Genomic DNA, 112,306 nt, shown 5'->3' with positions numbered 1-112,306 from the left:
ATCTCCGCGGTGAACCCGCTGGTCTCCCTGCAGAACAGCCTGAACCAGCCGGAGGACCGGCAGGTCCTCAACTACCGCACCACCGCTTCGGACACCCGAGACCTGTATCTGCGGATCGTCGCGCTCGACCAGTTCGACGGTACGGCGTGGAAGCCGTCCGAGCGTGCCGTAAAGGACGTGCCCGACCGGCTGCCCGGCCCCGCGGGGCTGAGTCCGAAGGTGGATGTCACCACCGTCAACACCTCCGTCTCCGCCGCTCCTTGGTACGCGCAGAACTGGCTCCCGCTGCCCTACCCCGCCTCCCACGTGGACATCTCCGGGCGCTGGCGCTTCGAACCGGAGGGCCGCACGCTGGTCGGCGATCGCGGGCAGAACACCCGGGGTGTGCAGTACCAGGTCGAGAGCCTGCTGGTGCGGCCCACCGCACGGCAGCTGGACACCGCGCCCGCGCCGCCCGCCGAACTGACGCGGGAGTACACGAAGGTGCCGGACTCACTGCCCCCGGTGGTGCGCGAGACCGCGCGGCAGGTGACGCGGGACGCCGGGTCGGCGTACGACAAGGCGGTCCGCCTCCAGGACTGGTTCTCGCTCAACGGCGGCTTCACCTACAACACGGAGGTGCGGGCCGGCAGCGGCACGGAGGCCATCGCCCGGTTCCTGGAGCAGAAGGAGGGCTTCTGCGTGCACTTCGCCTTCTCTATGGCGGCGATGGCACGCACGCTGGGCATACCGGCCCGGGTCGCGGTCGGCTTCACCCCCGGCACCCGGCAGAGCGACGGCTCGACCTCGGTGGGCCTCAAGGACGCGCACGCCTGGCCCGAGCTGTACTTCGAGGGGACGGGATGGACGCGCTTCGAGCCGACGCCGAGCCGTGGCACGCCGCCCGACTACACCCTCGCCGACACCCCGTCCACCGGCGGTACGAACGCCCCGGCGCCGCAGCCGTCGCATTCGGCGGCGGAACCCGTGGGGCCGTCGCCCTCGCAGAGCTGCGCTCCCGCCGAGCGGCGCGTGGGCCCCTGCTGGACGCCGCCCGCGCAGTCGGCGAGCGGCCCGGCGGACGACGGGCCCTCGCCGTGGGCGATCGCAGCCCTCTGCATCGGCGCGGTGGCCCTGCTCCTGCTGCCGGTACTGCCGCTGCTGTGGCGGCTGCGGGCCCGTTCCCGGCGCCTTCGCGGTGCCCGCCCGGGCGGGGACGGCCCGGCCGGGACGCTCACGGCCCATCTGGAGGCGGCCGACGCCGCCTTCTGGGGTCACAGCGGGTCGCCGGAGCCGCAGGGCAGCGCACGTCCCGGGCAGTACGGCACCGCCCGTACGCTCGCGGCCTGGCGGGAACTGGTCGACTCCGGCTGGGACTACGGCATCCTGCCGGACGAGTCCCTGACCCCGCGCAAGGCGGCGGAGCGCATCGTACGCATAGGTGAGCTGGACGGCACGGCGGCGGCAGCGGCCCACCGCGTCGCGGCCTCGGTGGAACAGGTCCTCTACGCACCGGCCCCGCGTCCGGCGGCCGGCCTCGCCGACGAGGTGCAGCGCGTCCGCACCGGCCTGCGGGACGGCGCCTCCCGCCGCCTGCGCCTGCGCGCTCTCCTGGCACCCCGCTCGGCCGCCCGGGCCGTGTGGACGCTCTCCTCCCGGTGGTCCGACTTCCTCGCCCGCTGCGCGGCGAGCCCACCGGCCACGGCGGTGCGCCGCGCGGCAGGTGCGGTGAGGCTCTCACGGGGCAAGCCGTAGCCACGGCCCCCGGGTGATGGACATCAGGTCGCCTTCGCTCTCACAGTCGCAAAGAGCGAAGGCGGCTGGGGCGGCCCCGCCATCGTGCGCCGAAGCTTCGTCGGACTGCGGGCCGGCTCGACGGTGGCGCGGGCCCGGACCCTCCAGACTTCGTCCTCCGGTCCCACACTCTCCCGAACGTGTTCGGCTATCGCGACGCGGGTGGGGGGACGCCTGCCCCCACCGGCCGTCGGACGCCCTACGGCGGGAGGGGCCGGACCGTAGGACGAAGTCCGTAGGGCCGGCCCCGTGCCCGGACCGAAAAGAGCGCCACCCAGTACAAACAGCCAGTCGGCCACCGAGTGCGCCCCGCCGCCGGGCACCGAAACTCCGCCGCACTGCGGGCAGCCCGACGGGGGTACGGGCCCGGGCCCTCCAGACTTCGTCCTCCGGTCCCGCACCCTCCCGAACGTGTTCGGCTATCGCGGCGCGGGTGGGAGGACGCCTGCCCCCACCGGCCGTCGGACGCCCTACAGCGGGAGGGGCCGGGCCGGAGGGCGGAGTCTGGAGGTCCGGGCCCGTGCCTGGCTGCGGAATCGCCGGGCTACCGGTGAGCGGAGGCCGCTCGACCCGGCGCGGGTGCTCGCGCGCACGAAAAGCGGCCGCCCGGTATCGGGCGGCCGCATCGTGAGGCGGGGACACGGACGAGGAGGAAGTCCGCGGGGTGTTTCAGTGGCCCTGTTCGTCGCGGCGGCGTTGCCAGCGGCTTTCGATCCGGTCCATCATCGATCGGCGCTGCCTGGCCTGGCGGCGGGCGGAGGTGCCGCCGGGTCCCGCGCGGCCGCCTGCCGCGGTCTGCTGCTCGCCCGGCTTGGGGGCCTTGCGCCATCCGGTGACCGCGAGCACCGCGCAGCCCAGCATGACGAGGAAGCCCACCACGCTGACCCAGATCTGCTGTGCGACCATTCCGGCCATGAGGAGCGCGATACCTACCAGGAAGCCCGCGACCGCTTGGTAGACCCGTCGCCGGGTGTACGTACGCAGCCCGCTTCCCTCAAGCGCTGTCGCGAACTTGGGATCTTCGGCGTACAGCGCTCGCTCCATTTGCTCGAGCATTCGCTGCTCGTGCTCCGAGAGCGGCACGGAGTCCTCCTACTCGTCGGTCGCGGGGGGCGACCGGGTGCGACCCTTTCAGGATAGGCAGGGAATCGCCCCCGTGAAACCCGCCCCTCTACGCCAATTCACTGTCCGGGCCGCCACGGCGGTCGGTGGTGCTTGCAGGCTGCATTCCCCACCCTCCGATCCGTCATGCCGGACGCTGTACCCCGATCATACGGGGCGAAGCGGCTGATCGGGTGGCCTGTGGCCGACTGCACGTGCGGGAAGGCGGGCCGGCGGTGTCAGCCGCGCTCGGCGAGGACGTGCAGCTGGGTGGCGACCGAGTGGAAGGCGGGCTGCTCGGCGGCGGCTGCCTCCAGTTTGAGCAGGGCGTCCATGGCGCCGGGCTCGGTGTCCACGAGCACGCCGGGCACCAGGTCGGCGAAGACCCGTACACCGTGCACCGCGCCGACCCGCAGGCCGGTGTCCGAGACCAGCCCGGTGAGCTGTTCGGCGGTGAAGCGCCGGGGGACCGGATCGCCGTCGCCCCAGCGGCCCGCCGGGTCCGACAGGGCGTTCTTGGCCTCGGTGAAGTGGCCCGCCAGGGCACGGGCGAGGACGGCGCCGCCGAGTCCGGCCGCGAGCAGGCTCAGGGTGCCGGCCGGGCGCAGCGCGCCCACCGCGTTGCGCACGCCCTCGGCCGGGTCGTCGACGTACTCCAGCACGCCGTGGCAGAGCACGGCGTCGTAGCCGCCGGGCTCGACCACGTCGAACAGCCCGTGGGCGTCACCCTGCACCGCGCGCACCCGGTCGGCGACGCCCGCCTCGGCAGCCCGCCGCTCCAGGGCGAACAGGGCGTTGGGGCTGGGGTCCACCACCGTGACGCGGTGTCCCAGGCGCGCGACCGGCACGGCGAAGTTGCCCGTGCCGCCGCCGGTGTCCAGGACGTCGAGGGCGTCCCGCCCGGCGGCTTCGGCCCGGTGTTCCAGGGCGTCTTTGAGAACCTCCCAGACCACGGCGGTACGAAGGGATGCGCGCGGGCGCAGCGGGTCAAACACGGCGGGTGGCTCCTCGGCGGGGGCATGAACTGATGGGTACCACCCTAATGGGACCTGCGGGGACGGCCCGGCAGCCCCGCTGCCGCCCGCCCCTCCCCCTCACCCCGCCCGCTGCGAGGGCAGCACCGGCTGGAGGAGCAGCATCCGTTCCACCAGGCGCAGGAACATCGCCACGTCGCGGATCAGGTCGTCGGCGTCGCGCGGGCCGGCCGCGCCGGCTATGCCCGCCTCGGCGCGGGCGCGGCGCTGGGCTCCGGAGGCGAACAGCGCGCTCCATTCGGCGAGTTCGGGAGCGACCTCGGGCAGGACCTCCCAGGCACTGCGGATGCGCTGCCGGCGGCGGAGGCTGGTCTCGGGGCGGCCGCGCACGGCGAGGACGGCGGCAGCCGTGCGCAGCGCGGCGAGGTGGGCGGTGGCGTAGCGCTCGTTGGGGGTTTCCAGGCCGCGGGCCTCGTCGATGCCGCGCTGCGCCTGGGCGAGCAGGTCGAGGGCGGCGGGCGGCGCGGCCGCCCGGCGCAGGACGGGGTGGACATCGCCCGGAGGGCCGTACGCCGCGGAGCTGTCCGCGGCCGAACTGGCTGCCATGACGAACCTCCTGTCGTCGCATGACGGTTCAGGACCGTTATGGGGCCATCGTGCGGCACACCACTGACAATCGGCTCTGACCTGCTCTTTCCCCGAAAAGCCGGGGTAATGCGAAGAGATCCTTCCGTTCGGCGGAAAGCGGGCGGACCCCGTCGACCCCCTTGCGGTGACATGACAAGGCTGCGCATACTTTTTGCACTGACTGGTCAGTTCAAGGGAGGGGATCGTGCACAGCACCCCGCACGGGGCGGCCGTCACCGCCACGGGCTACGGCCTCCAGGGCCCGCGCGGCTGGGCCTTCCGGGACGTCGGCCTCGCGGCGCAGCCGGGTTCGCTGATCGCCGTGGAGGGCCCGTCCGGCTCCGGACGCACCTGCCTCCTGCTCGCGCTCACCGGCCGGATGGCGACCACCGCCGGTACGGCCGAGGTCGCGGGCCTGCCGCTGCCGAAGAAGAAGGCAGCGGTACGAGCGGTCACCGCTCTTGCGCACGTACCCGGTGTCACCGATCTCGAACCCGCGTTGACCGTGGCCGAGCAGCTGCGCGAACGCGTCCTGTTGCAGCGCCGGTTCGGTGACTCCGCCCCGGCTGACGCTGGGGGTGCCCTCAGCGCGCTGCTGCGTCCGCGCCGGGAGCGTACAGCAGCAGCCCGCGTCCGGATCGACGCGGCCCTGGAAGCGGCCGGCCTGGACCTGGCCGCCCTGCCCAAGGGCGACCGGACGTCCGTACGTGACCTGGAACGGCCGGAGGCGCTGCGCCTGTCGATGGCCTTGGCGCTGATCGGGCGGCCCCGCCTGCTGGCCGTCGACGACACCGACATGAAGCTCTCCGACGCCGAACGCGCGGGCCTCTGGGCGACACTGCGCTCCCTCGCGGAGTCCGGCACGACCGTGCTCGCGGTGTGCAGCCAGGCGCCGGACGGCGCGGTCGTGGTGCGCACCGCCCCGCGGCGACGGAAGGGGCGCCGAATCCGCCCCCGGCACCGACGGCACGGGCACCCACGACGACGAGAAGGGGGCGGCGGATGCGCTCGCCGAGGCTGGCCGCGCTTGAGCTGAAACGGTTCGGGAGGGGCAAGCTGCCGATGGCGGCGCTGATCGCCCTGCTCCTGCTGCCGCTCCTGTACGGCGCGCTGTACCTGTTCTCCTTCTGGGACCCGTACGGGCGCCTGGACAAGATCCCGGTCGCCCTCGTCAACGAGGACGCGGGCGCCGAGGCCAAGGGCAAGAAGATCACGGCCGGTGACAGCATCGTGGACGGCCTGCGCGACAGTCACACCTTCGACTGGCACAAGGTGAGTGCCAAGGAGGCCGAACAGGGCGTCGAGGACGGCTCGTACTACCTGTCGCTGACCGTTCCCGAGGACTTCAGCAAGCGGATCGCGTCCAGTTCGGGCGACCACCCGGAGACCGGCGCCCTCCGCGTCCGTACGAACGACGCGAACAACTACATCGTCGGACAGATCTCCCGCACGGTCTTCTCCGAGGTGCGCTCGACGGCCTCGGCGAAGTCCTCGCGCAGCTTCTACGACAACATCTTCGTCTCCTTCTCGACGCTGCACGACAAGACGCAGGAGGCCGCGGACGGCGCCGGGAAGCTCAAGGACGGCATCGGGCAGGCCCAGGACGGCACCGGCAAGCTCAAGGACGGGCTGGGTACCGCCAAGGACGGCAGCGGCACGCTGGCCGCCGGTCTGAAGGACCTCGACGCGGGCGCCGGCCGGCTCGCCACCGGCACCGCGGACCTCGCCAAGGGCGCGTCCGCCGCGTCCCAGGGGGCGGACCGGCTGGCTTCCGGTTCCGGCCAGGTCGCGCGGGGCACCCAGCAGCTGGCCGACAAGGTCAACGGCGTGGTGGACGAGGTCGGGCCCTTCATCCGGGCGCACGGCAAGGAGATCGGGCGGATCGCCAAGGTGGTCGCCGACGGTTCGCAGGCCGTACGCGACAACTTGGACAAGCTGCCGCGCGCGGCCGACGCGGGCGCCCGGCTCTCCCGGGGGATGTCCGACCACCTCGCGGCCTTCTACCGGCAGCGGTGCGGCGAGGGGGCGCGGCCCGACGCCTCCTGCGCCGAGCTGAAGCAGCTCAAGGACCAGGCGGCGGCCGCCGCGGCCAAGGCCGAGGAGATCAGCGGCTACGTCCACGACCAGAAGAACCTCGACCAGCTGGGCCGCGACCTCGACTCGCTGCACCGGCTGGCGGGCGAACTGGCCCGGCGCGGCCCGACCCTCGGCGCCGACATGGACGCCGCGGTCGCGAAGATCAACCAGCTCAACGCGGGCGCCCACCAGGTCTCCGCGGGCGCCGGCCAGCTGGCCGCCGGCACCGGGAAGCTGGCGGACGGCGCGGGGCAAGCGGCCGACGGGGCCCGGAAGCTGCACGACGGCGCGGGCCGCGCCGCGTCCGGGGCGGGCGACCTCGACCAGGGGGTCGGCAAGCTGAAGGACGGCGCGCAGACCCTGTACGGCGGCATGTTCAAGCTCTCCGACGGTTCGGAGAAGCTGGCGGGCGGGCTGCACGACGGCGTGCGGCAGATCCCCGACTACGGCAAGCAGGACCGGGACGCCCGTACGCGCGTGATGTCCGACCCGGTGCAGCTCGCCTCCCAGGCGGCGCACCGCGCGCCCAACTACGGCACCGGCTTCGCCCCGTACTTCATCCCGCTCTCCCTCTGGGTCGGCGCGATGGTCGCGTACATGCTGATCCCGCCGCTGAACCGGCGCGCGCTCGTCATGGGCGCGGGCGCCTGGCGGATCGCGGTTTCCGGCTGGCTGCCGGTGTTCGCCCTCGGGGTGCTCCAGACGGCCGCGCTGATGTCCGTCCTGCACTACGGGCTCGGTCTCCAGATGGAGCGGCCGGCCGGCACGATCGGGTTCCTGCTGCTGGCCACGGCCTGCTTCGCGGCGATCGTGCAGTGGCTGAACGCCCGCTTCGGGCCGGCCGGGCGCATCCTGGTGCTGGCGCTGCTGATGCTCCAGCTGACGTCGGCGGGCGGTACGTACCCGGTGCAGACCAGTCCCGGTTTCTTCAACGCCATCCACCCGTACCTGCCGATGAGTTACATCGTCGAGGGGCTGCGGCGGCTCATCACGGGCGGCGATCTCGCGCCCGTGTGGCAGGGCAGCGCCGTCCTGCTCGCCTTCACCGCGGCCGCGCTCGCGCTGACCGCCTGGGCGGCGCGCGGGAAGCAGGTCCTCCGGATGAAGGACCTCCATCCGGAGCTGAGCCTGTGAGCGCGCGGGCCGCCGGGAGCGGCACAATCTCCCCCATGGACAGCTCCAGCACGCGCCGCCAGACCACCCGGCGCAAGCTCTTCGAGGCCGCCGTCACGCTCATCGCCGAACAGGGCTTCTCCTCGACGACGGTGGACGAGATCGCCGAGCGCGCGGGTGTCGCGAAGGGCACCGTGTACTACAACTTCGCGAGCAAGAACGAACTCTTCGAGGAGCTGCTGCGGCACGGCATCGAGCTGCTGGCCACCTCCCTCCAGGAGGCGGCCGACGCGTCGGCGGACCGGGGCGGCACCCGGGTGGACGCGCTGGACGCGATGATCCGGGCCGGGCTGGACTTCATCGCCCGCTACCCGGCGCTGACCCAGCTCTACGTCGCCGAGCTGTGGCGCACGAACCGGGCCTGGCAGTCGACGTTGATGGTGGTGCGGGAGCGGGCCATCACGGTCGTGGAGGGCGTGCTCCGGGAGGCGGTGGCGGGCGGCGAGCTGAGCGAGGACATCGACATCCCGCTGACGGCGTCCGCGCTGTTCGGGATGGTCCTGGTGGCGGCGCTGGACTGGCAGTCCTACCAGCCGCACCGGTCGATCGACGACGTGCACGCCTCGCTGTCCCGGCTTCTGCAGGGGCGGGTGAGCGGGCACCCGTAGACACGCGCCCGCCCGCGCCCCGGGGCGCACGCAGCGGCGGCGGCCGGCCTCGTGAGCCGGCCGCCGCCGCTGTCCTGTACCAGGCGCGCTGCCCCGGACCGGATCGTTCCCCCGGCGATCCGTCCAGGACAGCGCTTCCCCCGTGGGGCCCCGTACCCCCGTACTTTCCCCCGTGGAGCCCCCTATCTTCCCCCGTACTCCCCCGTCACGTCCGGGCTGCCGTGCCGATTCCGCCGCCCCGTGCCGGCGGTGCCGGCCCGGCGTCCCTTCCGTGCTGCACACTCTTCCGTCCGCGCAGGTCGCGGCCCATCCGCGTACCTACTCATCTCGGTGACTGAGTACGGATACTCAAACCTGAGCACCGGCGCGCAGCGGCTCGTTACGATCTCCTGCGTGTCGGTACTCCCCCTTGTCTTCACCAGCGGCTGGGCCAGCGGAATCAACGCCTACGCCGTCGTCCTGCTCCTCGGCGTGCTCGGTGCCACCGGAGCCGCCGACGAGGTGCCCGCCGCGTTGCAGCGCACCGATGTGCTGATCGTCGCGGGGGTGCTCTTCCTGATCGAGGCGGTCGCCGACAAGATCCCGTACGTGGACTCGGTCTGGGACGCCGTGCACACGGTCGTCCGGCCGGTGTCCGGCGGGGTCGTGGCGGCGCTGCTGGCGGGCCACGACGGGTCGCTGCCCGAACTGGCGGCGGGCGCGGTGGGCGGCACCAGCGCGCTGGTCAGCCATCTGGTCAAGGCGGGCACGCGGATGGCGGTCAACACCTCGCCGGAACCGGCCAGCAACTTCGTGCTGAGCACCCTGGAGGACCTCGGCGTCGCGGGCATCGTGGTCTTCGCGGTGTTCCACCCGGTGGCCGCGGCGATCGTCGCCGGGGTGCTGCTGGTCGGCGGGATCGTGCTGGTGGCGTTCCTGTGGTCGCGGGTACGGCGCTTCCTGCGGCGCCGGCGGCAGCGGCGGGAGGAGCGGCACCTGGCGGCGGCGCGGGAGGGATCGGCGCCGGTGGGCTGAGGCGGGAGGGCCGCCGGGCCGGGGTGTCCGCCGTCGCGGTACGGGCCCGGGCGGGCCGTCCGGCCGTCGCGGTACGGGCCGGGCGCGGCCGCCGGTGCCGGGTGGGAGCGGCGTTGTCAGTGGTGCCGGATAAAGTCGCAGGCATGGCACGGATTGCGGTGATCGGCGCCGGGATGGGCGCGATGGCGGCCGCCGCCCGGCTGGCCGTCGCGGGCCACCGGGTGGCGGTGTACGAGCGTACGGCGACGTACGGCGGCGCGGTGCGCCGGTTCGAGCGCGCGGGCTTCGGTTTCGACACCGGGCCCGGCCTTCTGCATCTGCCCGCCGTCTACCGCGACCTGTTCGTCAAGACCGGCCGCGAGCCGCTGGAGAGCGTCGTCGAGCTGTCCCAGGTCGACCCGGCCGCCCGGCACGTCTTCGCCGACGGCACGGCCGTCTCCCTGCCGAACGCCTCACGGGCCGGTGTCCTCGCGGCGCTGGACGGCGCGCTCGGCGCGGGCGCCGGTGAGCGCTGGAGCGCGTTCCTGGGCCGCGCCCGCGACGCCTGGGACCGTACCCGCCGCCCGCTGCTGGAGGAGCCGCTGTGGTCCGACTGGCAGGTGCTCGGCCGTGAGCCGTATCCGGCGCTGCCCCGGCGCGGACTGTTCGGGCGCCGGAAGGAGGTGACGGACGCGTCCCTCGCCGAGGTCGCCGCCCACGAGCTGAAGGACCCGCGGCTGGCCGCCCTCCTGGAGAGCTACGCCCTGGCGTACGGCTTCGACCCGCGCAGTGTCCCGGCGAGCGCCGCGGTCCTGCCGTACATGGAGCAGACTTTCGGAAGTTGGTATCCGCGTGGCGGCATCCGGGCGCTGGCCGACGCGCTGTACGAACGCTGCCTGGCGCGAAAGGTGGAGTTCACCTTCGGCGCCGAGGTGACGCGCGTCATCGAGGCGGACGGCCGGGCGGCGGGCGTGGAGTTGCGCGACGGCGGGAGCGCCGAGGCGGACACGGTCGTCGCGGGTGTGGCTCCGCAGCGGCTGACGGCCCTGCTGAAGGGCGCGGAGCCGTGGGGCGTGGACGACGTACGGCCCGACGACGACGCACACCGCCGGACGCCGGGACGGTTCACGGTCGCCCTCGCGCTGCGCGGCCCCCGCCCGGCGGACGCGGCCCACCGCACGGTGGTCCACGCGGCCGACCGGGCGGCGGAGTTGAGCACGCTTTTCGGGGCGGGCGGCCAGAGGGCGTTGTGCGAGCGCCCGACGGTGACGGTGCTGCGCCCGGACGATCCGGCGTCCCGCCCGGACGACGGACACGAGGCCGTGACGCTGAGCGCCGCGGTCGCACCGTACGGAGAGCCGGCGGAGCCGCCCGGCGGGGGCTCCGGGCCCGCCGAGGAGACGGCCGCGCAGGCGGCGGCCGCCGACCGGCTGGTGGCGGCCGCCGAAGCGGCGATACCGGGACTGCGGGAGCGGGTGCTGTGGCGGGCCGTGCTGCCGCCCGTCGAAGGCGCGGCGATACCGGGTCCGGCGCTGGCCGGGGCCGGGGGCCGCTTTCTGCGTCCCGGCAACCGTACGCGGATACCGGGGCTGTACGCCGTCGGCGGCTGGACGCATCCGGGCGGCGGACTGGCGCACGCCGGAATGTCGGGCGCCCTCGTCGCGGGCCTGATCGTGAACGGGGACGACTGGCGCGGCTCCGAGTGAGCCGACGGCGCCCGCGGGTGGGCCGACGGCGCCCGCGGGCCGCTCAGTAGCGGTACTGCTGCCCGTCGTAGCCCTGGTTCTGCGGGGGCTGGTAGGGCGGGTACGGCTGGTCGGCGGTGGGCTCGTTGCCACGCTGCTGGGGGACCCACACCCCGCCGGGCGGGGTGTCCCCGTACGAGGGCTGGGCCTGCGACGGGTCCTGCACGCCGGTGTACTGCTGCGCCGGGTAGGCCTGGGTGCCGCCGAAGGCGTCGGGCTGGTCGTACGGGTCGTACTGCGCGGCGTACTGCTGCGCGCCGGCGTACGGGTCGGTGTAGGGCGCCTGCCCGCCCTGTCCCTGGCCGTGGCCCTGGTCCGCGCCGTAAGCGCTGTAGTGGTCGGGGTAGGCGTCCTGCCCGCTCTGGGCGGCAGCGCCGTAACCGCCGTCGTAGGCGTAGGTGTCCTGCCCGTACTGCCCGTGCCCCCCGTAGCCGTCGTACGCGGCATAGCCGGGCTGCTCCGAGCGCGCGTCCGGGCTGTATATGCCGTACTGGCCGGTCTCCTCGGGGATCGGCTGCGGCGCGTACACCTCGGTGGAGTCGCCGCCTCCGTAGCCGTTCGGGGCGCTCTCGACGCCGGCGAAAGGGTCTGTTCCGTCGAACGCCGCCGCACCGTCGAACGCAGTCGTGCCGGCCGGCGGTGTGCCGCCGTCCGCCGTACCGGTGCCCGTTTCCTCCGGTGCGGGCACCGCCTCCAGGCCGCTGACCTGGAGGGTCGGGCCTGCGGCGGCCCGGCCGCCGCCCTTGGCCCGGCGCCGCCGGTTGTCGCCGCGCTTGCCGCTGTCCCGGCGCTTGCCGCGCAGCGCCCAGCCGGACTGGAAACCGCTCCGGAAGGACAGCGTGACGTAGGTCTGTCCGACGGCGAAGGCGATGGCGCCGGCCGCTATCACGATCACCGACGGGATGACGACCCCGACGACCACACCGAGAAAACCGGCGAAGGCCAGCAGCCGCCACCGCAGTCTGGCCTTGTACTGGAGCAGCACTTCACTGAGGAGCCAGAGGGCGACACAGCCGAATGCGATGTAGAGGACCACCCAGCCCATGTACGCCCCTCTTCCGCCGCCCCACAGGCCGCCCTGGTGCGGCAAACCGCCGTCAGGACTGCTGGTGCAGACCCAGATTCTCGTAGATTTCCAGCGTCGCCGTGGAGTGGTTCAGGGTAATGAAGTGCAACCCGGGACTTCCCTCGGCCATCAAGCGCGCACACAGCTCCGTCGCATACTCGATGCCAATGGAGCGTACAGCCGCCGGATCGTCCTTGACCGCGAGGATGCGCTCGGCCAGCTCGGGCGGGAAGGCGGCATTGCTGAGCTGCGCGAACCGCTCGATCTGGCGGACGTTGGTGACCGGCATGATCTCCGGGATGATGGGCGTCCCGCAACCCGCCGCGGCGACCCGGTCGCGCAGCCGGAGGTAGTCCTCGGCGTAGAAGAACATCTGGGTGATCGCGAAGTCCGCGCCGGCCCGGCACTTGTCGACGAAGTGCCGTACGTCGGTGTCCCAGTCCGACGAGCGCGGGTGCATCTCCGGGAAGGCCGCCACGCCGACGCAGAAGTCGCCCGACTCCTTGATGAGACGGACCAGTTCGGCGGCGTACAGGACGCCGTCGGGGTGCTGGATCCAGTCGCCCATCGGGTCGCCGGGCGGGTCGCCGCGCAGCGCGAGCATGTTGCGGATACCGGCGTCGGCGTACTGCCCGATGATGTTGCGCAGGTCGGCGAGGGAGTGGTTGACGGCGGTCAGGTGGGCGACCGGGGTGAGAGTGGTGTCGGTGGCGATCCGTTCGGTCGCCCGCACCGTGCCCTCGCGGGAGGTACCGCCCGCCCCGTACGTCACGGAGACGAAGGTCGGCGCGACCGCCTCGATCCGGCGAATGGCGTTCCACAACGTCCGCTCGCCCTTCTCCGTCTTCGGGGCGGCGAACTCGAACGAATACGACTGCTTGCCGGAAGCGAGCAGGTCACGCACGGTCCGTGCGCGATCAGTCCTGGTGGAAGCTGTGCCTAGGGCCATACGTGCAGATTATCCACCGGCTTCCCGCGCACCAACCGGCTCCGGCGAAATGCCCGGATAGCCGCGTTCCCGTCCACACCGTGGACACCGTCCGGCCGTCCCCCGGCCACCTGCCGTCCAGAAGCCCCGCGGCGGAGCCGCCGACGGCCTGCGGCGGAGCGGACCGGAGATCAGCGGCGGAAGCGCTCCGGCGGCCTGCGGCGCGTCGGTCACTCCCCGCGGGCGCGTATCCGCTTCGCCAGGCCGGCGGCCGCGGCCCCCGGGTCCTCGGCCTCGGTGATCGCCCGGACGACGACCACCCGGCGGGCGCCCGCGTCCAGCACCTGGTCCAGGTTGGACGCGTCGATCCCTCCGATGGCGAACCAGGGGCGCTCGGGCCGCCGCGCGGCGGCGTGGCGGACCAGGCCCAGGCCGGGGGCGTGGCGACCGGGCTTGGTCGGGGTGGGCCAGCAGGGTCCGGTGCAGAAGTAGTCCACGCCGGGCTCGGCCAGCGCGGCGTCCACCTCCGCCTCGGCGTGGGTGGACCGGCCGATCAGCACGTCGTCGCCGAGGACGGCGCGGGCGGCGGGTACCGGCAGGTCGCCCTGGCCCAGGTGCAGGACGTCCGAGCCGATGGCGTGGGCGACGTCGGCGCGGTCGTTGACCGCGAGCAGCTTGCCGTGCCGGCGGCAGGCGTCCGCGAAGACCTCCAGATGGGCCAGCTCCTCGGCGGCCTCCATGCCCTTGTCGCGCAGCTGCACGACGTCCACGCCCGAGGCGAGCACCGCGTCCAGGAACGGCGCGAGGTCGCCCTGGCGCTTGCGGGCGTCCGTGCACAGGTAGAGCCGGGCGTCGGACAGGGCGTGGCGTGCGGTGCTCATCGGGCGGGTCCCCCCAGGTCTGCGGCGTACGGGCCGGGCCTTCCGGCCCGTACGCCAGTGGTGCGAAGACGGTCGCGGCCACGGGTGCGGTCGCGACGGTGGTACGGCTGCGGGCACGCTCACGCACGGTTGTGCCCGCGGCCTGGAGCGGGCCTAGACGGCGAGCGCCTGGGCCCGGCGCTTCACCTCCGTACCGCGATTCTCACGCAGGGCCTGGGCTGGGGTGCCGGGCAGCGTCTCGTCGGCGGTGAAGAGCCACTCCAGCATCTCCTCGTCGGCGAAGCCGTCGTCCCGCAGGAGCGTCAGCGTCCCGACGAGGCCCTTGACGACCTTGCCGTCCTTGATGAAGTCGGCCGGCACATGCAGGGCACGGTTCTCGCCACGGCGCACCGCGATCAGCTGGCCCTCCTTCACCAGCTGCCGCACACGCGTCACCTCGACGCCGATCATCTCGGCGATGTCGGGGAGGGTGAGCCAGGCGGGGACGAGTCCATCGATCTTTGCGTCAATCTCGGTCACGGGACAAGCCTGCCACCTCGCACTGACAGCCGGTAGCCGGGCATCCCCGTCGGCGCAGCCCACAGCACCCGAACGCACCGTCGGACGGAACGCCGGAAGCACCGTCGGACGCACCACCGGGCACGCCGTCCACCCGGGCCGCAGGCCCGGCTCCCCCGGCCCCGGTTTCCGCCCCGGTCCGCCTCGGGCCACCCCGGTCCGCCTCAGACCGCCTCAGACCGCCGCCGACTTCAACGGTACGGACGCGTCCGCCGCCATCCGCCGGTCCAGCACCGCGCCCCGCTCGATGAGCCGGCGGCCCTGGGCCAGGTCGCGGGGCCGGCCGACCGCCAACAGCGCGACGAGCACGCCCTCGCGCAGCCAGACCACCGACCAGGCGGCGCTCTGCGGGTCGCCGCGCCACACCGTCTCGTCGGCGCCCGCGTGGTGCCCGGCGTACTGCACGAAGCGGCCGAACTGCTCGGACCAGAAGTACGGGACCGGGTCGTAGACCGGCCCCTCGGCGGCGCCCCGGACGATGGTGGCGGCGACCGTGCGCGGCCCGTGCAGGGCGTTGTCCCAGTGGTGGACCAGCAGGCGGCTGCCGTAGCGGGCGGACGGGAAGGAGACGCAGTCGCCGACCGCGTACACGTCGGGCAGCGTGGTGCGCAGCCGTTCGTCGGCCAGGACGGAGCGGTCCTCGGGCGACAGCTCGACGCCGGAACCGGCCAGCCAGGAGGTCGCGGGGCGGGCGCCGATGCCGACGACGACCGCGTCGGCGGTGAGCACCGTGCCGTCGGCGAGCGTCACCGCGCCCTCGGTGACCGCGGCGACCCGGGCGCCGGTCCGCAGCCGGGCGCCGCTGTCCTCGTACCAGGCCGCCATGGGAGCGGCGACCTCGGCGGGCAGCGCGCCGGCCAGCGGCCGGTCGGCGGCCTCGACGACCGTCACCCGGCAGCCCGCCTCGCGCGCCGCCGTGGCGAACTCCGCGCCGATCCAGCCCGCGCCGACGACCACGACCTCGCGCTGCCCGGTCAGCACCGGCCGCAGCCGCTCGGCGTCGTCGAGGGTGCGCAGCACATGGACGTCCGGCAGCCCGTCGCAGCCGGGCAGGGTGACCGGCTCGGCGCCGGTGGCGATCACCAGGTGGTCGTACGGCAGCGGCCCGGCGTCCGTCTCCAGCACCCGCGAGCCGGCCGCGAGCCCTATGGCGCGGCGGCCCAGCAGCAGCTCGATGCCGAGCGCCTCGAAGTCCACGTCGAAGGCGGACCCGTCGGCCTTGCCGAGCAGCACCGCCTTGGACAGCGGCGGGCGGTCGTACGGCTGGTGCGGCTCTTCGCCGAGCACCGTGACCGCTCCGCGCCAGCCCTGTTCGCGCAGGGCGACGGCGGTCTGCACACCGGCCAGTCCGGCGCCGACGATGACGACGCGCCGGTTGCGTTCGGCCGCGCGCTCGGCGGCTTCGCGGTCCTGGCGCGCGCGGTCAGGGTCCTGGGGCTGGGTCTGCTCGCTCACCCGATCACTGTAAGACGGTGTGTCTCGCGACCTGGAGCACCGCGCAACGAGATCTATGACACAACGTCACGGCCCGTGACCCGCCGGCGCGGCACCCGCTCCCCCGCACCCGGCGCTCCCTTACGGCGCGTCGCCGGCCCGTACTAGGGTTGCCGGTGAACGCACACGCGGGAGCCCGGACGCGACCGGGCTGAGAGGGAGGCTGAGGCGGCCTCCGACCGTACGAACCTGATCCGGGTCATGCCGGCGAAGGGAGGGGCTGGACGCCCATGCATCCACCCGTACAGAAAGCGGCGCCCCCCGGGGCTGCCTCCGTCTCCGGCGCGAGCCCCGACGTGCTCGTCATCGGCGGCGGCGTCATCGGCCTGGTCACCGCCTGGCGGGCGGCCCGGCTCGGGCTGCGGACGGCTGTCGCCGACCCCGCCCCCGGCGGCGGCGCCGCCCAGGTAGCGGCGGGGATGCTGGCCGCCGTCACCGAGCTGCACTACGGCGAGCAGACGCTGCTCGGGCTCAATCTCGCCTCCGCGCGCCGCTACCCGGAGTTCGCCGCCGAGCTGACGGAGGCGAGCGGTCTGGACCTCGGCTACCGCCGGTGCGGCACCCTGGCCGTCGCGCTGGACGCCGACGACCGCGCCCACCTGCGCGACCTGCACGCCCTCCAGCTCCGCAGCGGCCTGGAGTCCGAGTGGCTGACGGGGCGCGAGTGCCGGCGCCTGGAGCCGTTGCTCGCGCCGGGCGTGCGCGGGGGTCTGCGCGTGGACGGGGACCACCAGGTCGACCCGCGCCGGCTGGCCGCCGCGCTGCTCGCCGCCTGTGAGCGGGCCGGGGTCGGCTTCCACCGCGCCGCCGCCGAGCGGCTGACCGTCGTACGGGGCCGCGCCACCGGCGCCGATCTGGGCGACGGCAGCCGGGTCACGGCCGGGCAGGTGGTGCTCGCGGCGGGCAGCCGGAGCGGGCTGCTGGCGGGCGTCCCCGAGGACGTGCTGCCGCCGGTCCGCCCGGTCAAGGGCCAGGTGCTGCGACTGCGGATGCCGGACGGCCTGCCCGGCGGCGTACCGTTTCTGTCCCGCACCGTACGGGCCGTGGTGCGCGGCGGCCCGCTCTACCTCGTACCGCGCGAGAACGGCGAGCTGGTCGTCGGTGCCACCAGCGAGGAGCTGGGCTGGGACACCACGGTCACCGCGGGCGGGGTCTACGAACTGCTGCGGGACGCCCATGAACTGGTCCCCGGCATCACCGAACTGCCCCTGGTCGAGTCCCGCGCCGGCCTGCGCCCCGGCTCGCCCGACAACGCGCCGCTGCTCGGCCCGACCGCGCTGCCCGGCCTGCTGGTGGCGACCGGCCACCACCGCAACGGGGTGCTGCTGACGCCGGTGACGGGCGACGTGATGGCGGCGGCACTGACCGGCGGCCCGCTGCCGGAGGAGGCCCGGGCGTTCACCCCGGACCGCTTCGCGCCGGGCGCGGCCGGCCTCCCGGCCTCGTCCGGGCCCACGCCCTCGTCCGGCCCCACGCCGCCGTCCGGCCCCACGCCGTCATCCGGCCCCACGCCGCCGTCCGGCCCCGTGCCGCCGTCCGATCCCCTCCAGGCTCCCGCGCACGGCGCCGCCCAGGGACCCGCGACCGCCCCCGCCCCTCAGGAGCAGCCCGTATGACCGTCACCACGCCCATCACCGTCTCCGTGAACGGCGAGCCCCGGGAGTTCCCCGGCGGGCTCACCCTGGACCGGCTCGTCGCCGGTCTGACCACGGCACCGGGCGGCGTGGCCGCCGCCGTCAACGAGGCCGTGGTGCCGCGCGGCCAGTGGCCCGCCACCGCGCTCGGCGACGGCGACCGCGTCGAGGTCCTCACCGCAGTCCAGGGAGGCTGATCCGTACGTCATGGCCGACGATCTCCTCACCATCGCCGACACCACCTTCGACTCCCGTCTGATCATGGGGACGGGCGGGGCGCCCAGCCTCGACGTCCTGGAGCGGGCGCTGCTCGCCTCCGGCACGGAGCTGACGACGGTCGCCATGCGCCGGCTGGACCCGACCGTGCAGGGTTCGGTGCTGTCCGTCCTGGAACGGCACGGCATCCGGGTGCTGCCGAACACCGCGGGCTGCTTCACCGCGGGCGAGGCGGTGCTGACTGCCCGGCTGGCCCGGGAGGCGCTGGGCACCGACTGGGTCAAGCTGGAGGTGGTCGCGGACGAGCGCACGCTGCTGCCCGACCCGGTCGAGCTGCTGGACGCCGCGGAGACCCTGGTGGACGACGGCTTCACCGTGCTGCCGTACACCAACGACGACCCGGTCCTGGCCCGCAAGCTGGAGGACGTGGGCTGCGCCGCGATCATGCCGCTGGGCTCCCCCATCGGCTCCGGGCTCGGCATCCGCAACCCGCACAACTTCCAGCTGATCACCGAGCGGGCCGGGGTCCCGGTGATCCTGGACGCGGGCGCCGGCACCGCCTCCGACGCGGCCCTGGCCATGGAGCTGGGCTGCGCCGCGGTGATGCTGGCGTCGGCGGTGACCCGTGCGCAGGAGCCCGTCCTGATGGCGGAGGCGATGCGACACGCGGTCGAGGGCGGCCGGCTGGCGTACCGGGCCGGGCGCATCCCGCGCCGCCACCACGCGGAAGCCTCCTCCCCGGTGGAGGGCGTCGCCGCGCTGGACCCGGAGCGCCCGGCCTTCTGAGCCGCCACGGCCGGCCGGGGCACGGCGGGCGGCGTGCCCGATTAGGCGTCCCCGATCAGTCGCCACCCACCCCGCGAAACGGGCATCCCACACATCCCGGCCCGGCCGCCGGCCCGCCCTGTCACTGTTCGGATGCAATGGCCCGCGGTTCCCGGGCAGGGCGTCCGGCACCGCCGCGGCGGCTCGTAGACTCGTCTGCCGTGGATACGACCCTTCAGGACCCGCTGGTCGGGCAGCTGCTCGACGGCCGGTACCAGGTGCAGGCGCGCGTCGCCGCCGGCGGCATGGCCACGGTCTACCGGGCCATGGACACCCGGCTGGACCGGGTGCTCGCCCTGAAGGTGATGCACCCGTCGCTGGCGGCCGACGCCGCGTTCGTCGACCGCTTCATCCGCGAGGCCAAGTCCGCCGCCCGGCTCGACCACCCCAACGTGGTGGGCGTCTACGACCAGGGCACCGACGGCACGTACGTGTACCTGGCCATGGAGTACGTCGCCGGGTGCACGCTGCGCGACGTCCTGCGCGAGCGCGGCGCCCTCCAGCCCCGGGCGGCGCTGGACATCGTGGAGCCGGTCCTGGCCGCGCTGGGCGCCGCCCACCGGGCCGGGCTGGTGCACCGCGACATGAAGCCGGAGAACGTCCTGATCGGCGACGACGGCCGGGTCAAGGTCGCCGACTTCGGCCTCGTACGGACCGTCGGCACGCACAGCACCGCCTCGACCGGCTCGGTCCTGGGCACCGTCTCCTACCTGGCGCCCGAGCGCATCGAAGACAGTACGGACGGTACGGCCGGTCCGGCCGCGGACGTCTACGCGTGCGGTGTCGTGCTGTTCGAAATGCTGACCGGCGGCAAGCCGCACACCGGCGGCAGCGCCGCCCAGGTGCTCTACCAGCATCTTCACGAGGACGTGCCGGCCCCTTCCAGGTACGCGCCCGAGCTGGCGCCGCAGCTCGACGACCTGGTCGCCGCGGCCACCGCGCGCCGCCCCGAGCTGCGCCCGCAGGACGCGGTGACGCTGCTCGCGCAGACCCGCGCGGTACGGGCCGAGCTGACCGACGCACAGCTGGACGCGGTGCCGCCGCAGGCCAACGAGGCCCCGGCGGGCGGCGCGGCGGCGGGCTCCGAGGACCGTACGAGCGTGCTGCCGCGGGTCCCCGAACAGCCGCCGCTGCCCCTGGAGGAGCCGCTGAACCACACCAGCAGGCTGGAGACCCCGCCACCGGACCCGGTGTCGGCGGCCGAGCCGACCACCCGGCTGCGCCCGGCGGCGCCCGCCCCGCGGTCCGGGGCCTGGTCCGGGGCATGGACCGGGCTGCTGCGGACCCGGCGCAGGACAGCCTCGGTGATCGCGGCCGTGCTGCTCGTGCTGGTGGCGGGCGCGGGCGTCTGGTACATCAACTCCGGGCAGTTCACCACCGTCCCGGCCGTACTGGACATGACGCAGGCCAAGGCGGAGCGGACGCTGCGTGCCGAGGGCCTGGAGGTGGAGGTGAAACGCGCCTTCAGCCCGAACGTGGAGCGCGGCCACGTCATGGCCACGGACCCGGAGAACGGCAAGCGCATCCGTGGTACGGGCACGGTCACCATCACCCTGTCCAAGGGCCCGGAGATCGTCCAGGTGCCCGACCTGGCGGGCACGCCGGTCGCCGACGCCAAGCGCAAGCTGCGCGACCTGGGGCTGACCGTCGGCACGGTGCACAAGAAGTTCTCCGACGAGGTCGCCAAGGGCTCGGTGATCAGTACCGACCCGGCGGCGGGCAGCAAGCGGCGCCCGGAGACCGCCGTCGCGCTCACGGTCAGCCGCGGCGCCGAGGTCGACGTGCCGGACGTGACCGGCCGCGACCGGGCGGACGCGGAGGCGACACTGCGCGGCGCGGGCTTCGAGGTGAAGATCGCGGACGGCACGGTGCACTCCCCGCACGACCGGGGCAAGGTCGCCCGGCAGGCGCCGGGGGCGGGCGGCAAGCTGGGCCGCGGCGACACCGTGACGCTCACGCTCTCCGAGGGCCCCGAGATGGTCACCGTTCCGGACGTGACCGGCAAGACCGAGGCCGACGCGCGGCAGGCGCTGTCCGACGCGGGCTTCGAGGTCGAGGTCAAGAAGCCGTTCCTGTTCCCGAGGGACAAGGTCGAGAGCCAGTCGGCCGCGGGCGGCGGGCAGGCGGCGAAGGGCAGCAAGATCACCATCCGGCTGGAGAGTGTGCTGTAGGAGCCGGTGCCACGGCGGCCACCGGCCTCGCTGTGAGCAAGGACGCCCGCCCGCACGCCGGGGCGGGCGTCCGGCACCTGGCACCCTTGACGGGTGAGCACCTCCCCTTCCCCGCAGAACTCTCCGCAGAACGTTCCGCAGGACTCCCAGCCGGACGCCCGGCAGGACTCCCAGCGGCGCGCCCGTGAGCGCAACCCGGTCGGCGGCCATGTCCCGGTGGCCGGCGGCCTGGCCAAGGTAGGCGTGCCGTACGCCCGTGACATCGGCGGCGAGGCCGTGCAGGTCTTCGTCGCCAACCCGCGCGGCTGGGCGACGCCGCCCGGGAACCCGCAGCAGGACGAGGCGTTCCGGGAGGCGTGCGAGCGGGAGTCGCTCCCGGCGTACGTGCACGCCCCCTACCTGATCAACTTCGGCTCGCACACCGCGGAGACCGTGGAGAAGTCCGTGCTCTCGCTGCGCCACTCGCTGCGGCGCGGCCGGGCGATCGGCGCGCGGGGCGTGGTGGTGCACACCGGCTCGGCGACCGGCGGGCGGCCCCGTGCCGAGGCCCTGACGCAGGTACGTGAACGGATGCGTCCGCTGCTGGAGGAGCTGACGCACGACGACGACCCGTGGCTGCTGCTGGAGCCGACGGCAGGTCAGGGCGCGTCGCTGTGCGCGCTGGCGGAGGACCTCGGCCCGTACTTCGACGCGCTGGACCGGCACCCGAAGCTGGGCATCTGCCTGGACACCTGCCACGCCTTCGCCGCCGGGCACGACATGGCGGCGCCCGGCGGCATGAAGGCGCTGCTGGACGAGCTGGTCGACGTCGCGGGCGAGGGGCGGCTGAAACTGATCCACGCCAACGACTCCAAGGACGTCGTCGGCGCGCACAAGGACCGCCACGAGAACATCGGCGCGGGGCACATCGGCGCGGACCCGTTCGGGGAGCTGTTCCGGCATCCGGCCACCCTGGGCGTACCGCTGGTGATCGAGACGCCGGGCGGCAAGGAGGGGCACGCGGCGGACGTGGCCCGCCTGAAGGATCTGCGGCACCCGGCCTGAGGCGCGGGGCCGGATTGAGCGGTACGGTTGCGGACCGGAGCGGTTACGGCCCGGAGCGGCCACGGACCGGAGCGTTTACGGGCCGGTACGGCTACAGCTCCGGCCCGTCCCCCGGCTCCTCCTGGTACGAGTAGCGCTGTTCGCGCCACGGGTCGCCCAGGTTGTGGTAGCCGCGCTCCTCCCAGAAGCCGCGGCGGTCCGCTGTCATGTACTCGATGCCGCGCACCCACTTGGGGCCCTTCCAGGCGTACAGATGCGGGACGATCAGGCGGACCGGGAAGCCGTGCTCGGCGGTGAGCAGCTCACCGGAGCGGTGGGTGGCGAACAGGGACTTGGCGTCGGCGAAGTCGGCCAGCTTGAGGTTCGAACTGAATCCGTATTCGGCCCACACCATCACATGGGTGACATCCGGGGCGGGCGGCGCAAGGTCGAGGATCGTCCGGGTGGAGACGCCGCCCCATTCGGCGCCGAGCATGCTGAACTTCGTGACGCAGTGCATGTCGGCCACGACGGTCGTATGGGGCAGCGCGGAGAATTCCTCGTGCGTCCAGCAGTGCTTGCCGCCGTCCGCGGTGGCGCCGAAAGCGCGGAACTCCCAGCGTTCGGGCCGGAACTTCGGCACCGGGCCGTAGTGCGTGACCGGCCATCCCCGTTGCAGTCGCTGCCCCGGAGGCAGCTGAGGATGCTCCGCTTCGCGGCTTTCGGGCTGACCCATGCTCTCCATGGTGTCAGACCCTCGGGCGTGCCGGTGACCAGGGCGGCAGCGATTCGGGCAACTCGTACTAAGCGTGCACTTACTGGACGCCCAGCTCACGACGGTGCAAGGATGCGCGGCACCTGCCAGTACTCGCGTGGAAGGAGCCCGCTGTCATGCAGGGCGACCCCGAGGTCATCGAATTCCTCAACGAGCAGCTGACCGCCGAGCTGACCGCCATCAACCAGTACTTCCTGCACGCGAAGATGCAGGAGAACAACGGCTGGCACAAGCTCGCCAAGTACACCCGGCACGAGTCGTTCGACGAGATGAAGCATGCGGAGGTCCTCACCGACCGCATCCTCTTCCTGGACGGCCTGCCCAACTACCAGCGGCTCTTCCACGTCCGGGTGGGCCAGACCGTCACCGAGATGTTCCAGGCGGACCGGCAGATCGAGGTGGAGGCCATCGACCGCCTCAAGCGGGGCGTCGACGTGATGCGGACCAAGGGGGACATCACCTCGGCCAACATCTTCGAGTCCATCCTGGCCGACGAGGAGCACCACATCGACTATCTGGACACCCAGCTGGACCTGATCGAGAAGCTCGGTGAGCCGCTGTACCTCGCCCAGGTGATCGAGCAGCCGGAGGGCTGAGGCGGTCCGCTGAAACGGTCCGCTCAAGCGAACCGTTCCTTCAGCCGGGCCGCACGGAGAGCACTCCGGGCAGCGCGCCACGCCGGCGCGCCGTGTCCGGGGTGGCTTCAGGCTGCTTCCGGCAGGGCGCCGGGCGCCGCGTCGGGGGCCGGCTGCGGTGTGATGCCGTACGGGCCGCGCGTCCCGGCGGCCGGCGCCGCGGCCGCCTCGCCGGACGGCTCGGCGCCGAGTGGTTCGGGGGCGCCCCGGTCGATCAGTTCGCGCCGGGGGCAGGTGCCCCGGCCGAGCAGCGCCTGGATGCGGCGGACGCAGCCGCCGCAGTCGGTGCCGGCCTTGCTGGCGGAGGCGATCTGGCGCGGGGTGCAGGCACCGGACGCCGCGTGCTCACGGACCTGCTGCTCCGTGATGCCGAAGCACGAGCAGACGTACACGCGGGTCACCTCCGTCGACCTGTTCCGCAGTGAGGTTACCCTTACCTTACCCGGGACAAAAGTCCGCTCACAACGCCGATGGGGCGCGGATCCTGTGATCCGCGCCCCATCGGTGTGTGCGTACGGCCCGGCCGGGCCGGTGGCTCACTGGTCCCGGTACATCTCCGCCACCAGGAACGCCAGGTCCAGCGACTGGCTGCGGTTGAGCCGCGGGTCGCAGGCGGTCTCGTAGCGCTGGTGCAGGTCGTCGACGAAGATCTCGTCGCCGCCGCCCACGCACTCGGTGACATCGTCGCCGGTCAGCTCGACGTGGATGCCGCCGGGGTGCGTACCCAGACTCTTGTGCACCTCGAAGAAGCCCTTGACCTCGTCCAGCACGTCGTCGAAGCGCCGGGTCTTGTGCCCGGAGGCGGCCTCGAAGGTGTTGCCGTGCATCGGGTCGCAGATCCAGGCGACCTGCGCGCCGGAGGCGGTGACCTTCTCGACCAGCTCGGGCAGCTTGTCGCGGATCTTGTCCGCGCCCATGCGGGTGATGAAGGTCAGCCGGCCCGGCTCGCGCTCCGGGTCGAGGCGCTCGATGAGCGTGAGCGCGTCCTCGGCGGTCGTCGTCGGACCCAGCTTGACGCCGATCGGGTTGCGGATACGGGAGGCGAACTCGATGTGCGCGCCGTCCAGTTGCCGGGTGCGCTCGCCGATCCAGACCATGTGGCCGGAGACGTCGTAGAGGTTGCCGGTCCGCGAGTCGGTACGGGTCAGCGCGGACTCGTAGTCCAGCACGAGCGCCTCGTGGGAGGCGTAGAACTCGACCGTCTTGAACTCCTCCGGGTCCACCCCGCAGGCGTTCATGAAGTTCATCGCCCGGTCGATCTCACGCGCCAGCGCCTCGTACCGCTGCCCGGACGGGGAGGACTTCACGAAGTCCTGGTTCCAGGCGTGCACCTGGCGCAGGTCGGCGTAGCCGCCGGTGGTGAAGGCCCGTACGAGGTTCAGCGTCGCGGCGGAGGCGTGGTACATCCGCTTCAGGCGCTGCGGGTCCGGGACGCGGGCCGCCTCGGTGAACTCGAAGCCGTTGACGGAGTCGCCGCGGTAGGTCGGCAGCGTCACCCCGTCGCGGGTCTCGGTGGGCTTGGAGCGCGGCTTGCTGTACTGGCCCGCGATCCGGCCGACCTTGACGACCGGGACCGACCCGGCGTACGTGAGGACCGCGCCCATCTGGAGCAGGGTCTTGAGCTTGTTGCGGATGTGCTCGGCGGAGACGGCGTCGAACGCTTCCGCGCAGTCGCCGCCCTGCAGCAGGAACGCCTCGCCGCGGGCGACCGCACCCAGGCGCTCGCGCAGCTGGTCGCACTCGCCGGCGAAGACGAGCGGCGGATAGGACTCCAGCTCGGCGATCACATCGCGCAGAGCCTCTTGGTCCGGCCATTCAGGCTGCTGCGCCGCGGGCAGGTCTCGCCAGGTGTTGCCACCGGCGTGGATTTCAGCGTTCACGGTCACGCGTCAACTTTACGGGGTCCGGACAGGGGTCCATCTCGCCGACCGGGATGTGAGACGAAGGTCCCACTCCTGTGGACCGCCGGGGGCGTGCGCCCGGCCCGGTGGTGCGCCCGCGCGCCTCAGTCCGGTACGGAGTCCTCCGGGGCGCCGCGGGCGATGGCGGCCAGCGTGCCCAGCGCGTACGCCAGGTCGTCGGTGGCCGGGGCGGCGAGGGCGACGCGGACGGCGTTGGGGGCGGGCGCGGCGCCGTGCGCGCCCTCCGCGCCGACGGCGAACGCGGCGGCCGGGGTGACGGCGATGCCGTGCCGGACGGCGGCCGCGAGGAAGGTCTCGGCGCGCCACCCCTCGGGCAGCTCCCACCAGGCGAAGTAGGAGGCCGGATCGGCCCGCACCCGGAAGCCGTCGAGGTGCTCGCGCAGCAGTGCCTGCCGGGCGGCCGCGTCCCGGCGCTTGGCCTCGACGACCGTCGTCACCACGCCGTCCAGCAGCCAGCGGACGGTGGCGTTCAGGGCGAAGCCGCCGGCCGTCCAGCCGCCGGAACGCAGGGCGGCGGCGACCCGGTCGGCGTACGCGGGTGGCGCGAGGACCAGGCCGGTGGTCAGGCCGGGCGCCAGGCGCTTGGAGAGGCTGTCGACCAGGAGGGTGCGCTCGGGGGCCAGGGCGGCCAGCGGCGGAAGACCGGCCTGCCGGCCGTCGTCCAGGAGGAAGGACCAGACGGCGTCCTCGACGGCCCACAGGTCCAGGGCGCGCAGCGTCCCGGCCAGCTCGGCGCGGCGCCCGGCGGCCATGGTCACGCCGAGCGGGTTGTGCAGCGTCGGCTGAAGGTAGACGGCGTGCAGCGGAGCGCTTCGGTGGGCCTCGCGTACGGCGTCCGGGTGCAGGCCGTACGCGTCGCCGGCGAGCGGTACGAGGGTGCTGCCGAGGCGGGCGGCGACGGACTTGACCAGCGGATAGGTGAGCGCTTCGACGCCGAGGCGGCCGCCGGGCGGCACCAGCGCGGCGAGCGCGCCCGCGATGGCCTGGCGGCCGTTGCCCGCGAACAGCAGGCCCGCCGGGTCGGGGCGGAAGTCGCCGCGGGCGAGCAGGGCGGCGAAGGCGTCCCGGGCGGGAGCCGAGCCGGTGGCCGGGGCGACGGCCAGGGCGGCGCTCAGCACGTCCGGGCGCAGCAGAGGCTCCAGACTGCGGGCCAGGAGGGCGGCCTGCCCGGGGACCTCGGGGTAGTTGAGTTCGAGGTTGACGCGGGTGCGGCGGGCGGGGTCGGCGGGTTCGGCGAGGGCGGGTCCCGGGGCGTGCTGGGCGGCGCGTACGTACGTACCACGGCCGACCTCGCCGACGGTCAGCCCGCGGCGGGCCAGCTCGCGGTAGACGCGGGCGGCGGTGGAGTCGGCGATGCGGTGGACGCGGGCGAAGGCGCGCTGGGGGGCGAGCCGGTCGCCGGGGCGCAGGCGCCCGGCGGCGATGTCGGCCGCGACGGTGTCGGCGATGCGCCGGTAGTCCTCCACGGGCCCTCCCGGCCGTCACTGCAAGCACCCACTATTGCACCGAGCGCAATGTTTTCATTGCACCGAGATGATGCGCGCCCTAGCATCGAGCCGTCAACAGGCCGGCCGCCACGAACACCCACGGACAGGGGCGAGTTGTGTTGCGTACTGCTGCCGTCAACGGCATCACCACGACGTACGAGGACACCGGCGAGGCGGCCGGAGAAACGATCCTTCTGGTCCATGGGCACCCCTTCGACCACACGATGTGGGCCCCGCAGGCCGCCGCCCTGGCCGCCGCCGGGCACCGCGTCCTCGTACCGGACCTGCGCGGCTACGGCGCCACCCGGGTCGTCCCGGGCACGACCCGCCTGGAGACCTTCGCCGCCGACCTCGCCGCGCTCCTGGACCACCTCGGCGTGACGCAGCGGATCGTCCTCGGCGGCCTGTCCATGGGCGGCCAGATCGCCATGGAGTGCGCCCGCCGCTTCCCGGAACGGCTGCGCGCCCTCGTCCTCGCCGACACCTTCGCCCACGCCGAGACCCCCGAGGGCCGCCGGGCCCGCAACGCCATGGCCGACCGGCTGCTGCGCGAGGGCATGGGCGGCTACACGGAAGAAGTCCTCGACAAGATGATCGCGCCGCGCACCATCACCGGCCGGCCCGCCGTCGCGGAGCACGTACGGCGCATGATGCTCGGCGCACCGCCCGAGGGAGCGGCCGCCGCCCTCAGGGGCCGCGCCGAACGCCCCGACTACACCGAGACGTTGGCCCGCCTCGCCGTCCCCGCCCTGGTGGCCGTCGGCCGCGACGACACCTACACCCCGGTCTCCGACGCCGAGTTCCTGCGCGACCGCATCCCGGACGCGCGCCTGGCCGTCGTCGAGGACGCCGCCCACCTGCCCAACCTCGAACAGCCCGACGTCTTCAACGCCGCGCTGACCGCCTTTCTCGCGGCGCTCCCGGAGCGGGTCGGGTAGGGTGACGCCCATGTACGCGCAACCGGCCATGAACATGAACTGGTGGTGGACCGCTCATCCGGCGGCCCACTGATCGCGCGTAACCACTGACATCGCGAAGGCCGCCCCGAGGGGCGGCCTTCCGCGTTGTGCGGGCCGTTCCTCCCCTCCCGGAAGGAACCGCCGACATGCCTCGCTCCACCACCGACGCCGGCACCGCCGACGTCCTGCGCCGCCTGCTGTCCCCCGGCTGCCCGCCGTTCGCCCTGCTGCACCGCCGTACGCCCGGCCGTCCCGCCGCCGACACCGTCGAGGTGCTGGTCGGCGAGGTGACCGAGGTGTCGCGGCTGGACGGCATCCCGCTCGGCGACGGTGTGCCGGACGGCGGCGCCGCGGTCACCGACGCGCTGGCGCTCGTCCCGTTCCGGCAGATCCGCGAGCGCGGGTTCGACGTCCGCGACGACGGCACACCCCTGGCGGTGCTGCGCCCGGACGAGGCGTACGAGCTGCCGCTGGCCGAGGTGCTGGCGGAACTTCCCGCCCACGCGGTGCGGGTGACGGACGGCGCCTTCGACGTCTCCGACGACGCGTACGCCGGGATCGTCGAGCGCGTCCTGCGGGACGAGATCGGCACCGGCGAGGGCGCCAACTTCGTCATCCGGCGCACCTTCCAGGGCGACATCCCGGGCTTCGGCACTGCCGACGCGCTGGCCCTGTTCCGGCGGCTGCTGGCCGGTGAGCGCGGCGCGTACTGGACGTACGTCGTGCACCGGCCGGGCGTGCGCACGCTGGTCGGCGCCAGCCCCGAGGTGCACGTAAGGATGTCCGGCGGGACGGTCGTGATGAACCCGATCAGCGGCACCTACCGCTACCCGGCCGGGGGCCCGAGCACGGAGCACCTGCTGGAGTTCCTGGGCGACCGCAAGGAGGTGGAGGAGCTGTCCATGGTCGTGGACGAGGAGCTGAAGATGATGTGCACCGTCGGCGACATGGGCGGTGTGGTGGTCGGACCGCGCCTCAAGGAGATGGCGCACCTCGCGCACACGGAGTACGAGCTGCGCGGCCGCTCCTCGCTCGATGTGCGGAAGGTGCTGAAGGAGACGATGTTCGCGGCGACCGTCGTGGGCTCGCCGGTGCAGAACGCCTGCCGGGTGATCGAACGCCACGAGGCGGGCGGGCGCGGCTACTACGCGGGGGCGCTGGCCCTGATCGGGCGGGACGCGGGCGGCGCGCAGACGCTGGACTCGCCGATCCTGATCCGTACCGCCGACATCGACGCGGACGGCGGGCTGCGGGTACCGGTCGGCGCCACCCTCGTACGGGCCTCCGACCCGCGCGCCGAGGTCGCCGAGACGCACGCCAAGGCCGCCGGGGTGCTGACCGCGCTCGGTGTGCGCCTCGCTCCCGGCCGTACGGAGGAGACCGCCGGGCGGCCGCGGCTGGCCGACGACCCACGGGTGCGGGCCGCGCTCGACGCCCGCCGCGCGGACCTCGCGCCCTTCTGGCTGCGGATGCAGAGCACCGCGCCGACCGCCGCGCTGTCCGGCCACGCGCTGGTGATCGACGCGGAGGACACCTTCACCGCGATGCTGGCGCACCTGCTGCGCACCTCGGGGCTGACGGTGACCGTGCGCCGGTACGACGAGCCGGGGCTGCGGGAGGCCGCGGCGGCCCACGAGGGGCCGGTCGTGCTCGGTCCCGGCCCCGGCGACCCGTCGGACGCCGCCGACCCGAAGATGCGGCTGCTGCGCGCGCTGACCGCGCGGCTGGTCGGCGAGCACCGGCACGGGCTGTTGGGCGTCTGCCTCGGGCACGAGCTGATCGCCGCGGAGCTGGGCCTGGAGATCGTGCGCAAGGAGGTGCCGTTCCAGGGCGCGCAGGAGCGCATCGACTTCTTCGGCCGCCCGGAGACCGTCGGTTTCTACAACACCTTCACGGCCCGCTGCGACGAGGCGGCGGTGGCCGAACTGGCCATGCACCGGGTCGAGCTGAGCCGGGACACGGACTCCGGCGAGGTGCACGCGCTGCGCGGTCCCGGCTTCGCGGGGGTGCAGTTCCACCCGGAGTCCGTGCTGACGCTGGACGGGGCGGCGATCACCGCGCAGCTGCTGGCCGCTGTCCTGGTGTGACGAGGAGGTTCTCGTTGGTGCGGCCGGCCAGGTAGTCCTCGACGTTGCGTACGGTGGCGTCGAGGATCTGGCCGACCGCGTCCCCGGTGAAGTACGCCTGGTGCGAGGTGACCAGCACGTTCCCGAAGGTCATCAGGCGGGCGAGGGTGTCGTCGTGGACGACTTCCAGGGACTTGTCGAAGAAGAAGAGCCCGGCCTCCTCCTCGTAGACGTCCAGGCCGACACCGCCGAGCCGGCCGGCCTTGAGGGTCTCCACCAGCGCCGCGGTGTCGACCAGGCCGCCGCGGCTGGAGTTGACCAGGATCGCGTCGTCCTTCATGGCGGCCAGCGCGGCGGCGTCGACGAGGTGGCGGGTCGCCTCCGTCAGCGGCACGTGCAGGCTGATCAGGTCCGACTCGGCGAACAGCCGGTCCAGGCCGACGTACGTCATGCCCAGCTCGGCACAGCGGGGGTTCTCGGCGAGGTCCCAGCCCAGCAGCTTCATGCCGAAGCCGTGGGCGATCCGGGTGAACGCCTCGCCGATCTTGCCGGTGCCGAGCACGCCGACGGTCCGGCCGTGCAGGTCGCGGCCCATCAGCCCGTCGAGGCGGAAGTCGAAGTTCCGGGTGCGGTTGGCGGCCCGGACGATCCGGCGGTCGACGGCCAGGGCCAGGGCCCAGGCGAACTCCGCGACCGAGTACGGCGAGTAGGAGGAGACCCGGCCGACGGTCAGCCCGAGGTCGGCCGCGGCCTCCAGGTCGATGTTGTTGTAGCCGGTGGCACGCTGGGCGATCATCTTCGTGCCGCCGGCCGCCAGCGCCTGGATCACCTCGGCGTTCAGGTCGGCGTTGACGCTGACGCTGACGACCTCGTGGCCGGCGGCGATGGGGGCGGTGTCACGGTTGAGGAAGACGTCGAGGCAGCGGACCTGGTGGCGGCCGGCGAAGGCCCGCACCAGCAGCGGCCGCTCGTCCGCCTGCACGCCGAACGCGATGATCTCCACGGTGTCTCCCGACGTTGCCGGTCATGCGGTCCGGTCACCGCCGCCCGTTTCAGGGCTTTTGCGGTGACAGGGCCGAATATACGGCGCGGGGCGCGTCCCGGCCGCCCGTCCGACGCGTACGGCGACGAGCGGACCGGGAGGGAGACGTACCGGCGCGTACGGCGGCGTGCGACGGGACCCGCCGGCCCCCGGTCCGGCCACACGCCGCCGTACGCACCCGTGGGCCGGGCTCAGCCGAAGAAGACCCCGGCCTCCGCGTACAGCTTCGGATCGACGGTCTTGATCTTCGCGGTCGCCTCCGCCAGCGGCACCCGGACGATGTCCGTGCCGCGCAGGGCGACCATCGTGCCGAAATCGCCGTCCCGCACCGCGTCGATCGCGTGCAGCCCGAAGCGGGTGGCCAGCCAGCGGTCGAAGGCGCTGGGCGTGCCGCCGCGCTGGGTGTGGCCGAGCACCGTCGTGCGGGCCTCCTTGCCCGTACGGTCCTCGATCTCCTTGGCCAGCCACTCACCCACGCCCGACAGCCGCACATGCCCGAACGAGTCCGTCGAACCGTCCTTGAGGACCATCTGGCCGTCCTTGGGCATGGCCCCCTCGGCGATCACGACGATCGGCGCGTACCGCACCTTGAAGCGGGACTCGATCCAGGCGCAGACCTGGTCGACGTCGAAGCGCTGCTCGGGGATGAGGATGACGTTGGCGCCGCCGGCCAGGCCGGAGTGCAGCGCGATCCAGCCCGCGTGCCGGCCCATGACCTCGACGACCAGGACCCGCATGTGCGACTCGGCGGTGGTGTGCAGCCGGTCGATGGCCTCGGTGGCGACGCCGACGGCGGTGTCGAAGCCGAAGGTGTAGTCGGTGGCGGACAGGTCGTTGTCGATCGTCTTGGGCACGCCGACGCAGGGCACGCCGTACTCGCCGGAGAGCCGGGCCGCGACGCCGAGGGTGTCCTCGCCGCCGATCGTGATCAGCGCCTCGACCTCCTCCTTGGCGAGGGTGTCCTTGATCCGGCGGATGCCGTCCTCGTGCTTGAGGGGATTGGTCCGCGAGGAGCCGAGGACCGTGCCGCCGCGCGGCAGGATGCCGCGTACGGCGGGGATGTCGAGCGGTACCGTGTCGCCTTCCAGGGGCCCGCGCCAGCCGTCCCGGAAACCGACGAAGTCGTAGCCGTACTCCTGGACGCCCTTGCGCACCACGCCTCGGATGACCGCGTTGAGACCGGGGCAGTCACCGCCGCCGGTCAGTACTCCGACCCGCATCGCTTCTTCACCTTCATCCCGTGAGGGGCCGCGCACCCGCCGGTGGCCGCGCGCGGCCGTGCTGTGCCGACGCCGGTCACGCTAATGGTGAGGCACGTCACCCCGGGATGGGGCGGAAAGCGAATTCCCCGGAAATGCCGGGGACTTGACGCGATGCGTTCACTCGTACGAGCGCATGGCGCATGAGCGGCCGGTGCCCGCACGGAATTCCCGGACGGTGCGGGCCGGGACCCCGGACGGCGAGGACCGGGACCTCAGACCTCGTCCAGGCCCCGTTCTATCGCATACCGGACCAGTTCGACGCGGTTGTGCAGCTGGAGCTTGCCCAGGGTGTTCTGCACATGGTTCTGGACCGTGCGGTGCGAGATGACCAGCCGGTCGGCGATCTGTTTGTACGACAGGCCCTTGGCGACCAGGCGCAGCACCTCGGTCTCCCGCTCGGTCAGCCGCGGCGCGCCCGGCTCGTCCTCGGCGGCCGGGGCGGGCTCGGTCGCCAGCCGGCGGTACTCCCCCAGCACCAGCCCGGCCAGGCCCGGTGTGAACACCGGATCGCCGGCCGCCGTACGGCGTACCGCGTCCAACAGCTCCTCGGTACTGGCCGACTTGAGCAGGTAGCCCGTCGCGCCGGACTTGACGGCCTCCAGCACGTCGGCGTGCTCGCCGCTGGCGGAGAGCACCAGCACCCGCAGGGCGGGGTGGGCGCCGACCACCTCCCGGCAGACCTCCACGCCGGGCAGACCCGGCAGGTTCAGGTCCAGGACGAGGACGTCGGGCGCGGCGGCCTGCGCGCGGCGCACCGCCTGCGGACCGTCCCCGGCCGTCGCCACCACGTCGTACCCGGCCTCGGCCAGGTCGCGGGCGACCGCGTCCCGCCACATCGGGTGGTCGTCGACCACCATCACCTTCACGTTCCGCGGCTCGCTCACGCCGTGCTCCTCCCCCGTTTCCGGCCCGCGGGCACCTGGCCCTTGGGGACTTTCAGCTCCACTTCCGTGCCCTGGCCGGGGACCGAGATCCAGTCGGCGCTGCCGCCCAGGTCCCGCAGCCGGCCGCGGATCGACAGGGCCACCCCCAGCCGGCCCTCGCGCTCGGCGTCCGCGAGGCGGCCTTCGGGGATGCCGGGACCGTCGTCCCGCACCGTCACGACCACCTCGTCCGGCTCGTCCTCCACCAGGATCCACGCCTGTGCCTCGGCACCCGCGTGCACCCTGACATTGTCCAACGCGGCACTGACAGCGGCCGCCAGCTCCGCCGCGGCCGCCGCCGGGAGCACGACCGGACCGCCCGGCTCGGAGAACGTGACGCGCGCACCGGCGTGCGGCGCGAGCAGGGCCCGTACGTCGCAGGGCCCGGCGTCGGGGCCGTCCTCGGCGCACGGCACCGGCGCGGCCAGTGCCTCCTGCGGGGTGCGGACCGCGTCCTCCCCGGCACCGGGGGCGGCCGTACCGGGCCGCGGGACCAGGCCGCTGGAGACCAGCGTGCGCAGCGCGACCTCCTGCTCCCCCGCCATCCGGCCCAGTTCGGCGGCCTCGCCGCCGATCGCGGCACCGCGCCGCTGCACCATCGCCAGGACCTGCAGGACGCTGTCGTGGATGTCCCGGGCCAGCCGCTCCCGCTCCCGGGTGGCGGCCTCGATCTGGAGGGCGCGGGCGAGGGTGCGCTCACTGGCGCGGGCCACCTCGACCACGTAGCCGATGGCGACGCTCGCCACCCACACCAGGACGACGTTGTGGATCGTGTCGCGGGCGAGCTCCTGGCGTTCGACCAGGTTGACGACGGCGACCAGCGCGGAGGCCACCGCGGCCCAGCGCCAGCCGCCCTTGATGGCGAAGCCCAGCACCGCGCCCGCCGTCCAGATGGAGGGCAAGGTCGCCGCGCCGTCCATGATCCGCTCGTGGCTGTCCGCCACCAGGGTGAGCAGGATGCCGCCGAGCGCGAAGGACAGGTCGCCGATGAGGAAGGCGCGGGTGCAGCGCTCCGCCGAGGTCGTACGGCGCCAGGTGAAGGCCATCCACACGGTCAGCGCTGTCATGTAGGCGGCGGCGACGAGGGGATGCGCGTACTTCTTGTACGAGAACACGAACAGGACCAGGACGTAGGCCAGGGTCAGGACGCGGTAACCGGTCAGCGCCCGCCACAGCGGGAGCTCCACCGACATCCGGACCGCCCGCTGCGGCTGCCCCTTGCCCTTGCCCGCCGCCGCGCCGGCCGCGGGCCGTATCTCTGCCTCTGCCATCTCGCCCCCACCCTGTGCCGGGGCGCGCCTACGCCCCGGTGCCGGTCGTGCCCTGCCCCTTGCGGATCTTGGCGGCCACCCCGGTCTTCTCAGCCTTCTCAGCCTTCTCAGCCTTTTCGGCCTTTTCGGCCTTTTCGGCCTTTTCGGCCTTCTCCGCCTCGGCCTTCTTCTTGGCCGCGTCCGCGATCTGCCGCTTGGCGGCGGTCGCGTAGATGTCCACGTACTCCTGGCCCGACAACTTCATGATCTCGTACATGACCTCGTCGGTCACCGAGCGCAGGATGAAGCGGTCGCCCTCCATGCCGTGGTACCGGCTGAAGTCCAGCGGCTTGCCGATCCGGATACCGGGCCGGATCATCTTCGGCATCACCTTGCCGGGCGGCTGCACCTTCTCCGTGTCGATCATCGCGACGGGGATGACCGGGGCACCGGTGGCCAGCGCCACCCGGGCCAGGCCGCCGGGCTTGCCGCGGTAGAGCCGGCCGTCCGGCGAGCGGGTGCCCTCCGGATAGATGCCGAACAGCTCACCGCGCTCCAGCACCTCGATGCCGCTCTTGATCGCCGCCTCGCCCGCGCCCCGCGCGCCCGAGCGGTCCACCGGGAGCTGGCCCACGCCCTTGAAGAAGGCGGCGGTCAGCTTGCCCTTGACGCCCGGGGAGGTGAAGTACTCGGCCTTGGCGATGAAGGTCACCTTGCGGTCGAGCACCGCGGGCAGGAAGAAGGAGTCCGAGAAGGACAGGTGGTTGCTCGCCAGGATGGCGGGTCCCGTTGCGGGGATGTTCTCCAGGCCCTCCACCCAGGGACGGAAAGCCAGCTTCAGCGATCCGCCGATGGAAAACTTCATTGCGCCGTAGATCAACCCACTGCCTCCTGTGTGTGACGCAAAGACCTTAACCTGCCCCGGCGCCCCCCTCTTCTCGGCGGCCCGCCCGGACGGGCCCGGGGGCGCTCCCCGGCGGGGACCGGGGTAGCGGGCCGGTGGACCTATCCGCCCGGCGCCGCTCCGCGTAGGCTTCCGGTAACCCGCGTATCCCGTTGCCGCCCGGCCCCTCACCGATCGGAGTCCCCCGGTGCCGCTGCTCCCCGGAGCCGAGCCGTTCCGCCGCGACGGCGGCCGGACCGGCGTCCTCGTCTGCCACGGTTTCACCGGCTCCCCCCAGTCCGTACGCCCCTGGGCCGAGTACCTGGCCGACCGCGGCCTGACGGTCTCGGTCCCGCTGCTGCCCGGCCACGGCACCCGCTGGCAGGACATGCAGCTCACCACCTGGCAGGACTGGTACGCCGAGGTCGACCGCGAGCTGCGGTCGCTGTCCGGACGGTGCGAGCGGGTCTTCGTGTGCGGCCTCTCGATGGGCGGCGCGCTGGCGCTGCGGCTGGCCGAGCGGCACGGCGCCGCGATCAGCGGCCTGGCGCTGGTCAACCCGGGCAACAAGGTGCACGACGCGGCCGCCCCGCTGCTGCCGGTGCTGCGGCACGTCGTCCGGACGACCAAGGGGCTGGCCGACGACATCGCCAAGCCCGGCTCCCACGAGATCGGCTACGACCGGGTGCCGCTGCACGCCGCGCACTCGCTGCGCCGCTTCTTCCAGCTGGTCGACGCCGAACTGCCCCGGGTCACCCAGCCGTTGCTGGTGCTGACCAGCCCGCAGGACCACGTCGTACCGCCGGCCGACTCCGAGCGCATTCTCGGCCGGGTGTCCTCGCAGGACGTACGGCAGGTGCTGCTGGAGCGCAGCTACCACGTCGCCACGCTCGACCACGACGCCGAGCGGATCTGCCAGGAGACCTACGACTTCATCGCCCGACTGGCGCCGGACGTGCGCACGGGCGTGGAGAGTGAGGAGACGGCCCCCGGTGGAGGAGCGTAGCCCCCGCGACCCCCGCGACCCGCTGGACGAGGAAGCCGCCTGGGCCGAGATCGTGGCCGGGTACGGCAAGGCACCGGCCTTCCCGGACGAGGACGGGCCGGTGGCCGGTCCGGGCCCGGAGGCGGCGGACGGGCCGTCCGGCGGCGCCACGGGCACCGGACCGGACCGCGTCGACCTCGGCAAGACCGGCGAGGACCGGGCCGACGGCAAACCCGCCGAGAAGGCCGGCCAGGGCCCCACGGACCGTACGGACCGGGACGACGGCGGCCTGACCGTCGAGGAGCGCCCGCGCAGCGAGCCCTCTCCCGGTGCGCCGGACCGGCCCGGCGGGCCCTCCGTCGGCAGTTTCGTGGTCTTCGCGCCCGGCGTCGGGCCGCGCGACTGGTCGGCGGCCGAGGCGTCCGACGACGACCTCGGCGGGACGGACGAAGGGCACTTCGTGCCGCCCGAGCCGCCTCCGCTGCCCAAGGCCGACGTGACGGCCAAGTTCGCCTGGATCGCGGTGCTCGGCGGGCCGCTGCTGCTGGTGCTCATGGTGCTGCTGCAGCAGCCCGTCACCTGGTGGATCACCCTGCTGGGCATCGGCGGCTTCCTGGGCGGCTTCGCGACGCTGGTGGCCCGGATGAAGCACGACGACGAGGACGACGAGGAGCTGCCGGGCGGCGGCGCGGTCGTATGACCGCACCGGCCGCCGCCCGCGGCCGGGCCGCCGTCCCCCGCACGCCCGGGGATTCACCCTCGCGCGCCAGGTGTCCTGACCGGCGTTGACGCCGCGAACGGGGAGGATCACGCCGAGTATCCGGCCGTGTTCCCGGGAGGACCCCGTGCGCCATCCGCTCTCGTCATCATGTTCACGTCCACGCCGTCGGGGCCGGGTGGCGGCGGCCGCCGCGACGGCCGCCGCGGTGACGGGCCTGCTGGCCACCGTGCCGGCCGCTGCCAGTCCGCCGCAGCGGCAGGCTCCCGGTCCCGGCGCGGTGGTCTCGCTCGGCGACTCCTACATCTCCGGCGAGGCCGGGCGCTGGGCCGGCAACACCGACGCCAACCCGGCCAACTTCCCCCGCGTCGACGCGCTCGGCCCGACCGCGTACTTCGACAACGCGAACCGCACCGCCGAGCGCATCCCCAAGTGCCACCGCTCCCGCTCCGCCGAGATCCACCTCGGGCTGCCCGGCACCGCGAGCGAGAACCTGGCCTGCTCCGGCGCCCGTACCGACTCCTTCCGGTCCTCGAAGGGCGTCGCGAAGCCGGGCCTGGACTTCTCGGACGCGGCGGGCGTGCCGGGGCAGGCCAGGCAGCTGGAGGAGTACGCCCGCGACCACCCGGTGCGGATGGTCGCCGTCTCGGTCGGCGGCAACGACTTCGGCTTCGGCGACGTGATCACGTCCTGCGTCCTGGCGTACCTGAGCCCGCTGCCCAAGTCGTGCAGCCAGGACGCGGCCAACCGCGCCAGATTCACCGACCGGGCCGTGGAGCAGCGGGCGGACGACATCGCGGGCGGGCTGCGCAACGTCAAGCAGGCGATGCTGCGGGCCGGGCACGACACCGACGAGTACGACGTGATCGTGCAGAACTACCCGGCGCCCATCCCGCACGGCCGCGACTTCCGCTACCCGGCGGCGCTGGGCGCGCGCCAGACCCTGGGCGGCTGCGCGTTCAACGACCGGGACGCCGACTGGGCGGTGGACAGTGTGCTGCCGGCCGTCGGCCGGGCCGTGGAGCGGGGCATCGACAAGAGCGGCCTGGACAACGTCCGCTTCCTCGACGTCACGCACGCCTTCGACGGGCACCGGCTGTGCGAGCGCGGCGTCGGGCTGGTCGAGCCGGTGCGCGGCACGGTGAGCCGGTGGACCGACCCGGGGGCGTCCGACAAGACCGAGTGGATCAGCTGGGTGCGGACGGTCACCGCGGTGCTGCCGCCGTTCCAGGTGCAGGAGGCGCTGCACCCGAACCACTGGGGTCAGCTCGCCCTGCGGAACTGCCTGCGGCAGGCGTACACCGCGCTGGACCAGGCTCCCAGGAACCGTCTGACCTGCACCGGCGGCGGCACCGGACGCAACGGGCGCGGCGAACCGAGGATGCGGCTGTCCTGAGCACCGCCGGGTCCGGGCCCTACGCGGTGGTCGGCACCCGTAGTGCCGCCAGCACCGGCAGATGGTCCGTGGCGGCGAGCAGATCGCCGTGGCCCAGGCCCGGCAGATCGCGCGGTACGCCGCAGCCCAGCACCTCGACGCCGTCGGTCGTGAAGACGGCGTCGATGCGCTGGTGCGGGTCGTGAGGCGTGGAGGTGTATTCGCCGCCCCACGGCGCCGCCGCCCAGGCGTCGGTGAGCGAGCCCGCCAGCCGCCGGAAGGCGCGCCCGTCCGGCCGGTCGTTGAGGTCACCGGCCGCGACGGCGTACGGGGTGTCCAGCGCGCGCAGCCGCTCCAGCAGCAGGCCCGCCTGGGCGTACCGCTCGTCGGCCTGAAGGCTGAGATGACAGCTCAGCAGGCCGATCCGCGCGCCCCCGATGCGTACCACCGCGGTCGCGAAACCGCGCTGGTGCAGGCCGGGGGTGCGGGGCAGCAGGACGTCCTCGGTGCGCTCCACATGGGCGCGCAGCGAGGACAGGATCATCGGGCCGGCGGCGGTGGCACCGCCCGTCACGTACACCAGGTCCGTCGCCCGGCACAGCTTCGCCACGCTCTTGCGCCAGCGGAAGAACCGCGGCGCCTCCTGCACGAACACGACGTCCGGGGCGCAGGCCCGGATCACCCGGGCCAGCGCCGCACGGTCGTCGCGCAGCGAGCGGACGTTGTAGCTGAGCACACGGAGCACGGCCGGACCGCTCCGCCTCGCTCCGCCTCCGCTCGATGCGAAGTCCCCGGAAGCGGCGCCCGGCTCGGTACGGGATGCGGGCAGCTCGGCCGGCACCGCGGGTCAGCCCTGGCGTGCCAGGTCGGCGGCGCCGACCAGTCCGGCCTTGCCGCCGAGCTGGGCGGCGAGCACCTGGGCGTGCGGCCGCCACTGGTTGCCCACCAGCCAGCGGCGGAAGGACTTGCGGATCGGGTCGAGGACCAGTTCGCCCTCGTCCGAGACGCCGCCGCCGACGATGAAGGCGGACGGGTCGAAGAGCGAGGCCAGGTCGGCCAGGCCCGCGCCGGCCCAGCGGGCCAGTTCGCGGAAGGAGTCGACGGCGACCGGGTCGCCCTGGCGGGCGGCCTCGCTGATGTGCCGGCCCTCGATGCCCTCGGAGGTGCCGTCGCCCATGGAGAGCAGCACCTCGGCGTTCTCGGGGGTGGCGAAGGCGCGCTGGCGGGCGTAGCGCAGCAGGGCACGCCCGGAGGCGTACTGCTCCCAGCAGCCCTGGCTGCCGCAGCCGCACAGCAGGCCGTCCGGTACGACGCGGATGTGGCCGAACTCGGCGGCGACGCCGAAGCGGCCGCGGCGCAGCTTGTTGCCGATGATGATGCCGCCGCCCAGGCCGGTGCCCAGGGTGATGCAGATGACGTCGCTGTGGCCCTGGCCGGCGCCGAAGCGGTACTCGCCCCAGGCCGCCGCGTTGGCGTCGTTCTCGACGACGACGGGCAGGCCGACGCGCTGTTCGACCTTGTCCTTCAGCGGCTCGTGGCGCCAGTCGATGTTGGGCGCGAACAGCACGGTGGCCCGCTTCTCGTCCACGTAACCGGCGGCGCCGATGCCGACGGCCTCGACCTGGTGGTCGGCGCCGACGGTGCGCACGGCGTCGGCGATGGCCTCCGTCAGCTCGTCGGTGGCCTGCGGGGTCGGCACCTTGCACGTTTCGAGGATCGTGCCCTCTTCGTCGACCACGCCGGCCGCGATCTTCGTGCCGCCGATGTCGACGCCGATGGTGAGTCCCATGTGTCCCTCAGTTTTTGGTCGTACCCCGCCGCGTACAACCGTACCGGAGTGCGGGGCCGGGCCCGTGCCCTACGGCCGCGAGGGGCGGGTCAGTCGAGATCGATCCGCTCGGTGCCGGCCGGGCCGTCGTCGTCCCGGCGGGCGCCCGGGTCGTCCCGCTTGTCGCGGGCGTCACGGGTGTCGTCACCGTCGCGGCCGGCGCCCGGCCCGGCGGCCTCCCGCGGGTCGGCCTGCGCGGCCTCGTCGGCGGCCTGGCGGGTCCAGCGGCGCTCGCTGCTCTCGACGGCCGAGCGGTAGGCGGCCAGCAGCTCGGACCCGGCGGCGGCGAGGTGGTCGAAGACGTCCGGGTTGCGTTCGACGACCGGCTCGACGACGGCCTTGGCCTGCCGGAAGAGCTGCTGCACGGCGCCCTGGGCGGCCATGCCGGCGAGCGCGCCCGGCAGCTGGATGCCGGCGAGCTTGTCGGTGACGGCCTCCGCGAGGCGGCGCAGCTCCTCGGCGGCGCTGCCCGGCGGCGGGCCGTACTGCGCGCGGCGGCGGGCCTTCTCGGCCGCCAGGTCCTCGGCGCAGGCCGTTTCCCAGGCATCGGCGTCGAACCGGTCCGTGCGGTCGGCGGGGCGCTCGGTGGCATCGCTCATGGCGGACTCACTCCTGCGGCGAGGCGGATCTGGACCCGCGTGGGCGGCGGGTGCGCGGCGGTGCTGCTTCTCCCGACGTTACCCGAACGGCGGTGTGCCGTTCAGTGACCGCGGGGCCAGAGATCGGGGTCGGGGGTGAAGCGGATGTGCAGCGCGCCGTCGCGCAGCCCGGCGCCGGAGACCGAACAGCGGCGCAGGGCGGAGGGCAGGGTGCGTATCCGCCGGTAGCGGCCGGCGGTGACGACGACCTCGTCGCCACGCCGCAGCAGGCCGAGTCCGTCGCGTTCGGCGCCCGGCAGCGGCACCCGCCACACCAGGATGCCGTCCGTGGCGAGCCGGTCCTCCACGGTCCAGGTGTCGTCGGCCCCGCCGGGCGCGGCCGGTTCCCCGACCGTGCCGCGGAGCAGCTCGTCCAGTTCCTCGGTGCCCTCGGGGTCGCGGCCCAGGTGCGGCACCTCGACGACCGGCGCTTCGGGGAACTCCTCGCGCAGCGCCTTGAGCGCGCTCTGCTGCTGTCCGGAGAGCGCGGCCAGGAACGGGTCGGCCGATCCGGTGGGCAGCAGCCGGTTGGCGACGACGGCGTCGGTGCGGTGCCCGTACAGGGCGAGGCCCGAGCGCACCTCCCGCATGTCCGCGACGGCGGCCGGTCCCGCCTCGGTGACGATCCGGACGGTCGTGCCCGGATGGTCGATGATCCGTTGTACGGCGGCGAGTTCGTGCTCCCAGCGCTCCGCGGCCTCGTACAGCTTCTGGGTGGGCATCTGCACGCCCGCCAGCTGGGCCAGCACCGGCCGCAGCGCGCGGGCGGCCTGGCGTTCGGGCGGCAGCAGGCGGCGGAGGTAGCGGCGGGCCTGTTCGGGCAGGGCGAGCAGGGCGACGGTGTCGGCGGCGGGCGGCATGTCGACGACGACCGTCTGCGGGCCGTCGGGCCCGTCGGCCGCTTCGTGGGCCGCGCGCAGCTCGTGAAGCAGCGCGAACGCCTCCGCGCCGGGCAGTTCGGTCAGTTCGTCCTCGTCCAGGGGCGCGGCGCCCAGCAGGTCGAGGGCGGCGCCCGCGCGCTCCTGGAAGGCGAGCGCCTCCCGACGGAAGTGGTCGCCGGCGTCGACGCACCGGGCGTGCAGGCCGGGGACGACGGGCACCGGGCCGTCGCCGGGGCGGCCGAGGCGGGTGCCCAGGACGCGTTCCGCCGCGCCGCCGCGGGCGGTGAGCAGCAGGACGCGCTCACCGCGCCGGGCACCGGCCAGTGCGGTGGCGGCGGCGAGGGTGGTACGGCCGGCGCCGCCGGGGCCGGTGACGAGGACGGTACGCATGGTCAGAGGCTCTTGGCCTCGCCGGAGGGGGCCGCAGGGCCGCTCTCGACGCGCTTCTTCAGCCCGTCCAGCGCGCGGTCGATGATGACCTTCTCCGCCTTGCGCTTGATCATGCCGAGCATCGGGATCTTGACGTCCACGGTGAGCTGATACGTCACTTCGGTCTGCGCGCCGCCGGCCAGCGGGACCAGCCGGTAGGAGCCGTCGAGGGTCCGCAGCATCTGGGACTTCACCAGCGACCAGCTGACCTCGTGGTCGCTGATCCAGGTGTAGGCGAGGGTGTGGTCGTCCTTGATCGCGCCGGCGTCCAACAGCAGGCGGACCTGCTCGGCACGGCCCTGGTCGTCCTTGCTGAGGATCTCGGCTTCCTTGACCTCGCCGGTCCAGTCCGGATAGCGGTCGAAGTCGGCGATCACTCCCATCACCTCGGCGGGTGCCGCCTCGATCGTGATGCTAGAGCTGGTGTGTTCGGCCATCGCCGTGACTCCTCCATGCCGATTCGTGCCGGTCCGCCAGACGCGTATCCCTGCTGCTGAAGGCTACCGCGCGGCGAAAGCGCGCCGGACCGGCGTCCCGGCCGATCCGGTCGGCCCCGGAGGAGGCCCCCGGTCGGGCCTTCCGGAGAGGTCCCGCAAGGCCCGGTGAAAGTCCCCGGGCAGACCCCGGAAGGCCGTCACCACTCCAGGACGTACGGCGCTCCCGTCGCGTTGAAGTGCCCCACGTTGACGCACTCGGTGGCGCCGACGCGTACCCGCCGGACCAGCGGCTGATGCACATGGCCGAAGAGCGCGTAGCGGGGCCGGGTCCGGCGGATCGCGTCCAGGAGGGCGGCACTGCCGCGTTCGAAGCGGCGGGCGACGACGTCGTAGCAGAGCTCCGGCACGTCCGGCGGGATGTGCGTGCACAGCACGTCCACCTCGCCGACGGCCTCGACCTTGGCGGCGTACTCCTCGTCGCTGATCTCGTACGGGGTGCGCATGGGCGTCGTCAGGCCGCCACCGACGAAGCCGAAGACCCGGCCGCCGATCTCCACCCGCTCGCCGTCCAGGACGGTGGTGCCGGGTGCGGCGTACTCGGGCCACAGGTGGGGGAGGTCGACGTTGCCGTACGTGGCGTACGTCGGCTCGGGGAAGGCGGCGAACAGTTCGGCGTACTGCCGGCGGACGGCTTCCTCGATCACCGCCATCCGGCCGCCGCCCTCGCGCTCGATGTCGCCCCACAGGCGGCGGCCCAGCGCGCGGGCCTCCTCGAAGCGGCGGGCGGTGCGCAGCTCGACCAGCTTGTGGGCGTTCTCGGTGCCGAAGAGGTCGGGGAAAATGCCGCGGGAGTGGTCGGCGTAGTCGAGGAAGAGCACCAGGTCGCCCAGGCAGACCAGGGCGTCGGCCCCGTCGCCCGCCGTGGCGAGGTCCCGCCCGTTGCCGTGTACATCGCTGACCACATGGACTCGCATGCCGGTCACCCTAGATCGAAAGGCGGACGGCCGGGAGGGGGGCTGGAGGCGCCGCCGGGAGAGGGGTCCGACCTGCGGTTACTTCCGGGTCACCGAAAGCCTGGTCTAGTCTGCGCGAAGCAGTCCCAAGGCGTGTCCGGACGCGTGTCACGCAGCGTGTGACGCATCGAACATCTGGGCGTAACCCCCTATCCCAAAAGCAATACCGGTGGGTAACGTCCGGGCAGTCCACCACCCCCCCTGCCTGATCATGGACCGCAGCCGGCCAGCACACAGCGTCGTGACGCCGGCGCCATAGAGGAGCAGCAGTCTTGCGCGAGTTCAGCCTTCCGGCCCTGTACGAGGTCCCCGCGGACGGCAACCTGACGGATCTGATCCGCCGCAATGCCGCGCAGCACCCCGATGTCGCCGTCATGGGCCGCAAGGTCGACGGCCGGTGGCAGGACGTGACGGCCGCCGTCTTCCTCGCCGAGGTACGGGCCGCTGCCAAGGGCCTGATGGCCGCCGGCATCCGGCCCGGCGACCGGATCGGCCTGATGTCGCGCACCCGGTACGAGTGGACCCTGCTGGACTTCGCGATCTGGAGCGCGGGCGCGGTCACCGTCCCGGTCTACGAGACCAGCTCCGCCGAACAGGTGCAGTGGATCCTCGGCGACTCCGGCGCGGTGGCCTGCGTGGTCGAGTCCCCGGCGCAGGAGGCCGCCGTCGAGTCCGTACGGGACCGGCTGCCCGCGCTGGAGAACATCTGGCAGATCGAGCGGGACGCGATCGCCCGGCTGCGCGCGGCCGGCGCCGGCGTCAGCGACGCGGAGGTGGACGAGCGCAGCGCCCTCGCCGACGCCGACTCGCCCGCCACCATCGTGTACACCTCCGGCACCACCGGCCGGCCCAAGGGCTGTGTGCTCACCCACCGCAGCTTCTTCGCCGAGTGCGGCAACGTCGTCGAGCGCCTCAAACCCCTCTTCCGCACCGGCCACTCCTCGGTGCTGCTCTTCCTGCCGGTGGCCCATGTCTTCGGACGGCTGGTGCAGGTGGCCTCGGTCATGGCCCCCATCAAGCTCGGCCACGCCCCCGACATCAAGAACCTCACCGACGACCTCGCCTCGTTCCGCCCGACGCTGATCCTCGGCGTTCCCCGGGTCTTCGAGAAGGTCTACAACTCGGCGCGGGCCAAGGCGCAGTCCGAGGGCAAGGGCAAGATCTTCGACCGGGCCGCCGAGACGGCCATCGCCTACAGCCGCGCGCTCGACACCCAGGCCGGGCCCGCCTTCGGCCTGCGGCTCAAGCACAAGCTCTTCGACAAGCTGGTCTTCGGCAAGCTGCGCGCCGTGCTCGGCGGCCGGGCCACCCACGCCATCTCCGGCGGCGCGCCGCTGGGCGAGCGCCTGGGCCACTTCTACCGGGGCATCGGCTTCACCGCCCTGGAGGGCTACGGCCTGACGGAGTCCTGCGCGGCCACCGCCTTCAACCCGTGGGACCGCCAGAAGATCGGTACGGTCGGCCAGCCGCTGCCCGGCTCGGTGGTGCGCATCGCCGACGACGGCGAGGTGCTGCTGCACGGCGAGCACCTGTTCACCGAGTACTGGAACAACGAGTCGGCGACCAAGGAAGCGCTCTCCGACGGCTGGTTCCACACCGGCGACATCGGCACCCTCGACGAGGACGGCTACCTCGCGATCACCGGCCGCAAGAAGGAGATCCTGGTGACGGCGGGCGGCAAGAACGTCGCCCCGGCCGTCATCGAGGACCGCATCCGCGCGCACGCGCTGATCGCCGAGTGCATGGTCGTCGGCGACGGCCGCCCCTTCGTCGGCGCGCTGGTCACCCTCGACGAGGAGTTCCTGCCGCGCTGGGCGGCGGAGCACGGCCGCCCGGCCGGGCAGAGCGTCACCGAGCTGAGCAAGGACCCGGAGCTGCTGGCCGCGGTGCAGCGGGCGGTGGACGACGGCAACGCGGCCGTCTCCAAGGCCGAGTCGGTACGCAAGTTCCGCATCCTGCCGACGCAGTTCACCGAGGAGTCCGGGCACGTGACGCCGTCGCTGAAGCTCAAGCGCAACGTGGTGGCGAAGGACTTCGCCGAGGAGATCGAGGCGATCTACCGCGCGTAGCGCCTCGGAGCCACGGGCGCCGGGCGGCTGGTTCTCCAGCCCGCCCGGCGTCCGCGCGTCCGGCTACAGCAGCTCCTTGAGCCGCTCCGCCAGCAGGTCCCAGCGCCACTTCTCCTCCACCCAGGCCCGGCCGCGCTCGCCCATGCGGCGGCGGGCGGCGGGGTCCTTCAGGAGCGCGACGACACGTTCGGCGGTGACCGTCGGGGAGCCGCCGGGGACGACGTACCCGGTCTCGCCGTCCAGCACGGCGTCCGGCGCGCCGCCGGAGTCCCCCGCCACGACCGGCAGTCCGGTGGCGGACGCCTCCAGGTAGACGATGCCCAGGCCCTCCACGTCCAGCCCGCCGCGCCGGGTGCGGCACGGCATCGCGAAGACGTCGCCCGCGCCGTAGTGGGCGGGCAGTTCCTCCCACGGCACGGCACCGGTGAAGCGCACCGCGTCGGCGACGCCCTTCTCCTGGGCGAGCGCGTGCAGCTGCTTCTCGTACGGGCCGCCGCCGACGATCAGCAGCACCGCGTCCGGCACGTCGGCCAGAATCCGCGGCATCGCCTCGATCAGGGTGTCCTGGCCCTTGCGCGGCACCAGCCGGGACACGCAGACGACGACCGGCCGCTCGGCGAGCCCGAGGCGGGCCCGTACCTCGTCACCGCCCGAACCGGGGTGAAAGGTCTTCTCGTCCACGCCCGGCGGCAGTTGGGTCATCCGCCCGGCGGCGGCCGGCGTCAGCGCGGCGGCGATGCGCGAGCGGGTGTACTCACCGAGATAGGTGATCGTGTCGGTGCCCTCGCCGATCCGCCGCAGCAGTTGACGGGAGGCGGGCAGCTGCGCCCAGCCCGCCTCGTGCCCGTGCGTGGTGGCCACGATCCGGCGCGCTCCCGCCCGGCGCAGCGCGGGCGCCATCAGGCCGAGCGGCGCCGCGGCGCCGAACCACACCGAGGAGCAGCCGTGCCGGCGCAGCAGCGCGGCGGCCGTCCGGGTCACCCGGGGCGTCGGCAGCAGCATGGTCGTCCGGTCACGTACGACCGGGAAGGGCTGCTCGGCGTCGAAGCGGGCGGTGGCCTCGATGCCCTCCTTGCTCCGCTTCCAGGTGGAGGCATAGACCACGACCCGGTCCGGGTCCAGGCGCAGCGCCATGCTGTGCAGGAAGGCCTGGATGCCGCCGGGGCGGGGCGGGAAGTCGTTCGTGACGATCAGCGTCTTGTCCATTGCCCTGGCACAGTACCGGGTCGCCGGACACGACCGGCGGGGCCGCCCCGGCACGCGCGTGGCTCGTCCACGGTCGTGACACGGCCCCGCCCAACGGGACAGAGTAGGACAGACGCAGGCAGACGCAGGCAGACGCAGGCAGACGCAGTCGGGTGCGGACGGCGGCGGACGACGGGACGAGGTGGCGATGGGCGAGGCCGGCAGCCGGCAGCCGAAGGACCCGGTGCGCGCGCTGGGCCCGCCGGTGGCGGTCTGGGCCGCGACCCGGGCGGTCCTGCTGCTGTGTGTGTTCAAGGTGCTGGTGCTGCCCGGCCCGGACGTCACCAGCGACATCTCGGGGATCTACGCCGGCTGGTCCGAGGTCCTGAAGTCCGGCGCGTTCCCGCAGGACGACGTGGCCTGGCAGTACCCGCCGGCCGCCGCGCTCGCCGTCCTCTCCCCCGGACTGCTGCCCTTCCTGGACTACGCCTCGGCGTTCTTCCTCCTGGCGTGTGCCGCCGACGCGGTCACCTTCGCGCTGCTCCTGTACGCCGGCCGGCGGCCGGGCAAACGTCTCACCGGTGCCTGGGTCTGGGCCGCGGGGGTCGCCCTGCTCGGCCCGACCGCGTACGCCCGGTACGACCTGATGGTCACCGCCGTGGCCGTCGCCGCGCTCTTCGCCGCCGCCCGGCGCCCGCGTGTCTCCGGCGCCCTGATCGCCTTCGGCACGCTGCTGAAGGTCTGGCCGGTGCTGCTGCTGACCGGTGCTCCCCTGCGAGGCCGCCGCGCGCGGCAGTTGTGGGGCGCGGCGGCCGTCGGCGCGCTGGCGGTCATCGCGCTCTGCGCCGCCTGGGCTCCTGGCGGACTGGCTTTCCTCACCTTCCAGCGCGACCGGGGTACGGAGGTGGAGTCGCTCGGCGCGCTCGTCTTCCATCTCGCCCGGCAGTTCGGCTGGGACGGCGAGGTGCTGCTGCACTACGGCTCGGTGGAGTTCGTCGGCCCGTACGTGCCGCTGGTCAGTTCCCTGGCGCTGCTCCTGACCGTGGCGGCCTTCGGCTGGCTGCTGCTGTGGCGGCTGCGCGCGCGGCGGTTCACGTCCACCACCCTCGCCGACGCCGCCTTCACCGCCGTCCTGCTCTTCGTCACCACCAGCCGGGTGATCAGCCCGCAGTACATGATCTGGCTGGTCGGCGCGGCGGCCGTGTGCCTGACGCTGCGGGCGAGCCGGATGGGGCTGCCCGCCGCCCTGATCCTGCTCGCGACCGGCGCGACGCTGTGGGAGTTCCCCGTCCGGTTCGTGGACGTCGTGGCCAGTGAGGGGAGCGGCGTCGTCCTGCTGGCCGTGCGCAACGTCCTGCTCGTGGCCGCTTCACTGTCCGCCTGCCGCCGGCTGTGGCGCTCGACGGTCACCGGGCCGGGGCACGTCACCGCAGCTGCCGCACCACGTACGCCTGCCACCGCCGGGTGAACTCCGCCGGACTCAGGCCCAGTTCGTCGCGCATCGCCCGTCCGGCGCTCTCCGTGCCGCCCCGGCCCGCCGCCCGGTAGAACGCGCCGAGCCGCCGGTCGCCCCAGTCGTCGGCGATCATGCGGCAGGCCAGCCAGCCGCCCTCGTACGCGCGGGCCAGCTCGCGCGCGCCGCGGCTGAAGCGGAAGTCACCGTCGGCCGGGAGCCGGGACGGCGGGGAGCTCTTGGCCACGGCGTGCGCGAGTTCGGGGGCGACGGTGGCGGCCGGGTGGCTGCCGCCCCGGTAGGCGGCCCAGTCGGCGAAGCCCTCGGAGAGCCAGAGCGGGGTGGCGGAGGTGGTGGCCGTGCGCGTCGCGACGTGGGTGGCCTCGTGGGTCAGTACGGTCTGGCGCCCGGCGGCGGACAGTTCTTCGTACGCCTCCGGGTTGACGACGACCCGGTCGGCCGGCGCCGCCGGGGCCGCGCCCGACTCGCCGGTCGTGACCGCCGCTATGCCCCGGTAGCCGGAGGGGTCGTCGGCGTTCAGCAGCTCCGCCATCCCGTCCAGCGACTGCGGCGCCTCGACGACCACCCGCCCGGCCCACTTCCCGGTCCACGCCGCGCCGACGGCGGGCACCGCGTCGTCCGTACGGTCCGCCAGTTCGCGCAGGGCCGCTGTGCCGCGGCGGACACCGAGGACCAGGCTGTGCCGCCCCTTGACGACCTGGACCGGCCCCTGGTCCCACAGTTGGCGCGCGCCGCGCCGCCCGCTCCCGGCGCCGTCCGAGTCGGAGCTGATCAGCCACCGGCCGCCGCGGTCGGTGAGCGTCAGGTACTGCACGGAGGTGACCGGCGCGTCGTCGTACCCGGCCAGCCGGTAGCGCAGCCGTACCTCGGCGGCCACCCGGCGGCCCTCCGCCCCGACCACCGCCGGCAGGCCGAACGCGTCGGTCTTCACCAGCTCGTACGACCAGGCGCCCAGCGGCACCTGCGCGAGGTTGGCGAACACCGCCCGCTGCCGGTCACGGTACGCGGCCGCGTGCGGGTCGACCGAGGCGAGGAAGGCCCCGGCGTCCCGGTCGCGTACGGCCGCCGCGCGCCGGTCCAGCATCCGCTGGATGCCGGGCGGGGCGTCCTGTGCGCCCGCCGGGTCCCGGCAGCCCGCGAACAGCGGCAGCAGCGCCAGCGGCAGGGCCGCGCAGAGCGCCGTCCTGATCCGCCGGGCCGTCCGCCGCGTTGTCCGTCGCCCTGCCACGCGGTTGATCGTAAGCACCGCCCGCGGGTACGGACAGCGGTCAGGGTCGGGTTACGGACGAGATGGGCATCATGCCGACGGGGTCCGAGCGCACCCGGGCCCCCGGATACGGCGCGTGCACCACCTGCCCGTTGCCCACATACATACCGACATGACTGGCGTCGTCCCGGTAGATGACCAGGTCCCCGGGTCTGGCCTGACTGACCTGAACCTGCCGCCCCGCGCCGCGCTGGGCTTGCGAGGTGCGGGGGATGGAGACTCCGGCCCGCGCGTAGGCCCACTGCATCAGTCCGGAGCAGTCGAAGGCGGACGGGCCGGACCTCCCCCAGGCGTACGGCGCGCCGATCGCCCCGCGCACCGCCTGGACGGCGGCTCCGGCCCGGCCGGAGGCGGGGGACGGCCCGGACAGGTCGGGCAGCGACCGTCCGACTCCGCGGTTGGCCCGGTCGTAGGCGGCCCGGTCCGCGCCGGTCAGGGAGTTCAGCAGGCGCCGCGCCGAGGCCAGTTTGCCCTCGACGTCCTTCTTGTGGCGCACCACGTCCTGCCGGCTCGCCTCCAGGGCGGCCAGCTTCCCGGTCGCCTCCCGGCGCTCCTGCTCCAGGCCGCGCTGGGCACCCTGGAGTTCGCGCAGTTCGCCGGCCTGCCTGCCGTGGATGCGGTCCAGGGCGGCGGCCTTGTCGAGATAGTGCGCCGGGTCCTCGGACAGCAGCAGCTTCAGGGACGGGTCCAGGCCGCCGGAGCGGTACTGGGCGGAGGCGACGGCGCCGAGCCGGCCGCGCAGCCGGTTGACGTGTTCCTGGCCGCGGGCCACCCGGTCCTGGAGGGCCGCCACGTCGGCCCGCAGCCTGCGGGCCCGCTCGTTGGCCCCGTTGAACTGCTCGGTGGCCTTCTCGGCCTGCTCGTAGAGGGCGTCGACGCGCGAGGTGACCTCGGCGGGCGCCGGGGCCGGGACGGCGCTCGCCGCTCCCGCGGACAGCGCGGCGGCGGCGGTGACCGCGGCGGCGGACAGGACGGTGGCCCTGGTCGCACCGGCCAGGCCGGACTGTGAGACACGGCGGTGGGACGCCACGTGAGGCCGCACTCCCTTCCGTGCAGCCCCTGCCGCCCTGGACGGGCGGACGCGGACCGGCGGCTGCGAGGGCAGACAGTAACGGCGCCGGTGGCCCGCGGCCAAAGACCCGCAACACCCCCCACCGGTAGGGAAAAAGCCGCCCCGCCGGTGACTGCGCAGGTCACCGGCGGGGCGGGAAGTCAGCGGCGTACACCGCAATTCGCCCGATCGGGCGGCATGTCCGGCAGTGTCCCGCGAGCGCGGGACGCGGCCGAGGGGACGTCAGACGCGGACGCCGAACTGGAAGGGCATGTTGTTGATCGACTCGTAGCGCACGGACGCGCCCGGCTTCGGCGCGTGCAGCACCTGGCCGTTGCCCGCGTACAGGCCGATGTGGTGCAGGTCGCCGTAGAAGAGCACCAGGTCGCCCGGCTTGAGCGCGCTCTGCGAGCCGATCCGGGTACCGGCGTTGGCCTGCGCCTGCGAAGTGCGCGGCAGCGACTGGTCGGCCTGCGCGTACGCCCAGGAGGTCAGACCCGAGCAGTCGAAGGAGGAGGGGCCGGTGGCGCCCCACACGTAGGGCGAGCCGATCTTGGAGGCGGCGGCGGCCAGGGCGGCGGCGCCGCGCTGCGAGGCCGGCACGTCGTTGCCCAGGTCGGGACGCTCGTTGCCACGGCTCGAACGGCCCTGGCTCTGGCCCTGCTTCTTCTCCTCCTCCTTCCGCAGCTCTTCCTTCTCCTTGGCGGTCAGCGTGTTGAGGAGCTCCTGCGCCTTGGCGAGCTTGCCCTTGATCTCGTCCTTCTTGTCACCCAGCGCCTTGCGGGTGTCCGAGAGGTCCTTGATCTTGCCGGCGGCCTCCGCGCGCTCCTGCGCGAGCTGGCGCTGCTTGTCCGCGATGGTCTTCAGCTGCTCGGCCTGCTTGCCGCTCAGCTGGTCGAGGGTGGCGGCCTTGTCCAGGTAGGTGTCCGGGTCGCCGGAGAGGAACAGCTGCACGGAGGGGTCGATGCTGCCGCTGCGGTACTGGCCGGAGGCGACGGCGCCGAGGCCCTTGCGGAGCTCGTTCAGCTCGCCCTGGCCGCGGGCGACCTTGTCCTGGAGGGCGTCGACCTCCTTCTGGAGCTTCTCCTGGTCCTCCTTGGCCCCGTTGTACTTCTCGGTGGCCTGCTCCGCCTGCTCGTAGAGCTTGTCGACCTCGGACTTGACGTCTTCCTTCTTCGGCTTCGGGTCGGCGTGGGCGGCCTGGGACGAGAGGGCGACGGCCGCCGCTGCGGTCGCGGTGAGGACGGTCACGCGCGTGCGGCTCGGCTGCTTGGGTCGACGGTGGGACGCCACGGAGGCGAGCTCCTTCTTCCTTCAGCCGCCTACCGGGCGTGGGGGGTACGGGACCCCGGCTCCGCGCGTGAACACCGCGGACTCGGCGGTTCCTTCACTGTTCATCCCGGGTGGATGATCAACTGCATGAAGGGTTGAGGCCTGACCTTAGTAACCGAGTTGTGATCGCTTCAAATCCTCACCGGAAAAAACTGCTGGATGCTCCTCATCCTTTACCAACATCACACAGGCAGTAACGGTCACTTGACCCTCAGAGACGAACGTCAGGCATGAAACGCCTCGTTGATGGGTACACCTTTCCCTCCGCCCCGGGCGCCACGGCGACCACCGGCACCCCCTCGGGCACCCCGGCCAGACTGCCCCACGCCGCCCTTCGCGAAGCGCGTTCCGGACAAGTCGTACGGACGGAACGTACGACTCAAGTACGGGCAAGTCGCTTCAGCAGCAAGGCCGATGCGACCGGCCGCGCCCCCGCCTTGGCCACCCCGTCGGCCACCTCGCGGTCCGTGGAGACCACCACCACCGGACGGCCGGGCGGCTCGGCCCGTACGAGCTGGCGGATCAGCTCGTCCGCCGTCACACCCGGCTTGCTGAACAGGACCCTTACCCCGCGCGGCGGCGCGAGCAGCACCGGCGCGGCCAGCTCGGCACCGTCGAAGACACACGTCATCTCCGCGCCGGTCTGGGCGGCCAGCACCGCGAGGCCGCCCAGCAGCCGCAGCCGCTGCTTGTCCAACGGCATCGTGGGATAACCGGTCTTGGTGACGTTGTAACCGTCCACCACCAGATGGGCCTGTGGCAGCGCCAGCAGTTGGTCCAGCAGGGCGGGGTCGGTCTCCGACAGCGCGCGCGTGGCGATGTCCTTGGGCGTCATCTTGCCCGGGGCCACCGCGTCGACGGTGTCCGCCGGGTGGGTGTCGGCAGGCGGCAGCGCCAGCTCCCGGCGCAGCCCCTGGGCCGCGTCCAGGACGGTGTCCAGCAGCAGCCGCAGCCGCATGTCCTCGACACTGCGCCCCTCACGCGTGGCACGACGACTGGCCTCCAGCGACGCCTCGACCTCCGTGACACGGGCCTTCAGGCGGCGTGCCTCGCTGTCGGCCACGGTCTTCTCCTGCGCGGCGGCGGCCCGTACGGACTCCACCTCCGCAGCGGCCTTGCGTGCCGCCGCCTCGCCCCGCTTGACGTCGCTGAGCGCGCTGCGCAGCTTGCGCTGCAACGACTCGTTCTCCTTGCGCAGCGCGTCCAGGTCGCCCCGGGTGCGCTCGGCGTCGGCGCGGGCCTGCGCGCGGACCTGCGCCAGCTCCTCGCGCAGCGCGGCCAGCTCGCGTTCGGCCTCCTCGCCGGCCTGTTCCGCGCGGGCGCGCTGCGCCTCCTCGCCGGCCGCCGCGACCAGCTTGACCCAGCCCTCGGGGCGCAGCACATAGGCCGCCGCCGCGACATCGAGCGGGTCGGCGGCGGCGGGCGGGGTGCCGTTGTCCAGCGCTTCGGCCAGTTCCGGCTGGGCCTCGCGCAGCCGGCCCGCGATCCGTTGCCGGAAGACCGCGTCGTTCTCCAGCGCGGCCGCCATCGCGTTGCCCGCGAATTTGGCCCGGCGGCTGGGGGTGAACCGGGCGTACTGGCGCAGCGGCGGCGGTAGTTCGGCGACCGTCAGGCCGCCGAAGGACTCCGCGGTGAGCGCCACGACCCGGCGCCGCACGCCCTCGGGCAGGGGACGGTCGAGCACCTCGTCCGCCTCGGCCGCACCGGCCTCGGCTCCGTGCTCCGCCCCCGCAGGCCCTTCTGGACGCTCCACCACTGCTGCATCGCTCCGATCTCAGGCGCTCGACTCAGGCGCCGGCGCCCGGCCGGTCGACCAGCTCGATCTGGTCGACCGCGTTGCACCAGCGGCAGCGCACGGACTCGATGCTCTCACTGAGCACCTCGCGTTCCTCCACCTTCGGCTCCCCGGCGAGGTCGAGGTGGAGGTACTCCACGACCTCGGAGCGGCGGGTCACGTCGAAGCGCGTCAGGTTGCCGCACAGGGTGCAGCGCCACCGGGTCCCGTCCGTCGGCAGGGGAACAGCCATGGTGTCGTCCTCTTTCGTCGCGCTCGGGCGAGCGGGGCTCGTGCTGTCGTTCGGGGGCTTCCCGCGGTGCGCCGTCGGACTGCGGAAGTACGCGGGGTACTGACCGTCAGAGCCTGTGCCATCACCCCGGCCGGAACAGCGCACGGCGTCTGGTGCGTGCGATCGCAAGGCGCCGGAGTGCCCTCGTAGCGGAGCTACTAGGGCGCTTCGGCAACGCCGCGAGCGTGCGTGCCAGGCGACGGGCGCCCGGCCGGGGTGATGGCACAGGCTCTTACCCTACGGCCTGATGCCCTTACGGCGCGGCCCCGCCCGGGAGGCGGGACGCGGCGAGGCACTCTGTCCCGATTGCCCGTATTACGCCATGATCACTTCATGACGGCCCCGTTCCTGTCCCCCCGGACGCCCCGCGCCCGCTCGGTGCTGACCGTGTTCTCCCGCATGACGAACGTGCTGATCGCCCTGTGCTGTGTGGTCTTCGTCGTCGGGCCCGCCTCCGGCCTCAACGGCATATACGGCACCGGTGACGCCGTCGTCCAGGCGCAGACCGCGTACTTCGAACGCTGGGGCGTCATCCCCCGTGAACTGTGGAGCGGCTCGCCCGGACCGCTGCTCACCCCGCTGACCGCCCTGTTCGTGCACGGCAGCTGGCTGCACCTGCTGGGCAACGTCCTCTTCCTGTACGTCTTCGGCGGCATGGCCGAGGACCGCATGGGCCGGCTGCCGTTCACCCTCTTCTACCTCGTGACCGGCTACCTGGCCCTGATGGGCTACGCGGCCGCGCACGCCTCCTCGGGACAGACCCTGGTCGGCGCCTCCGGGGCGATCTCCGGGGTGCTGGGCGCGTTCCTCTACCTCTTCCCCAAGGCCCGGGTCACCAGCATCTACCCGTTCCTCTTCTTCCTGCCGCTGCGGTTCCCGGCGTGGATCGTGCTGCTGTTCTGGTTCGTCCTCCAGTGGATCGCCGCGCAGCGCGACCCCAGCACCCCGGGCGTGGCCTACCTGGCCCACGTCGTGGGCTTCGCGGTGGGCTTCCTGTACGCCTGGGTGCGCTACCGGCCGAGCCCCGCTCCGCCCGGGGAAACGGCCGCGGCCACCGGTAGGGTGGACTCCGCCGGAACGGCGAAGCAGCAGGCGGCCGAGGGAGAGAGCCAACCGTGATCACTTCGATCGTGCTCATCAAGACCAGCGTGGACCAGATCCCGGAGATCGCGGAGAAGATCGCCGCACTGGAGGGCGTCAGCGAGGTCTACTCGGTCACCGGTGCGCACGACCTGATCGCGCTGGTGCGGGTGGCCCGGCACGACGACCTGGCGGACGTCATCCCGGGCCGGATCAGCAAGGTGCCGGGCGTCGCCTCCACCGAGACGCACATCGCGTTCCGTACGTACTCCCAGCACGACCTGGAAGCGGCCTTCGCCATCGGCCTGGACGCCTGAGCGGAGCCCGCGCCGCGTACGGCGCCCGCTCCGCACACCGCACCCACGCCGCGGCGCCCGGACAGCGGAGCGCCGCGGCGGGGCGGTCTTCTGGTTACGCGGCCGCCGCGGTGTCCGGCACGCAGCGCCCGTCCTCGGTGCGGTAGCTCCACCGCGCGCCCTGCGTCACCAGTTCCTTGACGGCCGCCACGAAACGCTCCACGTGCTCGTCGGGCGTACCGGCCCCGAAGCTCACCCGGATGGCGTTCAGGCTCTGCTCCCCCGGTGCCCCTTCGGGCGCGCCGCATTCGCCCGGGGCCTGGGACTCGGCACCCAGCAGGGTCCGTACGAGGGGGTGCGCGCAGAACAGCCCGTCGCGCACGCCGATGCCGTACTCCGCGGAGAGCGCCGCCGCGAAGTGCGAGCTGTTCCAGCCCTCGACGACGAAGGACAGCACGCCCACCCGCGGGGCGTCGTCCCCGAACAGCGAGAGCACCGTGACCTCGGGCACCTCGGCGAGACCCGCCCGTACCCGCTCGACCAGCTGCTGCTCCCGGGCGACCAGGCCCTCGAAGCCTGCCTCGGTGAGCGCCTTGCAGGCGGCGGCGATGGCGTAGACGCCGATGACGTTGGGCGATCCGGCCTCGTGGCGGGCGGCGGTGGTGTGCCAGTCGACGTCCACCCCGCCGTCGGCGCGGCGCGCGACCGTGCGGCTGGCGCCGCCGCCCGCGAGGTACGGCTCGGCCGCCTGGAGCCAGTCCGCGCGCCCGGCCAGCACGCCGGCCCCGAAGGGCGCGTACAGCTTGTGGCCGGAGAAGGCGACCCAGTCCACGTCCAGCTCCGCGATGTCGACCGGGTGGTGCGGGGCGAGCTGGGCGGCGTCGAGCACGATGCGCGCGCCGTGCGCGTGCGCCGCGGCGGCCAGCTCCCGTACGGGCCACAGCTCACCGGTCACATTGGAAGCACCCGTCACGCAGACCAGCGCGTTCGCGTACGGCTCCCGCTCCGCCAGCGCCCGCTCCAGCGTCTCCACCGCCTGCCCCGGCGTACGCGGCGCGTCCAGGTACGTCACCTCGACGTCCGCACGCTGCTCCCAGGGCAGCAGCGAGGCGTGGTGCTCGGTCTCGAAGACGAACACCCGGGTGTCGGCCGGCAGCGCGGCGGCCAGCAGGTTCAGCGAGTCGGTGGTGGAGCGGGTGAAGACCACCTGGTCCCCCTCCCCGCACCCCAGGAACCGGGCAACCTCCGCCCGGCTGCTCTCGAACAGATCGGTGGAGAGCTGCGAGAGGTAACCCGCGCCACGGTGCACGCTGCCGTAGTACGGGGCGTACGCGGCCACGTCGTCCCAGACGCGCTGGAGCGCCGGGGCGCTGGCGGCGATGTCCAGCGCCGCGTACTCGACCTCGCCGCCGGTGACGAGCGGGACCAGCACGTCACGGCCCAGCACGGGCAGCGGGGCACAGACGGCGGCGTCGGCGGCGGAATCGGTGGTGGCAGAGGTGGCAGCGGCGGAAACAGGCATGGTGAACTCCCGTGCAGACAGGGCGACTTCGCTGCGGGGCCCACACGCCGAAGCGGGGCCGGACCGGCAGCGGTGAAAGAAGAAGGGGTGAGCAAAAACGGAAAACGGGGCCGAACGGCCCTAACGCATTCGCTGCGACACGGGAGATCTCCCTCAAGGACCAGGATCCCTGGCACGAGGGATCCGCGCTTGCCGCAGACCTCGCTGCCTGCGACCTGGTCATCACCCGGGGCACCCCGCCACGGACGGAGGGTTGCCGGACAGCGGGCCGGGGCCGTAGTCGCTGTCACTCGTGACCTGGGCAGAATCATGCCACACGATCGGGAACGCGCAAGGCCCGGTCCGTATCCCGGACCGGGCCCCGCGTCACACCACAGCCGCCTCAGGCGTTGCTGGCCGCCACCCACCGCTCCAGCGCCCGGCGGGCCGCCCCCGAGTCGACGGCTTCGGCGGCCCGCTCGATGCCCGCCGCGATCTGCTCGTCCAGCGGCGCCGCGGTCGGCTCCAGGGCCACCAGCGCCGCCGCCGAGTTGAGCAGCACCGCGTCCCGTACCGGGCCGGTCTCACCGCCCAGCAGGCGGCGCGCCACGTCCGCGTTGTACGAGGCGTCGGCGCCGCGCAGCGCCTCCACGGGCACCAGGCCGATACCCACGTCCCGCGGGTCGAAGGTCTCCTCGCGTACGCCGCCGTCCCGGACGACCCAGACCTTCGACGTGGCCGTGGTCGTCAGCTCGTCCAGTCCGTCGTCGCCCCGGAAGACCAGCGCGCTGGAGCCGCGTTCGGCCAGTACACCGGCCAGGATCGGCGCCATCCGCGCGTCGGCGACGCCGGTGGCCTGCGCCCGTACCTTCGCCGGGTTGGTCAGCGGGCCCAGCACGTTGAACGTCGTACGGATGCCCAGCTCGCGCCGGGCGGGCGCCACGTGCCGCAGCGACGGGTGGAACTTGACCGCGAAGCAGAAGGTGATCCCGGCCTCCTCGGCGACCTCGACGACCCGGCGCGGGGTCAGGTCCAGGTTGACGCCCAGCTTCTCCAGCACGTCGGAGGCGCCGCTGGCCGACGAGGCGGCGCGGTTGCCGTGCTTGACGACCTTCGCGCCGGTGCCGGCCACCACGATCGAGGACATCGTGGAGATGTTGACGGTCTTGGCGCCGTCGCCGCCGGTGCCGACGATGTCCACGCTCGGGCCCGGCACGTCGATGAGGTTGGCGTGCGCGTACATCGCCCGGACCAGACCGGTGATCTCGGCGACCGTCTCGCCCTTGGCGCGCAGTGCCACCGCGAAGCCCGCGATCTGCGCGTCGGTGGCCTCGCCGCGCATGATCCGGTCCATCGCCCACGCGGTGTCGTCGGCGCCCAGGTCACGGCCCTGGAGGAGCGCGTCCAGGACGCCCGGCCAGGTGCGGACCGCCACGCTGTCGCCGCCGTTCGGGGTCGCAACGTTCATGGTCCACACTCCTGGATTCGTGTCCTGCTGGTGCCGAAACCCTATCCGGCGCCCGGACATGCCGGAGGGCCCCGTCCATGGTCAGGAAGGGGCCCTCTGGGTGGCGTACTTACGCGGGGGTGCTGCCGTGGGTCACACGGCGGAGATCAGTGGTGGCCGTGGCCGCTGGTGATCTCCTTGTACTCCTCCGGGGTCGGCTTCGGGATGACGTTGTCCTCGCCGTAGTAGCCCTTCGAGAGCTTGGCGCGGAGCTTGGTCGTCCGCTTGACCTTCCGCTCGACACCGTTCTCGTCGACCTCCGGGCCGATCTCGAACGGCTTGGGCTGCTCGTGCTGGGTGAGGGTGTGCAGCTGCTCCTGGTTGAGCGGCTCGTGCACCTCGATGAACTCACCGTGCGGCAGCCGCTTGATGATGCCGGACTCGCGTCCGTGCAGCACCTTGTCGCGGTCGCGGCGCTGGAGGCCCAGGCAGATCCGCTTGGTGACGATGAAGGCCACCACCGGGCCGACGAAGAAGCCGATCCGGACGAACCAGGTCAGCGAGTTCAGCGACAGGTGGAAGTGGGTGGCCCACAGGTCGTTGCCGCCGCCGATCAGCATGATGAGGTAGGCGGTCAGCCAGGCCACACCGAAGCCGGTACGGGTCGGAGCGTTGCGCGGGCGGTCCAGGATGTGGTGCTCGCGCTTGTCGCCGGTGACCCAGGACTCGACGAACGGGTAGACCGCGATCGCCACCAGCACCAGCGGGAAGATGAGGATCGGGATCAGCACACCGAAGTTGATGGTGTGGCCCCAGATGTCCCACTCCCAGCCGGGCATCACACGGACCAGACCCTCGGCGAAGCCCATGTACCAGTCGGGCTGGGCGCCGGTGGACACCTGGTCGGGCCGGTACGGGCCGATGGCCCACACCGGGTTGATGCTGGCGACCGCCGCGATCACCGAGATCACGCCGAAGACCAGGAAGAAGAAGCCTCCGGCCTTGGCCATGTAGACCGGCAGCAGCGGCATGCCGACGACGTTCTTGTTGGTCTTGCCGGCACCCGGGAACTGCGTGTGCTTGTGGTAGAAGACCAGGATCAGGTGCGCCACCAGCAGACCCAGCATGATGCCGGGCAGCAGCAGGACGTGCACCGTGAAGAACCTCGGGATGATGTCGTGCCCCGGGAACTCCCCGCCGAAGATGAACATCTGCAGGTACGAGCCGACCAGCGGCATCGCCAGGATGACACCCTCGATGAACCGGACGCCGGTGCCGGAGAGCAGGTCGTCCGGCAGCGAGTAGCCGGTGAAGCCGGTGAACATGCCGAGCACCAGCAGCAGGAAGCCGAACAGCCAGTTGACCTCGCGCGGCTTGCGGAAGGCGCCGGTGAAGAACACCCGCATCATGTGCACCATCATGGCGCCCAGGAAGACCAGGGCCGCCCAGTGGTGGATCTGCCGGATGAGCAGACCGCCGCGCACGTCGAAGCTGATGTCCAGCGTCGACTCGAACGCCTGCGTCATCCGGATCCCGTGCATGGGCACGTACGAGCCGTGGTAGGTCACCTCGGCCATGCTCGGGTGGAAGAACAGCGTCAGGTAGACGCCGGTCAGGATGATGATGATGAAGCTGTAGAGGCAGATCTCACCGAGCATGAAGGACCAGTGGTCCGGGAAGATCTTGCGCATGTTGGCCTTGGCGAGGCTGTAGATGCCCAGCCGGCCGTCCGCCCAGTCGGCGATCCGCTCGCCCCGCGGCGCCTGGCCGCGGCGCGTGGTGGTCGCGCTCGTCTCGTTACTCATCCGCGCTCCCAGAAGCTCGGGCCGACGGGCTCCGCGAAGTCGCTGACGGCTTCGAGGAAGCCGTCCTTGACCGTGATGTGCAGCTGCGGCAGGGCGTGGCCGGCCGGGCCGAAGATGACCCGGCCGCCGTCGGCCAGGTCGAAGGTCGACTGGTGGCAGGGGCACAGCACGTGGTGCGTCTGCTGCTCGTAGAGGCTGATCGGGCAGCCCACGTGGGTGCAGATCTTCGAGTAGGCGACGATGCCCTCGTGCGACCAGTCCAGTTCCTGCTTGTCCTTGATGTTCTGCGGCTGGATCCGCACGAGCATCAGGGCGTCCTTGGCGATCTTCTGGTTGAACTCGTGGTCGTCCTCCTCCAGGCCCTCGGGCTTGGCGAAGGTGAGCGAGCCGACCGCGATGTCCTCGGGACGCAGCGGGAGGTTGGTCGACTGGTTGACGAGGCGGATGCCCTTCTTCCAGCCGGTCGTACGGAGCTTCTTCTCCGGCAGCGGACCGAGGTCGCGCAGCAGCACCACACCGGAGAGCGGCACCAGGGCCAGCGCGCCGAACATGGTGTTGCGGACCAGCTTGCGGCGGCCGATCGCGGATTCCTTCGCGCCTGCGCGGAAGTCCTCCATGACCTTGGCCTTGACCTCGGGGGCCGCCTCGATCGGGTGCCGGTCGTCGGCGACCTCCTCGTCCGACATCAGCGTGCGGGCCCAGTGGACCGCGCCGGCGCCGATGCAGAAGAGCGCCACACCGAGCGTCAGGCCGAGCCAGAAGTTCAGCGCGCTGACGTGGCCGAACGGCCAGATGTAGGTGATCTCGTCGACCGGGAAGATCACGTAGGCGGCGATGAAGCCGACCGTCGCGAGCATCGACAGGGTGAAGAGGAAGGCGACCGCGCGCTCGGAGCGCTTGGCGGCCCGCTCGTCGATGTCCTGGATGCGGGGCTCGTGGGGCGGCAGCCCCGGGTCGGCGAACGGGTTGTCCGCCGGCTCGACCGCGCCGCCGTGAGCCGTGTCCCGCTCACCGGGGAGGTTCTTTTCTGGCACGTCTTCGTGTCGTCCAGTCTCACTCATGACTTCTTGGCCTTCGTAGTCCGGGCTGCGACCCAGATGGCGACCGCGATCAGCGCGCCCAGGCCGGCGATCCAACCGAAGAGGCCCTCACTGACCGGGCCGAGACCGCCCAGGCCCAGACCACCGGGGCTGGGGGTGTCGTCGCTGTTGACGGCGCCGAGGTAGGACACGATGTCCTTCTTGTTCTGCGGGGACAGCGAACCGTCACCGAAGGAAGGCATGTTCTGCGGGCCGGTCTCCATGGCCTCGTAGATGTGCTTCGGGTCCACGCCTTCGAGCGTCGGTGCGAACTTGCCGTTGGTCAGGGCGCCGCCCTTACCGGTGAAGTTGTGGCACTGCGCGCAGTTCGTACGGAACAGCTCACCGCCCTTGGCGATGTCCGCGCCGTCCTTGCTGTACTGCTCCTTGCCCGGCACGCTGGGACCGGCACCCAGCGACGCGACGTACGCCGCGAGCTGGTCGATCTCGGCCTGGCTGTAGATATTCTTCTTCCGCGGCACCTGGGCGCCGGGCTGCTGCGCCGGCATCCGGCCGGTACCGACCTGGAAGTCGACGGCGGCGGCGCCCACGCCGACCAGGCTCGGGCCGTCGGAGGTGCCCTGACCGCCGGTGCCGTGGCAGCTGGCGCAGCCGACGGCGAAGAGCTTCTTGCCCTCCTTGATGGCAAGAGACTGGGCGGTGTCATCGGCCTGAGCCTTGTCCGCAGGCGCGAACGCGGCGTACAGCCCCCCAGTGACCGCCAGCGCGAAGAGTAGGACGACGAGCGCCGCCAGCGGATGGCGCCGTCGTGCGGAGAGCTTTTTCACGGATTACCCCGGTGTCAGGATCTTCTGCGTCGATGCTTTGGCTATGTCTGTCTGATGCGCGGTTCCGGTGCGTGACCGGTCAGCGGATCAGGTAGATCGTGGCGAAGAGGCCGATCCAGACGACATCGACGAAGTGCCAGTAGTAGGACACGACGATGGCCGCGGTGGCCTGTTCGTGGGTGAACCTCTTGGCCGCGTACGTCCTGCCCAGGACCAGCAGGAAGGCGATCAGGCCGCCTGTCACGTGCAGTCCGTGGAAGCCGGTGGTCAGGTAGAACACCGAGCCGTACGGGCCGGACGAGAGCGAGAGGCCCTCTTCCTTGACCAGATCGGTGTACTCGAAGACCTGACCGCCGATGAAGATCGCACCCATGATGAAGGTGACCACGAACCAGGTCCGGAGCTTCTTGACATCGCCGCGCTCGGCCGCGAACACGCCGAGCTGGCAGGTCAGGGAGCTGAGCACCAGGATCGTGGTGTTCGTCGCGGAGAACGGAAGATTCAGCGCATCGGCGGATTCCTTCCAATACTCGGTCCCGGTCACCGATCGAAGGGTGAAGTACATCGCGAAGAGGGCCGCGAAGAACATCAGCTCGGAACTCAGCCAGATGATGGTTCCGACGCTGGTGAGGTTCGGCCGATTGACCGACGGGTGCGCGTGCCCGGTTTCTACTGTCGTTGCTGTCGCCACGACCGACATTATGTCGGTCGCTTATCCCGCCCTCACTCCGGGGGGTGCCGTTCGGTGTGTCAAGGGCGTATGCCCTGCTCGTACGGCCCACACCGGCAGTCGCCCGAAGGGAGGACCCGGGGCCCGCCGTACGGCCCCGCGCCCCCGCTCCGACCAGTCCTGACGGGCCGTCGGTCAGATCTTGGATCGTGCCGAACCCTCCTGCGTGCCGCCGTACGAGCAGTAGCATCCGCGCTGGAGGCACTTCCCGGCGGCGTCCGGGTGAAGCCCCGCCCGAAGCCGTACCGCCGAGAAGCGTGGAGGAACGATGCAGGCGACTGCCACGGTGCTGGTCTACAGCGACAACGCCGACACCCGCGAACAGGTACGGCTCGCGACGGGCCGGCGGCCCGCCGCCGACGTGCCGCCGGTGGAGATCGTGGAGTGCGCGACCCTGCCCGCCGTCCTGGCGGCCCTGGAGCAGGGCGGCATCGACGCGTGCGTCCTGGACGGCGAGACGGCGCCCGCGGGCGGTATGGGCGTCTGCCGGCAGATCAAGGACGAGATCTTCCGCTGCCCGCCGGTGCTGCTGCTCATCGGCCGCCCGCAGGACGCCTGGCTGGCGACGTGGAGCCGCGCGGACGCCGCTGTGACGCATCCTGTGGACCCTGTGGAGTTCACGGACGCCCTGGCCGGGCTGCTGCGCCGCAGGCTGCTCACGGAGGCATGAGCGGCCTCCTGAGGGCTCTTCTGAGGGGCCTTCAGACCTGCGGGCGCAGCCGGGCGGCATTCTCGGGTCCCGGCCGCTGATCCTGCTCGCCTGTGGTGCTGGGCTTGTTCTTGTCCAGCGCGCTGCCCTCGCGCCACTGCTTCCACGGCATGTTCCAGTCGCCGAAGCCGTTGTCGAAGGGCGTCATGGTCTCGCCGCCGCTGTTGACGACCTTGACGAGGTCGCCGACCCGCACGGTGTCGAAGAACCACTTGGCGTTGCCGGTGGACATGCCGGTGCAGCCGTGGCTGACGTTGTCGGCGCCCTGCGACCCCACGGACCAGGGCGCCGCGTGCACGTACTCGCCGCTCCAGGTCACCCGGGTGGCCCAGTAGACCGGCAGGTCGTAGGAGTCCGAGCTGCCCGACGGGATGCCGATGCTCTCCCCCCGCATCCGGACGAAGCCCTCCTTGCCGAGGACGACCTTGGTGCCGTTGCGGGTGGAGTAGCCGGGCTTGCCGGTGGTGACGGGGATCGTATTGATCTCCTCGCCGTTGCGGGTGACCGTCATGGTGTGCGCCGCGGCGTCCGTGACGGCCTCCACCCGGTCCCCCGTGCGCAGCTTCACCGGCTTGGCGGCGCCCCCGTACAGCCCGCCGGTGATCTTCAGGCCCTCCAGGTTGCTGCGTACCTCGATGTCGGCGTGCGTGGGCCAGTACTCGCGCGGGCGGAAGTGCAGCGTCTTGCTGTCGACCCAGTGCCAGGAGCCCTCCACCCGCGGGGTGGAGCGGACCTTGAGGGCGCCTTCCACGATCGCTCTGGCCTTGGGGTCCTTGACGGGCTTGCTGAGCGCCGCGGTGACGGGCTGGCCGACCCCGTACGTGCCGTTCTCGGGCCCGAGCTTGACGTTCACCCGGTCGCCGGTGTCCTTGGTGTCGATCTGGAGGACCTTGCGGCCCGGCGCGCCGTCCTCGTCCTCGGTGCTCACCCGCACGGTGTAGCGGGTGCCGGCGGCCAGCGGGACGGTGGTGCGCCACTGCCTGCCGTCGGCCGCCAGTTCGCCCCTGATGTAGCGGCCGGAGGCGTCGGTGGCGGTCACGTCCGTGATCCGGGCCTCGTCACTGGTGGTGGAGACCTCCAGCGGCTTGTCCGGGTCCGCCTTGTGGCCGTCTCCGGGAGCGTTGGCCGAGATCTGCCCGGCGGCGTCGTACGGCGCGGCCGAGAGCGGGTCCGACGACGAACCGCCGCAGGCGGTGGCGCCTGCCGCCAGGGGCGCCAGCAGGATGGCGCAGCCGAGCGCCGTCCGGTGTCGTGGTCTGTGGCTCATGACCCCAAAGTAGGAAAATCCCCCGGCCGCGGCGCGCTGGAGGACTGCAAACGGGCGGGCCCGGACACCTGGAGAGGTGTCCGGGCCCGCCCGGTGCACGGGAGCCGCCGTTACTGCGTGCGGTTCTCGCCGCGGTAGTACTCGAAGACCCAGCCGAACAGGCCGATCAGGATGACCGGGGCCGAGAAGTACAGCAGCCACCAGCCGAAGACCACGCCCAGGAAGGCCAGCGCGCCGCCGACGCCCAGGGACAGCGGCTGCCAGCTGTGCGGGCTGAAGAAGCCCAGCTCGCCGGCGTCGTCGGAGACCTCGGCCTCGTCGTTGTCCTGCGCTCCGGCGTCCACCCGGCGCGCGGTGAACGCCAGGTAGTAGCCGATCATGATGCACAGACCGAAGGCGAGGAACAGCGCGGTGGTGCCCGCCGGCTCCTTCGACCAGACGCCATAGACGATCGCCATGGCGAGGACGAAGACGGAGAGCCAGATGAACATCTTGCCCTGGATCTTCACTTGCCGACCTCCTTGCCGCCGAAGAGCGCCGTGTCCTTCTGGCCCTCGTTCTCGATGGCCTCCATCGCGGCGATCTCAGGGTGGTGCAGGTCGAACGCCGGGGATTCCGAGCGGATGCGCGGCAGCGTGAGGAAGTTGTGCCGCGGCGGCGGGCAGGAGGTCGCCCACTCCAGCGAGCGGCCGTAACCCCACGGGTCGTCGACCTCGACCTTCTTGCCGTACTTGGCCGTCTTCCAGACGTTGTACATGAACGGCAGCATCGACAGGCCCAGCAGGAACGAGGCGATCGTGGAGATCGTGTTCAGCGTGGTGAAGCCGTCCGCGTTCAGGTAGTCCGCGTAACGCCGCGGCATGCCCTCGGCGCCCAGCCAGTGCTGGACCAGGAAGGTGCCGTGGAAGCCGACGAACAGCGTCCAGAACGTGATCTTGCCGAGGCGCTCGTCCAGCATCTTGCCGGTGAACTTCGGCCACCAGAAGTGGAAGCCGGCGAACATCGCGAAGACCACGGTGCCGAAGATGACGTAGTGGAAGTGCGCCACGACGAAGTACGAGTCCGAGACGTGGAAGTCCATCGGCGGCGACGCCAGGATGACGCCGGTCAGACCACCGAAGGTGAAGGTGATCAGGAAGCCGACGGCCCAGAGCATCGGTGTCTCGAAGGACAAGGAGCCCTTCCACATCGTGCCGATCCAGTTGAAGAACTTCACACCGGTCGGTACCGCGATGAGGAATGTCATGAACGAGAAGAACGGCAAGAGCACGCCGCCCGTCACGTACATGTGGTGCGCCCAGACGGTGACCGAAAGGCCCGCGATCGAGATCGTCGCCGCGATCAGACCGATGTAACCGAACATCGGCTTCCGGGAGAAGACCGGAATGACCTCGGAAATGATGCCGAAGAACGGCAGCGCGATGATGTACACCTCGGGGTGGCCGAAGAACCAGAAGAGGTGCTGCCACAGCAATGCGCCGCCATTGGCCGCATCGAATACATGCGCCCCGAATTTACGGTCCGCCTCCAGGGCGAACAGCGCGGCGGCCAGGACCGGGAAGGCCAGCAGGACCAGCACACCGGTCAGCAGGACGTTCCAGGTGAAGATCGGCATCCGGAACATCGTCATGCCGGGGGCGCGCATGCAGATGATCGTGGTGATGAAGTTGACCGAACCGAGGATCGTGCCGAAGCCGGAGAAGGCCAGACCCATGATCCACATGTCCGCGCCCACGCCCGGCGAACGCACCGCGTCCGACAGCGGCGAGTAGGCGAACCAGCCGAAGTCCGCCGCACCCTGCGGGGTGAGGAAGCCGGCCACCGCGATCAGCGAGCCGAAGAGGTAGAGCCAGTACGCGAACATGTTCAGCCGCGGGAACGCCACGTCGGGCGCGCCGATCTGCAGCGGCATGATCCAGTTCGCGAAACCGGAGAACAGCGGCGTCGCGAACATCAGCAGCATGATCGTGCCGTGCATCGTGAACGCCTGGTTGAACTGCTCGTTCGACATGATCTGCGTGCCGGGACGAGCGAGTTCGGCGCGCATCAGCAGCGCCATCAGGCCGCCGATGCAGAAGAACGCGAACGAGGTGACCAGGTAGAGCGTACCGATGGTCTTGTGGTCAGTGGTCGTCAGCCAGCTCACCACGACGGAGCCGGGAGACTTCTTTCGTGCGGGTGGTGCTGCCGGAGCCGTTGCGGCGGCGGCACCCTGAGGTTCGTTGAGGATGCTCACTTGTTGTTGGTCTCCGCGTTCCTGGCGTGATCCGTCTGCTTGATGCCCGACGGCAGGTAACCGGTCTGGCCCTTCTTCGCCAGGTCCTTCAGGTGCTCCCGGTACTTCTCGGGGGAGACGACCTTGACGTTGAAGAGCATCCGGGAGTGGTCGACGCCGCAGAGCTCGGCGCACTTGCCCATGAAGGTGCCCTCCTTGTTCGGAGTCACCTCGAAGACATTGGTGTGGCCGGGGATGACGTCCTGCTTCATCAGGAACGGCACCACCCAGAACGAGTGGATGACATCACGCGACGTCAGGACGAACTGAACGGTCTCGCCCTTGGGCAGCCACAGGGTCGGACCCGGGTTGCCGGTCTGCGGGTTCCGCGTGCCCGGAATGCCCTCGTCGTACACGCCGTCGGCGCCGGCGGGGACGTTCTTCTTCCACTTGTCCGGGATCGCGGAGAGTTCCTTGGAGTTGATGTTCGTGGTGTCGGGCTTGCCGTCCACGTTCTCCAGGTAGTTGAACGCCCAGCTCCACTGATAGCCCACCACGTTGATGACGTGGTCGGGCTTCTTGGAAGTCTTGAGGAGTTCGCTCTCATCGCGCGCGGTGAAGTAGAAGAGCACCGCGATGATGATGAACGGAACGATGGTGTACAACGCCTCGATGGGCATGTTGTACCGCGTCTGTGCGGGGACCTCCACCTTGGTCCGGCTGCGGCGGTGGAAGATCCAGCTCCAGATGATCAGGCCCCACACCAGCACGCCCACTGCGAGGGCGGCGGCCCAGGAGCCCTGCCAAAGGGAGAGGATCCGCGGCGCCTCTTCAGTAGCCGGATTGGGCATGCCGAGGTTGGGAAAGTCCTTGTATGTGCAACCGGTCGCGGTTGCCAGGACCAGTCCCGCAGCCAGCACCTGCGGCAGCTTCCGCCGCATCGGGCGCCGCGACGAGCGGTCGGAGCCGTTGGGACTCACGTAGCGCCTTCCCGAGAGTCTCGCCCGCGAGACCGGCTGCGGCCGTCTCGCTGGTCGGTCGCCGGCCCTGGCACGGGCAGGGGTTTGGATGTTTATGCGGACCAAACCCTACTGGACGCTATTTGGGGTCGCGCGGGGAGGGTGCCCAACGCGCCGCACCGCTCCCCGAAGGGGTGGCTGCGGCATCCGGGGGAAGCCCCCCGGGCCCCGGAATGCGGGGCTCCGGCGGCCATCTGACGCCACGCCCGGACACGCGTACGACGCGCTAGCGTCTGGGGCGTGTCCTACTTCGATGCCGCTTCGGCCGTTCCGCTGCACCCGGTCGCCCGGGAAGCCCTGCTCGCCTCCCTCGACGAAGGCTGGGCCGACCCGGCGCGCCCCTACCGGGAGGGCCGCCGCGCCCGGCTGCTGCTGGACGCCGCGCGGGAGGCCGCGGCGGAGGCCGTGGGCTGTCGCCCCGACGAGCTGGTTTTCACTCCATCGGGGACGCAGGCGGTGCATTCGGCCATGTCCGGCACGCTCGCCGCGCGTCGGCGTGTCGGCCGCCATCTGGTCCACTCCGCGGTGGAGCACTCCTCCGTCCTGCACGCCGCCGCGGCCCACGAGGCGGCGGGCGGCACGGTGACCGAGGTCGGCGTGGACCGTACGGGCCGGGTGGCCGCCGGGGACCTCGCCGCCGCGCTGCGCCCGGACACCGCGCTGGCGGCCCTCCAGTCCGCCAACCACGAGGTGGGCACCGAGCAGCCGGTGGAGGAGGCCGCCGCGGCCTGCCGGGAGGCGGACGTACCGCTGCTGGTGGACGCCGCCCAGTCGCTCCCCTGGGGGCCGGTCGGCGGCGCCTGGTCGCTGCTGACGGCCAGCGCGCACAAGTGGGGCGGCCCGCCGGGCGTGGGGCTGCTGGCCGTACGCAAGGGCACCCGGTTCGCGCCGCAGGGCCCGCAGGACGAGCGGGAGTCCGGCCGGGTGCCGGGCTTCGGGAACCTGCCCGCCGTGGTCGCGGCGGCGGCGTCGCTGCGCGCCGTACGGGCAGAGGCGGCGGCCGAGGCGGTACGGCTGCGGGAGCTGGTGGACCGTGTCCGGACGCGGGTGGCGGAGACGGTGCCGGACACCGAGGTCGTCGGCGACCCCGTGCGCCGCCTCCCCCACCTGGTCACCTTCTCGTGTCTCTATGTCGACGGGGAGACTTTGCTGCACGCGCTGGACCGGGCGGGCTTCTCCGTCTCGTCCGGCTCGTCCTGCACCTCCAGCACCCTGACGCCGAGCCATGTGCTGCGGGCGATGGGTGTGCTGTCGGAGGGCAACGTCCGGGTGTCGCTGCCGCCGGGCACCGCCGAGGCCGATGTCGACCGCTTCCTGGACATGCTCCCGGAGGCGGTCCGCTCCGTACGGGAACAGCTCGGCGCCCCGGCGGCCGCGCGGCCGGAAGCCACCCCCTCCCCCGCCGCGGAACACGTCGTGGACGCCCTCGGCAAGCGCTGCCCGGTGCCCGTCATCGAGCTGGCGAAGGTCATCGGCGACGTGCCGGTGGGCGCCACGCTGACCGTCCTGGCGGACGACGAGGCGGCGCGGCTGGACATTCCCGCGTGGTGCGGGATGCGGGGACAGGAGTACGTGGGCGAGCGGGCGGCCGGGCAGGGCACGGCGTACGTGGTGCGGCGCCTCGTGTGACCGGAGCCGGGCCGGAGCCGGGCCGGAACCGGGGCCTGGCCGGGGTGCGGAACGGGAGCGGGGTGGCGGGCCTGCGCGGCCCGCCACCCCGAACGGCGCCCCGGTCAGGCCAGGTGGCCCCGGATGTCGGCGGCCGCGTCGTGCCCGTACGCCTTGGTGAAGCGGTCCATGAAGTGGCTGCGGTGCAGCTCGTACTCCTGGGTGCCGACGGTCTCGATGACCAGCGTGGCCAGCATGCAGCCGACCTGTGCGGCCCGCTCCAGGCCGACGTTCCAGGAGAGACCGGACAGGAAGCCGGCGCGGAACGCGTCGCCCACGCCGGTCGGGTCGGCCTTGGCCTTCTCCTCGGCGGTGCCGACGACGATGTCCGGCTCGCCGGCCCGCTCGATGCGGACGCCGTCGGCGCCCAGCGTCGTCACCCGGGTGCCGACCTTGGCCAGGATCTCCTCGGCGGTCCAGCCCGTCTTGGACTCGATCAGGCGCGCCTCGTACTCGTTGTTGAACAGGTAGGCGGCGCCGTCCATGAGGGTGCGGATGCCGTCGCCGTCCATCCGGGCGATCTGCTGGGAGAAGTCGGCCGCGAAGGGGATGCCGCGGGTACGGCACTCCTCGGTGTGGCGGACCATGGCCTCCGGGTCGTCCGCGCCGATCAGGACCAGGTCGAGGCCGCCGACGCGCTCCGCGACGGCGTGCAGCTCGATCAGCCGCGCCTCGCTCATCGCGCCGGTGTAGAAGGAGCCGATCTGGTTGTGGTCGGCGTCGGTGGTGCACACGAAGCGGGCGGTGTGCTTGACCTCGGAGATGCGGACCGAGCGGGTGTCCACACCGTGCCGGTCGAGCCAGGCCCGGTACTCCTCGAAGTCGTTGCCGGCGGCGCCGACCAGGATCGGCGCGGTGCCGAGCTGGCCCATGCCGTAGCAGATGTTGGGGCCCACACCTCCGCGCCGGACGTCGAGTTCGTCGACCAGGAAGGAGAGGGAGATCGTGTGCAGCTGGTCGGCGACCAGCTGATCGGCGAAACGGCCGGGGAAGGTCATCAGGTGGTCGGTGGCGATGGAGCCGGTGACTGCGATACGCACGACGGGTCTGCTCCTGCGGGAGGCGGAAGGACGAGGCGGACGTTGGTCAACGGTACCGGCTGTCCTGATCTCGGCCCACCAGCAGAAACTACCCAATAGTAGGGCTTTCTTCGCGCGGCGCAGGATGCATACGGTGCGTGTATGACCAAGTATGTGAAGGGCGTCACACCACATTCGTCCACAGTTCGCCCCGCGCTCGAACCGGAGTCCATGGCTCAGCTTCTGGGCGACTGCGCGCGGATGGCACCGCACTGGCACAGCGGCCGCCAGGTACCGGCGCCGGCGGCCCGCGAGCTGCACGGGATCAGCGTCCCCGCCTCCTCCGCGGCCCTGGTCAAGGGCATGTCCGAGTACGGGGACTGAGCGCCCTCCCGGGCCCGGCCGCCGGGCCCGGGGAACCGCTGACGCGCCGGCTCCGTCCAACCCGCGTCCTCCCCACGGAGGAGGACGCGTCAGTTGTTCAGCGGAGCCGAAGGAGCGATGCGGTGAGCACCGAGGACACTCCCCCCGCGGCCGGCGGGGAGAATTCCAGCGACGACACCCCGGAGACGACCGCCCGGCGCCGGCGCAGCCCGCTGATCGCGGCCTCGGTGGCCGCGGCCGTGCTGCTGGCCGGCGGCGGCGCGGCCTACTGGGCCTCCTCCGCTTCCGGCGGCGGGGAGAGCGGCGCCGGTGCGCGCCCGGAAGGCGGCCCGCCGCCGCTCGCCCTGGACGGCCACGCGCAGGAGACGGGCTCGCACAACGGGATCGCGCCCGGCGAGCCCGACCCGCGGGGCGCGGGCTACCGGGCCGCGGCCAAGCTGCCCGAGGGGCCCGCCTCCGCCCCGGTCCACCAGCCGCGCGGCGAGGTCTCCCAGGAGGCCGTGGCCCGGCTGGCGAAGGCTCTGGACCTGCCCGGCAAGGTGCGTTCGGACGGCGACTCCTGGAAGGTGGGCGGCCTGACGCGGGACGCGCGCAGTCCCGTCCTGGAGGTGGCCAAGGGCGGTTCGGGCGCGTGGACGTACTCGCAGTACGGCACGCCCGGCGGCACCGGCTGCGCGGAGACCGCGCCGAAGGGCGGCGGCAGCGGCTCGCAGGCGAGCGGACCCGGCTGCCCCGGGGGCGACACCTCTGCCCAGAACGACAGCAGCACCAAGGACGCCGTCTCTCCGGAGAAGGCGAAGCAGGCGGCGCAGCCGGTGCTGGAGGCGCTCGGCCAGAACAACGCCGAACTGGACGCGAGCGGCCTGTCCGGCGCGGTACGGACGGTCAGCGCCAACCCGGTGATCGGCGGGCTGCCCACGTACGGCTGGCAGAGCGACATCCGGATCGGCTCGGACGGCCAGGTCGTCGGCGGCAGCGGGCAGTTGGCCCGGCCGGTCAAGGGTGACACGTACCCGGTGCAGAGCGCCGAGAAGACGCTGGAGCGGCTGAACGCCGCGCACCGCGGCGCGAACTCCGGCATCGGCGGGTGCGCGACGGCCGAGCCGCAGAAGAAGCAGGGCACCGACGCCACGAGCGTCGAGCCGTGCGCGGGCAACGCCGCAGCGCGCAAGCCCGTCGACGTGACCGGCGCGGTCTTCGGCCTCTCGGCCCAGTACGTCGACGGCCGACAGGCGCTGGTGCCCTCGTGGCTCTACAAGGTCCAGCGGACCGGCGGCGGCACGGTCACGCACCCCGCCGTCGACCCGAAGTACGTCAAGAACGGCGACGGCGGCGCCCCGTCCGGCCCCGCCCAGCCGCCCAGCAGCGGCAAACCGTCGGAGCCCTCGGGCAAGGCCGGGGCGATGGGCCTGGAGTCGTACGAGGTCAGCGCGGACGGCAAGTCGCTCAAGCTGCACTTCTGGGGCGGCGTGTGCAGCACGTACTCGGCGACCGCCGAGCAGACCGGCAAGAGCGTGAAGGCCGAGGTCATCGGCAAGGACAAGAAGCCGAACCAGATCTGCGTGAAGATGGCGAAGCAGTTCACGCAGACGGTGCCGCTGGAGAAGCCGCTGGCCGGGCGGGACGTGATCGACGCGTCGACGGGCAAGGAGGTGCCGGCGGCGAAGTAGCCGTACGCACGCCAGGCGCGGACACGACAACGGCGGCGCCCCCCGCGAAGGGGGCGCCGCCGTCGTACGTCCTACCGATCGCCTGGATCAGTTGAAGGAGTCACCACAGGCGCAGGAGCCCGTGGCGTTCGGGTTGTCGATCGTGAAGCCCTGCTTCTCGATGGTGTCGACGAAGTCGATGGAGGCGCCGCCCAGGTACGGGGCGCTCATCCGGTCGGTGACGACCTTGACGCCGTCGAAGTCCTTGACGACATCGCCGTCCAGCGACCGCTCGTCGAAGAAGAGCTGGTAGCGCAGTCCGGAGCAGCCGCCGGGCTGGACGGCCACCCGCAGCGCGAGGTCGTCGCGGCCTTCCTGTTCCAGCAGGGCCTTCACCTTCGACGCGGCCGCGTCGGACAGGATGATGCCGTCGCTGACGGTGGTCTCGTCCTGAACGCTCATCTAGATCTCTCCCGGGTTGGTACGGACCGCTTGCCCTCGGCTGCAACCGACGGGGCCCGGAATTCATTCCGGCTGGCGCGACGTGTTCTCTTTCTTTCGTCTTTCATGCTCGCACACTGCGCAACCGTCGCGGGCGGCCCGTGCACGGGGATGCGTCACACCGACACGATGCCCATCGTCAAAGTGACGTGAAGCAGTTATGATAGATAACGTCAAATAGACGAAAAGGGTTCCGGTGCCAGCGCCGGCCCTCGGCGCGGCCCCCGTCGGCCGTGCTCAGACGAAAAGAGAGGGTGCGTGTCGTGACCACCGCCCAGCCCCTGGACGTCCAGCCGACCCCGCTCGCGCTGCTCCTCCTCGGCCGCGAGGCCGACCCCAAGAGCGAGCGCGGCGTGGACTGCCCCGGCGACCTGCCGGCCCCGTCCGACCCCGGTCTCGTCGAGCGGGCCCGGGCCGCCAAGGCGAAGCTCGGTGACAAGGTCTTCGTTCTCGGGCACCACTACCAGCGCGACGAGGTCATCGAGTTCGCCGACGTGACCGGCGACTCCTTCAAGCTGGCCCGCGACGCGGCCGCCCGCCCCGACGCCGAATACATCGTCTTCTGCGGCGTCCACTTCATGGCCGAGTCCGCCGACATCCTCACCTCCGACGCCCAGCAGGTCGTCCTGCCCGACCTGGCCGCCGGCTGCTCCATGGCCGACATGGCGACGGCCGAGCAGGTCGCGGAGTGCTGGGACGTGCTCACCGAGGCCGGCGTGGCCGAGCAGGTCGTCCCCGTCTCATACATGAACTCCTCCGCCGACATCAAGGCCTTCACCGGCAAGCACGGCGGCACGATCTGCACCTCCTCCAACGCCAAGCGCGCGCTGGACTGGGCCTTCGAACAGGGGGACCCCTCAACAGGCAAGGTCCTGTTCCTGCCCGACCAGCACCTGGGCCGCAACACCGCCGTCCGCGACATGGGCATGTCCCTGGACGACTGCGTCGTCTACAACCCCCACAAGCCGAACGGCGGCCTCACCGCCGACCAGCTCCGCGCGGCCAAGATGATCCTCTGGCGGGGCCACTGCTCCGTACACGGCCGCTTCTCGCTCGAATCCGTCGAGGACGTACGGGCCCGGATACCCGGCGTGAACGTCCTGGTCCACCCCGAGTGCAAGCACGAGGTCGTCGCCGCCGCCGACTACGTGGGCTCCACCGAATACATCATCAAGGCCCTGGAGGCCGCCCCGCCCGGCTCCAAGTGGGCCATCGGCACCGAACTCAACCTCGTCCGCCGCCTGGCCAACCGCTTCGCCGCCGAGGACAAGGAGATCGTCTTCCTCGACAAGACGGTCTGCTTCTGCTCCACCATGAACCGCATCGACCTCCCCCACCTGGTCTGGGCCCTGGAATCCCTGGCCGAGGGCAAGGTCGTCAACCGCATCCAGGTGGACCCGGAGACCGAGAGCTTCGCGAAGCTGGCACTGGAGCGGATGCTGGCGCTGCCGTAGCGCGCGGGGCACGCCTTGGGCGCGCAGCCTCACGGCGACGTGGGGCTGCGCGCCGCACGGCACCCGGGGTCAGGGCACGAGGCTGTCGAGGTCGATGTCCACGGGGAACGGGACGGAGACCTTCAGGCGGCCTCGGTGGATGCCGGTGGCCACATAGGCGCCGGTCATGCCGTCGAGTTCGTAGGTGTGGACAGCGGGGACGCCGCCCTCGTCCTCGATGCGCCAGAAGTGGGGGATCTTCGCTTGGCCGTACTTGAAGGGCTTCAGGGACCTGTCACGGTCCGCGGATTCCTCCGAGACGGCTTCGATGACCAGGGCAACGTCTTCGGGCGCATACCAGGTCCGGTCGGGATCGTACGCGGCGGTGGCGACCAGGACGTCCGGCTCGGGGCGGCTCTTCTTGTCGAGCCGGACGGTCATCTCCCGCTCAGCCTCGAACCCGGCAGGGGCGGATTGCCGCAGCGCGAACGTCAGGTTCTCCACAAGCCGGGAGTGCCAGGACCGCTGCGGCGACATCATGAAGATCAGGGCTCCGTCGATGAGTTCGGTGTGCCGCGGCGCCTGGGGAAGGTGGTCGAGGTCGTCGGCTTCCCAGCCACTGGGCCTGGGCGGGATCATCCAGTCGGGGAGTTCGGCGGTCACGGCTTCCTCCAGGCGCCTCGGAAACGGCGGTCAGGGGCCTTGATCCCGGATCGCGGACGCGGTCGGACGGCTGCTGCCAGCGTAGTTGATGTGGCTCGTCCGCATCCCCCGCCGAGAGGCGCGAAGAGTACGGTTCAGCACATGAGTGCCACGCTGCCGATCACCGAAGCCCGCGCCCAGGAGCTCGCCGACCTGGAGGACGCCCGGGCGCTGGCGCAATACCGTGCGCGACAGGAATCCGGCGAGACCGCGGGGGTCCCGCACGCCGAGGTGCGCGCACGGCTTGGGCTGGAGCGCGGTTGACGGGCCCGCGGCCGCTCCGGCCCCGGCTCAGAGATAGATCTGCCGTCGGCACCCACCGCAGTACGTCTTGCCCTCGCACCTCTCGGTCACCCCGTGCTCACAGGGCTGCGCCTCTGCCTGCACCAACCGAGCGCCCCGGCTGACCGCGACGCGCAGTACGTCGCGCAGCGCGCCGAGCAGTCTCCGGGGCCCGGCGTCGGCCGCCACCAGCTCCTCCGCCGCCTTCAGTACCTCCTCCTCCGCCTCGTCGGCGAGCAAGGACAGCAGGCTTTCCGCATCGTCCGTACTGAGGTAGCACGCCTTGCCCTCAGGCGTGGTCCACGGCAGCAGCCGCAGCGACGCACCGCACCGCTCCCCCGTCATCGCGCTGCCACCTCGACACCGCGGCACGTCCGCCACGTACGGAACTCCTCCGGCGACATGGCGTACGGCCGCACCAGCGCGCTCGCCTCCCCGCACAACGGGATCTCGGGCCGCCGACGCGGCGCCCTGACGGCGGGTACGTACCGCCCGGCCGGGGCGGCCGGGGGCCCGGACGCGCGGTGACGGCCGCCTGCGGGCAGCAATCCACCCATCACCGCCTTGGCAGACCGCACGATGCGACGCAACATGAATTCTCGCCTTCTTCGAAACCCGTGACCACCCGGCGACTACCGTGTGCATCACCATCGTCACCGTGTGACGTGGGTCTCAACAGGGGCGTCCCGTCCCAGCGTTGGGAATGGGACGGCAGAGAGGCAGCGCCCGTGAAGTTCACGCCGCAGAACCTGACCCCGTACGTATCCGCCCGCCACTACTTCGGCTCCGAACAACGCCGCCACCGCGAGGCCGCGAAGCTGTCGCTGGTGCAGTTGGCGAGCGTGGTCAACTCCAGCAAGAGCGCGTTGGCGCGCATTGAAACGGCGGAGTTGATGCCGCCTCCTGACCTGCCACCCAGGCTGGACGCGGCCTTCGGAACGGACAAGCACTTCCACGGGCTGTACCAGCTCGCGAAGCGGGAGGCGCATCCGGATCAGTACCGGCGATACATGGAGCTTGAGGCGCGAGCCGAGGTGATCGAGCAGTACGGAGCGCAGATGCTCCCGGGATTGCTACAGACCGAGGCTTACGCCCGCACGGCACTCGGCGTGCAGGAGGACCTGAGTAGGGAACAAGTGGAGGATCTCGTCAACGCTCGCATGTCCCGGCAATGGCGGCAGCATTCGGACCCGCCGCGACATCGTTGGGCGATTCTCGACGAGAGCCTGCTCCGTAGGCAGATGGGTCCCGACGAGTGCATGCACGAACAGCTGGCTTCGCTGCTCAGGCAGGTAGATACTCCGGAGAGTAAGGTCCAGGTGATGCCCTTCAGCGCGGGATACCACTCGCTGTTGGGCGGTGCACTGACCTTGCTGTCACTCCCCGACGGATCGTCAGTGGCCTACGAAGAGGGCATCGAGGCCGGTCACCTCTACGAGGACCCGGACATGGTGAAGAAGCGGCGACGGCAGTACGAAACGCTGCGCGCGAACTCCCTTTCACTGCCGGCGTCGGCGGACCTGATCCGAAAGGCTATGGAGGATTGCAGGCCATGCGAAGCACCCCGGACCTGAGTACAACCCGCTGGCGCAAAAGCAGCTACAGCAACACCAACGGCGGCGAATGCGTCGAGATCGCCGAAGACCTCCCCGGCATCATCCCCGTACGCGACAGCAAAACCCCCCACGGCCCCATACTCACCTTCCCCACCGCTTCCTGGACCACGTTCATTACCGCCCTCAAGACAGCAGAGAGGTAGGTCCATGCACCATCGCCCGGACACCAGCACTGCTCGCTGGCGCAAGAGCAGCTACAGCAACGCCGGCGGGGGTAACTGCGTCGAGGTCGCCGAAGACTTCCCCGGCGCAGCCTGCTGGCGTAAGAGCAGCTACAGCAACGCCAATGGGGGCAACTGCGTCGAGATCGCCGAAGACCTCCCCGGCATCATCCCCGTACGCGACTCCAAAACCCCCCACGGCCCCATACTCACCTTCCCAACCCCCGCCTGGACCGCCTTCATCGCATCACTCAAGACGGCCTGAAGCGCAGCTCAGCCCGTCCCAGAGACCTCCTGGGACGGGCTGAGTCAGGTGCGCCGGAGGCGTCAGACGCCCGCCGGCTCCGTCGTACGGGGCTCGCTCTCGTCGGCTGCTCCGGCCCTACGGGCCGATCGCTTCGCCGCCCGCCGCTCCTTCCGCAGCTCGATCATCGCGTACAGCGTCGGGACGAGCAGCAGCGTCAGCAGCGTCGACGTGATCAGGCCGCCGATCACGACCACCGCCAGCGGCTGCGAGATGAAGCCGCCGTCGCCCGTGATGGACAGGGCCATCGGGAGCAGGGCCATGATCGTGGCGAGGGCCGTCATCAGGATCGGACGCAGGCGGTGGCGGCCGCCCTCGATGACGGCTTCGACCACGCCGTAACCCTGCGACCGGTACTGGTTGATCAGGTCGATCAGCACGATCGCGTTGGTGACGACGATGCCGATGAGCATCAGCATGCCGATCATCGCCGGGACGCCCATCGGGGTGCCCGTCGCGACCAGCAGGCCGATCGCGCCGGTCGCCGCGAAGGGGATCGAGATGAGCAGGATCAGCGGCTGGATCAGGGACCGGAAGGTGCCCACCAGCAGCATGAAGACGATCGCGATGGCGGCGAGCATGGCCAGGCCGAGCGAGGAGAACGCGTCGGACTGGTCGGCGGAGACGCCGCCGATCTCGGCGGTGGCGCCCTCCGGCAACTTCAGGGCCTTGATCTTGGTCTGGAGCTGGGCGGTGACCGCGCCGGTGTTGTCGCCGGTCGGCTTGGCGGTGACGGTGGCGGACCGGGCGCCGTCGATGCGGGTGCTCTGGACGGGGCCCGCGACCGTACGGATCGTGGCGAGGTCGCCGAGCTTGGCCGGGCCGGCCGGGGTCGGGACGGGGAGGGCGCGCAGGGCCGCCTCGGAGGTGACCGGGTGGGCGGACTTGACCACCACGTCCCGCTCGATGTCGCCGATCATCGCCTTGCCGCTGGTGGTGCCGCGTACCGCCTGGGCGACGACCTGGCCGAGGGCGGCCTGGCTGTAACCGGCGGCCGCCGCCTTCTCGTTGGCCTCGACGGAGATGCGGGGCACGCTCTGCGCGAGGTCGCTCTGCACGTCGGTGACGTGGTCGAGGCCGGCGACGGTGGCCCGTACCTGTTCCGAGGCCTTCTTCAGGACGTCCGCGTCGGCGGCCTTGACGACGACGCTCAAGTCCTGGTTGCCGAAGCCGCCGCCTCCGGCGGAGACGGTGGTCTCGCCGATGTCCTTGCCGAGCTTGTCGAGTTCGGCGCGGAGCTTGTCGGTGACCTTTCCGGAGTCCGCCGCGTCCTTCAGCTTCACCTGGTACGAGGCCTGGTTGGCGCCGCTGCCGCCCCCGAAGGCGGCCATGAAGCCGGAGGAGCCGACGGTGACCTGGTAGTCCTGGATGTCGTCGAGGCCGCCGAGGATCTTCTCGACGCGCTTCGCCTGGGCGTCGGCCGCCGAGAGGCTGGTACCGGGCTTCAGTTCCTGCTTGACGCTGAGGGTGTCCTGGTCGCCCTGGTCGAAGAAGTTGGTCTTGAGGAGGGGGGCCATGCCGAAGGTGCCCAGGAGGACGACGACGGCGATGACGACGCTGGTGACGCGGCGGCGCGTCGCGAAGCGCAGCACGGGGACGTACAGGCGCTGGAGCGGACTGCCGCTCTCCTTGGCCTCGGCGGCCCGGCGCAGCTCCTCGGGGTCGGTGCCCTCGGGTATCTCCGGGGCGCGCAGGAACCAGTACGAGAGGACCGGGACGACGGTCAGGGAGACCAGGAGGGAGGCGAGGAGGGCGACCGTCACGGTGATGGAGAAGGACCCGAACAGGGCGCCGACCATGCCGCCGACCACGCCGATGGGCAGGAAGACCGCCACCGTGGTCAGCGTGGATGAGGTGATCGCGCCGGAGACCTCGCGGACGGCGCTCAGGATCGCCGCGCGGCGCTCCTCGCCGTAGCCGAGGTGGCGTTTGATGTTCTCCAGGACGACGATCGAGTCGTCCACGACGCGTCCGATGGCGATGGTCAGCGCGCCGAGGGTGAGCATGTTCAGCGACAGGTCGCCGGTCCACAGCACGATCAGCGTGATGACGACGGACAGCGGGATGGAGACCGCGGTGACCAGCGTCGAGCGCAGGCTGAGCAGGAAGACCAGGATCACGATCACGGCCATGACCAGGCCGAGCAGTCCTTCGGTGGTCAGCGACTCGATGGACTTGGAGACCGCCGGGCCCTGGTCGGAGACGACCGTGACCTCGGTGCCCTTGCCGAGCGCCGTACGGATCTCCGGCAGCTTGTCCTGGACGGCCTCGGAGATGTCGACGGCGCTGCCGTCCTGGCCCATGGTCACCATAACGGCGAGGCTGGGCTTGCCGTTGGTGCGGGTGAGGGAGGTGGGGGTGGACGCCTCTTCCTTGACGGTGGCGACGTCTCCCAGGCGTACCGGCTTGCCCGACGCGGCACCCCCGGAGCCGCCCGCGCCACCGGACCCGCCGGGGCCCGCCGCCGGGGTCAGGGGCAGGTCGCGGATCTGCTGCACGGAGGTGAAGCCGGAGCCGACCTGGACGGTGTTGCTGCGGCCCTGCTCGGCGAACGAACCGGCGGGCACGGACGCGCCGCCCGCCTCCAGGGCCTGGCCCAGCGCCGCGGCCGTCGTCCCGGCCTGCGCGAGCTTCGCGTCGTCGGGGGTGACGGCGACGACACGGTCCCGGACGCCGTCCACGGTGACCTGGCCGACGCCGTCGATGTTCTTCAGGCCGGGCACCACGCCGCGGTCGAGCCGGTCGGCCAGCGCCTGGTCGTCCTTGCCGCCGGACACGGCGAGCACGACGGCCGGAATGTCGTCCGTCGAACCGGCCACGACCTGCGGGTCCACGTCCTTCGGCAGCTTGGCCCGGGACCGGTTGACGGCCTGCTGCACGTCGGCGACCAGCCGCTTGGAGTCGTTGCCGTAGTCGAACTGGGCCATGATGACGGCGGAGCCCTCGCTCGCCGTCGAGGTGACGCCCTTGATGCCGTCGACCGCCTGGATTCCGTCCTCCAGGGGCTCGATCACCTGCTTCTCGACGACGTCGGGCGAGGCGCCCTGGTAGGGCGCCAGCACGGACACCATGGGGAGTTCGATGGTGGGCAGGAGCTGCTGTTTGAGCTGGGGGATCGCGATGGCGCCGAAGGCGATCGCGACGATCGACATCAGCGCTACCAGGCCCCGTTGTACGAGGCTGAGTCGGGACAGCCAGGACATGGGTGGGGGTCTCTCTTCTGTTCTGTACGGCATGCGGGACGACGACGGTTCGGGACGACTCTGTACGGCGGTGCGTACGGCGTCGTGTACGGCGTTCCTCGGGCGGGCGTCATGAGCCCGACTAAACGATCCGCCAAGCCTCACCGGCTTTTCCTCGCTCGCAAGTCGGTTTCCGCCCCACCCGCCGTACAGCGTCCGGAGTACGGCGGTCTCCACCCCCCGCTGCACCCGTGGGCGCACCGGTCCCGTCACCCCGTGGGCGGACCGGCCCCTACTGCGCCCGTGGGCGCACCAGCCCCGATTCGTACGCGATGACCACGAGCTGGGCCCGGTCGCGCGCGCCGAGTTTGGCCATGGCCCGGTTGACGTGCGTCTTGACGGTCAGCGGGCTGACCGCGAGCTGCTCCGCGATCCCGTCGTTGGACAGCCCGCCCGCGACCAGCGACAGCACCTCGCGCTCCCGCCCGGTCAGCGTGTCCAGCCCGGCGGTCCCGGGCCGCCCGGGACCGCCCTCGGCCGGCCCCTCCCCCTGCGCGAGGAACTTGGCGATCAGCCCTTTCGTGGCGGCCGGCGACAGCAGCGCCTCCCCGGCCGCCGCGATCCGGATGGCGCTGAGCAGTTCGTCCGGCTCGGCCCCCTTCCCGAGGAACCCGCTCGCCCCGGCCCGCAGCGCCTGCACCACGTAGTCGTCGACCTCGAAGGTGGTCAGGATGACCACGCGTACCGCGGCCAGGTCCGGATCGGCGCTGATCATGCGGGTGGCGGCGAGCCCGTCCACGCCCGGCATCCGGATGTCCATCAGCACCACGTCGGCCCCGGTGGCCCGCGTCAGCTCGTACGCCTCGGCGCCGTCGGACGCCTCCCCCACCACCTCCATGTCGGCCTCGGAGTCGACGAGGATGCGGAACGCGCTGCGCAGCAGGGCCTGGTCGTCGGCGAGCAGTACTTTGATGGTCATCCGGTGTCCCTCGTGCGGCAGATGCGGGTGGGCGCTTCGGCCCGGGTGGTCTGGCTGGGCTGGGGGGTCTGGAGGGGCAGCCGTACGCGTACCTGGAAGCCGCCGGACGGACGGGGGCCGGTTTCGGCGGTGCCGCGCAGGGCGGCGACCCGCTCGCGCATGCCGATCAGGCCGTGGCCGCCGCCGGGTTCCCGGGCGTCGGAGGGCAGGCCGGGGGTGCCGCCGTCGTCGAGGACCGTGACGGTCAGGGTGCCGGCGTCCCGCTCGATGCGGACCGTCGCGCGGGCGCCCGTGCCGGCGTGCTTGTGCACGTTGGTCAGCGCTTCCTGGACGACGCGGTACGCGGTGAGGTCGATGGCGGCGGGCAGCGTGTCCGCCGGCTGCGGGACGTCGAGCGTGACGGGCAGGCCGGCGCGGACGAAGCCGTCCACGAGGTGGTCCAGCACGGCGAGGCCCGGCGCCGGTTCGGTGGGTGCGTGCGGGTCGTCGGACTGGCGCAGCAGGCCGACGGTGGCGCGCAGTTCGTCGAGTGCGGAGCGGGACGCCTCGCGTACGTGCGCCAGCGCCTGCTTGGCCTGGTCGGGGCGGCTGTCCATGACGTGCGAGGCGACGCCGGCCTGCACGTTGACCAGGGCGATGTGGTGCGCGACCACGTCGTGCAGTTCGCGGGCGATGCGCATCCGCTCCTCGGCGACGCGGCGCCGGGCCTCCTCCTCGCGGGTGCGTTCGGCGCGTTCGGCCCGTTCCCGTATGGCGGTCACGAAGGCGCGCCGGCTGCGGACCGCGTCGCCGGCCGCGGCGGCCATGCCGGTCCACGCGAAGATCGCGAGGTTCTCCTGCGCGTACCAGGGGCGGCCCCCGAAGAGCATCGCGGCGGCAGTCAGGCCGAGGACGGTCAGCGCGCCGACGCGCCAGGTGGTGGAGCGGTCCGTGCGGGCGGCGAGGGTGCACAGCGCGATGACCACGGAGCAGAAGACCGGGGCGCGGGGCACCCCGCTCTCCAGGAGCAGTTCGAGGACGGTGCAGAACGCGGTCGCCGCCAGCACGCTGCGCGGGAAGCGGCGGCGCAGTACCAGGGCGCCGCCCGCGGCGACGGCGAGGACCACGGTGGTGGCGGTCAGTTCGCGGTGGCCGAACCGGGGCCCGAACGGGCCGTGCGGGCCGTGCGGCTCGGCCACCGCGCCGACCAGGATCGCCACGACGACGGCGAGGGCCAGCGCGCCGTCGAACGCGTACGGATGGGCGCGTGTCCAGGCGAGCGGGCCGCCGCCCGGACGCGGACCGGGCTGCCCGGGGGCGAGGGGAGTCACGGGAAAACGGTAGCGCCCCGGTCCCGTGCGGGATCCGGGGCGCTGCCTGCGCTGGAGGTGGTACGGGCCGCCCGGCGGACCGGGCGGCGGATCAGCCCGGGATCAGGCCGTCGTCGCTGAGCATCTGCCGGACCTCGTCGAGGGTGGCGTCCTCGGAGGGCAGGATCAGCTCGGACGGTTCCAGGGAGTCGTCCGGCAGCGGGGCGCCCAGGCGGCGCACCGCGTCCAGAAGGGCGCTCAGGGTGCGCCGGAAGCCGTCCTCGTCGCCGCTCTCCATCTCGTCGAGCAGCTCGTCGTCCAGCTTGTTCAGCTCGACGAAGTGCGCGTCGTCGAGCTTCACCTGCCCCTCCCCCATGATCCGTACGATCACGACGGTCTCCTTCTGCTCCGGTGCGGCGGCTGGTCCGGTGCGACGACCGGGCCCGGTGGTGCGGCGGTACCGCTGAGGCTAGCCGCCGCCCGCCGTCACTGCTTGTCGAAACGCGGCTGCCCGGGCTGCGCCTGCGGGGCCTGCTGGCCCTGGCCCGCCTGGCCGCCCTCGATGGCCTGCTTGTCGGCGCCCGGGCCGGCCAGCTCGGCCTTCATCCGCTGGAGCTCCAGCTCGACGTCGCTGCCGCCGGAGAGCCGGTCCAGCTCGGCGGTGATGTCGTCCTTGGCCATGCCGGTCGGGTCGTCGAGCGCGCCGGAGGCGAGCAGCTCGTCGATGGCGCCGGCCCTGGCCTGCATCTGCGCGGTCTTGTCCTCCGCGCGCTCGATGGCCATGCCGACGTCGCCCATCTCCTCGGAGATGCCGGAGAACGCCTCGCCGATCCGGGTCTGGGCCTGGGCGGCGGTGTACGTGGCCTTGATCGTCTCCTTCTTGGTACGGAAGGCGTCGACCTTGGCCTGGAGGCGCTGGGCGGCGAGGGTGAGCTTCTCCTCCTCGCCCTGCAGCGTCTGGTGCTGCGTCTGCAGGTCCGTGACCTGCTGCTGGAGGGCGGCCCGGCGGGAGAGGGCCTCGCGGGCGAGGTCCTCGCGGCCGAGCGAGAGGGCCTTGCGGCCCTGGTCCTCCAGCTTGGAGGACTGGTTCTGGAGCTGGTTGAGCTGCAGTTCCAGGCGCTTGCGGGAGGTCGCCACGTCGGCGACGCCGCGGCGTACCTTCTGGAGCAGCTCCAGCTGCTTCTGGTACGAGTAGTCAAGGGTCTCGCGCGGATCCTCGGCCCGGTCCAGGGCCTTGTTGGCCTTCGCGCGGAAGATCATCCCCATCCGCTTCATGACACCGCTCATGGGCCTCGCGCGCCCCCTTCTGACCGAGTTACATCGGGCTTCGGCTCCAGCACATCTACAGACCCCACAGTACGGGCCTCGGTTCCATTACCGCACTGTTCGGCCCCGGATGCGCTCCTCCTGCAGGACGATCAGGGTGCCGCCGCCATCCGGCGCAAGGAGTAGGGACCGTCCCGGGAACCCACATCACGCCCCTTTCGCGCCGAATGTCCGCCGCGCGACGTCGCCCGGAGATCCGCGCCGTTGCCGGATCGTTCCCCATGCCGCTGTGGTCCATGCGCGGCCAACCCGTACTCTTGCGTGTGTGTTCCGAAGCCGTTCGAAGGATGAGCAGGCCGCGACCACCAAGGTGACCGCGTCCGAGCCGAAGCAGCCCCGCGACCCGCAGGCCCCCAAGGGCCGCCCGACGCCGAAGCGGAGCCAGGCGCAGTCGCAGCGCCGTACGCGCGCGCAGACGCCGGCCAACCGCAAGGAGGCGGCGAAGGCGTCGCGTGAGGCGCGCCGCGCCGACATGGCCCGGCAGCGCGAGGCGTTGGCCAACGGTGACGAGCGGTTCCTGCCGATCCGCGACAAGGGCCCGGTGCGGCGGTTCGCCCGCGACTTCGTCGACTCGCGCTGGTGCGTGGCGGAGTTCTTCCTGCCGATGGCCGTGATCATCCTGGTGCTGACGATGCTGCGCCAGCCGGGGATCCAGAACATCGCGCTGCTGCTGTGGCTGTTCATCATCGTGCTGATCGTCGTCGACTCGTTCGTGCTGTGGTTCTCGCTGAACAAGCGGCTCAAGCAGCGCTTCCCGAACGAGAACCACAAGGGCGTCAAGCCGTACGCCCTGATGCGCACCCTCCAGATGCGCCGGCTGCGTCTGCCGAAGCCGCAGGTCAAGCGCGGAGAGCGGCCCTGAACGCAACCCCTTCGGGCTTCTCGCCCGGTGCGGAACGGTGGCTCGGCGGTCTCGGCGGACTGCGCAACACGGTCCGCCAGGAACTGATCGCCCGCCAGCTGGAGGAACAGATAGCCGCCCGCTTCCCGGTGGGGCAGCGGCTGCGGGTGCTCGACGTGGGCGCGGGCCAGGGCACCCAGGCGCTGCGGCTGGCCCGGGCCGGCCACAAGATCACCGGCCTGGAGTCCGACCCGGCGATGCTGGCGGCGGCCCGTACCGCGCTGGCCGAGGAGCCGGCCGGCATCCAGGAGCGCATGGAGCTGATCGAGGGGGACGGCCGGGACACCGGCGTGCTCTTCACGCCCGGCGCCTTCGACGTGGTGCTCTGCCACGGCGTACTGATGTACGTGGCGGAGCCGGACCCGATGCTGGCCGGGCTGGCCCGGGTCCTGGCACCCGGCGGGCTGCTGTCCCTGGTGGTCCGCAACGCCGACGCGCTCGCGATGCGGCCCGGCCTGGCCGGCGACTGGGACGGCGCCCTGGGCGCCTTCGACACGGCCGAGTACGTCAACCGCATCGGCCTCACGGCCCGCGCCGACCGGCTGGCGGCGCTGACCTCGACGCTCGACGGGATCGGCGCGCCGCTGGAGACCTGGTACGGCGTACGGGTCTTCACCGACCTCGCGGCGGACGACGCGCCACTGCCCGCCGACGGCGAGCTGGAACGGCTGCTCGCCGCCGAGGCACGGGCCGGACGCACCGACCCGTACCGCGCGGTGGCGGCCCTGCTGCACCTGTGCGGGGTCCGGGGCGGGACGGGCGGCGAGGGGCGGCAGGGCGGCTGAGCCGACGGCTGGCTCTCAGTGGCGGCGCCGGGGTTCGACGGTGACGATGTCGTACCAGCTGCTCTCCTTGGCGATGCCGCGTGCTTCCGCCTTGCTGAGAACCTTCTTCCCGCACTTCCCGCATGCGTAGCGGTACGTTCCGGTGCGCGAACTGAGGCGGCTGGGCGTCATGGCCAGGACCGCGTCCACGGCGCCTTCCATCCAGTTGAGGTGCTTGCGGGTGCCCTCCCAGAGCCGCTGGCCCGCCGCTCCGCGGCTCGGCAGGGGGACCCGTTCGGCCGCTGCCAGGGGATTCTGTCGGCGGCTGCTGCCGGCGGCGCCCGCGCGGGTGCGTGCATGGGTACTGGGTACGCGGCCCGTTCTCGGCCTCGATGCGTTCGGACTCCCGCTGGGTGTGTGAGCGTCCGGAGCACCGGATCATGCGTTGTACGTGCGGTGTGTGGCCGCAGCCCTGGCCGCACACCGCGTGCTGGTCCTGGCCCTGGCCCGGGCCCTGCCGGCCCTGGGCGAGCCGCTGGACGACGGCGGCGTTGCCCGCGGCCTGCTGAAGTCCCATGACCTGCGCGGCCGTCAGCGGCCCGGCGCCGCGACGGTCTTCTGGACGGCCGACGTGTGCGACGCGTCCCTCACCGGCCGTACGGGCCGACCGGCGGCACCGCGCCGGTCCCGCTCTCGCTCTCGCTCTCGCTCTGCGTGCATACGTCCACTCCGTCGGGGTCCAAGGGGCGCCTTACGCCGTTGTCCTCGGCCTCCTTGTCTACGACAGGCGGGAGCCGCGCGTGAAGAGCCATAAGGGCAGCCCTGCCGCCCTTGGGTGCCGTAAGAGCGGGGACGGGGCCGGGGCCGGGCGACACAGTTTCTCGCCACGGCGCCCGATGGGGCGGCGGACCGGGCGCCCTGACGGGACACTTCAGCCATGACGCCTTCACTGACTTCCCGCCGCCGGGCGGTGGCCGCCGCGGCCGCCGTCCTGTGCGCGGCCGCGCTGGTGGCCGGCTGTTCCGGTTCCGACTCCTCCGCCGGGCCCGGCAAGGACGTCTCCTCCTCGGCCGCCGTCACCTCCCCCGCCAAGGCGGCCGCCCCCAGCGTCAGCACCGACCTCCAGGACGCGTACCAGAAGGTGGTCAAGGACGTCCTGCCGTCGGTCGTCCAGATCACCACCGGGGAGGGGCTGGGCTCCGGGGTGGTGTACGACGCGCGCGGCCATGTCGTCACCAACGCGCACGTCGTCGGCGGGGACAAGAAGTTCAAGGTCACCACGGCGCGCGGCAGCCGCTCCCTGGACGCGTCGCTGGTCGCGTCCTACCCGGAGCAGGACCTCGCCGTCATCAAGATCGACGATGCGCCGAAGGACCTGAAGCCCGCGACCTTCGGCGACTCCGCCAAGGTCGAGATCGGGCAGATCGTGCTCGCCATGGGCAGCCCGCTGGGGCTGTCCGGCAGCGTGACACAGGGCATCGTCTCGGCGACCGGACGCACCGTCAGCGAGCCCAGCAGCGGCGGCGGCACGGGCGCGACCCTCGCGAACATGGTGCAGACCTCCGCCGCCATCAACCCCGGCAACAGCGGTGGCGCGCTGGTCAACCTCTCCGACCAGGTCATCGGCATCCCGACGCTGGCCGCCACGGACCCGCAGATGGGCGAGGGCGCGGCGCCCGGCATCGGCTTCGCGATCCCGGCGTCCACCGTCCGCAACATCGCCGACCAGATCCTCAAGAACGGCAAGGTCACCAACTCGGGCCGGGCGGCGCTCGGCATCACCGGCCGCACCCTGGTCGGCCAGGACTTCGAGGGCGCCGGAGTGAGCGTCGCGAGCGTCAAGGAGGGCGGTCCGGCGGACCAGGCGGGCATCGAGGCCGGTGACGTCGTCGTGAAGTTCGACGGGACGGCCGTCCGGACGATGCAGGACCTGTCGGAGGCGCTGGCCGGGCACAAGCCGGGCGACAAGGTGGACGTCACGGTCGACCGGGACGGCACGCAGAAGACGGTGCGGGTGACGCTGGGGACGATCTAGGTCCGCCGATCGTCACCGGTTTGCCGCTTCAGCAACGTCCCTTGCCGTTCTGCGCGATGTGCGCGCACTCTGTGTCCGGAAAGTCAGCACGCGGAACGCGCAATCGCCTTGCGGGGCGGAGGAGACAGCAGATGGAAGACCGCCATGTCGTCATCATCCCGATCGAGATCGACGCGGAGAAGGAGAGCGCGTATCTCGACGCCTGGCAGGCTGCGGCGGAGGTGATGGCCGCGCAGCCCGGGTTCGTCCGGACGTACATGTTCCGCACGGTCGTTCCGGGGAGCACCTTCCGTCTCGTCAACGTGGCGGAATGGGAGTCCACCGCGCACTGGGAAGCGGCGATGAACGTCTGCCCGATGCTGGGGCAGCAGCTAGCCGTCGCCCATGCCTCGAACTACGAGGCGGTCCGGACGGTCCTGCCCGCCACGCCGCGGAGCCTGGGCCCCGGCGACAGCCACACGCCCGCCGACCTGTCTCCCGCCGAGGCGCATCGCCGCGTCGTGGACGGGGAACTCACGCTGGTCGATGTCCGGGAAGACGATGAATGGGCGGCGCGCCACCCGGCCGGCGCCGTGCACGCCGCGCTCGGCACGCTGCCGGCTTCGCTGCCGGATCTGCCCGACGGCCCACTGGCCTTCGTGTGCCGTACGGGCGCCCGCAGCGTGCAAGGCGGCGCGCAGGCGATCCGCGCGGGCCGGTCTTCCGTTCACACCGTGGCGGGGGGCCTTGAGGCGTGGGAAGCCGCCGGGCTTCCGGTCGTTGTCCCCGGCCGCTAGTGCTGTGACCGGGAAGGTTTGCCGGGTTGGTGGTCAGGTCGCGGCAGGCGATGGTCTGCCGCCCCAGCGGACGCCTTTTTCGCTGCGGGTGCGGGCGCGTTCGCGTCGTTGGGCGGCGAGGATGTCGGGGTGACGGGTGTGCTGGTTGCGCCAGCGCAGGTAGGCGTGCAGGGCTCTGGTCTGGACGGTGTGGTTTGGATGGTCGGAGTTGGCGAGGGTGAACTGCCGCAGGGGCCCGAAGTGGGCCTCGATGGGGTTGGCCCACGACGCATAGGTCGGGGTGAAGCACAGCTCGACGTTCTTGCGGACTGCCCACCTGCGGATGCGCCAGTTCAGGTGGGCGGAGAGGTTGTCGAGGATCACGTAGACCGGGGCGCCGTCGGGGCGGGCCGCGCGGATCGACCGCAGGGCGGCCCAGGTGTGGTCGATGCCTTTGCGCTTGCGGTTGACGCCCCACAGTTTGTCGTCGCCGACCGAGTAGCAGCCGTGGAAGTAGGTGATGCCGTGGGTGCGGCGGAACGTGGCCGGCAGCCGCTCGGGCCTGCCGCGTCCGGCCCAGCAGGAGCCGGCAGTGGGGCGGATGCCCAGCGGCCCGAACTCGTCGAACGCGAACGTGCGGTCCGCGCGCTCATTGAGCGCGTACTCGATGTGTTCCAGCTTGGCGTCGAACGTCGGGTCCGGGGACTCCTTCCAGGTCTTGGTGCGCTGGAAGGAGATCCCCCGGCGGGCCAGCAGGCAGCGCAGTGTCTCCCGGCCGATCCGGACGGGCCTGGCGGCGTCGCGGCGCAGGTGATCGGCGAGTTTGCGGATCGACCAGCGGGTGAAGGGCTTGCCCAGCACAGTGGGGCGGGTGGCGGCCGTCTGGACGACGAAGTCCTCGTCGTCACCGCTCAGCAGGCGGGGACGGCCTCCCGTCCACTGAGGGTCCAGGCATGCGAGCCCGATCTCGTTGAAGCGGTGGATCACGTCACGGACGGTGTCCTCGTCCGCCTGGACCAGGTGCGCGATCACTGGGACCGTGCTGCCGCCGGCTGAGGCCAGGAGCATCATCGCCCGCCGGAATCGCACAGAGTTCGTGCTGCCCCGCCGAACGATGTGCTGGAGCTTCTGTCCTTCCTGCTCAGTCAGCCTGCGGACCTTGACCGGTAAAGCCATACCCGCCTCCCCATGCCAGTCGGCGTCCTCACACCCGACTAGCACAACCGACAACCCGGCAAACCTTCCCGGTCACAGCACTAGGAGGCGGAGCACGACGCACAGCGCGACGGGCGGGGCGCCGGCCGGGCCACCCGGCCCGTCCGGCGCCGGGGCGCGGTCAGCCCGCGTCGGCGTGCAGGCTCATCGGCGCCGCGTACACCTCGGTGCCGTCCTCGAACAGCCTGACCTGGTCCACGCCCCCGTCGAGGAGGTCCTTCCACACCTCGCCGATCCAGGATTCCGCGTCGCCCTGGGTCGTGAAGTCCTCAGGCTCCACCGCGGGCGCCGTCTCCGTACCGTCGGCCTTCTCGAACCGCCACGTCCACGCCATGTCCGCCTCCTGGGTCCCACCGAGTGCCTGCTGGTTCGTGTACCGCTGCCGCGCCCCGGCGTGCCGTGGCGCGGTCCTGCTGCTGTCCTCCGTACGAGCGCCGTATTCCCCGCGAACGCGCGGCGTACGTCCCGCGTACGTGCTGTTCCGCAGCCTAACGGCCGTGTCGAGACGGGCCCCCGCGCGCCCGCTCGGCACCGTCGGGGGAAAATCGGCGGGTGGAACTGACTCTCCTCGGCACCGGAGCCCCCAGCGGGCTGCCGCGCCCCGGCTGCCCCTGCGCCGCCTGTGCCTGCGCCGTCGGCGACGAGGCGCGGGCGGCCACCGCGCTGCTCGTCGACGGGGCGCTGCTCCTGGACCTGACGCCGGGTCCGGCCTTCGCGGCCGCCCGCGCCGGGCACTCGCTCACCGCCGTACGGCAGGTGCTGCTCTCGCACCCGCACGACGGTCCGGCCATGGAGGTGCCCGCCGGGCTGCCGCAGCCGGGGCGGGTCGCGGACGGCCGGGAGCTGGCGCTGCTGGACGGGCACCGGGTGCGGGCCGTCGCCGTGGACGTGCCGGGCACCGGTTACGAGGTGGGCGGCGCCGAGGGCGAGCGGCTGCTGTACCTGCCGCCGGGTGCCGCGCCGGCCGGGGCGGCCGAGGGCGAGGGCGGCCGTGGTGTCCGCCCGTACGACATGGTCCTGCTGGACGTCCTGGGGCGGCCGGACGCGCTGGCGCGGCTGCGGGCGAGCGGCGCGGTGGACGCGGCGACGGATGTGCTGGGCGTCCATCTGGACCACACCGTGCCGCCCGGCCCCGAGCTGCACCGGCGGCTGGCGGCGGCGGGGGCGCGCACCGTGCCGGACGGCACGTCGTTGCTGGTCGGCGAGTACCACGCGGTGCCCGACCTGCCGCGCCGCACGCTGGTGCTGGGCGGCGCGCGCAGCGGCAAGTCGGCGGAGGCCGAGCGGCGGCTGGCCGCCTTCCCCGACGTGCTGTACGTCGCGACCGGCGGCACCCGGGACGGGGACACCGAGTGGGCGGCGCGGGTCTGGGCCCACCGGGAGCGCCGTCCGGCGTCCTGGCGTACGACGGAGACCTGCGACCTGCTGCCGCTCCTGGAAGGCGGCGCCCGGCCGGAGGACCGGGCGGGCGGGCCCGCCGCGCAGGCCGCCCCGGACGACTCGCCGCTGCTGATCGACTGCCTCGCCCTGTGGCTGACGCACGCCATGGACGAGGTCGGCGCGTGGGACGACGGGAAGTGGGCGGCGGGCGGTGAGCGGGAGCTGCGCGCGCGGGTGGACGAGCTGGTCGCGGCGGTGCGCGGGACCCGGCGGCCGGTGGTGGCGGTGAGCAACGAGGTCGGCTCCGGGGTGGTGCCGGCGACCGCGTCCGGCCGCCGGTTCCGCGACGAACTGGGGCGGCTGAACGCGATGTTCGGCGCCGAGTGCGAACACGTCCTGCTGGTCGTCGCCGGGCAGGCGCTTGCGCTGCGCGGATGACACGGGCCGGGCCGCGCCCGTGTCCGCTTGCCCGGGCCCGCCGGGGCGGGTGATCTGGTCCGGTGACCGATACGCATGGTCCGGCGACCAGCACCTCGTACCGTCTCGACGCCGCCGTACGCGCTTACGTACGGCGGCACCCCTTCGCCACGGTCGTGGCGCTCGGCGAGGGGCCGGGCAGCGGCGCCTTCTGGCGGCTGGACGACGGACGGCTGGACTGGCTGGCCGTGGAGCCGCCGGAGGCCGCAGCGGTCCGCCGGATGCTGCTGCCGGACGGGCCCCGGCGGCGGACCCTCGCGCATCCCGTGGCCGACCCCGGCTGGCTGGAGGCGGTCCGTGCGCCGGAGCGCGGGGTGGTGGTGGCCGCGCGCGGGCTGCTGATGTTCCTGCGGCCGTCCGAGGTCCGTGCGCTGTTCGCGGCGTGCGCGGAGCGGCTGCCCGGGGGCGCGCTGGTCTTCGACGCGGTGCCCCGCTGGTGCGTGGGCAGGGACCGGCCGCGTACGGGCGTACGTACGGCGCCCGGCGTTGCGCCGCTGCGCTGGGGCATGAACGCCGCCGACCGGCCCAGGGTGGCGGACGCGCACCCGAACATCGTCGCGGTGCGCGAGGTGCCGCCGCCCGGCCGCGGACCGCTCGCCAGGTGCCTGGCGCGGTGGCGGGAGCACGTACCGCTGCTGCACACCCCCGCCCGCACGGTCACCGAGATCCGCTTCGGCACGCCGCGGGCCGCCCCGGGCCCCGGCCGGACGGCCCCGGGCCCCGGCACCCGCGGCGCCCCGGCCGACCCGGAGCGGGCCGCCGGGCGCCGTTCCCGGTAATCTGCGCCGAATGAGCGCCCTGAACCTCGATGACTTCGCCCACCTGATCGAGCGCCCCGACGGCGGTGCCCGCCGCGATGCCGAGGAGCGCCGGCAGCGGCTGGCGGTGCCGCCCGGGGCCCTGGGGCGGCTGGACGAGCTGGGCGAGTGGCTGGCCGCCGCGCAGCAGCAGGTGCCGGTACGGCCGATCGAGCGGCCGCGCGCGGTGCTGTTCGCGGGTGACCACGGGGTGGCGGCGCTGGACGTCTCGGGCCGCCCGGCCGGTACCGCGCAGAAGCTGGTGCGGGACGTGCTGGACGGAGCCAGCCCGGCGGCGGTGCTGGCGCGCCGGGCCGGTGTCCCGGTGCGGGTCGTGGACATAGCGGTGGACTGCGACCCGGCGGAGCTGCCGGAGGACGTCACCCGGCACCGGGTGCGGCGCGGCTCGGGCCGGATCGACATCGAGGACGCGCTGACGGCCGAAGAGGCCGAGCGGGCCTTCCGGGCGGGCATGGCGGTCGCCGACGAGGAGGCGGACGCCGGTACGGACCTGGTCGCGCTCGGCGACCTGAGCGTGGGCGGCACCACCCCGGCGAGCACGCTGATCGCCGCGCTGTGCGGCACCGACGCCTCGGTGGTCACCGGGCGCGGCGGCGCGGGCATCGACGACCTGGCGTGGATGCGCAAGTGCGCGGCGATCCGCGACGCGCTGCGCCGGGCCCGGCCGGTCCTCGGCGACCAGCTGGAGCTGCTGGCCGCCACCGGCGGCGCCGACCTGGCCGCGATCACCGGTTTCCTGCTGCAGAGCGCGGTCCGGCGCACCCCGGTGATCCTGGACGGGGTGGTCTCGGCGGCCTGCGCGCTGGTGGCGCAGCGGGTGGCGTTCCGGGCTCCGGACTGGTGGCTGGCCGGGCAGGTGAGCGGCGAGCCGGCCCAGTCCAAGGCACTGGACCGGATCGCGCTCAACCCTTTGCTCGATCACGGCGTCACTGCTGGCGAGGGGACGGGATCGCTGCTCGCTCTGCCACTGGTGCAGGCGGCCGCGGCCCTGGCGGCAGACCTGCCCGTACGCGACTGAGGGACGCCGGCCGGTAACGGCTCGCGGCTCTGGAGTGACCGGATTCCAGCGAATCCGGGCATCGGCGCGCCCCCATATGATCAAGTTTTATGGGAGAAGTCCGTTTGAGCCCGGATGAGGACCGCACCCGCGGTCGGTGGTCACGACGCGGCGCCGCGTACGCCGTCTGGTACCTGCGTGCCGTCACCTTCATCAATTTCCTCAGCGCCGTGTGGGTGTCGGTCGGACAGGACATCCGCCGGCACAACGTCGATGAGTTCTTCACCCCGTACCTGCTCACCGCGGGTTTCGCGTCCGGCGTCTTCTCGCTGTTCTTCGCGGTCACCATGCGCCGCCGCAAACGCGCCGCGTGGATACTGAACCTGATCCTGTCCGGGCTCTTCCTGGCGTTGTTCGCGCTCGCGATGGCGGCGGCGCCGGAGTTCCGGCGGCACGGGCAGAACTGGTTCTCCTTCGTCGTGACGCTGCTGTTCGTCGTCTCGCTGCTGGTGGGCCGCAAGGAGTTCTACGCCAAGGGCGACCGCTCCAACCCCAAGCTGGCCGCGGCCGTCGCGCTCGGCGGGCTGCTGGTCACCTCGCTGCTCGCGGCGCTGCTGGTGACCGTCGCCAACACCGCGCAGGGCAGCCACCACGCGACGTTCCTGGACCGCTGGCGCTACGGCGTCATGCGACTGGTCTCCATCGCCGCCGAGGAGGACCGTTTCCCCGGCATCGCCACGCCGAACTGGGCCAACGTCGTCATCAACGTCATGAGCACCGTTCTGCTGCTGCTCGTGCTGTGGGCCGCCTTCCGCTCCGTACGCAGCACCGACCCGATCACCCCCGAGGACGAGGAACGGCTGCGCGGCCTGCTGGCCCGCCAGGGCGACCGGGACTCGCTGGGCTACTTCGCGCTGCGCCGCGACAAGAGCGTCATCTGGTCCCCCACCGGCAAGGCCGCCGTCACCTACCGCGTCGTCGGCGGGGTCTCGCTCGCCTCCGCCGACCCGATCGGCGACCCGGAGGCCTGGCCCGGCGCCATCGACCTGTGGCTCGCGGAGGCCCGCTCGCACGGCTGGGCGCCGGCCGTGATGGGCGCGAGCGAGGAGGGCGGCACGATCTACGCCCGGCACGGCCTGGACGCGCTGGAGCTGGGCGACGAGGCGATCGTGGACACCGGCGAGTTCACGCTGGAGGGGCGCGCCATGCGCACCGTCCGGCAGGCGTACAACCGCGTCAAGCGGGCCGGCTACACCGTCCGCATCCGCCGCCACGAGGACATTCCCGAGGCCGAGATGGACCGGCTGCTGAGGCTGGCCGACGACTGGCGGGACGGCGAGACCGAGCGCGGCTTCTCCATGGCGCTGGGCCGGCTCGGCGACCCCGGTGACGGGCGCTGCGTGATGCTCGAATGCACCGACGCCGACGGGGAGCTGCGCGCGCTGCTCAGCTTCGTGCCGTGGGGCGCCAGGGGGCTGTCGCTGGACCTGATGCGCCGCGACCGGGAGTCCGAGAACGGGCTGATGGAGTTCATGGTGCTGGAGATGGTCCAGCGGGCGAAGGAGGTGGACGTCACTCAGGTGTCACTGAACTTCGCGATGTTCCGCTCCGTCTTCGAACGCGGTTCGCGGCTCGGCGCGGGTCCGGTGCTGCGCCTGTGGCGCTCGCTGCTCAGCTTCTTCTCCCGGTGGTGGCAGATCGAATCGCTCTATCGCGCCAACGCGAAATACCGGCCCGTCTGGGAGCCCCGGTACATGCTCTTCGAAAAGAGCACCGACCTGCTGCGCATCGGCCTCGCCAGCGCCCGCGCCGAGGGCTTCCTGGAGGCTCCCGGGCTGCCGAAGTGGCTCAACCGCAAACACCTGGAGACCAAGAGATGAGCGAGCCGGTCCTGCGCCGCGCCGTGCGTGCCGAGTGGGGCCTGCTGTTCCGTACCGTGTGGTCGGGGCTGCGCAGGAAGAAGCTGCTGGCGATCCCGATGACGGTCTCCGCCGTGCTGCTCACCTCCCTCTTCCAGATCGTCCAGAACCAGTCCTGGGGCTACCGGTTCATCCAGAACATCGGTTCCGTGCAGGCCGACGAGCACCTGTGGCTGGCGCTGCTGCGGACGCCGCTGTCGCTGTTCGTGCCCGCCCTGGACCTGCCGGTGTGGGGTGCGCTGGCGCAGCTCCTGCTCGTCTTCGGGATCTGCGAGATCTGCCTGGGCCGGGCCCGGACGCTGCTGATCGCGTACGCGGCCACGCTGGCCGGGACGATGTACGCGCGGATCGGCATCTGGCTCGGCCCGGACAACCCGATCGGCCTGCCGCCGACGGACGCGTTCGTGCACGACACCGGCCCGTCGGCGGCCGTGGTCGGTCTGGGGATCTTCGTGTGCTGGGTCTACCGGGCGTGGTTCACCTGTGCGCTGGTGGTGCTCTCGATGGTCTACGAGGTGGTGTTCATCAAGAACAACCTGGCGGGCCGCGAGCACATCGCCGCGGTCGTGGCGGTGCTGGCGCTGTGCGGGGTGTGGGAGGTACTGCACCGGCGCCGCAAGCCGCGGGACGAGCAGCAGGTACGGGCCGGCGGCTGACCCGGGCGGACGCACCGGCCCTCAGTGGGTCGGTGCGCCGCCGATGACGTGGTTCACCCGGCGGCGCAGCCCGTTCCAGCGCCGGTCGTGCCGGAAGGCACGGACCTTCGCCTTGGCGCGGGCCTTGGGGCGCCGCCGGTAGAACCGTTTCGCCCACGGTGAGTTCGGCCGGGCCAGCCGGACGGCGCCGAACAGCGCGACGAACGGTACGAACACCCCGATCACCGCCATCCGGCCCTTCCCCTTGAAGAGCGCCACCAGCGCGAAGAGGAAGTTGACCCCCACCGTCCGGACCACCCGGAAGCGGTTGTGGAACTCGTCGGGCCCCAGTTCGTTCACCCCGAACGGCAGGGCGCCGCCCAGGATCAGCGCCACCAGCGCGGCCGTGACGATCACGATCTCCACGCTCTTGGTGCCCTGCTCGCTCCAGTACACGTCGTCCAGGTGCAGGATCAGCGCGAACTCGTCCAGCACCAGCCCGACCCCCATTCCGAACAGCACCGCCGCCATCCCCGACCCGTAGCCGTGCCGCCCGCCGGCCAGCGCGGTGAACCCGCCGACCACCATGAGCACCACGCCCGGCACGACGTGGTGGATGTGCAGGCCGCCCGGCGAGATGTTCCGGAAGGGGCCCTTCCCGGCCCGGATCAGCCGGGTGATCATCCGGGTCACGACGAAGGTCAGCACGAAGGAGACGAGCGCGAGCAGCAGGGGCAGCTTCCCCGGCTCGATGATGTTGCGGAACCACCAGTGACCCATGCCACGTACTCCCCATTTGTCGCGTATAGGGGCAATTTAGCGCCGTCCGGTCCGCGACAGCCGGGTTAGCCTGCCGCGATGAACGACGCCGCCGCCCCGTCCGGCCCCTCGCCTTCCCCCACCCTCGGGGACGCCATGCGCTTCACCTTCGGCACGCTGACCGTGCTGCCCGTACGGCTCCGCCGCTGGGACCGGCCCGCCGCACGCGGCGGCATGCTGTGCGCGCCGGTGGCGGGCCTGGTGATCGGTCTGGCCTCGGCGGCCCTCGGCACCCTGCTCCTCCTCCTGGGCAGCGGCCCCCTCCTCGCCGCCGTCGCCACCGCCGCCGTCCCCGCCGTCCTCACCCGCGGCCTCCACCTGGACGGGCTCGCCGACACCGCCGACGGCCTGGGCAGCGGCAAGCCCGCCGAGGACGCGCTGCGCATCATGAAGCAGTCCGACATCGGCCCGTTCGGCGTCATCACCCTGCTCTTCACCCTGCTGGCCCAGGTGGCCGCCCTCGCCCAGCTCTACGGACGCAGCTGGGCCGACGGCGCGACGGCCGCCGTCGTCGCGGCCGTCACCGCCCGCTGCGCCCTCACCCTCGCCGCCCGCCCCGGCGTCCCCCCGGCCCGCCCCGGAGGACTGGGCGCCGCCGTGGCCGGCACGGTGCCGCTCCCCGCCGCCGCCACCGCGGCCGCCGTCGTCGTCGCCCTCTCCGCAGCCCTCGGCAGCACCCACTCAGGCGGTTACGGCGCCCTCCACACCGCCCTGGCCGCCCTCCTCGCCCTCGCCGTCGGCGAGACGGCCCTGCGCCGCTGCCGCCACCGTTTCGGCGGCATCACCGGCGACGTCTTCGGCGCCGTCGCGGAGACGACGGGGCTGGCGGCGGTGGTGGTGCTGGCGCTGGGGTGACGGGGCACGGCAAAGCCCCCGTAGCCGGGTCGGGCGCCGGGGGCCGTGGACTGCCGCGTGCCGGGGGTCAGCAGGCCTTCCGCCAAGCGTCCAGGTGCAGGCGCTTCTGGAGGGAGCTGAGGCCGAGGCGGTTCGTCGAGGCGCAGAACTTGGCGGCCGGGAGCTCGTACTCGACGTGGAAGACGGCCTTGCCCGCCTTGACGAACGGGGTCATCTTCGCGCACTCGTCGTACTGGGCGCACTGCTCGTTGACGGCGAAGTCGAAGTCGCCGACGAGCTGGGGGATCTGGTCGAGGTCGTTCTTGAGGCCGACGGACAGGCCACGGTCGTGGGCCAGCTTGGCGATCATGCGGTTGAAGGCGAGCTGGTCCTCGGCGGTCAGGTCGAAGCCGGTGTCGTTCTTGTAGCCGTCGACGTTGTCCGGCTCGACCGCGTCGAAGCCCTTCTCACGGCACATGTCGAAGCGCTTGGCCATCAGCGGGCGCAGCACGTCCAGGCGCCGGATGTCGAGCCACTTCTCGCCCTCCCAGCCGTTCTCCTCGCCGATGACGTCCTTCGGGAAGCGGGACGCGTCCGGGCGGAAGTCCTCGTACGCGCCGACGCTGATGTAGCAGATGGCCTTGCGGCCGCGCCGGTGGAGGTCGGCGACCGTGGCGGCCTTCTCCCGGAAGCCGTCGATGTCGTAGACGGGCGCGTCCACGGAGAGGTCGAGCTTGCCGGTGAGCTGCCACTGCCAGTCGACGCCCGGCTTCGGGTGCCAGACGGGGCGCGGCTTGCCGCCCCCGGGGCTGCTGGGCGCACCGGGGCTGCTCGGGCTGCCGGACCCGGAGCTCGGGCTGTGGCTGGGCTTGCCGTGCGGGCCGGGCGGGATCTGCGAACAGGCCGTGCTGACGAACAGGAGCGCGCCGAGGAGGAGCAGGAGTCTCTTGCGGTGGTGCGGGGGGTGCGGGGCGTTCATCGGGGGGTCTCCAGGTAGGGCGGAAGTGCGTCCCAGGGGTGTGGCGCGGTGCCGGGGACGGCGCAGTGCACGGCGGCGCCGCGCTGCCGGGCCAGTTCGGCGGCGGCCTCCGCGCGGGTCTCGGGAAGGCCGTGGATGAGGTGGCAGAACCGTTCGGGCGGGTGGTGGGCGGTCCACGGCGGGACCTCGGCGGTCTCGTACGCGGCCCAGGTGTCCTCGAAGGTGACCAGGAGATCGGCGAAGTCCAGGTAGCGCGGGTGCGGATGGACGCCGTGGTTGAGGACGACGGTACGGGCCCCGGCGGCGCGCGCGGCGACCGTCAGGCGGCTGTAGTGCGTGAGGAGCCCGGCGCCGGACGCGGCCTGGTCGAGGAACACGCCGTCGGTCCCGTACCAGTCGCGGTGCCGCAGCAGGTCCTGGACGACGGCCGCGTGCGGGCGGCGGCCGTAGTCGGTGTCGGCGTAGCCGAGGATCCGTACGCCCGCGGCCCGCAGCTGTCCGGCGACCTCGGCGAAGTGCGGATCGGGGGCGGTGCCCGGTCCGCTGGCCGGATTGAGCACCACGCCGTACAGGTCGGGTGCCGCGGCGACCAGCCGCCGCCAGGCGTCGGGGCGTTCGGCGGGGTGTTCGTAGAGCGGGACCAGTAGCTGGCGGGAGGGCGGACGGGGCGGCCCCGAGGACTGCCGGGTCATGGTTCGGGGGCTCCTGTCGGAAATGGGACGAGATGCTGAGGATACGAGGGTGGGCGACGGTACGTGGACCCGGCGTCGGATACCGGCCAAGTGGCGGGGTGTGCGGGTGGATTCGGGGCCCGGCCCCGAACCCACCACCGTCCTCAGCGATGCGCCGTGGCCCGCCCCAGCAGTGCGGAGCCCACCGCCGCCAGGACGAGCCCGGCGGCGCCGCAGACCGTCAGTTGGGCGACGGCCGGGGACACCGGCCCGGTCACCAGGACCACGGTCTGGGCGGCCGCGGCCGGCCCGCACACCGCCGCCGCGACCGGCACCGCCCCGAACGCCTGGAGGAGCAGCGCGGTCCACAGCACGACGCCCAGACACAGCAGCCCCAGACCGTGCGCCGCGTCCATCGGCGGCCCCTGCCGCCACAGCAGGCTGCCGACGCCGCCGAGGAGGGCGAGCACGGCGAGGTAGGAGGCCAGGCACCGGGCCAGCGCGCCGGAGGTGGCGCGCCAGAACCCGGCCGGGGTGGTGCTCGCGCGCAGCCCCGCGACGGCCCGGCTGCGATAGCGGTACAGCAGCCATTCGGCCGGGCCCATGCTGAGCGTGAGGGCCACCGCCGCGGGCGCCGCGACCTCGGCGTGTGCCCCGTACCGCAGTACGTCACCGAGCGCCGTGAGCAGCACCAGCACCCCGATGGCCAGCCCGAAGATTCCGTACGGCACGGAGGCCACGGCCCTCGGCGCCGGCCCGTCCTGCCGCGGCTCGCGGCGGCAGCGCAGGACGGTGACGGCGGCCAGCGCGACGGCCGCGCCCAGCGACAGGACGAGCAGGGCGGCCCGTACGGCGTCCGGCGGCACGTACACCGCCATCAGCGCGGCGCCGAGCGCGACCGGGGCCAGGGCGCACAGCAGCCACCGCTCCCGGCCGAAGACGAGCAGGGTGGTGGCCGCACCGAGGTAGGCCGCCTGACCTGCGGCGAAGGCGACCGAGCCGGGCGCGTCCGCGTCGGCGGACCCGACGATCCAGGCGACCGCCGCACCGGCCAGCGCGCCGAGCGGCGCGCCGACGGCCAGGGCGCGGGCGGCGGCCCGCCGCGCGCCGAGGCCGAGCCAGGAGTACGCGCGGTGGGCGAGCGCCTGGTTCCAGACCCAGCCGGCCAGGGCGCCGGCCAGCAGCGGCATCGTTCCGGCGGGCAGCCCCCGGGCGTCCGGCGGACCGGACAGCAGGTGGGAGCCGACGACGTAGGCGAGCCCCGGCAGGGCGAAGACCAGGGCGCGCAGCAGACAGCCGAGCAGGCTGACCCGCCAGGGGTCGGTGACCGCACGCTCCGGTTCGGGGTAGCTGCGCGGAACCCGCGCGTACAACTCCTCGGCGAGGGCGAAGGAGTTCTCCCGCCCGTAGGTGAGTCTGATCTGGTCGTCGCTCATGCCGTCGGACTCGATGACGGCGGCGATCTCGTCGGGGTGCACGGCGGCGGCGATCAGGTCCCCCATCCGCGCGGCGAGTTCGTCGACCGGGTCGGGGGCCGCCCAGTGCGGGCGCCGGGGCCGCGGCACGTCCGGCAGGTCGTCCGTCCGGTCCTTGCCGCCCTCCCCCGGCACCAGCCACAGGGAACCGCTCACCAGCCGGCCCCGTCGGCGGCGAGGGGGCTGTTCCAGGGCCCGCGCAACTGGAGGGTCCACTCGTCCGGCCGCTGCTCGGCGGCCTGCCGGCCCGCGCCGTCGAGTTCGCGGTAGATGGTGCGGAAGCCGTCGACGGAGCGGCGCAGCGTGAACTGGTCGATGACCCGCTGCCGGGCCCGGCTGCCGAGTTCGGCACGCTTCTCCCAGCCGCCCTTGAGGAGTTCGAGGGTGGCCTTGGCCATCGCTTCGGGTTCGCGGGGCGGTACGACGAGCCCGGTTTCACCGACCGCCTCGCGTACCCCGCCGACGTCGGTCGAGACGGTCGAGCGGCCGCAGGACATGGCCTCTATCAGGCTGAACGGGAAGCCTTCGGAGATGCTGGAGAGCATGACGACGCTGCCGGCCGCGTAGGCGCGGGCCACGTCGTCGATGCGCCCCTCCCAGCTCAGCCCGTCGGTCACGCCGAGCGAGGCGGCCAGCTTCTCGCAGCGGGTCTTGTACGCCTCGCCGCCGGCCGGCACCCCGCCGAACAGGCGCAGCCGCAGGTCGGGCACCTCGGCGCGGCACAGCGCGTAGGCGCGGACGAGGGTTTCCAGGTCCTTGATCGGGTCGATCCGCCCGGCCCAGCTCAGCGTCGGCACGTCCGGCTCCTGCTCGGCGTGCGGGAACTGCTGGACGTCGACGCCGTTGTAGACGGTGCGGATCTTCTCGGGCGGGGTGCCGCCGCGCTCCTCCCAGCGCTTGTTGTACTTGTTGCACGGCGTGACGAGGTCGGCGGCCCGGTAGCTCTCGATGGTCAGCTGCCGGTAGAAGCCGAGCATCAGGGCCTTGACGGGCCAGCGCTGGGCGTCGGAGCGGTAGCCGAGGTAGCGCTCGCGCAGGTAGATGCCGTGCTCGGTGAGGAGGAACGGTACGTCGTCGAACTCCTTGGCGGCGAGCGCGGGCAGGCAGGCCAGCCCGTTGCTGACCGCGTGCGCCACGCTGTCCTCCGGCACCCGTACGGACAGCGGCCGCAACGCGTGTTCGAGCAGGTCGGTGGCGGTCAGGGCGTCGTGCACGGTGGGGCCGGCCGCGCGCGTGGCGACGTGCGGCAGGGTCCAGATCCACATCAGGGAACGCAGCGCGGACTCGGTGCGCAGCGCGGCGCTCAGGCGCCCCTCGCGGGCCAGCGCGGCCAGTGCGTACAGCTCGGTGCCGAAGTCGGTGCAGGACTGCGGGTCCAGCATGGACAGCAGGAAGCGCTCGTAGGTGTCGACGAAGCGGCGGCGGTCGCGCCCCCGGAGGAGCCCGGCGGTGCGCCGGCCCGGCGGCGGGCCCCACATGGGCACGGAGGAGCGCGCGTAGACGTTGTCGGGCAGGTCCCAGGTCACCGGCTCACGGCCGCTGCCGGTGAGCGCGATGACGTTGAAGCGGACTTCGGGCATGCCCCGTACGAGCTGGTCGCACCAGGTGGAGACGCCGCCGTGGACGTGCGGGTAGGTGCCCTCGGTGAGCATGGTGACGTGCCGGCCGGGCTGCGGTCCGTCGTCGGGCTGCCGATGTGGGCTGCCGACCTCGTACAGGGTTGCGTTCATGGCGAAATCCCCCCGGGAGTGAGTGCTGGGTGGAGCGGTACGGAACGCGCGCGCGGTTGCTGCGGGCACCGTGCGGGCGCGTCGCGCGTCGCGCGTTGCGCGGCCGGCGGCCGTGCCGGCCTGGTGCGGTGGGCGCGTGCGGAGGTGCTGGGGACGTGCACGTGCGGACGTGCGGGGACCTACGGGTGCGGACGTGCGGGTGCGGGCATGGGGGCGTGCGGTGCTGCGGGGGCGGGGTGCGGTGGGCCGGCGCCGGTGCGCGGGCACGGCCGCGGGACACCGTACGGACGCGCCCGTACCTGCGCGTCCGTGGTGTGGAGTGCTGTGCTGCGGAGTGCTGTGGTGGCAAGTGCTGTGGTGTCGAGCGCTGTGGTGGCAAGTGCTGTGGTGCGGGAGCGGCCGGGCGCGGGCTGCGGTGCGCGGGCACGGCCGCCGTGCGCCCTCGGGGACGGTGGCGCGCGGGCAGGGGTCGGTGCGGGACAACGGTGGTGGTGGTGAGGGGATGCGGCGGTCGCCGGCCGCCCGGTCCCGGCGCGCCCGGCCGGGTGCGCGGGCCGGGCGGTGCCGGAGACGTGTCAGGCGGTCGTCGGAAGCTTGAGCGTGATGGCCGCTCCGGGCGACTGCGCTGTGGCCCACTCCGATACCCGTCCGGCGTAGCGTTCGCCGAATTCCGCGGTCCCGTCGGCGAGTTGCTTTCTGGTTCCGTCGGGCATCGTAGCCGCAGCCGCCACCCCGGCCGGCGACGTGACGGTGACAGTGTCACCAATTCTGTACGCCGTCACCGAACCGGCGTCCAAGGCCTGCTGCCAGGCCGCACGCTGCTGCATCTCGCGTCCGATGTCCCGGTGACGCTGGTTGACGACCGGGGTGCCGTCCTCGAAGAACCCCCGATAGTCGGCCAGAACTTTGTCCAGAACCGGGTAGGCGATCCGGTCCTCGGCGAGGTTCGACTGGTGGATGTAGTGCGGCCGCGGATCGTTGGCCAGAGCATGTCCGAGGGCGGTCCGCGCCTCCTGCGGGACGATGTACGAGGCATAGCCCGTGTCGGTCGGCAACGGCTCCGGCATGCAGGTGGAGTTGGGGTCGGTCTCACAGATCCCGCTGCCGCCGTCGGCCTTGCTGGTGTAGATCCAGTTGTACTCGTCGACCTCTTCGGCCGCCTTGCCCACGTTGTAGTACACGTTCATCGGGTAGCGCGGCACGGTCAGCGCCGCCCCGGCCGGGCGCTGCGCGGACTCCCGCGAGTTGTCGCTCGCCAGCCACTTGACGCCGGTGGCGGCGAGCGCGGGCCCGAGGTTGGGGTTGTCCTGCGGCTGCTGCGGCAGGGTCTTCAGGCCGGAGTGCTCGCCGGTGACCAGCTCCGAGGGGTCCACGTCCAGCCCCTTGGCCACACCCCAGGCGTGGTTCTTCTCGATCTCGGCGGTGATCTCGCTGCGGCTGGTCCACCGGGTGTTGCCGAACCAGTCCTTCGCGCAGCGCCAGGGCACGGTCGAGGTGTCCTGGACACAGCCGAGGAAGGGGTGGGTCCAGGTGTGGTTGACCCAGCGGTACGCGTCCTTGTCGGCGAGCAGCCGGTCGGCCATCGCGTCCACCCCGCCGTGCTCCGCCTTCCACTCCTCGCCGGAGCCCGCGTTGTAGACCATGTCGAGCCGGTAGCCGCTGTCGCGCTGCCACTGGGCGGCGTACGCGGCGTCCGCCTCGCTCATCCGGACGGGGGTAGTGTCCGGGACGCCGGAGGGGCAGTCGAAGTCGCCGGGGGTGCAGTTGTTCTCGACGTCCCAGCGGGCGTCCGGGGCGAAGATGTCGTCGACCTGGACGGAGAAGTAGTTACGGCTCTGCCCCAGGTGGACGCCCTGGGTGAGCCAGTCCACGATGCCGCGGGCGAGCAGCCGGAACTGCTGCTGGTAGCGGTTCTGCGCGAAGGTGACGACCAGTTCGCGGCGGCCGTCGCGGGCGTACTCGCCGATCAGCGAGCCGCGCGCGGAGGTGCCCGGCACCGCCGCGTCCAGGTACGACGTGAACGTGGCCCCGGCGGGCGGATCCGCGAGCGGCTGCGCGACGTAGCCGTAGCTCTCGGAGACCTGCGGGTCGGCGTCCTCGAAGGGCACCGCGCCCTTGAGATAGCCGAAGGGGCCCGCCTTGCCCGCCGCGGTGGTGCGGGTGGCGAAGCCGTCCAGGACCCCGGCGTAGCCGCCGTCGTCGGGCGTGCGCAGGCCGACGTCGGGCCGGGCGTAGGTGTACGCGTCCACCTGCGGGATCTTGTACGTGGTCTCGTACGCCTTCAGGGCGGCCAGCTCCGTGGACGCGGTGCTGCCGAACGGATTGTCGTTCGGCAGCACGACGCCCTGGAACTTGGCGCGCGGCCGGCCGTCCACGGTGTCGCTGAGGAACGCCGCGTCGATCACCGGACGGCCGGGGCTCGTCAGGTCGACGGTGGTGTACGGGACACCCTGGCTGCGCAGTTCGGCGGCGATCGCTTCGGTGGATTCGCCGCCGTCGCTCACGACCAGGACCCGCAGGTCGACACGGGGCACCAGGTCCGCCGTCGCGGGCGCGTTCCGCGCGGCGGCGGGGGTGCTCACCGCCAGCGGAAGTGCCGTGATCATCGCTGCGGCGAGTACGGTCAAAACCTTGGCCGGTCTGGTGGCCGGCATGCCGTTGCTGCCCATGGGCGCAGTCCCTTCCCCCCGGAAGTCCCCCTGCCTCCGGAAGCGGTACCGGGCAGGCTCGTGCACATCATGCGAAGGTTCGCGTCCGTCTATCCCGCAGTCACCACTACTGTGACGCACGTCTCATTCGGCGCACGGAGATTGACGGCAGAGCCGGTGCGCGGGCGGCTCCGGCGGTCCGCGGAATCGCCAACTCTCCCAGCACACGGCGACATTGAGGCCCCTGTGACAGGTGATGAAGATGTGACAGGCCGGGCCGATACGGCATCAAGCGGTTACGTCCGGCGCCCCCGAGCGTAGGCTCGGCCGCAGCAGCGCCCTCGGCGCGAACGGACAACCGGACGGAACAGGACTCTCATCACCGTGACTGCACTGACCCTCAGCACCTCCTCCGCCGCGACGTTGCGTGCGGACACCGTTGTCGTCGGCGTGGCCAAGGGCGCCAAGGGCGTCGTACTGGCCCCCGGCGCCGAAGCCGTGGACAAGGCGTTCGACGGCGGGCTCGCCGCCGTCCTGGAGACCCTCGGCGCGAGCGGTGCCGAGGGCGAGGTCACCAAGCTGCCGGCCGGCTCCGGCCTGAAGGCGGCGGTCGTCCTGGCGGTCGGCCTGGGCGACGCCCCGGCCGCGGACGAGGAGTACGACCCCGAGGTGCTGCGCCGCGGCGCCGGCGCCGCCGCCCGCGCCCTGGCCGGCACCAAGAAGGCCGCCTTCGCGCTGCCCAACGGGGACGCCGGGGACACCGCGGCGGTCGCCGAGGGCGCGCTGCTCGGCGCGTACGCCTTCACCGCGTACCGCGGCGGCGACGCGAAGACCGCCCGCGGCGGCAAGAAGGCCGAGGGCAACGGCAAGGCGCCGCTGGCCGAGATCGCGATCCTCGGCGGCAAGCCGCGCGACAAGGCCCACAAGGCCGCCGCCGAGCGCGCCGAGACGCTGGCCGCCGAGGTCAACCGCGCCCGCGACCTGATCAACACCCCCTCCAACGACCTCACCCCGAAGTCCTTCGCCGCGCAGGCCCAGGCCGCCGCGAAGGAGTTCGGCCTCAAGGTCGAGGTGCTGGACGAGAAGGCCCTGAAGAAGGGCGGCTACGGCGGCCTGACGGGCGTCGGCCAGGGCTCGGAGAACCCGCCGCGGCTGGTGCGGATCGCCCACACCCACCCGAAGGGCGAAAAGACCCTGGCGCTCGTCGGCAAGGGCATCACCTACGACTCGGGCGGCATCTCCCTGAAGCCGGCCGGCTTCAACGAGACCATGAAGTGCGACATGAGCGGCGCCGCCGCGGTGTTCGCCGCGGTCGTGGCCGCCGCCCGGCTGGGCCTCGCGGTCAACGTCACCGGCTGGCTGGCGCTCGCCGAGAACATGCCCTCGGGCAACGCGATGCGCCCCGGCGACGTGCTGACCATGTACAACGGCAAGACCGTCGAGGTGCTGAACACCGACGCCGAGGGCCGCCTGGTGCTGGCCGACGCGCTGACCCGCGCCTCGGAGGAGCAGCCCGACGCGATCGTGGACGTAGCGACGCTGACCGGCGCGATGGTGATGGCGCTGGGCAACCGGACCTTCGGGATCATGTCCAACGACGACGCCTTCCGGGCGAGCCTGCACGAGATCGCGGCGGCGGCCGGCGAGCCGTCCTGGCCGATGCCGATGCCGTCCGAGCTGCGCCGGAGCATGGACTCCCCGGTCGCCGACCTGAAGAACGTCGGCGAGCGGGCGGGCAGCGGCCTGCTGGCCGGGGTCTTCCTGAAGGAGTTCGTGGGCGAGGGCATCACCTGGGCGCACCTGGACATCGCCGGCCCGGCCTTCCACGAGAGCGCGCCGTTCGGCTACACCCCCAAGGGCGGCACCGGCTCCGCGGTCCGCACCCTGGTGCGGCTGGCCGAGCGCACCGCGGACGGCGACCTCGGCTGATCCTGGCGCGGTTACGTTTGTGGCGTTCACAACGTTTTGCCGGTACGGCCCCGGGCCCGGCGCCCGGGGCCGTACGCGCGTGTTCGCCCTCGACGAAATCCGTACGCCCGTACGCCTGAGTAACCGCACGCGCAACCCCCGGGAACGGCCGTCGTGCCGTCCCACAGCCCGGCCCGCCGTCCCGTCACCGTTCAACAAGTGCGAAGATGGGTTCTTGGCAGGACAGGGCCCCCCTTACCCAGGGCCGATCCAAGAAGCGGCCGATCAACAGCCGCCGCCCGGTCACCGACGACCGGCTCCGGCGTACCCATGCATGGAGGACGTGACGTGGCGAACGACGCCAGCACCGTTTTCGACCTAGTGATCCTCGGAGGCGGTAGCGGTGGTTACGCCGCTGCCCTGCGCGGGGCGCAGCTGGGCCTGGACGTCGCCCTGATCGAGAAGAACAAGCTCGGCGGCACCTGCCTGCACAACGGCTGCATCCCCACCAAGGCCCTGCTGCACGCCGGCGAGATCGCGGACCAGGCCCGCGAAGCCGCGCAGTTCGGTGTCAAGGCCACCCTCGACGGCATCGACATCGAGGGCGTCCACAAGTACAAGGACGAGGTCATCTCGGGCCTGTACAAGGGGCTGCAGGGCCTGGTCGCCTCCCGCAAGGTGACCTACATCGAGGGTGAGGGCCGGCTGTCCTCCCCCACCTCCGTCGACGTGAACGGCCAGCGCGTCCAGGGCCGCCACATCCTGCTGGCGACCGGCTCCGTGCCGAAGTCCCTGCCGGGCCTGACCATCGACGGCGACCGGATCATCTCCTCGGACCACGCGCTGAAGCTGGACCGGGTGCCGAAGTCCGCGATCGTGCTGGGCGGCGGCGTCATCGGCGTCGAGTTCGCCTCGGCGTGGAAGTCCTTCGGCACCGACGTGACCATCGTCGAGGGCCTCAAGCACCTCGTCCCGGTCGAGGACGAGAACAGCTCCAAGCTGCTGGAGCGGGCCTTCCGCAAGCGCGGCATCAAGTTCAACCTGGGCACCTTCTTCGACAAGGCCGAGTACACCCAGGACGGCGTCAAGGTCACGCTGGCCGACGGCAAGTCCTTCGAGGCCGAGGTGCTGCTGGTCGCCATCGGCCGCGGCCCGGTCTCCCAGGGCCTGGGCTACGAGGAGGCCGGGGTCGCCATGGACCGCGGCTACGTCCTCGTGGACGAGTACATGCAGACCAACGTGCCGACCGTCTCGGCCGTCGGTGACCTCGTCCCGACCCTCCAGCTCGCGCACGTCGGCTTCGCCGAGGGCATCCTGGTGGCGGAGCGGCTGGCCGGCGTCAAGACCGTGCCGATCGACTACGACGGCGTGCCGCGCGTGACGTACTGCCACCCCGAGGTCGCTTCGGTGGGTATCACCGAGGCGAAGGCCAAGGAGCTGTACGGTGCCGACAAGGTCGTCGCTCTGAAGTACAACCTCGCGGGCAACGGCAAGAGCAAGATCCTCAAGACCGCGGGCGAGATCAAGCTCGTCCAGGTCAAGGACGGTGCCGTGGTCGGCGTCCACATGGTCGGTGACCGTATGGGCGAGCAGGTCGGCGAGGCCCAGCTGGTCTACAACTGGGAGGCCCTGCCGGCCGAGGTTGCGCAGCTCATCCACGCGCACCCGACGCAGAACGAGGCGCTCGGCGAGGCCCACCTGGCCCTGGCCGGCAAGCCTCTGCACTCCCACGACTGATCCCGGTCCGGGCGCGACCACATCCGCACTTTTCTGTAAGGAGCAAGAGAAACCATGGCGGTTTCCGTAACCCTTCCGGCGCTCGGCGAGAGCGTCACCGAGGGCACCGTCACCCGCTGGCTGAAGGCCGAGGGTGAGCGCGTCGAGGCCGACGAGCCCCTGCTGGAGGTGTCGACCGACAAGGTCGACACCGAGATCCCCGCCCCCGCCGCCGGCGTGCTGGCCTCCATCAAGGTGGCCGAGGACGAGACCGTCGAGGTCGGCGCCGAGCTGGCCGTCATCGACGACGGCAGCGGCGCCCCCGCGGCCGAGTCCGCCCCGGCGCAGGCCGAGTCCGCTGCAAGCAGCGGCTCCACCGGAGCGGCTGACGCCGCGCAGCCTGCTGAGGCCCCGGCCCAGCCGGAGCCCGCCGCGGCCCCCGCCCAGGAAGCCCCGCAGCAGGAGGCTCCCCAGCAGGATGCCCCCGCCGGTGGCGCCCAGGGCACCGACGTCGTCCTCCCCGCGCTCGGCGAGAGCGTCACCGAGGGCACCGTCACCCGCTGGCTCAAGGAGGTCGGCGAGGAGGTGGCCGAGGACGAGCCGCTGCTGGAGGTCTCCACCGACAAGGTCGACACCGAGATCCCCGCCCCCACCGCCGGCACCCTGCTGGAGATCCTGGTGGGCGAGGACGAGACCGCCGAGGTCGGCGCCAAGCTCGCCGTCATCGGCCAGAAGGGTGCTGCCCCGGCCCAGGCCGAGGCCCCCGCCGCCCCGGCTCCGGCCCAGGAGGCCCCGAAGCAGGAAGCCCCCAAGCAGGAGGCTCCGGCTCCCCAGGCCCCCTCGGCGCCCGCGCCGCAGCAGGTCACCACCCCCGCCCCGGACCCGGCCCCGGCCGCGGGTGAGGCGGACGCCGCGTACGTCACCCCCCTGGTCCGCAAGCTGGCCCAGGAGAACAGCGTGGACCTGGGCTCGGTCAAGGGCACCGGCGTCGGCGGCCGTATTCGCAAGCAGGACGTCATCGCCGCCGCCGAGGCCGCCAAGCAGGCCGCCCCGGCCGCTGCCGCCGCCCCGGCCGCCACCTCGAAGGCCCCGGCCATCGAGGCGTCGCCGCTGCGCGGCCAGACGGTCAAGATGCCGCGGATGCGCAAGGTCATCGGCGACAACATGATGAAGGCCCTGCACGGCCAGGCGCAGCTGACCTCCGTGGTCGAGGTGGACATCACCAAGATCATGCGGATGCGCAACAAGGCCAAGGACGCCTTCGCGCAGCGTGAGGGCGTCAAGCTCTCGCCGATGCCGTTCTTCGTCAAGGCCGCCGTCCAGGCGCTGAAGGCCCACCCGGTCGTCAACGCCCGGATCAACGAGGACGAGGGCACGATCACCTACTTCGACACCGAGAACGTCGGTATCGCGGTGGACGCGGAGAAGGGCCTGATGACCCCGGTCATCAAGGGTGCGGGCGACCTGAACATCGCCGGCATCGCCCGGAAGACCGCGGAGCTGGCCGGCAAGGTCCGCACCAACAAGATCAGCCCGGACGACATGTCGGGCGCGACCTTCACGATCAGCAACACCGGCTCGCGCGGCGCGCTGTTCGACACGGTCATCGTGCCCCCGAACCAGGTCGGCATCCTGGGCATCGGCGCCACCGTCAAGCGCCCGGTGGTCGTCGACCACCCGGAGCTGGGCGAGACCATCGCCGTGCGCCACATGACCTACCTGGCGCTCTCCTACGACCACCGCCTGGTGGACGGTGCCGACGCGGCCCGCTACCTGACGACGGTCAAGCAGATCCTGGAGGCCGGCGAGTTCGAGACCGAGATCGGTCTCTGAACACGCTAGCCACCGCGTAGGTGTGCAGGGTCGGCCCCGGTTCGTACAAGTTCGTACGAGCCGGGGCCGACCCGTTTTCGTTGCACGGATAATGGCCGTCCCGCGGTGGCCCCGTACCGCCCGTCGGCGCGGGAGCCCGGCCGCCACCTGCCACACGCTCTGAAGGAGCACCTCATGACCCCGCCCGTCGTCCATTCGCTCCGCGAGCAGATCCGCGAGCACATCCTGGAAGGGATCGTCAGCGGCCGCTGGCAGCCCGGTGAGCGGATCGTGGAGCGGCGGATCGCGGTGGAGCTGGAAGTCAGCCAGACGCCCGTACGGGAGGCGCTGCGCGAGCTGGAGTCGCTCCAGCTGATCGAGTCGGCACCGAACAAGGGCGTACGGGTACGGAATCTTACCGCCGACGACCTCAAGGAGAGCTACCCGGTACGGGCCGGTCTGGAGCAGGTGGCCGCGGAGCTGGCCGCCGGACGGCTGGCCGAGGACTGCGCGGCGCTGGACCGCGAGGTGGCGGCGCTGTGCGAGGCGGACCGGCACGGCGACGGCGAGGCGCAGGTGCGGCACACGGTGGCCTTCCACCGCGAGATCGTGCGCGCCGCCCGTAACGCCGTCCTGCTGCACACCTGGGAGTCGCTGGGCGTCGAGGTGTGGACGACGCTGTCGATCCGCTGGTTCAGCCCGGAGCCGCGCTCGCACGCGCGGGACCACCAGGAGATCGTGGACGCGTTCCGGCGGCGCGACCCGAGGATCGGCGAGCTGCTGAAGACCCACGTACTGAGCTGCGCGCCCAGGGTCTGACGCGCAGGTCAGAAACCCTCCCGCCCTTCGATTCGGAGCCGCAGACAGCCTGGCATCCCGTGCCCAAAAGGCTGGCACCCCGTGCCGACCTGCGGTTTTTCCTTCAACTTGCGTTGATCGATCATCGATCAGAGGCGTATCGTCGTCCGTGGGGCGCGACCCCTGCCTGCCAAAGCACTCATCGCACCTCCCTCCTCCGTCCGGAAAGGGGCCACCCATGCCCGATCCCGTACGTATGCCGTACAGCCAGCTCGACCAGGTCCCGGACCGCGACCCGGAGGAGACGGCCGAGTGGCGCGCGTCCCTGGACGCCGTCACGAAGGCGGCCGGTCCGCACCGCGCCGCCTACCTGATGCGCCGTGCCGTGGAGCACACCGGTGCCCCGGGCCTCGCGCCGCTCGAAACCGACTACGTCAACACCATCCCGACCGCCGCCGAGCCCGAGTTCCCGGGTGACGAGGCGATGGAGGCCCGGATCACGGCCTGGAACCGCTGGAACGCGGCCGCCATGGTCACCCGCGGCTCCCGCCTCGGCCTCGGCGGCCACATCGCCACCTTCGCCTCGGCGGCCTGGCTCTACGAGACCGGCTTCCAGCACTTCTTCCGCGGCAAGGAAGACCCCTCCTCGGGGGGCAGTGGCGACCAGCTCTACATCCAGGGCCACGCCTCCCCCGGCATCTACGCCCGCGCCTTCCTCGAAGGCCGCCTCACCGAGGACCAGCTCGACCGCTTCCGCCAGGAGGCGGCCGG

General features: G+C 72.5%; 103 protein-coding genes and 2 riboswitches (2 of these 105 running past the window's edge). Of the genes, 46 read left to right on the top strand and 57 right to left on the bottom strand.

Annotated features, from left to right (window positions below):
- Positions 1-1,734, top strand: the 3' portion of a protein-coding gene (locus tag OEIGOIKO_RS31115; RefSeq protein WP_125056825.1) for a transglutaminase TgpA family protein. Its footprint begins 801 nt before the window's first position; 1,734 of the gene's 2,535 nt are visible here — the last part of the coding sequence; its start codon lies beyond the left edge, outside the window; the stop codon is at positions 1,732-1,734.
- A gap of 708 nt (positions 1,735-2,442) precedes the next feature.
- On the opposite strand, the gene OEIGOIKO_RS31110 is transcribed toward OEIGOIKO_RS31115, so the two are convergent.
- The 3 genes from OEIGOIKO_RS31110 to OEIGOIKO_RS31100 all read right to left on the bottom strand — a co-directional run bounded on the left by OEIGOIKO_RS31110 (position 2,443) and on the right by OEIGOIKO_RS31100 (position 4,454).
- Positions 2,443-2,856: a DUF3040 domain-containing protein gene (locus OEIGOIKO_RS31110; RefSeq protein ID WP_125056824.1), complete on the bottom strand. Its 414-nt coding sequence runs from the start codon at positions 2,854-2,856 to the stop codon at positions 2,443-2,445.
- Positions 2,857-3,113: 257 nt separating this feature from the next.
- Entirely contained in the window at positions 3,114-3,869 is a 756-nt protein-coding gene (locus OEIGOIKO_RS31105; RefSeq protein ID WP_125056823.1) for a methyltransferase, read from the bottom strand.
- A 99-nt stretch (positions 3,870-3,968) separates the two neighbouring features.
- Positions 3,969-4,454: an SAV_6107 family HEPN domain-containing protein gene (locus OEIGOIKO_RS31100; RefSeq protein WP_125056822.1), complete on the bottom strand. Its 486-nt coding sequence runs from the start codon at positions 4,452-4,454 to the stop codon at positions 3,969-3,971.
- Positions 4,455-4,680: 226 nt separating this feature from the next.
- Here OEIGOIKO_RS31100 and OEIGOIKO_RS31095 point away from each other — a divergent pair, with 226 nt between their 5' ends.
- The 5 genes from OEIGOIKO_RS31095 to OEIGOIKO_RS31075 all read left to right on the top strand — a co-directional run bounded on the left by OEIGOIKO_RS31095 (position 4,681) and on the right by OEIGOIKO_RS31075 (position 11,031).
- Entirely contained in the window at positions 4,681-5,511 is an 831-nt protein-coding gene (locus tag OEIGOIKO_RS31095; protein ID WP_125056821.1) for an ATP-binding cassette domain-containing protein, read from the top strand.
- A complete protein-coding gene (locus OEIGOIKO_RS31090) occupies positions 5,478-7,685 on the top strand; it encodes a YhgE/Pip domain-containing protein (RefSeq protein WP_125056820.1) in 2,208 nt (735 codons plus the stop codon). The genes OEIGOIKO_RS31095 and OEIGOIKO_RS31090 overlap by 34 nt, the downstream gene beginning before the upstream one ends.
- A 35-nt stretch (positions 7,686-7,720) precedes the next feature.
- Positions 7,721-8,332 carry a TetR/AcrR family transcriptional regulator gene (locus tag OEIGOIKO_RS31085; protein ID WP_031004000.1) on the top strand — a complete coding sequence of 204 codons (612 nt, stop codon included), beginning with the start codon at positions 7,721-7,723 and terminating at the stop codon, positions 8,330-8,332.
- A gap of 393 nt (positions 8,333-8,725) precedes the next feature.
- Positions 8,726-9,346 carry a DUF4126 domain-containing protein gene (locus tag OEIGOIKO_RS31080; protein WP_031004002.1) on the top strand — a complete coding sequence of 207 codons (621 nt, stop codon included), beginning with the start codon at positions 8,726-8,728 and terminating at the stop codon, positions 9,344-9,346.
- 143 nt (positions 9,347-9,489) lie between these two features.
- The gene (locus OEIGOIKO_RS31075) at positions 9,490-11,031 is read left to right on the top strand and encodes a phytoene desaturase family protein (RefSeq protein WP_125056819.1); all 1,542 of its coding nucleotides are present in this window, start codon (positions 9,490-9,492) and stop codon (positions 11,029-11,031) included.
- Positions 11,032-11,074: 43 nt separating this feature from the next.
- Here the strand turns inward: OEIGOIKO_RS31075 and OEIGOIKO_RS31070 are convergent, their stop codons facing one another.
- The 5 genes from OEIGOIKO_RS31070 to OEIGOIKO_RS31050 all read right to left on the bottom strand — a co-directional run bounded on the left by OEIGOIKO_RS31070 (position 11,075) and on the right by OEIGOIKO_RS31050 (position 15,958).
- Positions 11,075-12,115: a hypothetical protein gene (locus OEIGOIKO_RS31070; RefSeq protein WP_125056818.1), complete on the bottom strand. Its 1,041-nt coding sequence runs from the start codon at positions 12,113-12,115 to the stop codon at positions 11,075-11,077.
- 52 nt (positions 12,116-12,167) lie between these two features.
- Complete coding sequence (metF, locus tag OEIGOIKO_RS31065) at positions 12,168-13,085, bottom strand: methylenetetrahydrofolate reductase [NAD(P)H] (protein ID WP_125056817.1); 918 nt, start codon at positions 13,083-13,085, stop codon at positions 12,168-12,170.
- Between the two features lie 209 nt (positions 13,086-13,294).
- Complete coding sequence (thiE, locus tag OEIGOIKO_RS31060) at positions 13,295-13,945, bottom strand: thiamine phosphate synthase (protein ID WP_125056816.1); 651 nt, start codon at positions 13,943-13,945, stop codon at positions 13,295-13,297.
- 153 nt (positions 13,946-14,098) lie between these two features.
- Positions 14,099-14,464 carry an Rv2175c family DNA-binding protein gene (locus OEIGOIKO_RS31055; protein ID WP_030020891.1) on the bottom strand — a complete coding sequence of 122 codons (366 nt, stop codon included), beginning with the start codon at positions 14,462-14,464 and terminating at the stop codon, positions 14,099-14,101.
- A 213-nt stretch (positions 14,465-14,677) separates the two neighbouring features.
- Positions 14,678-15,958, bottom strand: a complete 1,281-nt coding sequence (locus OEIGOIKO_RS31050; RefSeq protein ID WP_125056815.1) for an NAD(P)/FAD-dependent oxidoreductase — start codon at positions 15,956-15,958, stop codon at positions 14,678-14,680.
- 156 nt (positions 15,959-16,114) lie between these two features.
- A riboswitch (TPP riboswitch) is annotated at positions 16,115-16,230 on the top strand.
- On the opposite strand from OEIGOIKO_RS31050, the gene thiO reads away from it, so the two are divergent.
- The 5 genes from thiO to OEIGOIKO_RS31025 all read left to right on the top strand — a co-directional run bounded on the left by thiO (position 16,228) and on the right by OEIGOIKO_RS31025 (position 21,887).
- Positions 16,228-17,613, top strand: a complete 1,386-nt coding sequence (thiO, locus tag OEIGOIKO_RS31045; protein WP_148112437.1) for a glycine oxidase ThiO — start codon at positions 16,228-16,230, stop codon at positions 17,611-17,613. (Overlaps the previous riboswitch by 3 nt.)
- Complete coding sequence (thiS, locus tag OEIGOIKO_RS31040) at positions 17,610-17,828, top strand: sulfur carrier protein ThiS (protein WP_030020888.1); 219 nt, start codon at positions 17,610-17,612, stop codon at positions 17,826-17,828. Before thiO ends, thiS begins: the two co-directional genes overlap by 4 nt.
- Before the next feature lie 10 nt (positions 17,829-17,838).
- Positions 17,839-18,633: a thiazole synthase gene (locus tag OEIGOIKO_RS31035; RefSeq protein ID WP_125056814.1), complete on the top strand. Its 795-nt coding sequence runs from the start codon at positions 17,839-17,841 to the stop codon at positions 18,631-18,633.
- A 200-nt stretch (positions 18,634-18,833) separates the two neighbouring features.
- Positions 18,834-20,843: a Stk1 family PASTA domain-containing Ser/Thr kinase gene (pknB, locus tag OEIGOIKO_RS31030; protein WP_246177644.1), complete on the top strand. Its 2,010-nt coding sequence runs from the start codon at positions 18,834-18,836 to the stop codon at positions 20,841-20,843.
- Between the two features lie 93 nt (positions 20,844-20,936).
- Entirely contained in the window at positions 20,937-21,887 is a 951-nt protein-coding gene (locus tag OEIGOIKO_RS31025; RefSeq protein ID WP_281288406.1) for a deoxyribonuclease IV, read from the top strand.
- 91 nt (positions 21,888-21,978) lie between these two features.
- Here the strand turns inward: OEIGOIKO_RS31025 and OEIGOIKO_RS31020 are convergent, their stop codons facing one another.
- Entirely contained in the window at positions 21,979-22,602 is a 624-nt protein-coding gene (locus OEIGOIKO_RS31020) for a sulfite oxidase-like oxidoreductase (protein WP_371858985.1), read from the bottom strand.
- Positions 22,603-22,757: 155 nt separating this feature from the next.
- On the opposite strand from OEIGOIKO_RS31020, the gene bfr reads away from it, so the two are divergent.
- Positions 22,758-23,237: a bacterioferritin gene (bfr, locus tag OEIGOIKO_RS31015; RefSeq protein ID WP_125056811.1), complete on the top strand. Its 480-nt coding sequence runs from the start codon at positions 22,758-22,760 to the stop codon at positions 23,235-23,237.
- A gap of 107 nt (positions 23,238-23,344) precedes the next feature.
- Here bfr and OEIGOIKO_RS31010 read toward each other — a convergent pair whose 3' ends face one another.
- The 3 genes from OEIGOIKO_RS31010 to OEIGOIKO_RS31000 form a co-directional block, all read right to left on the bottom strand.
- Positions 23,345-23,668, bottom strand: a complete 324-nt coding sequence (locus OEIGOIKO_RS31010; protein ID WP_125056810.1) for a (2Fe-2S)-binding protein — start codon at positions 23,666-23,668, stop codon at positions 23,345-23,347.
- A 144-nt stretch (positions 23,669-23,812) separates the two neighbouring features.
- Positions 23,813-25,162, bottom strand: coding sequence for a class II 3-deoxy-7-phosphoheptulonate synthase (locus OEIGOIKO_RS31005; RefSeq protein WP_031004031.1), 1,350 nt, complete (start codon positions 25,160-25,162; stop codon positions 23,813-23,815).
- Positions 25,163-25,281: 119 nt separating this feature from the next.
- Entirely contained in the window at positions 25,282-26,664 is a 1,383-nt protein-coding gene (locus tag OEIGOIKO_RS31000; RefSeq protein ID WP_125056809.1) for an aminotransferase-like domain-containing protein, read from the bottom strand.
- Positions 26,665-26,801: 137 nt separating this feature from the next.
- Here OEIGOIKO_RS31000 and OEIGOIKO_RS30995 point away from each other — a divergent pair, with 137 nt between their 5' ends.
- Both OEIGOIKO_RS30995 and OEIGOIKO_RS30990 read left to right on the top strand, forming a co-directional pair.
- Positions 26,802-27,623 carry an alpha/beta fold hydrolase gene (locus OEIGOIKO_RS30995; RefSeq protein WP_125056808.1) on the top strand — a complete coding sequence of 274 codons (822 nt, stop codon included), beginning with the start codon at positions 26,802-26,804 and terminating at the stop codon, positions 27,621-27,623.
- Positions 27,624-27,790: 167 nt separating this feature from the next.
- Positions 27,791-29,731: an anthranilate synthase family protein gene (locus OEIGOIKO_RS30990; protein ID WP_125056807.1), complete on the top strand. Its 1,941-nt coding sequence runs from the start codon at positions 27,791-27,793 to the stop codon at positions 29,729-29,731.
- Here OEIGOIKO_RS30990 and OEIGOIKO_RS30985 read toward each other — a convergent pair.
- The 5 genes from OEIGOIKO_RS30985 to OEIGOIKO_RS30965 all read right to left on the bottom strand — a co-directional run bounded on the left by OEIGOIKO_RS30985 (position 29,697) and on the right by OEIGOIKO_RS30965 (position 35,052).
- Positions 29,697-30,713 carry a 2-hydroxyacid dehydrogenase gene (locus tag OEIGOIKO_RS30985; protein WP_125056806.1) on the bottom strand — a complete coding sequence of 339 codons (1,017 nt, stop codon included), beginning with the start codon at positions 30,711-30,713 and terminating at the stop codon, positions 29,697-29,699. The genes OEIGOIKO_RS30990 and OEIGOIKO_RS30985 overlap by 35 nt on opposite strands.
- A gap of 230 nt (positions 30,714-30,943) precedes the next feature.
- A complete protein-coding gene (locus tag OEIGOIKO_RS30980; RefSeq protein ID WP_125056805.1) occupies positions 30,944-31,972 on the bottom strand; it encodes a 6-phosphofructokinase in 1,029 nt (342 codons plus the stop codon).
- Between the two features lie 254 nt (positions 31,973-32,226).
- Positions 32,227-32,871, bottom strand: a complete 645-nt coding sequence (locus OEIGOIKO_RS30975) for a response regulator (RefSeq protein ID WP_241267844.1) — start codon at positions 32,869-32,871, stop codon at positions 32,227-32,229.
- A gap of 23 nt (positions 32,872-32,894) precedes the next feature.
- Complete coding sequence (gene macS, locus OEIGOIKO_RS30970) at positions 32,895-34,130, bottom strand: MacS family sensor histidine kinase (protein ID WP_125059184.1); 1,236 nt, start codon at positions 34,128-34,130, stop codon at positions 32,895-32,897.
- Between the two features lie 106 nt (positions 34,131-34,236).
- A complete protein-coding gene (locus OEIGOIKO_RS30965; protein ID WP_170251927.1) occupies positions 34,237-35,052 on the bottom strand; it encodes a lysophospholipid acyltransferase family protein in 816 nt (271 codons plus the stop codon).
- A 226-nt stretch (positions 35,053-35,278) separates the two neighbouring features.
- On the opposite strand from OEIGOIKO_RS30965, the gene OEIGOIKO_RS30960 reads away from it, so the two are divergent.
- From OEIGOIKO_RS30960 to OEIGOIKO_RS30950, 3 genes are all read left to right on the top strand, one after another.
- A complete protein-coding gene (locus tag OEIGOIKO_RS30960) occupies positions 35,279-36,076 on the top strand; it encodes an alpha/beta hydrolase (RefSeq protein WP_125056802.1) in 798 nt (265 codons plus the stop codon).
- Complete coding sequence (locus tag OEIGOIKO_RS30955) at positions 36,063-36,755, top strand: hypothetical protein (RefSeq protein ID WP_125056801.1); 693 nt, start codon at positions 36,063-36,065, stop codon at positions 36,753-36,755. Before OEIGOIKO_RS30960 ends, OEIGOIKO_RS30955 begins: the two co-directional genes overlap by 14 nt.
- A 226-nt stretch (positions 36,756-36,981) precedes the next feature.
- Positions 36,982-38,169, top strand: coding sequence for an SGNH/GDSL hydrolase family protein (locus tag OEIGOIKO_RS30950; RefSeq protein ID WP_218040021.1), 1,188 nt, complete (start codon positions 36,982-36,984; stop codon positions 38,167-38,169).
- 19 nt (positions 38,170-38,188) lie between these two features.
- Here the strand turns inward: OEIGOIKO_RS30950 and OEIGOIKO_RS30945 are convergent, their stop codons facing one another.
- The 6 genes from OEIGOIKO_RS30945 to OEIGOIKO_RS30920 form a co-directional block, all read right to left on the bottom strand.
- Positions 38,189-38,989: an endonuclease/exonuclease/phosphatase family protein gene (locus OEIGOIKO_RS30945; protein WP_371858984.1), complete on the bottom strand. Its 801-nt coding sequence runs from the start codon at positions 38,987-38,989 to the stop codon at positions 38,189-38,191.
- A 6-nt stretch (positions 38,990-38,995) separates the two neighbouring features.
- Positions 38,996-39,937, bottom strand: coding sequence for an ROK family glucokinase (locus OEIGOIKO_RS30940; protein WP_125047537.1), 942 nt, complete (start codon positions 39,935-39,937; stop codon positions 38,996-38,998).
- Positions 39,938-40,026: 89 nt separating this feature from the next.
- A complete protein-coding gene (locus OEIGOIKO_RS30935; RefSeq protein ID WP_125056798.1) occupies positions 40,027-40,575 on the bottom strand; it encodes a DUF5304 domain-containing protein in 549 nt (182 codons plus the stop codon).
- A gap of 101 nt (positions 40,576-40,676) precedes the next feature.
- Positions 40,677-41,885 (bottom strand): ArsA family ATPase, encoded by a 1,209-nt coding sequence (locus OEIGOIKO_RS30930; RefSeq protein ID WP_125056797.1) that lies wholly within the window; start codon positions 41,883-41,885, stop codon positions 40,677-40,679.
- 2 nt (positions 41,886-41,887) lie between these two features.
- Complete coding sequence (locus OEIGOIKO_RS30925) at positions 41,888-42,361, bottom strand: SRPBCC family protein (RefSeq protein ID WP_125056796.1); 474 nt, start codon at positions 42,359-42,361, stop codon at positions 41,888-41,890.
- Between the two features lie 197 nt (positions 42,362-42,558).
- Entirely contained in the window at positions 42,559-43,335 is a 777-nt protein-coding gene (locus tag OEIGOIKO_RS30920) for a metallophosphoesterase family protein (protein WP_125056795.1), read from the bottom strand.
- A gap of 311 nt (positions 43,336-43,646) precedes the next feature.
- On the opposite strand from OEIGOIKO_RS30920, the gene OEIGOIKO_RS30915 reads away from it, so the two are divergent.
- Positions 43,647-45,443 carry an AMP-dependent synthetase/ligase gene (locus OEIGOIKO_RS30915; protein ID WP_125056794.1) on the top strand — a complete coding sequence of 599 codons (1,797 nt, stop codon included), beginning with the start codon at positions 43,647-43,649 and terminating at the stop codon, positions 45,441-45,443.
- Positions 45,444-45,506: 63 nt separating this feature from the next.
- Here OEIGOIKO_RS30915 and OEIGOIKO_RS30910 read toward each other — a convergent pair whose 3' ends face one another.
- Positions 45,507-46,649, bottom strand: coding sequence for a glycosyltransferase family 4 protein (locus OEIGOIKO_RS30910; RefSeq protein WP_125056793.1), 1,143 nt, complete (start codon positions 46,647-46,649; stop codon positions 45,507-45,509).
- 187 nt (positions 46,650-46,836) lie between these two features.
- On the opposite strand from OEIGOIKO_RS30910, the gene OEIGOIKO_RS30905 reads away from it, so the two are divergent.
- Positions 46,837-48,096, top strand: coding sequence for a glycosyltransferase 87 family protein (locus OEIGOIKO_RS30905; RefSeq protein ID WP_125056792.1), 1,260 nt, complete (start codon positions 46,837-46,839; stop codon positions 48,094-48,096).
- On the opposite strand, the gene OEIGOIKO_RS30900 is transcribed toward OEIGOIKO_RS30905, so the two are convergent.
- From OEIGOIKO_RS30900 to OEIGOIKO_RS30880, 5 genes are all read right to left on the bottom strand, one after another.
- Positions 48,053-49,330 carry a hypothetical protein gene (locus OEIGOIKO_RS30900; RefSeq protein ID WP_125056791.1) on the bottom strand — a complete coding sequence of 426 codons (1,278 nt, stop codon included), beginning with the start codon at positions 49,328-49,330 and terminating at the stop codon, positions 48,053-48,055. The two genes, OEIGOIKO_RS30905 and OEIGOIKO_RS30900, sit on opposite strands and share 44 nt — an antisense overlap.
- Positions 49,331-49,370: 40 nt before the next feature.
- Positions 49,371-50,399, bottom strand: coding sequence for a C40 family peptidase (locus OEIGOIKO_RS30895; RefSeq protein ID WP_125056790.1), 1,029 nt, complete (start codon positions 50,397-50,399; stop codon positions 49,371-49,373).
- 264 nt (positions 50,400-50,663) lie between these two features.
- A complete protein-coding gene (locus OEIGOIKO_RS30890; protein ID WP_125056789.1) occupies positions 50,664-51,713 on the bottom strand; it encodes a C40 family peptidase in 1,050 nt (349 codons plus the stop codon).
- Positions 51,714-52,131: 418 nt separating this feature from the next.
- Positions 52,132-53,508 (bottom strand): NYN domain-containing protein, encoded by a 1,377-nt coding sequence (locus OEIGOIKO_RS30885; protein ID WP_170251925.1) that lies wholly within the window; start codon positions 53,506-53,508, stop codon positions 52,132-52,134.
- 31 nt (positions 53,509-53,539) lie between these two features.
- The gene (locus OEIGOIKO_RS30880) at positions 53,540-53,779 is read right to left on the bottom strand and encodes a hypothetical protein (protein ID WP_030020858.1); all 240 of its coding nucleotides are present in this window, start codon (positions 53,777-53,779) and stop codon (positions 53,540-53,542) included.
- A 372-nt stretch (positions 53,780-54,151) separates the two neighbouring features.
- Here OEIGOIKO_RS30880 and OEIGOIKO_RS30875 point away from each other — a divergent pair, with 372 nt between their 5' ends.
- Together OEIGOIKO_RS30875 and OEIGOIKO_RS30870 are read left to right on the top strand one after the other, a co-directional pair.
- The gene (locus OEIGOIKO_RS30875) at positions 54,152-54,937 is read left to right on the top strand and encodes a rhomboid family intramembrane serine protease (protein WP_174857247.1); all 786 of its coding nucleotides are present in this window, start codon (positions 54,152-54,154) and stop codon (positions 54,935-54,937) included.
- Complete coding sequence (locus tag OEIGOIKO_RS30870) at positions 54,934-55,215, top strand: Lrp/AsnC ligand binding domain-containing protein (protein ID WP_030020856.1); 282 nt, start codon at positions 54,934-54,936, stop codon at positions 55,213-55,215. The genes OEIGOIKO_RS30875 and OEIGOIKO_RS30870 overlap by 4 nt, the downstream gene beginning before the upstream one ends.
- 94 nt (positions 55,216-55,309) lie before the next feature.
- Here OEIGOIKO_RS30870 and OEIGOIKO_RS30865 read toward each other — a convergent pair whose 3' ends face one another.
- The 6 genes from OEIGOIKO_RS30865 to ctaE form a co-directional block, all read right to left on the bottom strand.
- The gene (locus OEIGOIKO_RS30865) at positions 55,310-56,716 is read right to left on the bottom strand and encodes an aminotransferase class V-fold PLP-dependent enzyme (RefSeq protein ID WP_125056788.1); all 1,407 of its coding nucleotides are present in this window, start codon (positions 56,714-56,716) and stop codon (positions 55,310-55,312) included.
- 180 nt (positions 56,717-56,896) lie between these two features.
- Positions 56,897-57,014: riboswitch (SAM riboswitch) on the bottom strand.
- 84 nt (positions 57,015-57,098) lie between these two features.
- Positions 57,099-58,163, bottom strand: coding sequence for an anthranilate phosphoribosyltransferase (trpD, locus tag OEIGOIKO_RS30860; RefSeq protein ID WP_125056787.1), 1,065 nt, complete (start codon positions 58,161-58,163; stop codon positions 57,099-57,101).
- A 146-nt stretch (positions 58,164-58,309) separates the two neighbouring features.
- The gene (gene qcrB, locus OEIGOIKO_RS30855) at positions 58,310-59,947 is read right to left on the bottom strand and encodes a cytochrome bc1 complex cytochrome b subunit (RefSeq protein WP_031004092.1); all 1,638 of its coding nucleotides are present in this window, start codon (positions 59,945-59,947) and stop codon (positions 58,310-58,312) included.
- On the bottom strand, positions 59,944-61,008 hold the full coding sequence (qcrA, locus tag OEIGOIKO_RS30850) for a cytochrome bc1 complex Rieske iron-sulfur subunit (RefSeq protein ID WP_031004094.1): 1,065 nt from the start codon (positions 61,006-61,008) through the stop codon (positions 59,944-59,946). The genes qcrB and qcrA overlap by 4 nt, the downstream gene beginning before the upstream one ends.
- Positions 61,005-61,814: a cytochrome bc1 complex diheme cytochrome c subunit gene (gene qcrC / locus OEIGOIKO_RS30845; RefSeq protein ID WP_030020851.1), complete on the bottom strand. Its 810-nt coding sequence runs from the start codon at positions 61,812-61,814 to the stop codon at positions 61,005-61,007. Before qcrC ends, qcrA begins: the two co-directional genes overlap by 4 nt.
- Before the next feature lie 79 nt (positions 61,815-61,893).
- Positions 61,894-62,514, bottom strand: a complete 621-nt coding sequence (gene ctaE, locus OEIGOIKO_RS30840) for an aa3-type cytochrome oxidase subunit III (RefSeq protein ID WP_031004096.1) — start codon at positions 62,512-62,514, stop codon at positions 61,894-61,896.
- A 298-nt stretch (positions 62,515-62,812) separates the two neighbouring features.
- Here ctaE and OEIGOIKO_RS30835 point away from each other — a divergent pair, with 298 nt between their 5' ends.
- On the top strand, positions 62,813-63,214 hold the full coding sequence (locus OEIGOIKO_RS30835; RefSeq protein WP_031004098.1) for a hypothetical protein: 402 nt from the start codon (positions 62,813-62,815) through the stop codon (positions 63,212-63,214).
- 31 nt (positions 63,215-63,245) lie between these two features.
- Here OEIGOIKO_RS30835 and OEIGOIKO_RS30830 read toward each other — a convergent pair whose 3' ends face one another.
- The 4 genes from OEIGOIKO_RS30830 to ctaC form a co-directional block, all read right to left on the bottom strand.
- Complete coding sequence (locus OEIGOIKO_RS30830; protein ID WP_125056786.1) at positions 63,246-64,520, bottom strand: L,D-transpeptidase; 1,275 nt, start codon at positions 64,518-64,520, stop codon at positions 63,246-63,248.
- Positions 64,521-64,630: 110 nt separating this feature from the next.
- The gene (locus OEIGOIKO_RS30825) at positions 64,631-65,029 is read right to left on the bottom strand and encodes a cytochrome c oxidase subunit 4 (protein ID WP_030593216.1); all 399 of its coding nucleotides are present in this window, start codon (positions 65,027-65,029) and stop codon (positions 64,631-64,633) included.
- A complete protein-coding gene (gene ctaD, locus OEIGOIKO_RS30820) occupies positions 65,026-66,756 on the bottom strand; it encodes an aa3-type cytochrome oxidase subunit I (protein WP_125056785.1) in 1,731 nt (576 codons plus the stop codon). Before ctaD ends, OEIGOIKO_RS30825 begins: the two co-directional genes overlap by 4 nt.
- The gene (gene ctaC, locus OEIGOIKO_RS30815; RefSeq protein ID WP_031004104.1) at positions 66,753-67,715 is read right to left on the bottom strand and encodes an aa3-type cytochrome oxidase subunit II; all 963 of its coding nucleotides are present in this window, start codon (positions 67,713-67,715) and stop codon (positions 66,753-66,755) included. Before ctaC ends, ctaD begins: the two co-directional genes overlap by 4 nt.
- A 279-nt stretch (positions 67,716-67,994) precedes the next feature.
- Here ctaC and OEIGOIKO_RS30810 point away from each other — a divergent pair, with 279 nt between their 5' ends.
- The gene (locus OEIGOIKO_RS30810; RefSeq protein ID WP_125056784.1) at positions 67,995-69,383 is read left to right on the top strand and encodes a cysteine desulfurase/sulfurtransferase TusA family protein; all 1,389 of its coding nucleotides are present in this window, start codon (positions 67,995-67,997) and stop codon (positions 69,381-69,383) included.
- 104 nt (positions 69,384-69,487) lie between these two features.
- Here the strand turns inward: OEIGOIKO_RS30810 and OEIGOIKO_RS30805 are convergent, their stop codons facing one another.
- Entirely contained in the window at positions 69,488-70,462 is a 975-nt protein-coding gene (locus OEIGOIKO_RS30805; RefSeq protein WP_125056783.1) for a carbohydrate kinase family protein, read from the bottom strand.
- Between the two features lie 141 nt (positions 70,463-70,603).
- Between OEIGOIKO_RS30805 and OEIGOIKO_RS30800 the strand changes: the two genes are divergently transcribed.
- Positions 70,604-70,825 carry a hypothetical protein gene (locus OEIGOIKO_RS30800; RefSeq protein WP_125056782.1) on the top strand — a complete coding sequence of 74 codons (222 nt, stop codon included), beginning with the start codon at positions 70,604-70,606 and terminating at the stop codon, positions 70,823-70,825.
- 122 nt (positions 70,826-70,947) lie between these two features.
- Positions 70,948-72,495, top strand: coding sequence for a hypothetical protein (locus OEIGOIKO_RS30795; RefSeq protein ID WP_125056781.1), 1,548 nt, complete (start codon positions 70,948-70,950; stop codon positions 72,493-72,495).
- Between the two features lie 87 nt (positions 72,496-72,582).
- Here the strand turns inward: OEIGOIKO_RS30795 and OEIGOIKO_RS30790 are convergent, their stop codons facing one another.
- Positions 72,583-72,936, bottom strand: coding sequence for a HesB/IscA family protein (locus tag OEIGOIKO_RS30790; RefSeq protein WP_030022062.1), 354 nt, complete (start codon positions 72,934-72,936; stop codon positions 72,583-72,585).
- A gap of 293 nt (positions 72,937-73,229) precedes the next feature.
- On the opposite strand from OEIGOIKO_RS30790, the gene nadA reads away from it, so the two are divergent.
- The gene (nadA, locus tag OEIGOIKO_RS30785; RefSeq protein ID WP_125056780.1) at positions 73,230-74,429 is read left to right on the top strand and encodes a quinolinate synthase NadA; all 1,200 of its coding nucleotides are present in this window, start codon (positions 73,230-73,232) and stop codon (positions 74,427-74,429) included.
- Positions 74,430-74,498: 69 nt separating this feature from the next.
- Here nadA and OEIGOIKO_RS30780 read toward each other — a convergent pair whose 3' ends face one another.
- Positions 74,499-75,071: a Uma2 family endonuclease gene (locus OEIGOIKO_RS30780; RefSeq protein ID WP_125056779.1), complete on the bottom strand. Its 573-nt coding sequence runs from the start codon at positions 75,069-75,071 to the stop codon at positions 74,499-74,501.
- Positions 75,072-75,212: 141 nt separating this feature from the next.
- On the opposite strand from OEIGOIKO_RS30780, the gene OEIGOIKO_RS30775 reads away from it, so the two are divergent.
- Positions 75,213-75,374, top strand: coding sequence for a prevent-host-death family protein (locus tag OEIGOIKO_RS30775; RefSeq protein ID WP_125056778.1), 162 nt, complete (start codon positions 75,213-75,215; stop codon positions 75,372-75,374).
- 27 nt (positions 75,375-75,401) lie between these two features.
- Here OEIGOIKO_RS30775 and OEIGOIKO_RS30770 read toward each other — a convergent pair whose 3' ends face one another.
- Positions 75,402-75,737: a hypothetical protein gene (locus OEIGOIKO_RS30770; protein WP_246177642.1), complete on the bottom strand. Its 336-nt coding sequence runs from the start codon at positions 75,735-75,737 to the stop codon at positions 75,402-75,404.
- 57 nt (positions 75,738-75,794) lie between these two features.
- On the opposite strand from OEIGOIKO_RS30770, the gene OEIGOIKO_RS43610 reads away from it, so the two are divergent.
- From OEIGOIKO_RS43610 to OEIGOIKO_RS30755, 4 genes are all read left to right on the top strand, one after another.
- Complete coding sequence (locus tag OEIGOIKO_RS43610) at positions 75,795-75,920, top strand: hypothetical protein (RefSeq protein ID WP_281288405.1); 126 nt, start codon at positions 75,795-75,797, stop codon at positions 75,918-75,920.
- 200 nt (positions 75,921-76,120) lie between these two features.
- Positions 76,121-76,966 carry a DUF5753 domain-containing protein gene (locus tag OEIGOIKO_RS30765; RefSeq protein ID WP_125056777.1) on the top strand — a complete coding sequence of 282 codons (846 nt, stop codon included), beginning with the start codon at positions 76,121-76,123 and terminating at the stop codon, positions 76,964-76,966.
- A complete protein-coding gene (locus OEIGOIKO_RS30760) occupies positions 76,945-77,151 on the top strand; it encodes a DUF397 domain-containing protein (RefSeq protein WP_125056776.1) in 207 nt (68 codons plus the stop codon). Before OEIGOIKO_RS30765 ends, OEIGOIKO_RS30760 begins: the two co-directional genes overlap by 22 nt.
- 4 nt (positions 77,152-77,155) lie before the next feature.
- Entirely contained in the window at positions 77,156-77,434 is a 279-nt protein-coding gene (locus OEIGOIKO_RS30755; RefSeq protein ID WP_125056775.1) for a DUF397 domain-containing protein, read from the top strand.
- Positions 77,435-77,496: 62 nt separating this feature from the next.
- Here the strand turns inward: OEIGOIKO_RS30755 and OEIGOIKO_RS30750 are convergent, their stop codons facing one another.
- The 5 genes from OEIGOIKO_RS30750 to OEIGOIKO_RS30730 all read right to left on the bottom strand — a co-directional run bounded on the left by OEIGOIKO_RS30750 (position 77,497) and on the right by OEIGOIKO_RS30730 (position 84,210).
- Positions 77,497-80,676, bottom strand: a complete 3,180-nt coding sequence (locus OEIGOIKO_RS30750; RefSeq protein WP_125056774.1) for an efflux RND transporter permease subunit — start codon at positions 80,674-80,676, stop codon at positions 77,497-77,499.
- 271 nt (positions 80,677-80,947) lie between these two features.
- Positions 80,948-81,634, bottom strand: a complete 687-nt coding sequence (locus OEIGOIKO_RS30745; protein WP_125056773.1) for a response regulator — start codon at positions 81,632-81,634, stop codon at positions 80,948-80,950.
- Positions 81,631-82,944 carry a sensor histidine kinase gene (locus tag OEIGOIKO_RS30740; protein WP_125056772.1) on the bottom strand — a complete coding sequence of 438 codons (1,314 nt, stop codon included), beginning with the start codon at positions 82,942-82,944 and terminating at the stop codon, positions 81,631-81,633. The genes OEIGOIKO_RS30745 and OEIGOIKO_RS30740 overlap by 4 nt, the downstream gene beginning before the upstream one ends.
- A gap of 91 nt (positions 82,945-83,035) precedes the next feature.
- Complete coding sequence (pspAA, locus tag OEIGOIKO_RS30735; protein ID WP_125056771.1) at positions 83,036-83,314, bottom strand: PspA-associated protein PspAA; 279 nt, start codon at positions 83,312-83,314, stop codon at positions 83,036-83,038.
- Positions 83,315-83,409: 95 nt separating this feature from the next.
- The gene (locus tag OEIGOIKO_RS30730; protein WP_078624462.1) at positions 83,410-84,210 is read right to left on the bottom strand and encodes a PspA/IM30 family protein; all 801 of its coding nucleotides are present in this window, start codon (positions 84,208-84,210) and stop codon (positions 83,410-83,412) included.
- Positions 84,211-84,514: 304 nt separating this feature from the next.
- On the opposite strand from OEIGOIKO_RS30730, the gene OEIGOIKO_RS30725 reads away from it, so the two are divergent.
- Together OEIGOIKO_RS30725 and OEIGOIKO_RS30720 are read left to right on the top strand one after the other, a co-directional pair.
- On the top strand, positions 84,515-85,111 hold the full coding sequence (locus OEIGOIKO_RS30725; protein WP_125056770.1) for a DUF3043 domain-containing protein: 597 nt from the start codon (positions 84,515-84,517) through the stop codon (positions 85,109-85,111).
- 86 nt (positions 85,112-85,197) lie between these two features.
- Positions 85,198-85,935 carry a class I SAM-dependent methyltransferase gene (locus tag OEIGOIKO_RS30720; protein WP_174857334.1) on the top strand — a complete coding sequence of 246 codons (738 nt, stop codon included), beginning with the start codon at positions 85,198-85,200 and terminating at the stop codon, positions 85,933-85,935.
- Between the two features lie 15 nt (positions 85,936-85,950).
- On the opposite strand, the gene OEIGOIKO_RS30715 is transcribed toward OEIGOIKO_RS30720, so the two are convergent.
- Entirely contained in the window at positions 85,951-86,136 is a 186-nt protein-coding gene (locus OEIGOIKO_RS30715; protein ID WP_125056769.1) for a hypothetical protein, read from the bottom strand.
- Between the two features lie 715 nt (positions 86,137-86,851).
- On the opposite strand from OEIGOIKO_RS30715, the gene OEIGOIKO_RS30710 reads away from it, so the two are divergent.
- Together OEIGOIKO_RS30710 and OEIGOIKO_RS30705 are read left to right on the top strand one after the other, a co-directional pair.
- Positions 86,852-87,949, top strand: coding sequence for a S1C family serine protease (locus tag OEIGOIKO_RS30710; RefSeq protein WP_174857246.1), 1,098 nt, complete (start codon positions 86,852-86,854; stop codon positions 87,947-87,949).
- Between the two features lie 131 nt (positions 87,950-88,080).
- Positions 88,081-88,725 (top strand): rhodanese-like domain-containing protein, encoded by a 645-nt coding sequence (locus OEIGOIKO_RS30705; RefSeq protein ID WP_125056768.1) that lies wholly within the window; start codon positions 88,081-88,083, stop codon positions 88,723-88,725.
- Between the two features lie 33 nt (positions 88,726-88,758).
- On the opposite strand, the gene OEIGOIKO_RS30700 is transcribed toward OEIGOIKO_RS30705, so the two are convergent.
- Together OEIGOIKO_RS30700 and OEIGOIKO_RS30695 are read right to left on the bottom strand one after the other, a co-directional pair.
- On the bottom strand, positions 88,759-89,880 hold the full coding sequence (locus OEIGOIKO_RS30700) for an IS630 family transposase (protein ID WP_125056767.1): 1,122 nt from the start codon (positions 89,878-89,880) through the stop codon (positions 88,759-88,761).
- Between the two features lie 160 nt (positions 89,881-90,040).
- Positions 90,041-90,253, bottom strand: a complete 213-nt coding sequence (locus tag OEIGOIKO_RS30695) for a hypothetical protein (RefSeq protein WP_125056766.1) — start codon at positions 90,251-90,253, stop codon at positions 90,041-90,043.
- 218 nt (positions 90,254-90,471) lie between these two features.
- Here OEIGOIKO_RS30695 and OEIGOIKO_RS30690 point away from each other — a divergent pair, with 218 nt between their 5' ends.
- The 5 genes from OEIGOIKO_RS30690 to OEIGOIKO_RS42195 all read left to right on the top strand — a co-directional run bounded on the left by OEIGOIKO_RS30690 (position 90,472) and on the right by OEIGOIKO_RS42195 (position 96,166).
- Positions 90,472-91,737 (top strand): bifunctional adenosylcobinamide kinase/adenosylcobinamide-phosphate guanylyltransferase, encoded by a 1,266-nt coding sequence (locus OEIGOIKO_RS30690; RefSeq protein ID WP_125056765.1) that lies wholly within the window; start codon positions 90,472-90,474, stop codon positions 91,735-91,737.
- A gap of 62 nt (positions 91,738-91,799) precedes the next feature.
- A complete protein-coding gene (locus OEIGOIKO_RS30685; RefSeq protein WP_174857245.1) occupies positions 91,800-92,555 on the top strand; it encodes a class I SAM-dependent methyltransferase in 756 nt (251 codons plus the stop codon).
- A gap of 10 nt (positions 92,556-92,565) precedes the next feature.
- On the top strand, positions 92,566-93,612 hold the full coding sequence (gene cobT / locus OEIGOIKO_RS30680; RefSeq protein WP_125056764.1) for a nicotinate-nucleotide--dimethylbenzimidazole phosphoribosyltransferase: 1,047 nt from the start codon (positions 92,566-92,568) through the stop codon (positions 93,610-93,612).
- 89 nt (positions 93,613-93,701) lie between these two features.
- Complete coding sequence (locus OEIGOIKO_RS30675; RefSeq protein WP_125056763.1) at positions 93,702-95,471, top strand: phosphatidylglycerol lysyltransferase domain-containing protein; 1,770 nt, start codon at positions 93,702-93,704, stop codon at positions 95,469-95,471.
- Positions 95,468-96,166 carry a hypothetical protein gene (locus OEIGOIKO_RS42195; protein WP_174857244.1) on the top strand — a complete coding sequence of 233 codons (699 nt, stop codon included), beginning with the start codon at positions 95,468-95,470 and terminating at the stop codon, positions 96,164-96,166. The genes OEIGOIKO_RS30675 and OEIGOIKO_RS42195 overlap by 4 nt, the downstream gene beginning before the upstream one ends.
- A gap of 21 nt (positions 96,167-96,187) precedes the next feature.
- Here OEIGOIKO_RS42195 and OEIGOIKO_RS30665 read toward each other — a convergent pair whose 3' ends face one another.
- Positions 96,188-96,925 (bottom strand): hypothetical protein, encoded by a 738-nt coding sequence (locus OEIGOIKO_RS30665; RefSeq protein WP_125056762.1) that lies wholly within the window; start codon positions 96,923-96,925, stop codon positions 96,188-96,190.
- A 78-nt stretch (positions 96,926-97,003) separates the two neighbouring features.
- Here OEIGOIKO_RS30665 and OEIGOIKO_RS30660 point away from each other — a divergent pair, with 78 nt between their 5' ends.
- A complete protein-coding gene (locus OEIGOIKO_RS30660; RefSeq protein WP_125056761.1) occupies positions 97,004-97,819 on the top strand; it encodes an adenosylcobinamide-GDP ribazoletransferase in 816 nt (271 codons plus the stop codon).
- 67 nt (positions 97,820-97,886) lie between these two features.
- On the opposite strand, the gene OEIGOIKO_RS30655 is transcribed toward OEIGOIKO_RS30660, so the two are convergent.
- From OEIGOIKO_RS30655 to OEIGOIKO_RS30635, 5 genes are all read right to left on the bottom strand, one after another.
- Positions 97,887-98,777, bottom strand: coding sequence for an endo alpha-1,4 polygalactosaminidase (locus OEIGOIKO_RS30655; protein WP_246177640.1), 891 nt, complete (start codon positions 98,775-98,777; stop codon positions 97,887-97,889).
- A complete protein-coding gene (locus OEIGOIKO_RS30650) occupies positions 98,774-99,469 on the bottom strand; it encodes a spherulation-specific family 4 protein (protein WP_125056760.1) in 696 nt (231 codons plus the stop codon). The genes OEIGOIKO_RS30655 and OEIGOIKO_RS30650 overlap by 4 nt, the downstream gene beginning before the upstream one ends.
- A gap of 143 nt (positions 99,470-99,612) precedes the next feature.
- Positions 99,613-101,079, bottom strand: coding sequence for a hypothetical protein (locus OEIGOIKO_RS30645; protein ID WP_125056759.1), 1,467 nt, complete (start codon positions 101,077-101,079; stop codon positions 99,613-99,615).
- Positions 101,076-102,575 (bottom strand): GT4 family glycosyltransferase PelF, encoded by a 1,500-nt coding sequence (gene pelF, locus OEIGOIKO_RS30640; protein WP_125059172.1) that lies wholly within the window; start codon positions 102,573-102,575, stop codon positions 101,076-101,078. Before pelF ends, OEIGOIKO_RS30645 begins: the two co-directional genes overlap by 4 nt.
- A 653-nt stretch (positions 102,576-103,228) precedes the next feature.
- Positions 103,229-105,322: a hypothetical protein gene (locus OEIGOIKO_RS30635; RefSeq protein WP_125056758.1), complete on the bottom strand. Its 2,094-nt coding sequence runs from the start codon at positions 105,320-105,322 to the stop codon at positions 103,229-103,231.
- A gap of 363 nt (positions 105,323-105,685) precedes the next feature.
- On the opposite strand from OEIGOIKO_RS30635, the gene OEIGOIKO_RS30630 reads away from it, so the two are divergent.
- From OEIGOIKO_RS30630 to aceE, 5 genes are all read left to right on the top strand, one after another.
- A complete protein-coding gene (locus tag OEIGOIKO_RS30630; RefSeq protein ID WP_125056757.1) occupies positions 105,686-107,230 on the top strand; it encodes a leucyl aminopeptidase in 1,545 nt (514 codons plus the stop codon).
- Positions 107,231-107,557: 327 nt separating this feature from the next.
- Complete coding sequence (lpdA, locus tag OEIGOIKO_RS30625; protein ID WP_170251922.1) at positions 107,558-108,946, top strand: dihydrolipoyl dehydrogenase; 1,389 nt, start codon at positions 107,558-107,560, stop codon at positions 108,944-108,946.
- 54 nt (positions 108,947-109,000) lie between these two features.
- Positions 109,001-110,758 carry a 2-oxoglutarate dehydrogenase, E2 component, dihydrolipoamide succinyltransferase gene (sucB, locus tag OEIGOIKO_RS30620; RefSeq protein ID WP_125056755.1) on the top strand — a complete coding sequence of 586 codons (1,758 nt, stop codon included), beginning with the start codon at positions 109,001-109,003 and terminating at the stop codon, positions 110,756-110,758.
- 174 nt (positions 110,759-110,932) lie between these two features.
- Positions 110,933-111,556: a GntR family transcriptional regulator gene (locus tag OEIGOIKO_RS30615; RefSeq protein WP_030022023.1), complete on the top strand. Its 624-nt coding sequence runs from the start codon at positions 110,933-110,935 to the stop codon at positions 111,554-111,556.
- 217 nt (positions 111,557-111,773) lie between these two features.
- A protein-coding gene (aceE, locus tag OEIGOIKO_RS30610; protein WP_125056754.1) for a pyruvate dehydrogenase (acetyl-transferring), homodimeric type crosses the window boundary here: on the top strand, positions 111,774-112,306 show its start. Its footprint extends 2,143 nt past the window's final position; the window shows 533 of its 2,676 coding nt (coding positions 1-533); it begins with the start codon at positions 111,774-111,776; the stop codon falls past the right edge of the window.

Source organism: Streptomyces paromomycinus, from assembly GCF_003865155.1.
Taxonomy (GTDB): domain Bacteria; phylum Actinomycetota; class Actinomycetes; order Streptomycetales; family Streptomycetaceae; genus Streptomyces; species Streptomyces chrestomyceticus.
Note: the sequence above shows the minus strand (reverse complement) of the source record. Positions and strands in the feature narration are given on the sequence as shown.

What these genes read in the sequence shown, in the direction of transcription:
- OEIGOIKO_RS30715 (WP_125056769.1), bottom strand. Translation starts at nt 86,136, where the DNA reads ATGGAAGGCGCCGTGGACGCGGTCCTGGCCATGACGCCCAGCCGCCTC.
- OEIGOIKO_RS30695 (WP_125056766.1), bottom strand. Translation starts at nt 90,253, where the DNA reads ATGGCGTGGACGTGGCGGTTCGAGAAGGCCGACGGTACGGAGACGGCG.
- OEIGOIKO_RS30760 (WP_125056776.1), top strand. Translation starts at nt 76,945, where the DNA reads ATGCGAAGCACCCCGGACCTGAGTACAACCCGCTGGCGCAAAAGCAGC.
- OEIGOIKO_RS30660 (WP_125056761.1), top strand. Translation starts at nt 97,004, where the DNA reads ATGAACGACGCCGCCGCCCCGTCCGGCCCCTCGCCTTCCCCCACCCTC.
- OEIGOIKO_RS30935 (WP_125056798.1), bottom strand. Translation starts at nt 40,575, where the DNA reads ATGAGCGATGCCACCGAGCGCCCCGCCGACCGCACGGACCGGTTCGAC.
- thiO (WP_148112437.1), top strand. Translation starts at nt 16,228, where the DNA reads ATGCATCCACCCGTACAGAAAGCGGCGCCCCCCGGGGCTGCCTCCGTC.
- OEIGOIKO_RS30910 (WP_125056793.1), bottom strand. Translation starts at nt 46,649, where the DNA reads ATGGACAAGACGCTGATCGTCACGAACGACTTCCCGCCCCGCCCCGGC.
- OEIGOIKO_RS30800 (WP_125056782.1), top strand. Translation starts at nt 70,604, where the DNA reads ATGACCAAGTATGTGAAGGGCGTCACACCACATTCGTCCACAGTTCGC.
- ctaE (WP_031004096.1), bottom strand. Translation starts at nt 62,514, where the DNA reads ATGTCGGTCGTGGCGACAGCAACGACAGTAGAAACCGGGCACGCGCAC.
- OEIGOIKO_RS30655 (WP_246177640.1), bottom strand. Translation starts at nt 98,777, where the DNA reads ATGAACGCCCCGCACCCCCCGCACCACCGCAAGAGACTCCTGCTCCTC.
- OEIGOIKO_RS31070 (WP_125056818.1), bottom strand. Translation starts at nt 12,115, where the DNA reads ATGGGCTGGGTGGTCCTCTACATCGCATTCGGCTGTGTCGCCCTCTGG.
- OEIGOIKO_RS30770 (WP_246177642.1), bottom strand. Translation starts at nt 75,737, where the DNA reads ATGACGGGGGAGCGGTGCGGTGCGTCGCTGCGGCTGCTGCCGTGGACC.
- OEIGOIKO_RS30730 (WP_078624462.1), bottom strand. Translation starts at nt 84,210, where the DNA reads ATGAGCGGTGTCATGAAGCGGATGGGGATGATCTTCCGCGCGAAGGCC.
- OEIGOIKO_RS30975 (WP_241267844.1), bottom strand. Translation starts at nt 32,871, where the DNA reads ATGGTGGTCGACGACCACCCGATGTGGCGGGACGCGGTCGCCCGCGAC.
- OEIGOIKO_RS30615 (WP_030022023.1), top strand. Translation starts at nt 110,933, where the DNA reads ATGACCCCGCCCGTCGTCCATTCGCTCCGCGAGCAGATCCGCGAGCAC.
- sucB (WP_125056755.1), top strand. Translation starts at nt 109,001, where the DNA reads ATGGCGGTTTCCGTAACCCTTCCGGCGCTCGGCGAGAGCGTCACCGAG.
- OEIGOIKO_RS30930 (WP_125056797.1), bottom strand. Translation starts at nt 41,885, where the DNA reads ATGCGTACCGTCCTCGTCACCGGCCCCGGCGGCGCCGGCCGTACCACC.
- OEIGOIKO_RS30830 (WP_125056786.1), bottom strand. Translation starts at nt 64,520, where the DNA reads ATGAGCCACAGACCACGACACCGGACGGCGCTCGGCTGCGCCATCCTG.
- OEIGOIKO_RS30665 (WP_125056762.1), bottom strand. Translation starts at nt 96,925, where the DNA reads ATGGGTCACTGGTGGTTCCGCAACATCATCGAGCCGGGGAAGCTGCCC.
- OEIGOIKO_RS42195 (WP_174857244.1), top strand. Translation starts at nt 95,468, where the DNA reads ATGAGCGAGCCGGTCCTGCGCCGCGCCGTGCGTGCCGAGTGGGGCCTG.
- thiE (WP_125056816.1), bottom strand. Translation starts at nt 13,945, where the DNA reads ATGAGCACCGCACGCCACGCCCTGTCCGACGCCCGGCTCTACCTGTGC.
- OEIGOIKO_RS30650 (WP_125056760.1), bottom strand. Translation starts at nt 99,469, where the DNA reads ATGACCCGGCAGTCCTCGGGGCCGCCCCGTCCGCCCTCCCGCCAGCTA.
- OEIGOIKO_RS31075 (WP_125056819.1), top strand. Translation starts at nt 9,490, where the DNA reads ATGGCACGGATTGCGGTGATCGGCGCCGGGATGGGCGCGATGGCGGCC.
- macS (WP_125059184.1), bottom strand. Translation starts at nt 34,130, where the DNA reads ATGTCGGTGGAGCTCCCGCTGTGGCGGGCGCTGACCGGTTACCGCGTC.
- OEIGOIKO_RS30880 (WP_030020858.1), bottom strand. Translation starts at nt 53,779, where the DNA reads ATGGCTGTTCCCCTGCCGACGGACGGGACCCGGTGGCGCTGCACCCTG.
- bfr (WP_125056811.1), top strand. Translation starts at nt 22,758, where the DNA reads ATGCAGGGCGACCCCGAGGTCATCGAATTCCTCAACGAGCAGCTGACC.
- pelF (WP_125059172.1), bottom strand. Translation starts at nt 102,575, where the DNA reads ATGCTCACCGAGGGCACCTACCCGCACGTCCACGGCGGCGTCTCCACC.
- OEIGOIKO_RS30710 (WP_174857246.1), top strand. Translation starts at nt 86,852, where the DNA reads ATGACGCCTTCACTGACTTCCCGCCGCCGGGCGGTGGCCGCCGCGGCC.
- OEIGOIKO_RS30990 (WP_125056807.1), top strand. Translation starts at nt 27,791, where the DNA reads ATGCCTCGCTCCACCACCGACGCCGGCACCGCCGACGTCCTGCGCCGC.
- OEIGOIKO_RS30965 (WP_170251927.1), bottom strand. Translation starts at nt 35,052, where the DNA reads ATGAAGTTTTCCATCGGCGGATCGCTGAAGCTGGCTTTCCGTCCCTGG.
- qcrA (WP_031004094.1), bottom strand. Translation starts at nt 61,008, where the DNA reads ATGAGTGAGACTGGACGACACGAAGACGTGCCAGAAAAGAACCTCCCC.
- OEIGOIKO_RS30700 (WP_125056767.1), bottom strand. Translation starts at nt 89,880, where the DNA reads ATGGCTTTACCGGTCAAGGTCCGCAGGCTGACTGAGCAGGAAGGACAG.
- OEIGOIKO_RS30940 (WP_125047537.1), bottom strand. Translation starts at nt 39,937, where the DNA reads ATGGGACTCACCATCGGCGTCGACATCGGCGGCACGAAGATCGCGGCC.
- cobT (WP_125056764.1), top strand. Translation starts at nt 92,566, where the DNA reads ATGAGCGCCCTGAACCTCGATGACTTCGCCCACCTGATCGAGCGCCCC.
- OEIGOIKO_RS31100 (WP_125056822.1), bottom strand. Translation starts at nt 4,454, where the DNA reads ATGGCAGCCAGTTCGGCCGCGGACAGCTCCGCGGCGTACGGCCCTCCG.
- trpD (WP_125056787.1), bottom strand. Translation starts at nt 58,163, where the DNA reads ATGAACGTTGCGACCCCGAACGGCGGCGACAGCGTGGCGGTCCGCACC.
- qcrB (WP_031004092.1), bottom strand. Translation starts at nt 59,947, where the DNA reads ATGAGTAACGAGACGAGCGCGACCACCACGCGCCGCGGCCAGGCGCCG.
- OEIGOIKO_RS30635 (WP_125056758.1), bottom strand. Translation starts at nt 105,322, where the DNA reads ATGGGCAGCAACGGCATGCCGGCCACCAGACCGGCCAAGGTTTTGACC.
- OEIGOIKO_RS30705 (WP_125056768.1), top strand. Translation starts at nt 88,081, where the DNA reads ATGGAAGACCGCCATGTCGTCATCATCCCGATCGAGATCGACGCGGAG.
- OEIGOIKO_RS30865 (WP_125056788.1), bottom strand. Translation starts at nt 56,716, where the DNA reads ATGCCTGTTTCCGCCGCTGCCACCTCTGCCACCACCGATTCCGCCGCC.
- OEIGOIKO_RS30905 (WP_125056792.1), top strand. Translation starts at nt 46,837, where the DNA reads ATGGGCGAGGCCGGCAGCCGGCAGCCGAAGGACCCGGTGCGCGCGCTG.
- OEIGOIKO_RS30920 (WP_125056795.1), bottom strand. Translation starts at nt 43,335, where the DNA reads ATGCGAGTCCATGTGGTCAGCGATGTACACGGCAACGGGCGGGACCTC.
- OEIGOIKO_RS31090 (WP_125056820.1), top strand. Translation starts at nt 5,478, where the DNA reads ATGCGCTCGCCGAGGCTGGCCGCGCTTGAGCTGAAACGGTTCGGGAGG.
- OEIGOIKO_RS30875 (WP_174857247.1), top strand. Translation starts at nt 54,152, where the DNA reads ATGACGGCCCCGTTCCTGTCCCCCCGGACGCCCCGCGCCCGCTCGGTG.
- OEIGOIKO_RS30775 (WP_125056778.1), top strand. Translation starts at nt 75,213, where the DNA reads ATGAGTGCCACGCTGCCGATCACCGAAGCCCGCGCCCAGGAGCTCGCC.
- OEIGOIKO_RS31020 (WP_371858985.1), bottom strand. Translation starts at nt 22,602, where the DNA reads ATGGGTCAGCCCGAAAGCCGCGAAGCGGAGCATCCTCAGCTGCCTCCG.
- OEIGOIKO_RS30790 (WP_030022062.1), bottom strand. Translation starts at nt 72,936, where the DNA reads ATGAGCGTTCAGGACGAGACCACCGTCAGCGACGGCATCATCCTGTCC.
- OEIGOIKO_RS30755 (WP_125056775.1), top strand. Translation starts at nt 77,156, where the DNA reads ATGCACCATCGCCCGGACACCAGCACTGCTCGCTGGCGCAAGAGCAGC.
- thiS (WP_030020888.1), top strand. Translation starts at nt 17,610, where the DNA reads ATGACCGTCACCACGCCCATCACCGTCTCCGTGAACGGCGAGCCCCGG.
- OEIGOIKO_RS30835 (WP_031004098.1), top strand. Translation starts at nt 62,813, where the DNA reads ATGCAGGCGACTGCCACGGTGCTGGTCTACAGCGACAACGCCGACACC.
- OEIGOIKO_RS30745 (WP_125056773.1), bottom strand. Translation starts at nt 81,634, where the DNA reads ATGACCATCAAAGTACTGCTCGCCGACGACCAGGCCCTGCTGCGCAGC.
- OEIGOIKO_RS30925 (WP_125056796.1), bottom strand. Translation starts at nt 42,361, where the DNA reads ATGGCCGAACACACCAGCTCTAGCATCACGATCGAGGCGGCACCCGCC.
- OEIGOIKO_RS31085 (WP_031004000.1), top strand. Translation starts at nt 7,721, where the DNA reads ATGGACAGCTCCAGCACGCGCCGCCAGACCACCCGGCGCAAGCTCTTC.
- OEIGOIKO_RS43610 (WP_281288405.1), top strand. Translation starts at nt 75,795, where the DNA reads ATGGCGTACGGCCGCACCAGCGCGCTCGCCTCCCCGCACAACGGGATC.
- OEIGOIKO_RS30980 (WP_125056805.1), bottom strand. Translation starts at nt 31,972, where the DNA reads ATGCGGGTCGGAGTACTGACCGGCGGCGGTGACTGCCCCGGTCTCAAC.
- metF (WP_125056817.1), bottom strand. Translation starts at nt 13,085, where the DNA reads ATGGCCCTAGGCACAGCTTCCACCAGGACTGATCGCGCACGGACCGTG.
- OEIGOIKO_RS31035 (WP_125056814.1), top strand. Translation starts at nt 17,839, where the DNA reads ATGGCCGACGATCTCCTCACCATCGCCGACACCACCTTCGACTCCCGT.
- OEIGOIKO_RS30675 (WP_125056763.1), top strand. Translation starts at nt 93,702, where the DNA reads ATGGGAGAAGTCCGTTTGAGCCCGGATGAGGACCGCACCCGCGGTCGG.
- OEIGOIKO_RS30750 (WP_125056774.1), bottom strand. Translation starts at nt 80,676, where the DNA reads ATGTCCTGGCTGTCCCGACTCAGCCTCGTACAACGGGGCCTGGTAGCG.